At 35.8% G+C, this 115343-nt stretch carries 120 protein-coding genes, 2 pseudogenes and 1 riboswitch (1 of these 123 only partly in view); of the genes and pseudogenes, 48 read left to right on the forward strand and 74 right to left on the reverse strand.

Annotated elements, in window-relative coordinates; genetic code table 11:
* Positions 1 to 3554, reverse strand: a 3554-nt coding sequence (locus COL05_RS05120) for an MSCRAMM family protein (RefSeq protein WP_373605312.1), incomplete at its 3' end; no start/stop codon positions are given.
* Between the two features lie 393 nt (positions 3555 to 3947).
* Positions 3948 to 4820: a Cof-type HAD-IIB family hydrolase gene (locus COL05_RS05125; RefSeq protein ID WP_098667822.1), complete on the reverse strand. Its 873-nt coding sequence runs from the start codon at positions 4818 to 4820 to the stop codon at positions 3948 to 3950.
* Positions 4821 to 4954: 134 nt separating this feature from the next.
* Here COL05_RS05125 and COL05_RS05130 point away from each other — a divergent pair, with 134 nt between their 5' ends.
* Entirely contained in the window at positions 4955 to 5572 is a 618-nt protein-coding gene (locus tag COL05_RS05130; protein WP_098667823.1) for a DNA-3-methyladenine glycosylase, read from the forward strand.
* A gap of 193 nt (positions 5573 to 5765) precedes the next feature.
* On the opposite strand, the gene alsD is transcribed toward COL05_RS05130, so the two are convergent.
* Positions 5766 to 6524: an alpha-acetolactate decarboxylase gene (alsD, locus tag COL05_RS05135; RefSeq protein ID WP_098667824.1), complete on the reverse strand. Its 759-nt coding sequence runs from the start codon at positions 6522 to 6524 to the stop codon at positions 5766 to 5768.
* Positions 6525 to 6540: 16 nt separating this feature from the next.
* Complete coding sequence (gene alsS / locus COL05_RS05140) at positions 6541 to 8229, reverse strand: acetolactate synthase AlsS (protein ID WP_098667825.1); 1689 nt, start codon at positions 8227 to 8229, stop codon at positions 6541 to 6543.
* 401 nt (positions 8230 to 8630) lie between these two features.
* Between alsS and COL05_RS05145 the strand changes: the two genes are divergently transcribed.
* Positions 8631 to 9191, forward strand: coding sequence for an HAAS signaling domain-containing protein (locus COL05_RS05145; protein WP_098667826.1), 561 nt, complete (start codon positions 8631 to 8633; stop codon positions 9189 to 9191).
* A gap of 17 nt (positions 9192 to 9208) precedes the next feature.
* Positions 9209 to 9829, forward strand: coding sequence for an NDxxF motif lipoprotein (locus tag COL05_RS05150; protein ID WP_098667827.1), 621 nt, complete (start codon positions 9209 to 9211; stop codon positions 9827 to 9829).
* A gap of 42 nt (positions 9830 to 9871) precedes the next feature.
* Here the strand turns inward: COL05_RS05150 and COL05_RS05155 are convergent, their stop codons facing one another.
* Both COL05_RS05155 and COL05_RS05160 read right to left on the reverse strand, forming a co-directional pair.
* Positions 9872 to 10228 (reverse strand): YlbF/YmcA family competence regulator, encoded by a 357-nt coding sequence (locus tag COL05_RS05155; protein ID WP_098667828.1) that lies wholly within the window; start codon positions 10226 to 10228, stop codon positions 9872 to 9874.
* A 141-nt stretch (positions 10229 to 10369) separates the two neighbouring features.
* The gene (locus COL05_RS05160) at positions 10370 to 11506 is read right to left on the reverse strand and encodes a DUF445 domain-containing protein (protein ID WP_142337356.1); all 1137 of its coding nucleotides are present in this window, start codon (positions 11504 to 11506) and stop codon (positions 10370 to 10372) included.
* Positions 11507 to 11640: 134 nt separating this feature from the next.
* On the opposite strand from COL05_RS05160, the gene COL05_RS05165 reads away from it, so the two are divergent.
* A complete protein-coding gene (locus COL05_RS05165; RefSeq protein WP_098667830.1) occupies positions 11641 to 12693 on the forward strand; it encodes a YheC/YheD family protein in 1053 nt (350 codons plus the stop codon).
* Between the two features lie 20 nt (positions 12694 to 12713).
* Positions 12714 to 14174, forward strand: a complete 1461-nt coding sequence (locus COL05_RS05170; RefSeq protein ID WP_098667831.1) for a YheC/YheD family endospore coat-associated protein — start codon at positions 12714 to 12716, stop codon at positions 14172 to 14174.
* 16 nt (positions 14175 to 14190) lie between these two features.
* On the opposite strand, the gene COL05_RS05175 is transcribed toward COL05_RS05170, so the two are convergent.
* Positions 14191 to 14436 (reverse strand): hypothetical protein, encoded by a 246-nt coding sequence (locus COL05_RS05175; RefSeq protein ID WP_098667832.1) that lies wholly within the window; start codon positions 14434 to 14436, stop codon positions 14191 to 14193.
* A gap of 356 nt (positions 14437 to 14792) precedes the next feature.
* On the opposite strand from COL05_RS05175, the gene sasP reads away from it, so the two are divergent.
* A complete protein-coding gene (sasP, locus tag COL05_RS05180; RefSeq protein ID WP_000013338.1) occupies positions 14793 to 14996 on the forward strand; it encodes a small acid-soluble spore protein, SasP family in 204 nt (67 codons plus the stop codon).
* 51 nt (positions 14997 to 15047) lie between these two features.
* Here sasP and COL05_RS05185 read toward each other — a convergent pair whose 3' ends face one another.
* The 5 genes from COL05_RS05185 to COL05_RS05210 form a co-directional block, all read right to left on the reverse strand.
* Positions 15048 to 15782, reverse strand: a complete 735-nt coding sequence (locus COL05_RS05185) for an amino acid ABC transporter ATP-binding protein (RefSeq protein WP_001970173.1) — start codon at positions 15780 to 15782, stop codon at positions 15048 to 15050.
* Positions 15783 to 15810: 28 nt separating this feature from the next.
* Positions 15811 to 16509 carry an amino acid ABC transporter permease gene (locus COL05_RS05190; RefSeq protein WP_029437600.1) on the reverse strand — a complete coding sequence of 233 codons (699 nt, stop codon included), beginning with the start codon at positions 16507 to 16509 and terminating at the stop codon, positions 15811 to 15813.
* Positions 16496 to 17293, reverse strand: a complete 798-nt coding sequence (locus COL05_RS05195; RefSeq protein ID WP_000732853.1) for an amino acid ABC transporter substrate-binding protein — start codon at positions 17291 to 17293, stop codon at positions 16496 to 16498. The genes COL05_RS05190 and COL05_RS05195 overlap by 14 nt, the downstream gene beginning before the upstream one ends.
* Positions 17294 to 17565: 272 nt before the next feature.
* Positions 17566 to 19566, reverse strand: coding sequence for an ABC transporter ATP-binding protein (locus COL05_RS05205; protein ID WP_098667833.1), 2001 nt, complete (start codon positions 19564 to 19566; stop codon positions 17566 to 17568).
* Entirely contained in the window at positions 19563 to 21323 is a 1761-nt protein-coding gene (locus COL05_RS05210; RefSeq protein WP_098667834.1) for an ABC transporter ATP-binding protein, read from the reverse strand. Before COL05_RS05210 ends, COL05_RS05205 begins: the two co-directional genes overlap by 4 nt.
* 726 nt (positions 21324 to 22049) lie before the next feature.
* Between COL05_RS05210 and gapN the strand changes: the two genes are divergently transcribed.
* Positions 22050 to 23489: an NADP-dependent glyceraldehyde-3-phosphate dehydrogenase gene (gene gapN / locus COL05_RS05225; protein ID WP_098667835.1), complete on the forward strand. Its 1440-nt coding sequence runs from the start codon at positions 22050 to 22052 to the stop codon at positions 23487 to 23489.
* Positions 23490 to 23563: 74 nt separating this feature from the next.
* Here gapN and COL05_RS05230 read toward each other — a convergent pair whose 3' ends face one another.
* A complete protein-coding gene (locus tag COL05_RS05230) occupies positions 23564 to 24655 on the reverse strand; it encodes a DUF3626 domain-containing protein (protein ID WP_098667836.1) in 1092 nt (363 codons plus the stop codon).
* A 308-nt stretch (positions 24656 to 24963) separates the two neighbouring features.
* Positions 24964 to 25152, forward strand: a riboswitch (Lysine riboswitch).
* A gap of 147 nt (positions 25153 to 25299) precedes the next feature.
* Between COL05_RS05230 and COL05_RS05235 the strand changes: the two genes are divergently transcribed.
* The 5 genes from COL05_RS05235 to COL05_RS05255 all read left to right on the forward strand — a co-directional run bounded on the left by COL05_RS05235 (position 25300) and on the right by COL05_RS05255 (position 31156).
* Positions 25300 to 26724: an amino acid permease gene (locus tag COL05_RS05235; protein ID WP_098667837.1), complete on the forward strand. Its 1425-nt coding sequence runs from the start codon at positions 25300 to 25302 to the stop codon at positions 26722 to 26724.
* Between the two features lie 60 nt (positions 26725 to 26784).
* Positions 26785 to 27984, forward strand: a complete 1200-nt coding sequence (locus COL05_RS05240) for an ABC transporter permease (RefSeq protein WP_098667838.1) — start codon at positions 26785 to 26787, stop codon at positions 27982 to 27984.
* A gap of 192 nt (positions 27985 to 28176) precedes the next feature.
* On the forward strand, positions 28177 to 30174 hold the full coding sequence (locus COL05_RS05245) for a catalase (protein ID WP_142337357.1): 1998 nt from the start codon (positions 28177 to 28179) through the stop codon (positions 30172 to 30174).
* 23 nt (positions 30175 to 30197) lie between these two features.
* On the forward strand, positions 30198 to 30713 hold the full coding sequence (locus tag COL05_RS05250; RefSeq protein WP_098667839.1) for a type 1 glutamine amidotransferase domain-containing protein: 516 nt from the start codon (positions 30198 to 30200) through the stop codon (positions 30711 to 30713).
* 239 nt (positions 30714 to 30952) lie between these two features.
* Positions 30953 to 31156, forward strand: coding sequence for a hypothetical protein (locus tag COL05_RS05255; RefSeq protein ID WP_061456828.1), 204 nt, complete (start codon positions 30953 to 30955; stop codon positions 31154 to 31156).
* Between the two features lie 51 nt (positions 31157 to 31207).
* Here the strand turns inward: COL05_RS05255 and COL05_RS05260 are convergent, their stop codons facing one another.
* Positions 31208 to 32470, reverse strand: a complete 1263-nt coding sequence (locus tag COL05_RS05260) for an MDR family MFS transporter (RefSeq protein ID WP_098667840.1) — start codon at positions 32468 to 32470, stop codon at positions 31208 to 31210.
* Between the two features lie 84 nt (positions 32471 to 32554).
* On the opposite strand from COL05_RS05260, the gene COL05_RS05265 reads away from it, so the two are divergent.
* The gene (locus COL05_RS05265; protein ID WP_142337358.1) at positions 32555 to 34315 is read left to right on the forward strand and encodes an SgrR family transcriptional regulator; all 1761 of its coding nucleotides are present in this window, start codon (positions 32555 to 32557) and stop codon (positions 34313 to 34315) included.
* Between the two features lie 30 nt (positions 34316 to 34345).
* The gene (locus COL05_RS05270) at positions 34346 to 34864 is read left to right on the forward strand and encodes a general stress protein (protein WP_098667842.1); all 519 of its coding nucleotides are present in this window, start codon (positions 34346 to 34348) and stop codon (positions 34862 to 34864) included.
* A gap of 49 nt (positions 34865 to 34913) precedes the next feature.
* On the opposite strand, the gene COL05_RS05275 is transcribed toward COL05_RS05270, so the two are convergent.
* Together COL05_RS05275 and COL05_RS05280 are read right to left on the reverse strand one after the other, a co-directional pair.
* On the reverse strand, positions 34914 to 35462 hold the full coding sequence (locus COL05_RS05275) for an NAD(P)H-dependent oxidoreductase (protein ID WP_098667922.1): 549 nt from the start codon (positions 35460 to 35462) through the stop codon (positions 34914 to 34916).
* 23 nt (positions 35463 to 35485) lie between these two features.
* Positions 35486 to 36025, reverse strand: coding sequence for an ester cyclase (locus COL05_RS05280; protein ID WP_098667843.1), 540 nt, complete (start codon positions 36023 to 36025; stop codon positions 35486 to 35488).
* Positions 36026 to 36193: 168 nt separating this feature from the next.
* On the opposite strand from COL05_RS05280, the gene COL05_RS05285 reads away from it, so the two are divergent.
* Entirely contained in the window at positions 36194 to 36532 is a 339-nt protein-coding gene (locus COL05_RS05285; protein WP_001059468.1) for a winged helix-turn-helix transcriptional regulator, read from the forward strand.
* Positions 36533 to 36566: 34 nt separating this feature from the next.
* Here the strand turns inward: COL05_RS05285 and COL05_RS05290 are convergent, their stop codons facing one another.
* From COL05_RS05290 to COL05_RS05315, 6 genes are all read right to left on the reverse strand, one after another.
* Positions 36567 to 37769, reverse strand: coding sequence for an MFS transporter (locus COL05_RS05290; RefSeq protein WP_048526344.1), 1203 nt, complete (start codon positions 37767 to 37769; stop codon positions 36567 to 36569).
* 211 nt (positions 37770 to 37980) lie between these two features.
* Positions 37981 to 38559: a TetR/AcrR family transcriptional regulator gene (locus tag COL05_RS05295; protein WP_016716563.1), complete on the reverse strand. Its 579-nt coding sequence runs from the start codon at positions 38557 to 38559 to the stop codon at positions 37981 to 37983.
* 129 nt (positions 38560 to 38688) lie between these two features.
* Positions 38689 to 39003: a DMT family transporter gene (locus COL05_RS05300; RefSeq protein WP_000539674.1), complete on the reverse strand. Its 315-nt coding sequence runs from the start codon at positions 39001 to 39003 to the stop codon at positions 38689 to 38691.
* 2 nt (positions 39004 to 39005) lie between these two features.
* Positions 39006 to 39350: a DMT family transporter gene (locus tag COL05_RS05305; protein ID WP_098667844.1), complete on the reverse strand. Its 345-nt coding sequence runs from the start codon at positions 39348 to 39350 to the stop codon at positions 39006 to 39008.
* A 341-nt stretch (positions 39351 to 39691) separates the two neighbouring features.
* On the reverse strand, positions 39692 to 40147 hold the full coding sequence (locus COL05_RS05310) for an N-acetyltransferase (RefSeq protein ID WP_063263505.1): 456 nt from the start codon (positions 40145 to 40147) through the stop codon (positions 39692 to 39694).
* A 128-nt stretch (positions 40148 to 40275) separates the two neighbouring features.
* Positions 40276 to 40770: an Lrp/AsnC family transcriptional regulator gene (locus COL05_RS05315; RefSeq protein WP_088022884.1), complete on the reverse strand. Its 495-nt coding sequence runs from the start codon at positions 40768 to 40770 to the stop codon at positions 40276 to 40278.
* A 204-nt stretch (positions 40771 to 40974) separates the two neighbouring features.
* Between COL05_RS05315 and COL05_RS05320 the strand changes: the two genes are divergently transcribed.
* Positions 40975 to 41886, forward strand: coding sequence for a DMT family transporter (locus COL05_RS05320; protein ID WP_098667845.1), 912 nt, complete (start codon positions 40975 to 40977; stop codon positions 41884 to 41886).
* Positions 41887 to 41919: 33 nt separating this feature from the next.
* On the opposite strand, the gene COL05_RS05325 is transcribed toward COL05_RS05320, so the two are convergent.
* The 9 genes from COL05_RS05325 to COL05_RS05365 form a co-directional block, all read right to left on the reverse strand.
* Positions 41920 to 42402: a PRK06770 family protein gene (locus tag COL05_RS05325; protein ID WP_098667846.1), complete on the reverse strand. Its 483-nt coding sequence runs from the start codon at positions 42400 to 42402 to the stop codon at positions 41920 to 41922.
* An 87-nt stretch (positions 42403 to 42489) separates the two neighbouring features.
* Positions 42490 to 42891 carry a nuclear transport factor 2 family protein gene (locus COL05_RS05330; RefSeq protein ID WP_098667847.1) on the reverse strand — a complete coding sequence of 134 codons (402 nt, stop codon included), beginning with the start codon at positions 42889 to 42891 and terminating at the stop codon, positions 42490 to 42492.
* 155 nt (positions 42892 to 43046) lie between these two features.
* A complete protein-coding gene (locus tag COL05_RS05335) occupies positions 43047 to 43451 on the reverse strand; it encodes a DoxX family protein (RefSeq protein WP_001077744.1) in 405 nt (134 codons plus the stop codon).
* Positions 43452 to 43611: 160 nt separating this feature from the next.
* Positions 43612 to 44676, reverse strand: coding sequence for a DUF871 domain-containing protein (locus tag COL05_RS05340; RefSeq protein WP_098667848.1), 1065 nt, complete (start codon positions 44674 to 44676; stop codon positions 43612 to 43614).
* 48 nt (positions 44677 to 44724) lie between these two features.
* Positions 44725 to 46089 carry a PTS transporter subunit EIIC gene (locus COL05_RS05345; RefSeq protein ID WP_098667849.1) on the reverse strand — a complete coding sequence of 455 codons (1365 nt, stop codon included), beginning with the start codon at positions 46087 to 46089 and terminating at the stop codon, positions 44725 to 44727.
* Positions 46090 to 46113: 24 nt separating this feature from the next.
* Complete coding sequence (gene murQ, locus COL05_RS05350; RefSeq protein ID WP_098667850.1) at positions 46114 to 46998, reverse strand: N-acetylmuramic acid 6-phosphate etherase; 885 nt, start codon at positions 46996 to 46998, stop codon at positions 46114 to 46116.
* Positions 46999 to 47151: 153 nt separating this feature from the next.
* Positions 47152 to 48015, reverse strand: a complete 864-nt coding sequence (locus tag COL05_RS05355) for a MurR/RpiR family transcriptional regulator (RefSeq protein WP_000648157.1) — start codon at positions 48013 to 48015, stop codon at positions 47152 to 47154.
* A gap of 29 nt (positions 48016 to 48044) precedes the next feature.
* A complete protein-coding gene (locus COL05_RS05360) occupies positions 48045 to 48359 on the reverse strand; it encodes an outer surface protein (protein ID WP_098667851.1) in 315 nt (104 codons plus the stop codon).
* A 200-nt stretch (positions 48360 to 48559) separates the two neighbouring features.
* On the reverse strand, positions 48560 to 49765 hold the full coding sequence (locus COL05_RS05365) for a cation:proton antiporter (RefSeq protein ID WP_142337367.1): 1206 nt from the start codon (positions 49763 to 49765) through the stop codon (positions 48560 to 48562).
* Positions 49766 to 49945: 180 nt separating this feature from the next.
* Between COL05_RS05365 and bcaP the strand changes: the two genes are divergently transcribed.
* Positions 49946 to 51349, forward strand: coding sequence for a branched-chain amino acid transporter BcaP (gene bcaP / locus COL05_RS05370; protein WP_098667852.1), 1404 nt, complete (start codon positions 49946 to 49948; stop codon positions 51347 to 51349).
* Positions 51350 to 51377: 28 nt separating this feature from the next.
* Here the strand turns inward: bcaP and COL05_RS31190 are convergent, their stop codons facing one another.
* The 3 genes from COL05_RS31190 to COL05_RS05385 form a co-directional block, all read right to left on the reverse strand.
* Positions 51378 to 51548 (reverse strand): hypothetical protein, encoded by a 171-nt coding sequence (locus COL05_RS31190; protein WP_098667853.1) that lies wholly within the window; start codon positions 51546 to 51548, stop codon positions 51378 to 51380.
* A gap of 12 nt (positions 51549 to 51560) precedes the next feature.
* Positions 51561 to 51764 (reverse strand): hypothetical protein, encoded by a 204-nt coding sequence (locus tag COL05_RS05380; RefSeq protein ID WP_000391503.1) that lies wholly within the window; start codon positions 51762 to 51764, stop codon positions 51561 to 51563.
* 80 nt (positions 51765 to 51844) lie between these two features.
* On the reverse strand, positions 51845 to 54304 hold the full coding sequence (locus COL05_RS05385) for a LamG-like jellyroll fold domain-containing protein (RefSeq protein WP_142337359.1): 2460 nt from the start codon (positions 54302 to 54304) through the stop codon (positions 51845 to 51847).
* A 359-nt stretch (positions 54305 to 54663) separates the two neighbouring features.
* Between COL05_RS05385 and COL05_RS05395 the strand changes: the two genes are divergently transcribed.
* Complete coding sequence (locus tag COL05_RS05395; RefSeq protein WP_142337368.1) at positions 54664 to 55080, forward strand: S-Ena type endospore appendage; 417 nt, start codon at positions 54664 to 54666, stop codon at positions 55078 to 55080.
* Positions 55081 to 55136: 56 nt separating this feature from the next.
* Here the strand turns inward: COL05_RS05395 and COL05_RS05400 are convergent, their stop codons facing one another.
* From COL05_RS05400 to COL05_RS05415, 4 genes are all read right to left on the reverse strand, one after another.
* A complete protein-coding gene (locus COL05_RS05400) occupies positions 55137 to 55481 on the reverse strand; it encodes a DUF3992 domain-containing protein (RefSeq protein WP_098667857.1) in 345 nt (114 codons plus the stop codon).
* A gap of 20 nt (positions 55482 to 55501) precedes the next feature.
* Positions 55502 to 55870: a DUF3992 domain-containing protein gene (locus COL05_RS05405; RefSeq protein ID WP_098667858.1), complete on the reverse strand. Its 369-nt coding sequence runs from the start codon at positions 55868 to 55870 to the stop codon at positions 55502 to 55504.
* Positions 55871 to 55967: 97 nt separating this feature from the next.
* On the reverse strand, positions 55968 to 56573 hold the full coding sequence (locus COL05_RS05410) for a DedA family protein (RefSeq protein ID WP_098667859.1): 606 nt from the start codon (positions 56571 to 56573) through the stop codon (positions 55968 to 55970).
* Positions 56574 to 56584: 11 nt separating this feature from the next.
* Positions 56585 to 56866: a YkvA family protein gene (locus COL05_RS05415; RefSeq protein WP_000733852.1), complete on the reverse strand. Its 282-nt coding sequence runs from the start codon at positions 56864 to 56866 to the stop codon at positions 56585 to 56587.
* A 338-nt stretch (positions 56867 to 57204) separates the two neighbouring features.
* On the opposite strand from COL05_RS05415, the gene ku reads away from it, so the two are divergent.
* Positions 57205 to 58017: a non-homologous end joining protein Ku gene (gene ku / locus COL05_RS05420; protein ID WP_098667860.1), complete on the forward strand. Its 813-nt coding sequence runs from the start codon at positions 57205 to 57207 to the stop codon at positions 58015 to 58017.
* Between the two features lie 18 nt (positions 58018 to 58035).
* On the opposite strand, the gene COL05_RS05425 is transcribed toward ku, so the two are convergent.
* Complete coding sequence (locus tag COL05_RS05425) at positions 58036 to 58815, reverse strand: DUF2935 domain-containing protein (protein WP_098283355.1); 780 nt, start codon at positions 58813 to 58815, stop codon at positions 58036 to 58038.
* Positions 58816 to 58829: 14 nt separating this feature from the next.
* On the reverse strand, positions 58830 to 59243 hold the full coding sequence (locus tag COL05_RS05430) for a VOC family protein (RefSeq protein WP_098258427.1): 414 nt from the start codon (positions 59241 to 59243) through the stop codon (positions 58830 to 58832).
* Positions 59244 to 59291: 48 nt separating this feature from the next.
* Here COL05_RS05430 and COL05_RS05435 point away from each other — a divergent pair, with 48 nt between their 5' ends.
* The 4 genes from COL05_RS05435 (at position 59292) to brnQ2 (ending at position 61895) form a co-directional block, all read left to right on the forward strand.
* Positions 59292 to 59507: a spore coat associated protein CotJA gene (locus COL05_RS05435; protein ID WP_001046257.1), complete on the forward strand. Its 216-nt coding sequence runs from the start codon at positions 59292 to 59294 to the stop codon at positions 59505 to 59507.
* An 8-nt stretch (positions 59508 to 59515) separates the two neighbouring features.
* Complete coding sequence (locus tag COL05_RS05440; RefSeq protein ID WP_000194492.1) at positions 59516 to 59779, forward strand: spore coat protein CotJB; 264 nt, start codon at positions 59516 to 59518, stop codon at positions 59777 to 59779.
* Between the two features lie 12 nt (positions 59780 to 59791).
* A complete protein-coding gene (cotJC, locus tag COL05_RS05445; RefSeq protein ID WP_000265273.1) occupies positions 59792 to 60361 on the forward strand; it encodes a spore coat protein CotJC in 570 nt (189 codons plus the stop codon).
* Positions 60362 to 60578: 217 nt separating this feature from the next.
* A complete protein-coding gene (gene brnQ2, locus COL05_RS05450; protein WP_098667862.1) occupies positions 60579 to 61895 on the forward strand; it encodes a branched-chain amino acid transport system II carrier protein BrnQ2 in 1317 nt (438 codons plus the stop codon).
* A 38-nt stretch (positions 61896 to 61933) separates the two neighbouring features.
* Here the strand turns inward: brnQ2 and COL05_RS05455 are convergent, their stop codons facing one another.
* From COL05_RS05455 to COL05_RS05465, 3 genes are all read right to left on the reverse strand, one after another.
* On the reverse strand, positions 61934 to 62938 hold the full coding sequence (locus tag COL05_RS05455) for an ABC transporter permease (RefSeq protein WP_098667863.1): 1005 nt from the start codon (positions 62936 to 62938) through the stop codon (positions 61934 to 61936).
* A gap of 1 nt (position 62939) precedes the next feature.
* A complete protein-coding gene (locus COL05_RS05460) occupies positions 62940 to 63806 on the reverse strand; it encodes an ABC transporter permease subunit (protein WP_088308353.1) in 867 nt (288 codons plus the stop codon).
* An 88-nt stretch (positions 63807 to 63894) separates the two neighbouring features.
* A complete protein-coding gene (locus COL05_RS05465; RefSeq protein WP_098667864.1) occupies positions 63895 to 64629 on the reverse strand; it encodes a YwaF family protein in 735 nt (244 codons plus the stop codon).
* 211 nt (positions 64630 to 64840) lie between these two features.
* On the opposite strand from COL05_RS05465, the gene COL05_RS05470 reads away from it, so the two are divergent.
* The 4 genes from COL05_RS05470 (at position 64841) to entC (ending at position 69635) form a co-directional block, all read left to right on the forward strand.
* Positions 64841 to 65947: an efflux RND transporter periplasmic adaptor subunit gene (locus tag COL05_RS05470; RefSeq protein ID WP_098667865.1), complete on the forward strand. Its 1107-nt coding sequence runs from the start codon at positions 64841 to 64843 to the stop codon at positions 65945 to 65947.
* Positions 65944 to 66618 (forward strand): ABC transporter ATP-binding protein, encoded by a 675-nt coding sequence (locus COL05_RS05475; RefSeq protein ID WP_000609103.1) that lies wholly within the window; start codon positions 65944 to 65946, stop codon positions 66616 to 66618. Before COL05_RS05470 ends, COL05_RS05475 begins: the two co-directional genes overlap by 4 nt.
* A gap of 26 nt (positions 66619 to 66644) precedes the next feature.
* The gene (locus COL05_RS05480) at positions 66645 to 67796 is read left to right on the forward strand and encodes an ABC transporter permease (RefSeq protein ID WP_407707397.1); all 1152 of its coding nucleotides are present in this window, start codon (positions 66645 to 66647) and stop codon (positions 67794 to 67796) included.
* Positions 67797 to 68243: 447 nt separating this feature from the next.
* Positions 68244 to 69635 carry a cell wall-binding protein EntC gene (gene entC, locus COL05_RS05485; RefSeq protein ID WP_142337360.1) on the forward strand — a complete coding sequence of 464 codons (1392 nt, stop codon included), beginning with the start codon at positions 68244 to 68246 and terminating at the stop codon, positions 69633 to 69635.
* A 154-nt stretch (positions 69636 to 69789) separates the two neighbouring features.
* Here entC and COL05_RS05490 read toward each other — a convergent pair whose 3' ends face one another.
* The 7 genes from COL05_RS05490 to COL05_RS05520 all read right to left on the reverse strand — a co-directional run bounded on the left by COL05_RS05490 (position 69790) and on the right by COL05_RS05520 (position 76348).
* Positions 69790 to 70875: a DUF871 domain-containing protein gene (locus tag COL05_RS05490; protein WP_098667867.1), complete on the reverse strand. Its 1086-nt coding sequence runs from the start codon at positions 70873 to 70875 to the stop codon at positions 69790 to 69792.
* A complete protein-coding gene (locus tag COL05_RS05495; protein ID WP_000900031.1) occupies positions 70865 to 71143 on the reverse strand; it encodes a hypothetical protein in 279 nt (92 codons plus the stop codon). Before COL05_RS05495 ends, COL05_RS05490 begins: the two co-directional genes overlap by 11 nt.
* A complete protein-coding gene (locus COL05_RS05500; RefSeq protein WP_001013061.1) occupies positions 71119 to 72429 on the reverse strand; it encodes a PTS sugar transporter subunit IIC in 1311 nt (436 codons plus the stop codon). The genes COL05_RS05495 and COL05_RS05500 overlap by 25 nt, the downstream gene beginning before the upstream one ends.
* A 74-nt stretch (positions 72430 to 72503) precedes the next feature.
* A complete protein-coding gene (locus COL05_RS05505; RefSeq protein WP_070805288.1) occupies positions 72504 to 72809 on the reverse strand; it encodes a PTS sugar transporter subunit IIB in 306 nt (101 codons plus the stop codon).
* Between the two features lies 1 nt (position 72810).
* Positions 72811 to 73131 carry a PTS lactose/cellobiose transporter subunit IIA gene (locus tag COL05_RS05510; protein ID WP_070805287.1) on the reverse strand — a complete coding sequence of 107 codons (321 nt, stop codon included), beginning with the start codon at positions 73129 to 73131 and terminating at the stop codon, positions 72811 to 72813.
* Between the two features lie 111 nt (positions 73132 to 73242).
* A complete protein-coding gene (locus COL05_RS05515; RefSeq protein WP_098667868.1) occupies positions 73243 to 75183 on the reverse strand; it encodes a BglG family transcription antiterminator in 1941 nt (646 codons plus the stop codon).
* Between the two features lie 76 nt (positions 75184 to 75259).
* Complete coding sequence (locus COL05_RS05520; protein WP_098667869.1) at positions 75260 to 76348, reverse strand: DUF871 domain-containing protein; 1089 nt, start codon at positions 76346 to 76348, stop codon at positions 75260 to 75262.
* A 319-nt stretch (positions 76349 to 76667) separates the two neighbouring features.
* Between COL05_RS05520 and COL05_RS05530 the strand changes: the two genes are divergently transcribed.
* Positions 76668 to 77870, forward strand: a complete 1203-nt coding sequence (locus COL05_RS05530; RefSeq protein WP_098667870.1) for an MFS transporter — start codon at positions 76668 to 76670, stop codon at positions 77868 to 77870.
* Positions 77871 to 78201: 331 nt separating this feature from the next.
* Positions 78202 to 79857 (forward strand): Na/Pi cotransporter family protein, encoded by a 1656-nt coding sequence (locus COL05_RS05535; RefSeq protein WP_098667871.1) that lies wholly within the window; start codon positions 78202 to 78204, stop codon positions 79855 to 79857.
* Positions 79858 to 79892: 35 nt separating this feature from the next.
* Here COL05_RS05535 and COL05_RS05540 read toward each other — a convergent pair whose 3' ends face one another.
* Positions 79893 to 80891, reverse strand: a complete 999-nt coding sequence (locus COL05_RS05540) for a YhdH/YhfP family quinone oxidoreductase (protein ID WP_098667872.1) — start codon at positions 80889 to 80891, stop codon at positions 79893 to 79895.
* 314 nt (positions 80892 to 81205) lie between these two features.
* Between COL05_RS05540 and COL05_RS05545 the strand changes: the two genes are divergently transcribed.
* Positions 81206 to 82408, forward strand: a complete 1203-nt coding sequence (locus tag COL05_RS05545) for an LCP family protein (protein WP_098667873.1) — start codon at positions 81206 to 81208, stop codon at positions 82406 to 82408.
* 148 nt (positions 82409 to 82556) lie between these two features.
* Positions 82557 to 82997 carry a hypothetical protein gene (locus COL05_RS05550; RefSeq protein WP_000642359.1) on the forward strand — a complete coding sequence of 147 codons (441 nt, stop codon included), beginning with the start codon at positions 82557 to 82559 and terminating at the stop codon, positions 82995 to 82997.
* A 33-nt stretch (positions 82998 to 83030) separates the two neighbouring features.
* On the opposite strand, the gene COL05_RS05555 is transcribed toward COL05_RS05550, so the two are convergent.
* From COL05_RS05555 to spoVR, 12 genes and pseudogenes are all read right to left on the reverse strand, one after another.
* Positions 83031 to 83795 carry a sulfite exporter TauE/SafE family protein gene (locus COL05_RS05555; protein WP_098667874.1) on the reverse strand — a complete coding sequence of 255 codons (765 nt, stop codon included), beginning with the start codon at positions 83793 to 83795 and terminating at the stop codon, positions 83031 to 83033.
* A 33-nt stretch (positions 83796 to 83828) separates the two neighbouring features.
* Positions 83829 to 84308, reverse strand: coding sequence for a DsrE/DsrF/DrsH-like family protein (locus COL05_RS05560; RefSeq protein WP_000437728.1), 480 nt, complete (start codon positions 84306 to 84308; stop codon positions 83829 to 83831).
* Positions 84309 to 84368: 60 nt separating this feature from the next.
* A complete protein-coding gene (locus COL05_RS05565; protein ID WP_098667875.1) occupies positions 84369 to 84665 on the reverse strand; it encodes a rhodanese-like domain-containing protein in 297 nt (98 codons plus the stop codon).
* A 14-nt stretch (positions 84666 to 84679) separates the two neighbouring features.
* Positions 84680 to 85045, reverse strand: coding sequence for a rhodanese-like domain-containing protein (locus COL05_RS05570; RefSeq protein ID WP_098667876.1), 366 nt, complete (start codon positions 85043 to 85045; stop codon positions 84680 to 84682).
* A gap of 8 nt (positions 85046 to 85053) precedes the next feature.
* Positions 85054 to 85381: pseudogene (locus tag COL05_RS05575) on the reverse strand (sulfurtransferase).
* A 99-nt stretch (positions 85382 to 85480) separates the two neighbouring features.
* Positions 85481 to 85708: a sulfurtransferase TusA family protein gene (locus COL05_RS05580; RefSeq protein ID WP_000864996.1), complete on the reverse strand. Its 228-nt coding sequence runs from the start codon at positions 85706 to 85708 to the stop codon at positions 85481 to 85483.
* Positions 85709 to 85746: 38 nt separating this feature from the next.
* Complete coding sequence (locus COL05_RS05585; protein ID WP_098667877.1) at positions 85747 to 86877, reverse strand: MBL fold metallo-hydrolase; 1131 nt, start codon at positions 86875 to 86877, stop codon at positions 85747 to 85749.
* A gap of 38 nt (positions 86878 to 86915) precedes the next feature.
* Entirely contained in the window at positions 86916 to 87476 is a 561-nt protein-coding gene (locus tag COL05_RS05590) for a sulfurtransferase TusA family protein (RefSeq protein ID WP_098667878.1), read from the reverse strand.
* Between the two features lie 88 nt (positions 87477 to 87564).
* Positions 87565 to 87828, reverse strand: coding sequence for a metal-sensitive transcriptional regulator (locus COL05_RS05595; protein ID WP_000456206.1), 264 nt, complete (start codon positions 87826 to 87828; stop codon positions 87565 to 87567).
* Positions 87829 to 88013: 185 nt separating this feature from the next.
* On the reverse strand, positions 88014 to 89678 hold the full coding sequence (gene cdr, locus COL05_RS05600) for a CoA-disulfide reductase (RefSeq protein WP_098667879.1): 1665 nt from the start codon (positions 89676 to 89678) through the stop codon (positions 88014 to 88016).
* A gap of 137 nt (positions 89679 to 89815) precedes the next feature.
* The gene (locus COL05_RS05605; protein ID WP_098667880.1) at positions 89816 to 91093 is read right to left on the reverse strand and encodes a neutral/alkaline non-lysosomal ceramidase N-terminal domain-containing protein; all 1278 of its coding nucleotides are present in this window, start codon (positions 91091 to 91093) and stop codon (positions 89816 to 89818) included.
* Positions 91094 to 91201: 108 nt separating this feature from the next.
* The gene (spoVR, locus tag COL05_RS05610) at positions 91202 to 92617 is read right to left on the reverse strand and encodes a stage V sporulation protein SpoVR (RefSeq protein ID WP_098667881.1); all 1416 of its coding nucleotides are present in this window, start codon (positions 92615 to 92617) and stop codon (positions 91202 to 91204) included.
* Between the two features lie 213 nt (positions 92618 to 92830).
* On the opposite strand from spoVR, the gene COL05_RS05615 reads away from it, so the two are divergent.
* Both COL05_RS05615 and COL05_RS05620 read left to right on the forward strand, forming a co-directional pair.
* On the forward strand, positions 92831 to 93091 hold the full coding sequence (locus COL05_RS05615) for a hypothetical protein (RefSeq protein ID WP_098667882.1): 261 nt from the start codon (positions 92831 to 92833) through the stop codon (positions 93089 to 93091).
* 135 nt (positions 93092 to 93226) lie between these two features.
* Positions 93227 to 93499, forward strand: coding sequence for an Rv1352/Rv1906c domain-containing protein (locus tag COL05_RS05620; RefSeq protein ID WP_098667883.1), 273 nt, complete (start codon positions 93227 to 93229; stop codon positions 93497 to 93499).
* Positions 93500 to 93574: 75 nt separating this feature from the next.
* Here COL05_RS05620 and COL05_RS05625 read toward each other — a convergent pair whose 3' ends face one another.
* Complete coding sequence (locus tag COL05_RS05625; protein ID WP_000214810.1) at positions 93575 to 94135, reverse strand: nitroreductase family protein; 561 nt, start codon at positions 94133 to 94135, stop codon at positions 93575 to 93577.
* 232 nt (positions 94136 to 94367) lie between these two features.
* Here COL05_RS05625 and COL05_RS05630 point away from each other — a divergent pair, with 232 nt between their 5' ends.
* The 13 genes from COL05_RS05630 (at position 94368) to scrK (ending at position 106080) form a co-directional block, all read left to right on the forward strand.
* The gene (locus COL05_RS05630; protein WP_142337361.1) at positions 94368 to 94964 is read left to right on the forward strand and encodes a hypothetical protein; all 597 of its coding nucleotides are present in this window, start codon (positions 94368 to 94370) and stop codon (positions 94962 to 94964) included.
* Positions 94965 to 95089: 125 nt separating this feature from the next.
* Positions 95090 to 96607 (forward strand): spore germination protein, encoded by a 1518-nt coding sequence (locus tag COL05_RS05635; RefSeq protein WP_098667885.1) that lies wholly within the window; start codon positions 95090 to 95092, stop codon positions 96605 to 96607.
* Positions 96604 to 97686, forward strand: a complete 1083-nt coding sequence (locus COL05_RS05640; RefSeq protein WP_098667886.1) for a Ger(x)C family spore germination protein — start codon at positions 96604 to 96606, stop codon at positions 97684 to 97686. Before COL05_RS05635 ends, COL05_RS05640 begins: the two co-directional genes overlap by 4 nt.
* Before the next feature lie 16 nt (positions 97687 to 97702).
* Positions 97703 to 98812 (forward strand): GerAB/ArcD/ProY family transporter, encoded by a 1110-nt coding sequence (locus tag COL05_RS05645; protein ID WP_098667887.1) that lies wholly within the window; start codon positions 97703 to 97705, stop codon positions 98810 to 98812.
* A 45-nt stretch (positions 98813 to 98857) separates the two neighbouring features.
* Positions 98858 to 99367 carry a PCYCGC domain-containing protein gene (locus COL05_RS05650; RefSeq protein ID WP_048545771.1) on the forward strand — a complete coding sequence of 170 codons (510 nt, stop codon included), beginning with the start codon at positions 98858 to 98860 and terminating at the stop codon, positions 99365 to 99367.
* 120 nt (positions 99368 to 99487) lie between these two features.
* Complete coding sequence (locus COL05_RS05655) at positions 99488 to 99736, forward strand: YhdB family protein (protein WP_048526289.1); 249 nt, start codon at positions 99488 to 99490, stop codon at positions 99734 to 99736.
* Between the two features lie 165 nt (positions 99737 to 99901).
* Positions 99902 to 100321: a disulfide formation protein C gene (locus COL05_RS05660; RefSeq protein ID WP_000532256.1), complete on the forward strand. Its 420-nt coding sequence runs from the start codon at positions 99902 to 99904 to the stop codon at positions 100319 to 100321.
* 12 nt (positions 100322 to 100333) lie between these two features.
* Positions 100334 to 100753, forward strand: coding sequence for a thioredoxin family protein (locus COL05_RS05665; protein WP_098667888.1), 420 nt, complete (start codon positions 100334 to 100336; stop codon positions 100751 to 100753).
* A 72-nt stretch (positions 100754 to 100825) separates the two neighbouring features.
* The gene (locus tag COL05_RS05670; RefSeq protein WP_001115486.1) at positions 100826 to 101041 is read left to right on the forward strand and encodes a DUF1540 domain-containing protein; all 216 of its coding nucleotides are present in this window, start codon (positions 100826 to 100828) and stop codon (positions 101039 to 101041) included.
* A gap of 117 nt (positions 101042 to 101158) precedes the next feature.
* Positions 101159 to 102145: a LacI family DNA-binding transcriptional regulator gene (locus COL05_RS05675; protein ID WP_098667889.1), complete on the forward strand. Its 987-nt coding sequence runs from the start codon at positions 101159 to 101161 to the stop codon at positions 102143 to 102145.
* A 127-nt stretch (positions 102146 to 102272) separates the two neighbouring features.
* Positions 102273 to 103652 carry a sucrose-specific PTS transporter subunit IIBC gene (locus COL05_RS05680; protein ID WP_098667890.1) on the forward strand — a complete coding sequence of 460 codons (1380 nt, stop codon included), beginning with the start codon at positions 102273 to 102275 and terminating at the stop codon, positions 103650 to 103652.
* 14 nt (positions 103653 to 103666) lie between these two features.
* Complete coding sequence (locus COL05_RS05685) at positions 103667 to 105142, forward strand: glycoside hydrolase family 32 protein (protein ID WP_098667891.1); 1476 nt, start codon at positions 103667 to 103669, stop codon at positions 105140 to 105142.
* A complete protein-coding gene (gene scrK / locus COL05_RS05690; RefSeq protein WP_098667892.1) occupies positions 105139 to 106080 on the forward strand; it encodes a fructokinase in 942 nt (313 codons plus the stop codon). Before COL05_RS05685 ends, scrK begins: the two co-directional genes overlap by 4 nt.
* Positions 106081 to 106091: 11 nt before the next feature.
* On the opposite strand, the gene COL05_RS05695 is transcribed toward scrK, so the two are convergent.
* The 3 genes from COL05_RS05695 to COL05_RS05705 form a co-directional block, all read right to left on the reverse strand.
* Positions 106092 to 106343: a hypothetical protein gene (locus COL05_RS05695; RefSeq protein ID WP_098667893.1), complete on the reverse strand. Its 252-nt coding sequence runs from the start codon at positions 106341 to 106343 to the stop codon at positions 106092 to 106094.
* 104 nt (positions 106344 to 106447) lie between these two features.
* Positions 106448 to 107209 (reverse strand): L,D-transpeptidase, encoded by a 762-nt coding sequence (locus COL05_RS05700; protein ID WP_098667894.1) that lies wholly within the window; start codon positions 107207 to 107209, stop codon positions 106448 to 106450.
* A gap of 67 nt (positions 107210 to 107276) precedes the next feature.
* Entirely contained in the window at positions 107277 to 108143 is an 867-nt protein-coding gene (locus COL05_RS05705) for an SDR family oxidoreductase (RefSeq protein ID WP_098667895.1), read from the reverse strand.
* A 203-nt stretch (positions 108144 to 108346) separates the two neighbouring features.
* Here COL05_RS05705 and COL05_RS05710 point away from each other — a divergent pair, with 203 nt between their 5' ends.
* Positions 108347 to 109648 (forward strand): NCS2 family permease, encoded by a 1302-nt coding sequence (locus COL05_RS05710; protein ID WP_048526278.1) that lies wholly within the window; start codon positions 108347 to 108349, stop codon positions 109646 to 109648.
* Between the two features lie 96 nt (positions 109649 to 109744).
* Here the strand turns inward: COL05_RS05710 and COL05_RS05715 are convergent, their stop codons facing one another.
* The 4 genes and pseudogenes from COL05_RS05715 to COL05_RS05725 all read right to left on the reverse strand — a co-directional run bounded on the left by COL05_RS05715 (position 109745) and on the right by COL05_RS05725 (position 111613).
* Positions 109745 to 109993 (reverse strand): hypothetical protein, encoded by a 249-nt coding sequence (locus tag COL05_RS05715; protein ID WP_098667896.1) that lies wholly within the window; start codon positions 109991 to 109993, stop codon positions 109745 to 109747.
* A pseudogene (locus COL05_RS30880) lies at positions 109981 to 110058 on the reverse strand (ABC transporter ATP-binding protein); the annotation flags it as partial. The pseudogene COL05_RS30880 and the gene COL05_RS05715, both read right to left, overlap by 13 nt.
* Positions 110059 to 110168: 110 nt before the next feature.
* A complete protein-coding gene (locus COL05_RS05720) occupies positions 110169 to 111023 on the reverse strand; it encodes a patatin-like phospholipase family protein (RefSeq protein ID WP_098667897.1) in 855 nt (284 codons plus the stop codon).
* A 128-nt stretch (positions 111024 to 111151) separates the two neighbouring features.
* Positions 111152 to 111613, reverse strand: a complete 462-nt coding sequence (locus COL05_RS05725) for a MarR family transcriptional regulator (protein ID WP_098667898.1) — start codon at positions 111611 to 111613, stop codon at positions 111152 to 111154.
* Positions 111614 to 111753: 140 nt separating this feature from the next.
* Here COL05_RS05725 and COL05_RS05730 point away from each other — a divergent pair, with 140 nt between their 5' ends.
* Entirely contained in the window at positions 111754 to 112935 is a 1182-nt protein-coding gene (locus COL05_RS05730) for an MFS transporter (RefSeq protein ID WP_098667899.1), read from the forward strand.
* A 22-nt stretch (positions 112936 to 112957) separates the two neighbouring features.
* On the opposite strand, the gene kdpDN is transcribed toward COL05_RS05730, so the two are convergent.
* The 3 genes in view from kdpDN to kdpB are tightly spaced (at most 56 nt apart) and all read right to left on the reverse strand, a layout consistent with a single transcriptional unit that may run on beyond the window.
* Positions 112958 to 114112, reverse strand: a complete 1155-nt coding sequence (gene kdpDN, locus COL05_RS05735) for a KdpD-like non-kinase potassium sensor (protein WP_098667900.1) — start codon at positions 114110 to 114112, stop codon at positions 112958 to 112960.
* A gap of 56 nt (positions 114113 to 114168) precedes the next feature.
* On the reverse strand, positions 114169 to 114750 hold the full coding sequence (gene kdpC, locus COL05_RS05740) for a K(+)-transporting ATPase subunit C (RefSeq protein WP_098667901.1): 582 nt from the start codon (positions 114748 to 114750) through the stop codon (positions 114169 to 114171).
* A gap of 16 nt (positions 114751 to 114766) precedes the next feature.
* Positions 114767 to 115343: the final stretch of a potassium-transporting ATPase subunit KdpB gene (gene kdpB / locus COL05_RS05745; protein WP_142337362.1), read on the reverse strand. The gene runs 1514 nt beyond the window's last position; only the last 577 of its 2091 coding nucleotides appear in the window; its start codon lies beyond the right edge, outside the window; its stop codon occupies positions 114767 to 114769.

Here is a 115343-nt window from a genome sequence, read left to right on the forward strand (position 1 = left end):
CCACCTGGTGTTTCTGTTTCCTCACCTGGATTCTCTGGACCTTTGCTTGTTTCTTTTTCATTTGTAATTTGAAGTTTTACTACTTCAATTTTTTGATTAGAAATCGTAAATTTAATTTCCTTATCAGATAACTCATAACCTTCTGGCGCTTGAACTTCTTTTAAAACATAATCTCCTGGCTCTAGTTCTTTCGAAGTTGCTTTACCATTTTCATCTGATGTTAATGTGTCTATTTTTGTTCCATCTTTCAAAATTTCAAACACTGCGCCTGTTAATTTTTTATTTGTATCATTAGCATCTACCTTTGTAATTTCTACTTGACCTTTAATTTTTTCTTTCACTTTTTCATTTAATATTTCTTGCTTTATTACTGTATTTGCAACAACATTTACTTCTACCGTCACTTCTAACGCTTTATAGCCTTCCGGCGCTTTCGTTTCTTCTAACGTATACTTTCCTGGCTCTAAGTTTTCGAATTGTACTACACCGTCTTTATTCGTTGTTTTCGCTTCTCCAACTACTTGACCAGTTTCATTTTTCAGCTTAAATTCTGCACCTTCTAGAAATTTTCCACTCTCTGCATCCTTTTTGATTACTTGTAAGCTTCCTAGTTCTTTTGCGTTTTCTACTTGTACTTGTACTACTTTGTTCGCTTCCACAACGACTTCAATTTCTTCTTTTAACAACTTATATCCTTGTGGTGCTTTCGTTTCTTTTAATGTGTACTTTCCTGGCTCTAATTTCTGAGAGATTACTTTACCTGTTTTGTCTGTTCGTAATGTCTCTATTTTTTTACCATCTTTGTACACTTCGAATTCTGCGTCTGATAATACTTTCGTTTTATCTTCTGCATCTACTTTTACGATTTCAAATTGACCAAGACTCTTACTGTTCATTACTTTTACATCAATAACTTTTTCACCATCAACTGTTACATGAATTACTTGTTTTGTTAACTCATAACCTTCTGGTGCTTTTGTTTCTTCTAACGTATATTCACCAGGCACTAGTCCATCTACTTTAACAATTCCAGACTTATCTGTTGTAATTCCTTCTTTTACAACATTCCCTTGCGCATCTTTCAATGTGAATTCTGCGCCCGCTAAACGTTTCGCTTGATCTTTATCATCCGTCTTAATAATTTGTAGAGAACCTAAGATTCTTTCGTTTTCCGCCTCTACTTTTACTACTTCTTTCTCGTTTTGTATTGTTACTTTCCATTCTTTATTTGAAAGCTTGTAACCTTCTGGTGCTTTCGTTTCTTTCATTGTATATTCACCTAATGGTAATTTTGGTGACATCACTTTTCCACTCTCATCTGTTTTCAGTTCCGCTACCTTTTTACCATCTTTATATACTGTAAATTCTGCACCTGATAATACTTTCGCTTTATCATTCGCATCTACTTTTACAATCTCAAATTGACCTGTTACTTTTTCATTCATAACTTCTTGTTTTACTACTTCATTTGCTACTACGTTTACTTCGACTGTTACTTCTACTGCTTTATAACCTTCCGGCGCTTTCGTTTCTTCTAACGTATACTTACCTGGCACTAAGTTTTCGAATTTCACAACGCCGTCTTTATTCGTTGTTTTCGCTTCTCCAACTACTTGACCATTTTCGTTCTTCAGTCTAAATTCTGCGCCTTCTAGAACTTTTCCACTCTCTGCATCCTTTTTGATTACTTGTAAGCTTCCTAGTTCTTTTGCGTTTTCTACTTGTACTTCTACTACTTTGTTTGCTTCCACAACGACTTCAATTTCTTCTTTTAACAACTTATATCCTTGTGGTGCTTTCGTTTCTTTTAATGTGTATGTTCCTGGCTCTAATTTCTGAGAGATTACTTTACCAGTTTTATCTGTTCGTAACGTCTCTACTTTTTTACCATCTTTGTACACTTCAAATTCTGCGTCTGATAATACTTTTGCTTGATCTTCTGCATCCACTTTTACGATTTCAAATTGACCTGTAGCTTTTTCAACAATTTTTTTATTCAACACATCTACAGTCACTGTTTTATTAGCAGCTACATTAACATGAACTAAACTAGATGATAGTTCATAACCTTTTGGTGCTTCAATTTCCTTTAATGTATATGTTCCAACTGGAAGTTGTTTTGATAAAGCTTCACCTTTACCATCTGTAATAATTGTTTCGACAACGTTCCCATCTTTATCTATAACATCAAATTTTGCACCTGGTAAAAGTTGACCAGATTCACTATCTTTTTTCAATAATTTAAATTGACCATTTTCTACTTTTTTCGTATTCTTCACAACAAATTCAATTATGTTTGTATTATCAATTGTTACTTTTGCTGGTGTATCAACTTTTATATATCCTTCTGGTGCACTAATTTCTTTTACAAAATAATCACCAAATGGTAAATCTTTAACTTCCGCAATACCCTTTTCGTTTGTTGTAACAGTAGCCACAACATTATTATCTTTGTCTATAACATCAAATTTTGCGTCTTTTAAAACAATGTTTTCATCGTTTTCATCAACTTTTTTAATTTGTAAATTTCCTTTTTCTGCAGCCGGCTTTTTCCACTTTGGCCAGTTAAATTTAAAATTATGAACCTCAAATCCATCTCTTTGGTGTAATCCACCAACAAAGGCTTGTCCGTTAATAGAGCCACCCTTTGTCTCTACAACTGCATTAGGCGCAAATACACTTCCTACTACACCATATCCTTTAGTTGTTATCTTTTTAGCATTAGGGAACACCCAAATGACTTTACTAGCTAACTCAGTAAAAAAGGAATTAGGGTCATATGCTTGAGATGTATTAACTAATGTGAACCCGCCCTTATCTGTTGTATCATACAGGATTGCACCGCCACCAAAATTAACTTCTTCTGCATCTGAATGAATAACAATAAAATCTTTGTTATTTACATTTGGAAGATAAACATCCTTTACATTGAATGGTTCTTGCCCTTCTAATCCTGAAGAGACATAAATATTAGAATTATTTACATCTTCACCGATTCCAAAGGTCATACCCGGTTTTGGTTTATCAGTATGTAATTGACCCGCATCCTCAATTACACTATTAACGTCTTTTCTAAACTCTTTAAATTTAGCATCAATCTCCGCTTGCTCTTTATAATAGATACGGTCATATGATGATTTCATTGCACCTTCTGGGTCACCATCTTTTGTCATAGCCACTGTTCCATCTTGGATAATTACTTGTCCTGTTCCCGCTTTCGTAAATTGACCGCCTAGTAATAATGACGGATATCCTTCATCTACCCATGTCGCTCCAGCTAAATTATTCGCTCCAGTTGCAGCCGCTACGACTGTATAACTTGATGCATTCATATTTTTTTGAACAGCCATCGCACCCTCAATATCCGCACTCGTTGCACTATGATCTCCAAAAATGATTGCATTGTAATAAGATACATCACCTAAACCTTTTAACTCTGTTGTAGCTGCTTCTGCTTTATACGGTAAATGGATTAAAAAATTCATACATACTAGTAACACAACTATAAAACTACTACTTAATTTTTTTATTTTTTGATTAAATGATTTCCTCAAGAAATTCATTCCCCCTTTTAAACTTCCTAAAACCAAACAAAAAGCATCTTTCCTATGTACCAAGCCTTACTCACAATAACTTAAAATCATCCATTTAAATAAAAACAAGAAACTCTACAACTGCTTAATAAAATTACTACAATTCATTTTTGAGATAATACGTGAACGAAACTAACATGCGGAAGTATTTTTTGCATATGGAGCTCAACAACATTAACCTGGAGAATATTTCATATGGTGTAACTATTTTGGCAACATCATTCACTCTACAATAGTTTCCCAGAGTATTCAAGTGAATTGTATGGATTTCATACACAATTCATAATTTAAAACGTTTTCATTCCTTTTAATACGTTCAACAAAAAAACGTAGCCAAAAAGCTACGTTTTTCTTTCATCGTTTCGGTGTATTTTTATGATTTTTCAAAAATGGAAGCGGGAATTGCTTACGGAAATGTTCTTTAATCATATACTCTACACCGTTCTCACTATTTGAACGTGTAATCCAGTCAGCCGCTTGTTTTAACTCCACAGGCGAGTTCCCCATCGCTACCCCGAGCCCTACATTTTCAATTACTTCTAGATCTTCTAGACTATCTCCAATCGCAACCATTTCGTTTAGCGAAATATTTAAATGCTCTCCAAGCAATTGTAATCCACGTAATTTTGATACATTTTGCGGCAAAATTTCTATTCGTTTTGAATCACACTCAACATACTCTAAATCTTGGAACGCTTTTCTTAATGTATGGAGCCCTCGTTCTTTTTCACCTTTCGTTTGGAAAATAACATCAATTTTTGGCGCCGCTACTGGATGATCACGAAGCGCATCACCTAACGAGTCTACAAATTGAACTGGATAAAATAATGGATCCGCGCTTGATAATACAGTACGCGCAATTAAGTTTGGTGTATTTCTCTCACGATTTCCGATTGAAAACCGTTCATGAGAAATGCGGACGTTACAATCGAAGTGCTCTAACACTTGCACAATGTTAAACGTCTTCTCTTCCGATAATCTTCTTTGAACATACGGCTTATCTAACGTTGCTGAAACGAAAGCACCGCCATGTGTCACTAATATAGAATCTAATTTTAGCGCCTTTGCTACTTTATGAGCAGACTGAAAATTACGGTTCGTAAATAATGTAACGTATACATCTTTTCTTTTCACAAATTCAATTGTTTCTCGTAATCCTTTTGCAATTTTTCCGTTGTTGTATAGTAGTGTCCCATCTATATTAAGAGCTAGTAAGCGATAAATCATGTCGCACTCCCCCTCTTCGCTGTTGTACTCTATCCATAATTTATGAAATAAATGTAGCAAATAGAACGAGTTAGAATTACTACTGAAAATTTGGTTTACTATATACATATACACTTAGCAAAGGAGATAGTACAATGCAGGCACCACCTTCCTTTTATGAAGGCGATACGTTAGAAGTCGCAAAGAAATTACTCGGACAGAAACTTGTACATATTGTAGACGGAGTAAAACGAAGCGGAATCATTGTAGAAGTAGAAGCATACAAAGGTCCCGATGATAAAGCAGCACATAGTTACGGAGGTAGACGAACGGACCGTACAGAAGTCATGTTTGGTGCACCGGGACATGCTTACGTATATTTGATTTATGGTATGTATCATTGTTTTAACGTCATTACAGCGCCAGTTGGCACCCCGCAAGGTGTTCTCATTCGAGCCCTTGAGCCAGTAGATGGAATCGAAGAAATAAAACTCGCACGCTACAACAAAAGCGACATTACAAAAGCGCAGTATAAAAATTTAACGAACGGCCCTGGCAAACTATGCCGTGCCCTCGGAATTACTTTAGAAGAACGAGGTGTATCCTTACAAAGTGATACATTACATATTGAACTCGTCCCAGAAGAAGAACAGCTATCATCACAATATAAAATAACAGCAGGACCTCGTATTAACATCGACTATGCAGAAGAAGCTGTACATTATCCGTGGCGTTTTTATTATGAGGGGCATCCGTTTGTTTCAAAGAAATAAAGTGAAACTTTAATCAGTGGGGAGGGTCTTCATCCCCCACTGATTNNTTATGGGCAGTTGATCCCCCGCCTAACTTCTTTGCTTTCGCTGAATTTTGAGGTGGGGATCTTACTGCCCATTAAAGCGGGATAAACGATATCGACTTACCGACAAATAAAAGAAGACTGTTCCAAAGTGGAACAGTCTTCTCCTTTTACTCCGAACCTTCCGCAGTCGCAATATTATCCTCTAAGTTTTCTCTTGATAATTCAGCTGCCATAAAGTCAGCTGTTTCTGGAAGTGCTAAATGCATATGAGCTTTTTGACAAATTTGGATCGTACAGTTTTCAACAACATAGTCGAAAACATGTCCACCTCCGCTTCTTTCATCATCGATATAATGTAAGTGGAAACCAGCTACACCAATGCCTTGCGCATAATCTGGTGTCCAAAATCCAGCAAGCGTACCTTCTGTCTCTTTAAACGAAAAGATCGGCTGTGATTTCGTCACTTCAACGAGCGGTGTATACGGTTTTTCTTGTCTTGGAACAGTTCTCGTTCTTACTTCACGGAATGTACCGTCCATTCGAATCGCGTAAAATAAGTTTTTACTTGGCATTAATTCATGTAATAATGCCTCAACTTCTTCACGATTCATCGGACGCTCTACTGTATAACTCATTTCTTTTTCAAAAAACGTTACAGTCGCAAATGGTGTTGTTTCTTCTGGCTCTACTTTTTCTGCTGAACCGTCTGAACGTAAATGATAAAATTCGTTATCAAATGCAATCATTTCACCATCTAATTGATCAAATGTGCCGATGCCGAAATCACCACGTTCTTTCAATTCCTCAAAGCTAATCACACCATCATATATACCATCTAATAGCGCAAGCATTGTAGATGTTTGATATACTTCATTACTCGTTTTCGTTCTTTTTGCATCAATATCCATTAATTGCGCAACAGTCATCTCAAATCTGCCTCCATTAGTTTAATTGGTTTGGTAATAATTTTTCGCTTAATTTAATGTTATCACGGTAGTCGATTGGAATATCAATAATGACAGGACCGTCTGCTGCTAATGCTTCTTTTAATACCCCTTCTAATTCATCAGGCGTGTTAACACGAAGACCTAACGCCCCGAAACTTTCCGCATATTTCACAAGGTCAACATCGCCAAACTCTGTAGCTGATGTTCTGCCGTATTTCATCATTTGTTGGAATGCAACCATATCATATGTGCCGTCTCTCCAAACAAGATGGACGATTGGAGAATTTAAACGTACCGCCGTTTCTAACTCCATCGCTGAGAATAAGAAACCACCGTCACCTGATACGGAAACTACTTTTTTACCTGGTTCTACTAAAGTAGCAGCAATTGCCCAAGGAAGTGCAACACCTAACGTTTGCATGCCGTTACTAAATAATAATCTACGTGGTTCATAAGAACGGAAACATCTCGCCATCCAAATAGAATGGGAACCGATGTCACATGTAACGGTTGTGTCGTCACTAATTAAAGAACGAAGTGTACGAATCACTTGAAGTGGATGCGTAACACCTTCTGAAGGACGATTTGGAACTTCTGCTTGTTCTGATAATTTCGCGCGTAATCTTTCTAACACTGCTTCTGATTTCGTACTTAACACAAGTTTTGGTAACTTTTCTGCGATGCTATTTACTGTTAAGGCAATATCACCAATTAATTCACGCTCTGGTTGGTAATCATGATCGATATCTGCTTGATGGTCATCAAGATGAATAATCGTTCTGTCTCCAAGTTTATTCCAGAATTTCGGATCATACTCAATTGGATCATAACCGATAGAAATAACAAGATCTGCCTCTTCTAGTAAAATATCACCTGGTTGGTTACGGAATAGTCCAACACGGCCGAAGAAATGATCTTCTAACTCACGTGAAATGGCACCAGCCGCTTGATATGTTTCAACGACAGGAAGTTCTGTATCCGCAATTAATTCACGAACGGCTTTCGTCACTTCATTTGTGCTCGCTCTCATACCGAGTAAAATAACCGGTAATTTCGCTGCTTTTATTTTTTCTACTACGTATGTAATATCATGTGTGGGAGCGATTCCAAGCTGTGGCTTAGAGAGCGCACCGATAGACTCTACAGTCGTTTCCGCAGTCATAACGTCTTGCGGCAGACTTACTAAAGTAGCGCCTGGATTTGTGGAAGTCGCACTTCGGAATGCATTTGATAATGCTTCTGGCACATTATCAGGATGCTCTACTTCTACGCTATATTTTGTGATTGGTTCGAATAGTGCAGCATTATCCATAGATTGGTGCGTACGTTTTAATCGATCCGTACGCGGAACTGCACCAGCTAAAGCAACAACGGGATCACTCTCCGCATTCGCAGTAACAAGACCTGTCGCTAAATTTGATGTCCCTGGTCCTGAAGTTACAAGACATACGCCCGGTTTCCCTGTTAATCTACCAATAGCAGCTGCCATAAATGCTGCGTTTTGTTCATGACGACAAACAATTAACTCTGGTCCTCTTTCTTGCAGTACATCAAATACAGAGTCAATCTTCGCTCCTGGAATACCGAAAACATGTGTAACACCTTGTTTAATTAAACAATCAACAACAAGATCTGCTCCTTTTGTTTTTGTCTTCACGTCGTTTGCTTTTACATCTGTACTCAAACTAATCATTCCTTTATTTCATAATGTGTGTAATAAAGATTTTTTAATTTCACCTAGTTAATTAACGTGGTGAAGTATCGTTTATCATTATAGTACAAATGCATTATTTTTCCAAGAATATGAATTTGACATTATTTTAACAAACAGTAAGGAATACGCTTACAACCCTTTGTTTATCCTAAAATAATATTTTTATAAATTCTCTAAAAATGTACGAGAAATTTCCATCTCGTTACAGTATTAAAATCTTAACAGTACCTTGCAAAGAACACTAGCAAATGATATATTTGTAAATATTGGAATACCCATTAATTGGAACACACTTTGTGATTTGTATTCCCCTTTTCAAAAGATAGGATTCTCAAATGTAATTCATCATTTTATAAAGGAAAGTGATTGTTATGAACAAAAATGAATTTTTGGAACAACTTAGTTCCTCTCTGCGGAATATGCCCGATGTAGAAAAGAAAGATATTATTTCGGAGTATGAAACTCATTTTATCAGTGGTAAACAAGATGGGAAATGTGAAGAAGAAATTGCTAGAAAACTAGGAAACCCTAAAACGATCGCGAAAGAACTGAATGTTTCCTATGCAATAAGCAATGCTGACAAGAAACGAAGCTTCAAAAATATGATAACTGCACTATTTTCTGTTATGAGCTTAAGTGTTTTAAACTTTACCTTTATCATTATCGCCTTTTTCGTATTGCTCTTTTTATTACCTATTATTCTAGCACTTATCATTGCTACTCCATTATTAATCATCTCACCTATTTTATTAATAGGATTAGGATTTTTCAAAGGGTTTCATCAAATCAGTTACTCCGATGTTTATAATGTGTTCATCGCTTTTTGCAGCGGTTTACTCATATCCGTCATATGTTATCAAATGATAAAACATCTATACGCAGCTTTAGTGACGTACTTGAAATGGAATGTAGCTACTTTACAAAGATACTAATACAAAAGGAGATTAAGATGAAAAAGTATATTTTATACCCACTCATATTACTTACATTTTTATTGCTATCAGCTTGTTCACACGATACACAATCTAATGAAGCAAATGATACAAGATATGATAAATTAGACGATGTACAATCTATTAAAGATGTTACGGTTAAAATTCCAGAAACTATATTCACTTCCTCAAAAAAGAATGAAACGATTAATGAAGATGAAATGAAACAAAATATAAAAACGTATTTAGATTATAGCGGAGAGTTATACGAAAACATCGTCCCACTTTCATCAGCCATGTCTGACGAGGAAGTCACGGAATCCGATCGGGAGAAATTAAAACAACTAGTAGATTTAGCGCAACAAAACGATGCGAACTTCCATCATTTTATTAGCAACAATACGATCCCTGATGATTACAAACAACCTTCGAAGGAAATTCATGATTACATTTCATCTTCTACGGCACTTTCAGTAGAACTAGAGCAAGAATTAGACAAACTCGCTCAAGATGGTAACTTATTCAAAACTGATTTTTCTTTTACAAAACGCTTTGAGAAAGTGAATGGTAGGAAGCAAAAAGAAATTGAAAAGTTTTTGAAGGAGAAGAATATTGCAACAGATTATTTCCACAAATAACAAACAAAAAAGACACCCCTATCCGAGGGGCGTCTTCCTTTATTACGCTTGTTGTTGCGCGTTATATAATTCTTCAAGTGGCTTCATGATAATTTTGTTAACGTCGCCGATTACAACGTTTAAGCGTTGCTCAGTTTCCATTAACTTTGTAATTTTAGCATCTTGTTGAATGCGAGCTACAACTTCTTGTGCTTTTTGGTTATCTTCTTCAGTGATTTCTTGACCTTGCATCATTTTTTGTTGTAGGCCAAGTTGCATTGTGCGGAACTCATCGAATAAGTTCTTTGAAGCTGCGTCACCTTGTACTGCTGCGTAGCTTGCTTTTAATGTTTGGAAATCTTCGTTTTCAGCGATTGCTTTTTGTAATTCATATGCAACATCATGAATGTTTTTTGTCATTTTATTTTTCCTCCTTTAGAAGGCTAGCACTTGTCATGCGCACTGCCTTTTCAGTGCATTTACATACGCACTCTTCTTACCATATCAAACTATGCAAGAGATGTGAAGAAATTTCACTTTTATTTCTATGTACTTACCTTATTATTTAAGAAACAACAGTAATAATCCTTGCACAATTCCAATCATACCGCCTAATAAGGCACCTAAATACGTAATCATTTTTAGTTCATTTTTTGTAATGGACAGCACTAAATCTTCTAGTCTCTCCGTTGAAAATGTGGAGACTTCTTGCTGGACAATTTCAGCCAAGTGGAGATTATTTAGTATACTCGCTACGTTTTCTGCTCCCCACTTCAAGCCTTTCGTTACTGCACTTGGAACTACCTTTTCCATAATTGTTTCTCGAACTGGCTCACATACTTGCTGCACAGATTGATTTAAAAATTTACTTACTGTTTCCTCAACTTTAACTACAGACAATATGGAGCTTACAATCATTTCTTTTTCTACAAACGTTTCTACTTCTTTTACATCTCTTCCTTTTAACTTTTCCCACTCTTTTTGCAGTACATCAGTTAAAAGCTGTTTCGTACCTTCTTGCCCTAAAAACTTAATGACTTCTGGCTGCACACGATCCACTACACTTACATTCCCTAAAAACATTCCGACTAGATTAAGCAATGTTCCCCTAGAAGCAAAGAAATCATCAATCATTTTTGAAAGACGTGTCTTCCCTTCTTCACTCTCAAAAAATTGAGTTGCTCGCCCTAAAATAAATGCCGAAACATTTGGAATCGCATTCTCTATTTTCTCGTGAACAGAATGAGGTAAGGCTTGTTCCCATGTATATGTATAGTACTCTTCTAAAAATGCCTCAATCTTTTCTGTAATCACATGTTCAATTTTATCGGTTGCCTCTTTTTCTACATGTGCTACGTTCCATTGTTCTAACATTTGTCGCAGTGATTGTTCATTCGTTATTACTTTATCCACTTCTACTTGTGCCCATTGGATTAAACCTTTTTGAAACTCTTCATTCGTTAACTTCTTTCCGATTCCTTCTGGCGTCAACAAATGCTCGACAACCATTTTTCCTAATTGAACCGCAAGTTCATCGCGGCGCTTCGGAATTAATCCTGGTGTAAATGGAACTTGAAATTTCCCAATATAAATAGGACGATGAGGACGAAATAACATTTTTATCGCTAAATGATTTGTAAATCCTCCAATAATCGCTCCGAGCCCTGTCGTCGTTAACATACTTAACCATATATTCATTGCAATCAACCTTTCGCTTCTCCAAAACTATAGCATATCATCATACGGACAAAAGTATAATGGTATAAAAACGTATTTGCAATATATAGCTTCGCCTATTGTGCCAACATTTTGTTAGTAAAGGAGTGATTTCGTTGGTTCTCGGTATTTTAACTTCTCACCCTCATTATGAGCAAACGTATTACACCGAAATCGCTAAACGCGCTCGGCTTTATCATAATGTCGTTGCCCAGTTTACGCCATTTGGTATTGATCCTAAAACAGATCTTATTTCTGGTCTGATTTATGATACGGATACAGGAAAATGGAAAAAGCAAATATTCCCTATTCCTTCTTATATATACGATCGTTCTTCTTTTAACGAAGAAACAAACTTCGAAAAAGCAAAATCAATTATTCACTCATTACACAACCGTCCTACCACTACCTTTTTAAATAACACACTCATTGACTTAAGCAAACTACATGATGTATTTCTCACAAACAAAAAATTATCTCCTTATATACCAAAATTTGAAATAGCGACCATACAAAACGTTTTCAAACTGTTATTAAAAACAAAAGATATTATTATACGTCCTACTAACACACATTCCAATGAAAGTCTGTACCGGGTCGCTTATAAAAATAAGACCTTTCATATCGATACGATCAATGACGCCTATCATACTTCTGCTCAAATAAAACGAACCGATGAATTTATATCTTGGTACAAACGTAACATACGATCAGCATGTTACATCACCCATACAATGCTGCAACCACCAAATCAATTAACATACCCGCTCCATATTCGAACCATTTTACAAAAAAATAAAGAACAGAATTGGAACGTGATCGGTCAATTTATACAAAAAAGCTCATTTCCAAATCAACTTTTATTTTCGGTAACGGATGATTCCTCGCTGCATTCATTTTCAAAAATTAAATACGTACTATCTAGTACTGGGGTACAGTTATTACAAGATGCTTTACATGACATTATAAATGAAGTGTTTCAAACATTAGATCAATCTTATTCTTCTTTATTCGAGCTAGAGCTTTCCACCATTATGGATCAAAAAGGGGCCATTTGGCTTATGTATGTCAACACGATTCCCCCGTACGAACATTACATTCGTCATAGTGATGCATTAGCGGAGAAAATATATCACGGACCACTCAAATTTAGTCGTTTTACACCATAATGAAAGGAGGTAATTTCATTTTGAAAGAGCACATATATACATTAAACATTTCAGATGAGCATCCAAATAGTATTACTTTACCTTATATTTTTTCCATTACACCACCGATTACATCCCTCTCCTTCGGCATACGCCATGTTGCCAGTGAAGAGGTGAAGATTCATTATTCCTTTACTCGTGAGATCATTATCGGAAAACAAATTGCAGAGAAACTGTTACTTCCTCAATCCACTACCATCCATGCATTCACTCAAAATGAAACCATTATTTTCGGACCTTTAATCGGGATTTTTACAACTGGTTTTAACGATGACTCTTCTAATCCTTTAGGAAGCCGTTCAACTTCTCTTGGCGAGTTACTAACGCCCCCATTCACTTTGCGACCATTTGTATTCGTTTTTGGTGTGCAACATATAGACTGGGAAGATGAAACAATTGAAGGATACTTCTTTCAAGAGGAAAAATGGATAAAGAAAAAAGTGCCTTTCCCAAATGTCATTTACGACCGACTACCAAATCGAAAAGCCGAAAATTATAAACCAATCGTAAGAGCAAAAAGAAAATTAGAGCATGACTATGCGATTCCATGGTTTAACCCAGGATTTTTTAATAAATGGGAAGTGCACCAACTTCTTATGAAAGATAAATCCATTATGCCGTTATTACCAAACACAGAAACATTTCAGCACTTCGAACAAGTTGAACGATTTCTCGGAACGTATAAATCGATTTACATGAAACCAATTCACGGCAGCTTCGGTAGAAATATTCATCAACTATTTTATTCTCAAGCAGAGAATTGCTATTACTGTCGTTATCGCGAAAATGAAGAAAACAAACTAAGAAAGTATCAATCATTAGAAACACTTCTAAACCATGTGTTAAAAGGGAATGATTTAAAAAAGTTCATCGTACAACAAGGTATTTCCTTACTTCGCTTCGATGGGCAACCTGTTGATTTTCGCATTCATACAAACAAAAATCATTTTGGCCAATGGATGGTCAGTGCAATCGTCGCAAAAATTGCTGGCAAAGGTAGTTTAACAACGCATGTAAATAGCGGCGGTGATACAAAATTACTTCAAGAACTTTTTCCAGATTCAACGAAACAAGTTCAAATTGAAAATAAATTAAAACATACAGCCTTACAAATTAGTTATGCGCTCGATGAACAAGTAACTGGAAACATTGGAGAGATCGGTTTTGATATCGGTTTAGACATGCAGGAAAACCCGTGGCTCTTTGAAGCAAACTCTAAACCTGGGCGAACTGTATTCCAAGATGCCAAGTTAAAAGAACAGAGTGAACTAACGCGCCAATTATTTTACGAATATGCCATCTACTTAACTGAACATTCTTTGCGCGATGCAAAGGAAAAAATGTCTCAAATAAAATCAGAGGCCCCCTCAAGTACTGAGCATATCCCGTCCCCTATGATTCACTCACAAATACGAAAACAAAAACTTCCACCTCATTCATAAGGTGGAAGTTTTCTATTTACACAAGTTTCACTACAACTTCTGTTTCCACATTACACATCCCGCAATAAAAAACATGATTACAGTATTCTTGTGAATTATTATGTGTTAAACCATCTACTGCGTTTAATAATTCTTGATCCATATACGCACTATAATCGTCTATGTAATCTACAGTTTTCCCGTAATCTTGGAGTATACCTTGGCAATTTTGACAAGAATATGTTTGTGATTCTAATGCGTTGCAAAGCGGGCAAATTCCCATCACGATTCCTCCATATAATTGTATCTAGCTACGTATAGGAGCGGCTTGCCCCATTCTTACTTACATTTGCCTCAAAATAGCAGGATACAAAAAGAAAAATATATTTCATATCGCTCTTAGTTTTACCTTCTTTCTAAAAAATACAACGATTACTCTTATTTCATAATTTACGAAATCACTAAGATTTTTTACAAAATTTACAAATTATTATTTCGTATATCTTTCTAGGTAACATCCATACTATGAGTACAAACTTAATTACCGATGGATTAGCGCCAAACGGGGCGATAATCTGGTTCAACTCCAGCTAGTCCAACCAAAAAAAATTTTTATAACTCTAAGGAGGATATATTCCTATGGCAAACCAAAATTCTTCAAATCAATTAGTAGTACCAGGAGCAACAGCTGCAATCGACCAAATGAAGTACGAAATCGCTCAAGAATTTGGTGTACAATTAGGAGCAGATTCTACGGCTCGTGCTAACGGTTCTGTTGGTGGCGAAATTACAAAACGTCTAGTTGCAATGGCTGAGCAAAGCCTTGGCGGATTCCACAAATAAATATATATGGCAAAAAGGTCTCAAGGCATATGCCTTGAGACCTTCCTTCATTTATTGTAACATTTGTAAAAACTTCTTCGTACGTTCTTCTTTTGGATTTGTAAATACTTCTTCTGGTGTACCTTGTTCGACAACGACACCGCCATCCATGAAGATAACACGGTTCGCAATTTGATGTGCAAAGCGCATTTCGTGCGTTACAATTACCATCGTCATACCTTCTTTAGCAAGTTCCTTCATTACTTTCAGAACTTCTTGAACGAGTTCAGGATCAAGTGCTGACGTCGGCTCATCAAATAGTAACACTTCCGGCTCCATCGCAAGCGCGCGAGCAATTCCAACGCGCTGTTGTTGTCCGCCTGATAATTGGAAAGGATATAAATCCACTTTATCTGCTAAACCAACTTTTTCAAGGAAATAGTTCGCTTTCTTCTTCGCTTCTTCTTTCCCCATCTTTTTCACTGTAACGAGCCCTTCCATTACATTTTGAAGTGCTGTTAAATGCGGGAATAAGTTATGGTGCTGGAATACCATACCTGTTTGTGTACGAAGATTGACAATATCTTTCTTCGTTACTTTTTGAGAGAAGTCGAGTTCTTTATTACCGATTCGAATACTACCAGCGTTCGGCGTTTCTAACACGTTGAGACAACGTAAAAATGTCGTTTTACCAGATCCGGATGGCCCGATAATAACAACAACTTCCCCCTTCTCAACTGATAAATCTATATGCTTTAGTACGGTATTATCTCCGAAACTTTTTTGTAAGTGCTGAATTGAAATCATAAAAACAAAAACTCCTTTTGTAAAAGGATTATTTTAATGTGTAGCGTTCTGAACGCTTTTCTAACATCTGTTGTACGATTGATAATAAGAAACAAATAACCCAATAAATAAGACCTGCTTCGAAATAAACAATTAAAAACTCATAGTTCATTGCCGCAATTTCCTGCGCTTTTCGGAACATTTCTGTTACTAAAATTAACGATGCTAATGAAGTATCTTTCACTAAACTAATAAATGTATTCGAAAGCGGCGGAATGGATACGCGCGTCGCTTGCGGTAAAATAACACGTTTTAACGCTTGCGGGTACGTCATTCCAATTGTGTAAGCTGCTTCCCACTGCCCTTTCGGAATAGAAAGGATAGAAGCACGAATAATTTCAGATGCATATGCACCGACATTTAATGAAAATCCAATAACTGCTGCTGTATATGGCTCAACTTCAACATTAAGAGTTGGAAGACCATAGAAAATAATAAATAACTGTACAAGAAGTGGCGTTCCGCGAATGATAGATACATAGATACGAGCAATCCATTGTAAAATACGACTACCTGAAATACGTGCAAGCGCCGTTAACGTCGCAAGTATAATTCCGATAATAAATGTAATAAGCGTTAATGGAATTGTCGTAAATACAGCTTCCTTCAGCATAGGCATGAAGGAAGACTGCATAATATCTATCCAAGTAGACAATCGATCTGAAACCAATGCACTACTTAGATACATTTTCACCGAACCATTTTTTCGCTATTTTATCGTACGTACCATCTTTTTTCATATCTTCTAACGCTTTATTTACTTCTTGTACTAGCTTATCGCTACCTTTACGGAATAAGAATCCACTTTGTGACGCTTCTTTTTCTGTATCTACAATTTTAATTTTTGCATCTTTTTTCGTTTCTAAATAGTTTAACACTGATAATTTATCATTGATTGTGAAATCAACGCGACCAGTATTTAATAATTCTGCTGCTTGGCTAAAGCCTTCTACATTCGTAATTTCCGCACCATTTTTCTTAGCAATATCTGCATAGTTACTTGTTAAAGATTGTGCCGCTTTTAATCCTTTTACATCAGCAAATGTAGCAGGTTTATCTTTATCTTTTGCAATAACTAATACCGCTGAAGATGAAACGTATGGGCTAGAGAAGTCATATTTCTTTTGACGATCTTCACGAATACCAACTTCATTCGCAACCATATCGAAACGTTTTGCATCTAGACCAGCAAGTAAGCTATCCCATTGTGTTTCTTTAAATACAGGTTTTACTCCTAGACGTTTTGAAACTTCTTCTGCTAATTCAACATCGAATCCAGTTAATTTATTGCTTGAATCGTGGAACGTAAATGGTGGGTATGTACCTTCTGTACCAATTACAAGTTCACCGCTTTGTTTAATCTTTTGTAACGCGTCTTGACTAGCTGTATCTTTTTTCTCTTCTTTACCGCAGCCCGCTACAATCCCGATCGCTAATGTAGTTACTGCAAGTACTGAAAATAATTTTTTCATGATGGTAATCCTCCAAGTATTCTGATAGGAATTTAAAAACTATATTGATTGTATGCAATCTTGAACAATTTTTCAATGAAAATGTTCTTATTTAGTTTATCCTTTTTCTTCATAATCAAACAAAAGGGAAAAATAACGCTACATACAAAAAATAAGTAACATTTTTTAATATAGCATTTATTGTAGGAAAGGTAAAATAATACTTCTTATTTAACTGCCGTGATTCACTAAAAAAAGAACTTGCGAAAATCGCAAGTTCTCCCCCGTACCTATTAAGCGCTCTGGTTTCCTTCCATTTGCGTTTTATACATATCGTAATAACGCCCGCGCTTTTTCATTAGTTCATCATGAGACCCTTTTTCCAAGATTGTTCCTCTATCGAGTACAATAATTTGATCTGCGCTTTTAATTGTAGAAAGGCGGTGAGCGATAATAAATGTCGTTCTTCCTTTTTTCACAACTTCTAACGCTTGTTGAATCATCGCTTCCGTCTCTGTATCAATACTAGACGTCGCTTCATCTAAAATTAAAATGGCTGGATCAAATGCAAGTGCCCTAGCAAACGATATAAGCTGACGTTCTCCGGTTGAAAGTGTACTTCCTTTCTCCGTAATCTCTTCATTTATATTGTTTGCAAATCTTTCCGCACCAACATCACGCAATGCTTTTATAATGCGCTCTTTTGAAATGTTTTCATTCTCTAAGCTAACATTAGATGCCACTGTTCCGCTAAATAAAAACGGATCTTGCAGTACAATTCCCATATGTTCACGAGTTGCTTGTTTCGGCATCTCTTTTACATCATGGCCGTCAATCGTAAGCTTCCCTTTTTCAAACTCATAAAACTGAAAGAGCACATTCATAATGGAACTTTTTCCTGATCCAGTATGACCGACAAGTGCTACCGTCTCGCCTTGTTTCGCTTCAAAAGAAATATTTTTTAACACTTCATCTTTTCCATTATAAGAAAACGACACATTATCAAACTTCACATTTCCTTGTAAGCGAGGCATACGTTCTTCTTCTACTGCTTCCCCTTTTTCCTCTAACAATTCAAAAACACGTTCTGATGCAACGCGCGATTGTTCTAAGTTAGCAAGCTGATTTACCATATTTGTAATCGGCGAGAACAATCGTGTTAAATAATCAACGAACGCATACAGTATCCCTAGTGAAATAACACCTGAAGCACTTAATGAAGCACCACCGAAATACCAAATCACACCTGTGAAAGCGATATTTCTTAATACACCTACTAAGTTATGCGAAGTTGCTGCATTTAAATTCAAAATTTTATTTTGATACTTAAAATAATCTCCATTTAATTCATCAAACTCTTTTTTCGTTTCACGCTCTTGACGGAACGCTTGAATAATTGGCATCCCTTGAATGCATTCATTCACCGTTCCGTTAATATCAGATAAACGTGAACGCATTTTATGATTGTATACAGACGCATACTTTCTATAAAGAATGGCCCAAACGATTAATATCGGGATAATAAGTAAACATATCGTTGCCAATTTTACATCGAGTAAAAATAATGCCGCAAATATCCCGATAATATAAATGATACTAGAAACGAATGTCGCAAGTACCGTTACGTATAAATCACGAATGGCTTCCGTATCATTCGTGACACGCGATACAATTTTCCCTGCTGGTAAATGATCGAAATAACGAATCGGCAACGTTTGAATATGAGAAAAGACATCTTCCCTCATAATTTGAATAATTTTGTTCGCTGCCTTCTGTAAGAAAAATTGCTTTCCATATGCAAATAATGAAACGACTACTAATAAAGCGAAATAGCCACCACCAAGTAATAATAGACGGTTTATTTCTGGTTTATAAAACGCAAACACTTCTTCTTTCGTTAATGCTTTCGCTTTATATACTTGCACCGCCTTACCATTTTGAACGGTAATCATATCATCTTTTACAGAACGTGACCCTTCAGCATTCACTTTATTTGGTACAAAGTAATATTGAAAACCGACCTGCATCACACGTACTTCTTTTCCTTTTTTCTCACCTTCCTGGAAGCGATCGCTTCGCTTATAAAAGGCACCATTATACGAAACAACCTCATCACTCTTTTCTGTTTCATACCAAGGCTTCTCTATTCCAACGATATGATCATCAATCATCGTTTTCGCGACGAAAGGACCAGCAAGCTCTGCGATAACGAAAATAAATAACATTAGCATCGCTGCAAAAATCGTACCTTTCACTTTCATCGCATATTGAAACAATCGTTTCGAAACGCTCATATTTTCACCCCACTATCCGCACTTTCACTTTCTCCTTGTTGTCTTTCAAACTGCTCAGCATACCAGCCTCCACTCTTAATCAGCTGGTCATGCGTACCTTCTTCTATTACTTGCCCTTCATCCATAACGAGAATCCAATCCGCATGTTGAACTGCAGATAGACGGTGCGTCGTAATAATCGTCGTCTTTCCGCTTCTTTCTGTTCTTATATTGTCAATGATCGCTGCTTCTGTACGAGCATCAACAGCTGATAAAGAATCGTCCAAAATTAAGATTTCCGGATTTTGGATAACAGCTCGTGCAATCGAAATCCTTTGTTTTTGCCCTCCTGATAAAGAAACACCTTTCTCTCCAACGAGCGTTTCTAACCCTTCTGGTAAAAACTCTAAATCCTTTTTAAACGCCGCGATTTCAATCGCTTTCTCAAGTTCTTCTTCTGTCGCTTCCCTATTTCCGAATAAAATATTTTCTCTCGCTGTTTTTGAGAACAAAATATGTTCCTGAGGTACATATCCAATCCAGCCGAGTACATTTTCATTCGTCATTTTATCTAGCGTCACATCAGAGACTGCAATATCCCCATCTCCAAGCGGATATTGGCGAAGAAGCTGACGTACAAGCGTCGTCTTTCCGCTTCCGGTTTTTCCGACAACCCCAAGCGTTTCCCCTTGTTTTAATGTAAACGAAACCTTTTTTAAATTTGTTTCAGTTGATGAAGGATATGAAAAGGTAACATCATCAAACTGAATATAATCCGGCTCTTGTACAAGCTTTGGATTTTTCGGATCCTTTACATCTGGTTCATACGCTAACGTTTCATTTACACGGTCTAACGAAGCGTTTCCTCTTTGCATAACATTAATTAATTCGCCAATTGCAAACATCGGCCAAATCATCATCCCTAAATACACGTTAAATGAAACAAGTTCACCAAGCGTTACCTTTGATTGAAATACAAGATATGCGCCGTACACTAAACCAATTAAATAACTAAGGCCAACAAGCATTTTCACAGTTGGCTGGAATAGTGCATCAATTCTAGCTACCTTCATATTTTTTTCGTAGACGTCATCTCCTAAATGATGAAATCTCTCTTGATCTGCATTTTCTTGTACGTATGCACGAATCACACGTACACCAGCGATTGACTCAAGTACTTTATCGTTCATATCACCGAATGCATCTTGCGCAACAGTAAATCTTTCATGCAATTTCTTTCCATATATATTCATCGCATACGCCATAATCGGAAGCGGGATAAGTGCCGCAAATGTAAGCTCCCAACTAATTGTAAATCCCATCATAAAGACAATCGTAAGCATATATAAACTCGAATCCACAAGCGTTAATATACCGAAACCAGCTGTCATAGCGATTGCTTTTAAATCATTTGTCGCTCTCGCCATTAAATCACCAGTACGATTTTTTTGATAAAACGTCGGTGTCATTTTAAGTAAATGCCCCATAAATTTAGAGCGCATCGTCTTCTCCAGTACGAATGCTCCTCCAAACAACTGATGTTGCCAAACGAAAGTAAGACCATATCCAACGATCGTAACCCCTATTAAAATAAGAATAGACTGTATAAAAGCTTCGTTCGATAACGTTCCTGTTTTTATATTATCTATCGTAACCCCTAACACTTTCGGGGGAATGACTTCAACTATATTTACAATTAAAAGAGCTCCAATGGCGATACTATATCTCTTCCAATGCTCTTTAAAAAACCATTTTAACTTTAGCAATACTGATAACAATGTAACCTCTCCCTTCTCGTTCTCGTTTTCCTCTCATTTCTTTATCCACTATCCAGACCCATCACATTTACATTTCGTAACCCATACAATCTCATCACATTTTTCCACCTTCCAATTTTTTTCGTAGTTGTAGAAAGGAAAATAAAGTGAAACTTTAATCAGTGGGGCATTTTCCACTGATTATTAGTTGAANNTTTACGGGCAGTTGATCCCCACCTAACTTCTGTACTTTCGCTGAACTGTGAGGTGGGGATCTTACTGCCCGTTAATGCGGGGTAAACAAAAAAAAGCATACCGCCGCTTGACGATATGCACAGAAATGCATAAAAGCGTACGTTACGATATACGCAACGTACGCTTTTTATAAGACAAAGATGCCCTATATATCCGTACGAGTTGCGTAATGATATGAATGTTTTCTGCCATTTAACAGAGCTAAGCCCATTACATTTACGATTACAATCATTACGCACACCCCCTTCATTTATTTTCCATTTATAATCTTACAACTTTATTGAGTATTCTGTCAATTTTTTTTTTACAGACCGCATGAAAATATAAGCTACATCATTTTGAAATAAGGGAATGTTCTGTAAGAAAGGGCATACAAAATAAAAAAAGAATAAGAAATCGTTTTCACAAACATTTCATTTGAAAAATGTTATCAAACCCCCTACAATCACCTTATACTCACTCTTACAAGTTGCTATTTTAGGAGGACTAATCATGACAACTAGCAATACGTACAAATTTTATTTAAGTGGAGAATGGAGAGAAAGCTCTTCAGGAGAAACAATCGAAATTCCATCTCCATACTTACACGAAGTAATTGGACAAGTACAAGCAATTACTCGCGGAGAAGTAGATGAAGCAATTGCATCTGCAAAGGAAGCTCAAAAATCATGGGCAGAAGCTTCTCTACAAGATCGCGCAAAATATTTATATAAATGGGCTGATGAGCTCGTAAATATGCAAGATGAAATTGCCGATATCATTATGAAAGAAGTCGGTAAAGGATATAAAGATGCGAAGAAAGAAGTTGTTCGTACAGCTGACTTCATTCGTTACACGATCGAAGAAGCTTTACATATGCACGGAGAAAGCATGATGGGCGATAGCTTCCCGGGCGGTACAAAATCTAAACTTGCGATCATCCAACGCGCACCACTTGGTGTTGTATTAGCAATCGCACCGTTTAACTACCCAGTAAACTTATCTGCTGCAAAACTTGCACCAGCATTAATTATGGGTAACGCTGTTATTTTCAAACCAGCAACTCAAGGTGCAATTAGTGGTATTAAAATGGTTGAAGCACTTCATAAAGCTGGCCTTCCAAAAGGTCTTGTAAACGTAGCGACAGGACGCGGTTCTGTAATTGGTGACTACTTAGTAGAGCACGAAGGCATCAATATGGTATCGTTCACAGGTGGTACAAACACAGGTAAACATTTAGCGAAAAAAGCTTCAATGATTCCACTTGTATTAGAACTTGGTGGTAAAGACCCTGGTATCGTTCGTGAAGATGCTGACTTACAAGATGCTGCAAACCATATCGTAAGCGGTGCATTCTCTTACTCTGGTCAACGTTGTACAGCTATTAAACGTGTACTTGTACACGAAAACGTAGCAGACGAGCTTGTTGACTTATTAAAAGCGCAAGTAGCGGAACTATCAGTTGGATCTCCAGAGCAAGATAGCACAATCGTTCCATTAATCGATGACAAGTCTGCTGACTTCGTTCAAGGTTTAGTTGACGACGCTGTTGAAAAAGGTGCTACGATCGTTATCGGTAACAAACGTGAGCGTAACTTAATTTACCCAACATTAATCGATCTCGTAACAGAAGAAATGAAAGTTGCTTGGGAAGAGCCATTCGGCCCAATCCTTCCAATCATCCGCGTTTCTTCAGATGAGCAAGCAATTGAAATTGCTAACAAATCAGAGTTCGGCTTACAAGCAAGTGTCTTCACAAAAGACATTAACAAAGCATTTGCAATTGCTAACAAAATCGAAACTGGTTCTGTTCAAATTAACGGACGCACAGAGCGCGGCCCTGACCACTTCCCATTCATCGGTGTAAAAGGTTCAGGTATGGGCGCACAAGGTATTCGTAAGAGCCTTGAATCTATGACACGTGAAAAAGTAACTGTATTAAACTTAGTTTAATCTTATATGTAGAAGCTGATCTAATATTAGATCAGCTTCTTTTTATATACATGCTTCCCAAAACAATAGCGTGTTTATTTCAGATTCCGATTTGGTTTTCCAAATCGAACTAAAACATGCCATAATAATTTTAATTCCTGAAGCACTTCTTCATACGTTCCGCGGTCACTCCAGGATAGTGGATTCCTTTTCAAATCCGCTACAGCAGAGCCAATTATATATGCATCGATACAATTATTTCGTGCAATGCGTCTTGCCAAAGATGGCATTTTTGAACCTCTAAAATCCAGCGGAACTTCATCCACCGTAAGTACAAAACCCATGTGCCAATACAAATCAATAGAATACTTCAGACAAATTTCTTCTAAAGTTCTACCTACATTCGTACCCTTAAATGAAGGATCTACAACAAGTGCTTCCACATCTTCTTTAAGAGAAATATCTCCATGAATTTGTGCTTCAATATAATGGTTAAGATTACGAGCTGACTCTTTGTCTGCGAAATCTATAAACGGCCTTTCCAAGTTAGCCAGTAAATGATGAATGAGTCTTGTTGGAGTCAAATTCCCTTCACCAATTGCAAAATCTCTTACGAATGTCTCTTCCAAAAGAGCAGCTAAAATCATATCAAACTCTTCATAAGTACCCTTTTCTTTTGGATCTTGATGTGAATCTAAATACGTATATGTAGAGCGATAAGAAACTTTTGGAGATAAGAGAAAATAACATGATCCAAAACGCGGGGCAGATCCATCTGGATGTAACATTACATTTAGTGCCCCATATTTAGGCCGTTCATTATTCGTTACCCCTTCCAATTGATATGCGCCTCCAAATATTCTCTTTTCCCAAAGGTCACGCTCACCACCCGGATAAGCAGATACACTCCCATTAGATAATAATGTTTCAAACTGACTTTTATATATGCCTTGCTCAAACAGTGCTTCAGCAATATTTTTCATATTTGAATCTAATCTGTCTGGATGAAAGTGTAAAGCAATTCTCGCATTTGATTTTAAATGAACGACAGCTTCTTCAAACATTTCATCTGTAATATTAGACATTTTCAGTATATGATTAATTGTTGCTTTAGCCCCACGTTTTTCGTTCTCTGCATATTTTGAAATGTACTCTAAAGCACATAATTGAGATCTTGATAATTCCATAATCAAACCTCTCCTTTCATTGAAATGACCTTAATCATTTCAATGAAAGGCTTAATCTTTCCTTCTTCTGAAACGAAGCGTGTTTAAAAAAATCGATGCTTCGGATTAAGATTTTCAGACAAAATTATTTGTGCTTCACTCTGTCGCTATTTCTTCTGCACAACGAATAAACGCTACAGCCCTTCCTAACTCTTTTTAATCACAAACTCTTCTCTATAATCTGATTATTACCATATCCATTGACGTATAAAAATTCATTTGTTACTCTTAAATACGTTAATTTAATATTTAAATCCTCATTCGTATCTCGGTGAGGTAGAGGTTGCAGTCATTAAGAGTATCATTTCAGGAGATGTAGTGGCATTGATGAAGGAATGAGAAAGGAATGATTGCCGAAGTAAGCCCGTGTCCACTATGCACGCTTGCTGGGTCTGCTATTTAATAAGTGCAGAACTGTCACAAATGAAACATTTCGTTTGTGGAGAGCTATCGAGAGGTATGTCGTGGGTTTCTTATAAGATAGAAAGCATGTAGCGGCAAATTACGTGCTTTTTTTGTTTTGTTTGGAACTTCTCTTCCTGACTTAGGAAGACATACATATCTCCTCGCTTGACTTGGTTATACTAACTTTGGAGGTATTTTCTATGCAACAAAAAAAATGGGGCTTTTGGGTACTAACAGCTTTCGTTGTCGGTAACATGGTTGGCGCTGGTATTTTCATGGTGCCAAGTACGTTAGCACAAACAGCAAGCCCTCTCGGTGTCACTTTAGCTTGGCTAACAACAGGGTTTGGTGTTTTAATGCTAGCTCTTGTTTTCGGTAATTTAGCAATTCGTCGTCCTGATTTAACGACAGGACCACAAAGTCATGCATATGCTTTATTCTCATCACCAAAAAAGAAAAAAATGGCTGGTTTCAGTATGGTATGGGGATATTGGGTTGCAAACTGGGCAAGTAACGTTGCCATCATTACATCATTTGCGGGATATTTATCACTCTTCTTCCCAATTATGAAAGATACACGACTACTATTTTCAATCGGTTCTTTTAACGTAGAAGTCGGAAAACTAATTACATTTACGATTTGTTCCATCTTACTTTGGGGAACTCATATTATATTAACGAACGGTGTAAGTGGAGCTGGAAAGCTAAACTTCTTAGCAACAACAACGAAAGTAACTGGATTCCTTTTATTCATCGTCGTTACGTTATTTGCATTCGAAGCTTCTAAGTTTGGACAATGGTACACACCGATGATCGATAAATCAGGTGTATCACACGGCCTACTTTCACAAGTAAACTTAGCTGCTCTTACAACGCTTTGGGCATTTATCGGAATTGAATCAGCGGTTCTTCTATCAAACCGTGCTGTTTCTCCAAAAACGGTAAAACGTGCAACAGTTGCGGGATTACTTATTACAGTTGCGATTTACTTAGGAATTACAATTTTAACAATGGGTGTACTTCACGTTGATACATTACAAGCTTCTGAACGTCCATTAGCAGACGCACTAAACGCTGCAATGGGTCATGGCGGCGGGAAACTGATGGCATTACTTGCTCTTACTTCCCTATTCGGTTCCATCTTAGGCTGGATTTTATTAAGCTCAGAAGTACCATATCAAGCAGCAAAAGAAGGTTTCTTCCCTTCCTTCTTCACGAAAACAAATAAAAAAGGAAGTCCAATTTACTCATTACGATTAACAAACATTATGTCGCAAGTGTTCTTATTCTCAACATTATCAGGAACAATTGCGGAAGCTTATACATTCGTTATTACTGTATCAACATTGGCCTACCTCATTCCATATCTCGTTTCACCAATCTTCCAGTTAAAACTAGTCGCTACCGGTGAAACGTATAAAAATGAAATGCGGGCAAGAATTACAGATGGTATAGTCGCAGTGATTGCACTTTGCTACGCACTATGGGTTATTAAAACGGGCGCAGCCGATATAAAAACATTCCTTCTCGGAATTGGTTTATTCGTAATCGGCTTTGCCTTCTATCCATTAATGAATCGTGATCAGAAAAAAAATAACGAAAAGAAAGACGGGCAAGTTGCATAACGCAATTTGCTCGTTTTTTCTTTTGTAAAACATATATAATAGAACAAAGAGGTGAAAAACATGTCAATCGAATCGCTATGGAGCAGTCGCTTCCAACAACATATGCAAAATATCATTACATACTTTGCACGTATGATTAACGGTTTACTATATAGCTTTATCTTTATTTCATGCGTTGGCGCATACTACTATGCTCAGTTTTTAAAAGCATCTCCTTCTAAAGGAATATCTTTACTACTTATCACGCTTGTACTTACATTCATTATAACGAGATGCTCGATCCGTACATTTATTCAAAAACCTGATGCTGTCTATTTACTCGCATTAGAAGAGAAACTAACATCTTATTTTAAAAAATCTCTTCTATATAATTACATCATTCAGCTTTTCCCATTATTGTTCATGTTCCTTATTCTCGTTCCACTTGCCATGCAATCATTACAAGTAACAGTACCTTTCTTATGTACAATCTTTATCGTTTTAATGATTACGAAAGCTTGGAACATATACATACATTGGATGTGGCGTGATAGTCATGAAAAAAGCATATGGCTCATTATTCGTATTACTTGTAACGCACTCATTATTTACATGCTGTTTTACTCAGCACATGTTCTCATATTAGGCGGATTGCTCTTACTACTTGCTTTCCTGCTTCTATATACGAAAAAGCAACCTACAAAACGAATACCGTGGGATTACATAATTGAACAAGAAGAAAAAATGAACGTTCGTTTTTATCAATTTGCTAGCATTTTCACCGATGTTCCGCAACTGAATAAGCAAGTAAGTAAAAGAAAATGGCTTACAAATTGGATTGAACCTTTATTACATAAAAAGCAAGCAACTTTCTTCTATTTACATACACTCGCATTTTTACGTGGGAATGATTATTTCGGTATATATATCCGCTTAGGATTAATTGGTGCCTTCGCCTTATATTTTATACCAAACATATATGCAAAAGGCGCTATCGCATATATCGTCCTATATATGATTTCTATGCAGCTCCGTTCCCTGTGGAAATATTTTTCGGGAAATATTATTGTAGCATTATATCCAATTGATACTGAGAAACGAATGAATCAATTTCTTCACTTAATCTTTATATTGCTAAGCATTCAACTCATTGTATTTTCAATTGTTATACTCATTGCTACAGGTCAATTTTTACATAGCCTTATCATTATGACTGTCGGGTTACTCTGGATCAAATGTATTATTGTACCAAAAACGAAGCAACGCGTTTCCTCGTTTTAACGAAAAAAATCATCTTAAAAGCCAAGGAAAAAATAAATTTTCTCTTTGGCTTTTTTATTTTCCTTCCTTAAACAAGAATCACCAGCACAACCGATGTTTTATGATTTTTACATACAAAAATGATAATACATGTTTACGTCCTAATAAAAAGGGTATCTATTAAATTAACAGGGAAAAGGAGGTGCCTATATTGTGAATAAAAAAATGGAGCAATTGGAACATCACGTTACGGATAATCAACGCAAACATGCTTTAACAACAAACCAAGGAGTAAAAATAGCCGAGGATGAATTTTCTTTAAAGATGGGCTTAAGAGGCCCTACCTTAATGGAGGATTTCCACTTTCGCGAGAAAATGACCCACTTTGATCATGAACGAATTCCTGAAAGAATTGTTCATGCACGCGGAGTTGGCGCACATGGTCATTTTCAGCTTTATGAATCTTTAGAAGCATATACAAAAGCAGATTTCCTTACTAATCCTTCAAAAAAAACACCTGTATTTGTACGGTTCTCAACCGTTCAAGGCTCTAAAGGATCCAATGACACAGTAAGAGATGTGCGCGGATTTGCCACAAAATTTTATACAGATGAAGGTAACTATGATTTAGTAGGTAATAATATGCCAGTATTCTTTATCCAAGATGCTATTAAATTCCCTGATTTTGTCCATGCGGTTAAACCAGAACCACATAATGATATTCCTCAGGGAGCTAGCGCTCATGATACATTTTGGGATTTTGTTGCGCATAATCCCGAGTCTACTCATATGGTGATGTGGCAGATGAGTGATCGCGCAATTCCGCGTAGTTTACGAATGATGGAAGGTTTTGGGGTTCATACATTTCGACTCATTAATAAAGAAGGAAAAGCCCACTTCGTAAAGTTTCACTGGAAACCTACCCTAGGGGTTCATTCATTAGTATGGGATGAAGCTCAAAGGATTGCTGGGAAAAATCCTGATTTCCATCGTCAAGATTTATACGAAGCAATTGAAAAAGGCGATTATCCGGAATGGGAGCTTGGATTACAGTTAATTCCGGAAGAAGATGAGCATGCATTTGATTTTGATATTTTAGATCCAACGAAACTATGGCCGGAAGAAGAAGTTCCTGTAAAACTAGTTGGTAAAATGACACTCAACAAAAATGTTGATAACTTCTTTGCCGAAACGGAACAGGTAGCTTTTCACCCTGGCCATGTCGTACCAGGTATTGATTTTTCAAATGATCCTCTTCTGCAAGGAAGATTGTTCTCCTATACAGATACACAATTATCTCGTTTAGGAGGCCCTAATTTCCACCAAATTCCTATTAACCAGCCTGTATGTCCTTTTCATAATAATCAACGTGATGGTATGCATCAAATGCAGATTCATCGCGGTCAAACAAGCTATCATCCTAATGGCTTAAATAACAATCAACCAGCAACCGTCCAAGCCGAACAGGGTGGATATGAGCATTATCAAGAAAAGATTGATGGACATAAAATTAGAGGGCGCAGTAAAAGCTTCCTTAACTTTTATTCTCAGGCTAAACTTTTCTACAATAGTATGAATCCTATTGAAAAGCAGCACATAAAAGACGCATTTTGCTTTGAAGTTGGGAAGTGCAAATCAGACATGGTGAAGGCAAATGTAATTGCTCTTTTAAACCACGTCGATCGTCAATTAGCAAAGGAAGTCGCTAACATGATTGGAGCCCCTTTGCCTAAAGAAAATCACGAAATAAATTCGGATGCAAAATCACCTGCACTCAGCATGTCCAATACTATTTTTAAAGCGGATTCCAAAAATGTGGCAATTCTACTGAATGGTGACCCAAGCGTCTCCCTTCTGTCCGAATGGATTCAAGCTTTTGCACAGCACCGAATTAACTATGGAATCATAGATAATAAAATTCATCATTTCAATGATTCCATTAAAGTAACGGATACTTATACAACAGCAGACTCTGCACTTTTTGATGCGGTATTAGTGTTTAGTAGCGAATCTGCCATTCAACCCCCTGTTTTAGAATTTGCAGAAACTACTTTTAAACACTTTAAACCGATAGCCTATGTCCTTAGTAACCCTCATGCTTTAGACCATAGTAAGGTGAAACTGGATGGAGCAGGAGTTTACAACTTAACAGATACTTCAATTGAATCATTTATAGAAGGCATTGCCCAAGGACGATTCTGGAACCGATAATATAATATAAGGAGCGGATTAGAATGAGTAAAAAAATTGCTACTTTAATAACAGATTATTTCGAGGACACAGAATACACAGAGCCAGCAGAAGCTTTTAAACAAAAAGGATATGAATTAACAACTATTGAAACGGAAAAAGGTAAAACGGTACACGGTAAACAAGGAAAAAGTGAAGTTGTAATTGATAAAGGTATCGATGATGTTTCTCCAGAGAACTTTGATGCCCTCTTCATACCAGGCGGATTTTCCCCAGATATACTTCGTGCAGATGAACGCTTCGTTCGCTTTAGCAAAGCATTTATGGATGCGAAAAAACCTGTTTTTGCTATTTGTCACGGACCCCAATTACTCATCACTGCACAAACACTTGAAGGACGCGATGTGACTGGCTATAAATCCATTGCGGTCGATTTGAAAAATGCCGGTGGAAATTTCCATGACAAAGAGGTTGTCGTATGCCAAAATCAACTAGTAACAAGTAGACAACCTGAAGATATCCCAGCGTTTATTGAAGAATCATTGCGTATACTAGGATAGTTATTAGAGGTTAGCCAAAATAGCTGTTTAGCTACTGTGGTTAACCTTTTTATTTGTATAAAAAACAAAAAGAATCTCATTTTCAATAATCTTTTGAGACACCCTCTTTTCTTGCCCCCAAATTTCTAATCACTTTTCATAGGCAGTTCTCATATAGTGAAAATGACTATACGATTCCTATCCATAAGTTAAATAATGATTTTACAAATATATAAATCCAAAAGATGGGAGCCTTATTTATGAATAACAATCCACCTTCAACGCCCCCAAATCCAACGGAAACGAATAATAATGAAGTGAGCTTACAAACGTTACGCGTCATCGGACTTATTGTACTAATTAGTGGCTACATATTAGTCACTCTTTCTGAAGTAGGAACGTTAAAAAATCTTTTGCTACAGCCGAATACCACTCCAAATTTAGCTGAAGTTGATCCATTCTAAAAATTATATAAAAAGCGAGTCCCAGTATAGCTGGTTCGCTTTTATATAATTTCATCCAATTTGAGAAGCATTTCTCTCCCCCTCATACTTCTCTCTCCCAATCGCCTTCATAAATAATAAAATACTGCTCATACCAACGATAAAGTACAGAGCACTCATGCCCCAAGATGCAAGAAATGAACCTAACATAACACCTAATGCCCCGTTCATTTTTGCCACTTGAAAGACCATTCCGTTAATCGCCATGTATGAACCTCTTGCCTCATTTGGCACCATATCTGCCATAATAGATTGACGTACTGGCACATACATCATCTCTCCCACAGTTTGGAAAAGCCCTGCAATTAATAAAATCCATAAGCTATTGCTCGTTCCAAGTATTGTAAAGCCAATCGTATAAATGAATAAGCCTACATATAAGATTTTCAAATCGTTAAAGCTTTTCAACATTTTAATAAGAAGCGCCGAACATAACACAACTAAAATTGTATTCTCTGCTGAAATCCAGCTCATCATTCGAATACCTGTTAAATCAAACGTAACACCATTCCCAAAGAAAAAGTGCATCGTTTCAAATTCCTGCTGCAAACGTACTCCTAAATAATTATTAACTTGAAACTCTAAAGATAATGTACATATACTTGCTGCACAAAAAATTAAAAACGCTCTATCTTTCATTACAACTTTATAACTATCCGCCATATCTTTTAATACATTTTTCTTCTCCACCGTTTTCCGTGCTACATACACTTCTTCCATATATACAGCCATCACATATAAAGTAATAACTGCAATCACTGTTAATCCGATAAACAATTGCAATCTATAGTTCTCAAATAGTAATCCGCCAAATATCGCTCCAATCGCAATGGATAAATTAATTGCCCAGTAGTTAATGCTGTACATTACTTTTCGATTTTCAGGTGTACTCACATCAATTAACATTGCCTCTGTGGCAGGGTTCATAAGTCCAGATCCTAAACTATTCACTAACATAAATATAAATGTTAGCCACGGTGAATCTATATAATCTGAATTAGCAATCCCCATACAAGCAATGGAAATGACTTGTATACTTTGACCGATAATCATCACCTTTTTACGACCAAGTCGATCCCCAACATATCCACCGTATAAACCAATTACTAACGAAGCTATGACATTAATGAGTAGTAACGCACCAGCAATTGCACTACCTAATTTTATTGAAAAATAAATCGCCATAAATGGAAAAATCATCGTGGACACCGTGCGTGTTAAAAACGAAGTTATAATTCTAATCTTTATATTTCGATGCATACTCCAAAAACCCATTGTTTCCCCCTCCTTATGCTTACTTATTTTACTTTGAAAAAAAGGAAGAAAAAGGTTAGAATATTCTAAAGAGTTTCCCCTTTTATAATAGAAGGAAGTGTATATATGAAAATTATGGACTATTACATTCGACTAAGACTACATGCACAGGATCAACAACATATACGAAATAGCTTACAAGAATTAGCGGATGTTTTATATTGCAGTACGAAAAACGTAAAGATTTTATTAAAGAAAATGAGTGAGGAACAATTAATTCGTTGGACTCCAGGGCGTGGCCGTGGGAATAAAACAGAAATCCTATTTATACATAATTTCATAGAAGCGATTGAATGCTACACAGATGAACTGTTAGCGCAAGAAAAATTAAAGGATGTTTTTCTTCTTTTAAAAGAACCGCTCCCTCTTGCACTTCAAAAAAAGATAGAGAATAAACTACATCATCATTTTGGATACGAACCTTCAAATGATATGTATGACATATTAAAGATTCCTATATCGAGAAAAATCTTCCCATTAGATCCGGCTTTTGTCGCTGTAACAACGGAGAGCCATCTTACGAGTCAAATTTTTGACACGTTAGTCGTTTATAACGATGTTACTGAAAAAATGGAGCCACACATTGCACATATATGGGAATTAAGTGAAGACGGGCTGACGTGGACCTTTTATTTACGAAAGGATATATATTTTCATAACGAAACAGTTTTAACTTCTCAAGATGTACAATTTTCATTTGAACGATTAAAGCAAGCTCACTCTCCTTTCGAATGGTTAACAGAAGAAATTGTTCAAATTGAAACACCATCACCACTGCAAATTCGATTTCATTTAGCAAAACCAAATCTATTTTTCTTACACTATGTAAGTTCCATACAATTAGCAATTTTACCGCGTGATGCAGTTATTCAAAATCATCATTATATAGGTACTGGACCTTTCAAACTTGCTCATTACTCTGAAGATAATATCGTACTCGAGGCGTTCACCCATTATTTTAAAGAGCGCGCGTTATTAGACCGTATTGAATTTTGGGGTATTCCTGATCATGTACAAATAGATGCTGATTATGAACTACCAAATGAAGAGGAAAATGAAAGGCATAATATACAAATAGAAGAAATAGGCTGTATTTATGCTGGCTTCAACTTTACAAAACCCGGTCCTCATCACGACATGTACTTTCGAAAAGCTTGGAGAGAACTATATGACGTTGAAACGATAATTCGTAGCATAGAGGGTAGACGGACAATTGCTGCATCAAGCTTTTTCCCTGAAAGAAGCCGCCAAACTACTAAAAGGTCCTACTCTTTAGAAAAAGCGAAACAGTATTTAAAAAAGAGCACCTATAACGGAGAAACGATTCATATTTATTTCTTCGCATTTAAAGATAGTGCAAATGACGCATATTTCCTAAAAGAACGTTGCGAACAATTAGGCATACATGTAGAACTTCACCCATTTCTCGTTTCAGATTATATGGATCGTTCTATCGATACACATGCCGATATTATTTTCATGGGAGAAGTATTTGCTGCCGATCATGAACTCGCATTCTTAAATGTGTTTAAAAATAAAAGTTGCTTCATAAATCGGTTCATGGACCCGCACTATGAAAAACAAATTAACTGTTTACTTGATACCTTTTTATTAGAGGAAAATAAAGAAAAACGCTATGAGCTCATGTATGAGATTGAAGAATTTTTACAAGTAGAGAACATCATTTTATTTAACTATCACGTTTTAAAAAGAAAAACATATCCTTCTTCTTTAAAGAACGTAACAATTGATTCATTCGGCTGGGCAAATTTCGCGAAGTTATGGATACAGCCATCCATGTCTTAAAATGTGAGTTTTTATAAAAGGAGAGGAACCATGAAACGCACGCTAGAAAAAAGACTTTCCTATCTATACACAGGTGAGTTATTTTCAGTCATTACTTTTATTTTCACAAGTTACTTACTTAATTATGCTTATCCTACTTTACATTTATATTCCCTATATTCTTTTTGGGTCTCATTTCTTCTTTTGGAGTTTATCTTATTACAAGGAACACTTTACTGGTACGTAAAGTGGAAACGACTAAAAAAAGAAAAAACATCTGTTACGCCTATTAGGATGATCCACTATTTAAAAGTACTTAAAAAGATAAATATAGCATTCATTATCACGGGATTTATTACGGTTACTATTGATTTTGTAATTTGGTATCCCCACTTACCTTTAGGTGGGCTGTCATTTACTCTATTTATTTATATTTTTGCATTACTTGAGTACATTAACTATTATCATACTCAGCTTTCATACGATAACATCTCTAATATAAGACATTTAATCAAATCAAAAAAACTAAAACAGTCTTGTATAAGTAAAGATTTTCAGCGTATTTCATGAAAAAGAAGGTACTACATCCTTAGTAGTACCTTCTTCACAATACAAACTATTATTGAATTACTCCATCTAAGTGATCTTTCAAGTTTAATAAATATTGCTCAATATTCGGATTCTTCACCACATCATAACAAGCAAAGCTCTTTAACGGACTCATACCAAGAAACTTTTGTACGCGATGTAAGTGACTAAGCGCTGATTCTAAACTTTCCCCTTCAAAGAACTTCGTCTTATCTCCAAATGCTGTCTCCGGTGCGTTCCAAGTTGTAGAAAACATATACTCTTTCTCTTTTAATAAACCACCAGTTCCATATTCATCTGCACCTTTAAAGAACAAACCATATTCATACACTTCATCCATATACGTTTTAAATAACCCAGGTACACTAAACCAGTAAATCGGCGTTTGATAAATCACAACATCAGCCCATAAAAACTTCTCTTGTTCTTCTTTAATACTATAGCCATCTTGAATCGTTGTTGTTTTCACATGATGCATCTCACTTAATACCGTTACCATACAATCAACTAACGTTCTATTTAATCGTCCTTCTTTCGTACCGTATTTTTCATGTCCATTTATAATAAATATATTTTTCATCACTTTTCTCTCCCCTATATAATTTACTCTTCAGCTATCAACCCAAGTTGTTGTTTCAACGTAAGATTATCTTCTAAATGCCAATCCTCCGTTATCTTTCCGTCTTTCACATGTAAAATATCAATGGCAAAAAAATTGATTTTCTTATCCTTGTGCGTTCCTGTAAAAGAAAGACGAGCTGTTACTTTATCACCAACGACTAATAAATCTTCAATCTCGCAATGTATATTAGGAACAACTTTACGAAAATTTTGCGCTGCAAACTTTAATCCTTCCGTGCCTTGTGGTCGCCCTTTCGGCAATGTATGGTCGAAAAAATTTTCAGTAACAGTCTGCGGAATAAGCTCCTCTTTACCTGTATCCCAAAATGCATAAAAACGCTGCGCTGCATGAACCATTTCGGTCGCTTCCTTTTTACTTAGTGAGGGATCAATTGTCATCGCTTTTGGCTTTGGCATTTCTTTTAATAACTGGACTTCCGTTTTTTCTTCCACGCCGCATGCTACAAGTACAATACAAACAACAAACAAACTAAGAAATCTAAACAAATTTTTCACCCACATGAAAATCACCTCCTCTTCATCTAAACCTTTTGTATTTCGTATTTCTATTGTATATGCACTAACTTCCTTTATGGAAGTAGTGATATTTTTTTCATCTAGTTACCAAAAATATAGTTTTGTGATACTATAAAGAAAATTCATTCAAAAAATTTTATGGAGGCTAGTTCCATGAACAATATAGATCCAGTTGAGTTAACGAAAGGTTTACCTGGCATACCTTGTCCCATCGCTAAAACCCTTGATGTAATTCGTACAAAATGGACGTTTTTAATCATTCGTGATCTTCTTATCGAAGGAACATTACGCTTTAGTGATTTACAAAAATCAATGGACGGGATTAGTCCAAAAACATTATCACTTCGACTAAAAGAATTAGAATCTCAAGGCATTATAACGAGAAAAGTATATCCAGAAGTTCCGCCTCGTGTGGAGTACACATTAACGGATAAAGGAAAGCAATTAGAGGGGATTTTCATTGAATTAAAACGGTTTGGATTAAGTTTATAAAACAAGAAACCCCTTACTGTCGTAAGGGGTTTTATTACTTCGCAAAACTTTCAGCTAGCTGTTTCTCTCTCCACATAAATGTAATGCCGAGACCAACTATTAAAACAACTCCTGAAAATGCATATGGGTAATGAATATTCATATCAAATAATATTCCGCCCATCGCTGGCCCTGCGATATTTCCTAAACTCGTATAAGTCGAGTTCATACCAGCAACGAATCCTTGCTCTTTTCCAGCTGCTTTTGATAAAAACGTCGTTAAAGCAGGACGAAGTAAATCAAATGCTAGGAAAATGAAGCACGTAACGAGAAGGACAATCCAATAATTAAAGACTACAGTTGAAACAAATGCTAATACTGCACCTACAATTAAACATATTTGAATTAACACTTTTTCACCGAATATATCAACCAATTTACCAAACATAAATACCTGCACAACTACCCCAAAGATTGAACTAATTGTAATAATTGCCGCGATATCTTTCGGTGTGAATCCAAATTTATGATCAGAGAACAGACTAAATACAGTTTCATATGCTGATAATCCGAATGCGAGTACAAATACGATAATAAATGCAATTGCATACATTGGATGTAATGATTTCTTTAAATCACCAATAAAACTCGATTCTTTCGTGTTAGCAGAAATCTCTGCAAGCTCTTCTTTCGTTAACGGCTCTTTTAAAATAAATATAGAAATAACACATGCTATAAAAGCAATTGCTGCAGCTACAAAGAACGGCACACGTATACCGTATTCTGCAATAAATCCGCCAATTCCAGGCCCTATAATAAATCCAGTACTAATTGCCGCAGATAAATATCCCATCGCCTTTGGACGCTCTTGCATAGAGGTAATATCCGCAACATATGCCGTAACACCAGGCATAATAAACGCAGCACTAATTCCGCCTAACACCCGTGCCACATAAAGCATCCACACATCTTTTCCTAATCCAAAAAGAAGTTCTGAAACACCAAAGATAAATAAGCCAATGATGATCATTTTCTTCCTACCGTAAAGATCGACCCACCGGCCTGTAATAGGTGATGAAATGAGCTGAGCCATTGCAAACACTGCAACGAGGTAGCCCATCGTCTTCCCTGTTAAATGCATGTCATTCATAAAGGACGGCATAACCGGAATGATTAATCCAATCCCTAAAAAAGCGATAAATATATTACTCAAAAGAATGACCAGTACCATCTTTTGTTCTTTTATCGGTTTCTTCACTTTTAACACCTCTTCCCGTAAGCTCCTCTCAAAAAATAATGCCCAAGAAGCTTTTTCTTTATCCTGCTATTTGTGGGCTAATCATGAGTAGAGATGCCTCCACTCATTAGAATTTCACTCTATCCTTCCACACATACATAAGTATTAGGTGAATGACTATCATTCATTTTTCCTCAAAAATGAACCTACCTTCTCAGACAGGTTCATCTTACTACTTCTTTATATGTAGTGCATGTGTTAAAAAATCTAGTACTTCAGCCTTTTGTAGCTCGACTTGCTCATCATCTTTATGATCATATAAATAAACTTGTTCCGCTGCTGATTCAACTAGAGCGATAAATAACTTCGCTGTTCGCTCTGCGTGAACCGAATCACGAATTTCACCAGCTTCTTTCGCCCCACTTAAAAATTCACTTAGCCACATATAAAGAGGCTCATACACAGCTTCCCATTCTTTTATATGTTCTGTAGATGCAAGACCTGCATACATTAAAGCTTGTATTTCACGATATTCCGCTATGAAGTGAAATACCGCATCTATTACTTGCGTAACTTTACTTGAAAAAGGCGCATCGTTTTGCACTTTTTCTTTCACTGCAAGGATCATCTTCTCAACCATCACTTCTGCTATTGCAGGCATAACAGATAACTTAGAAGGAAAATATAAATAGAAAGTTCCTTGTGCAATGCCAGCCAATTTCACGATATCAGAAATCTTCGTTTTTTCAACGCCTTTTTCCTGAAACACTTCAATAGCTGCATAGACAATTTTCTCTTTTTTATTCATCATCTGAACCCTTTCACACGCGTATTGAATGACTGTCACTCATTTTATAAAATAACTAGCTGTACTGTCAATTATCGTGTACTTTTTATAACAAAAATCTCCTAACGACTTGTTAGGAGATACAGTATATCTTTACGAAAGAGCTTTTAATCCTGTCACGCCGCATACAATAAGGGCCACACTAATGATACGTGCTTTACTTTTCGACTCACCAAACAGGAACATGTTTAATAAAACGGCACCTGCTGTTCCAATACCAATCCAAACCGCATACGCGACACTGACTTGTAAGAATAAGAAAGATGTATACAAGAATGCGAAGGATGTAGCAAACCCGCCTATATAAAGTGCTCCATTTGCTAACGTTTTATCTTTACTATACATTTTTAGACCGATCACACCGACTATTTCACTAATTGCAGCACAAAATACGAAAAACCAACCCATTTTTAAGCAGCTCCTTCCACAGTTTCTTCCTTATTATCAGCTAGCTTTAAACCGATAACGCCAGCTACAACCATTACGATAAAGAATAATTTCCCTATACTGAAACTTCCGCCGAAAAGGAATACATCCATTAAGAAAGTACCTACCGTACCAGCTCCGGCAAAAATGGCATATACAGTCCCTGTTGCAAGATGCTCACACGCTTTAGAAAGGAAGTGAAAATCAACAGTGATAACGCCTAAAATAATAATCCAATGCCACCAAGTATCGGCCGTATTAAAACCAAACACCCAAAAAATTTCAAAGATACATGTTAATATGACATATAACCAAGCTCTATTCTTCATACCTCTCACCTCTTATGACTGACTATCAGTCATTTTTGTTTTAAAAAAATATACTCCTTCATCACTACTATATAAACAACTATCATCCTCATTTACCATTTATATTTGTTCCGTTTCCAAGCAAATGGCATCCTGCTACACAAAATGACTGAATGTCATTCATAAGTATTGTACATGAATATTTTAAAAACTGTCAAGGCCAAAAACTTATTTCATCCGATTTGTATATTTCCTAATAATCTGTCAATACTGCTAGTAACATAATATTTTCTCCACTCCCCCTTGGAGAGATCCCTTTAATAGAGCAGTTAGCTTATGCTAGCTGCTCTTTTTTACTTTTTTCACCCAACATACCGAATCATCGCCACCTCATCACAATAATCAACCTTTGGACAATGTCTACAATCAATCCATACTTTTTCTGGTAAAGCCTCTCTATTCACAAAATCAAAACCGCACTTTTGAAAAAATTCCGTTTCATATGTTAAAGAAATGACTCTGCTCACTTTTATTTTCGCTGCCTCATTTATTACATGGTTCACTAGCATACGCCCAATTCCTTTTCCTGCATATGTATGCGACACGACTAATGACCGAACTTCTGCAAGATCCTCCCCTAACACATGTAAACCTGCAACTCCAACAATTTCTTCCCCTTCTTTCATAACATATAAACATTGTAAATATTGATAGAGAGATAAAAGAGAACGCGGTAAAACCACTCCCTCTTTTGCATAAGCTTCAATGAGACTATAAATTTCTTTCACATCACTCGTAACTGCATTAAAGATTTTCATATTCTATCCCCTTGCCCCCGATATTAATATTTATAAACCCAAATGAATTTTAATACATAATTTTATATAATAATACATCTCTCCTTTCTCCTCGTCAATCACTTTGTACAAACAAAAAACCAAGCAATCTAATCGATGCTTGGTTCCTCATTTCGTATCGGCAATACCGTCGAATATTTAATTTCACGAAGTGCTAAACTCGTCTGTATCCTTGTAATACCAAGCTTATTCAGCTTTCTAATAAACTGCTCTAACTCTTTACGATCACGATTTGCAACCTTTAATAAATAATCATACTCTCCTGTTAAACAGTGACATTCTAACACTTCCGGCATCGCTTCTAATTCTTTTTCCAACACGTCAAGTTTATCCGATTTATGAATATTCGTACTCATAAAAATGAAGCATAACAAATCAAAACCAAGCTTTTCTTGATTTAAAATGGCAACCTGTTTATCAATGAACCCTTCTCCATCTAATCTTTTTATTCTCGCATGCATCGCAGCTGGTGATAAATTAACGCGTCGAGCAAGCTCTGCATTACTTACTTGTGACTCCTTCTGCAATATATCTAAAATTTGTACGTCCAAATCATCCAACACTTTAATAACTGACGACTCCATTACAATTCCCCCTTTTTCTTACCGATGATTATTCGAAAAAACACCTTACAACTTATATAAAACTGAATATCATTTCATAAACACTATCTAAAACAAAATATTTTATCTACTTTTATTAATTATACAAAAGAATATATTACATACAGAAGAAAAATGCTAAAATTATTTACAATTCACATTGATTATAACAAAGGGGATTTTAGTATGCCTTATTTTTATGTCTTTTTACTATTACTAACGAGCTTATTATGGGGAGGAAATTTCGTCGTTGGAAAGTCACTCGTTGATCATGCGTCTCCGATGACACTTACAAGTTTAAGATGGATGATTGCGATCGTTTGTTTATTACCGATGGTATGGTTTAAAGAAAAGAAAATCATTCCGCCTCGTGCGGCAATACTGCCGTTAATATTAATGGGGATTTCAGGGGTCGCTCTTTTTAACATCTTTCAATTTCTAGCACTAGAAAAAACATCTGCAACGAATGTAGGACTTATTTCTACATTAAATGCGATTTCAATTGCGCTATTTTCAGTATTATTTCTAAAAGAAAAAATAAATTCTCTTCAAATTCTATCCATGATTCTTTCCTTCTTTGGAGTTATTCTTGTCCTATTAAAAGGTAACTTTTCTCTTTTATTTTCACTACATTTTAATAGCGGAGATTTATGGATGATTGCGGCTGTTTGTATTTGGGGCGTCTATTCTGTTTGTAGTAAATGGGCAACAAAAACAACGACACCACTTATGGCAACATTATACTCTGGTATTTTCGGAGTTATGTTATTACTGCCATTTAACATTGGAAGCTTCACTGTTACAAATATAAATACTTCTTTCATCACATCCCTTTTATATACAGGACTCATTTCCACAGTTCTTTGTATGGTATTTTGGAATGTTGGCGTACAAAAATTAGGAGCTACGACATCAGGTATTTTTCTAAACTTCAATCCCATTTTCACAGCTATTTTAGCATTCCTTTTCCTCGGTGAAGAACTAACATGGATACAAATTGTAGGGACAATAATCGTTGTAACAGGATGTTATTTATTTTCTCATTTCAAAACGGTTGCTGTTCAGCCAACTAGAGCTTTAATGCGAAAACATTCGTAATGAAAAAACATCGTCACCCGAGTGGCGATGTTTTTATTTACCTTTCATTTCTTTCACATACTGCTTTTCTTCTTCTGGCGATAAACGTTCTGTTGCCTTTCCAGTATCACCACCTTGAATTTCCCATAAAAAGTTATGCTCCTCAACCGTTTGTGAAAAATCCCCTTTCTCCCAGCGCTCTAAAGTGGCAAGCAGCTTTGATTTATATTTAAAATTTGTACTACTTTCTACTGCCTTCTTCGCACTAACAATTTCCTTATTTGTCATTTCAATAAATCCCCATTTTTCAGAGGATTTCACTTTTTGATGTACCATCCTATGCATGGTAGAAATAATTTCATCCTCACTAAATTGTGGCTTCTCTTCTACAACTTTCTTGTCCTGTTGGCTCATTACTTTTTGTGTTTTAAGACTCTTCTCCTCTTCCTCTATATAATTAAAAAGTTTAGTAACACCGAATACAGCTCCTATCGCAATTACAATCATTGTAATTGCCCCTATTATCCATTTTTTCATATTCTGTACTCCCCATTCCCCTAATAATCACATAAACAAATGGAATCGCCTGCGCACAGTCGATTCCATTTGTTTCCTTATTTCATTTTAAACCTTCATTGCCTCTCGTACAATATAACTATCCACATATTGCTTGAATTTTACGATTTTTCCGTCCTCCAGTTGCCATACATGAACGAAATCTGCTTCAAATGATTTTCCCGTTTCTTTATAAACCCCTGAATAAACACCTTCAGCAATAATTACATCTTTTCCTTTTACTTCATGGTACATATTTACACTCGCTTTATAATCATCCCATTCTGATCCTAATCGGCTAAATACATTTTTCATTATTGCTTCTACACCTATATAAGTTCCCCCGTATGGGAATCCTGCTGCCTCTGTCCATTCTACTTTTTCAGAGAGGGCTTCCGCTAAATGTTTTGCATTTGAAGAAGCTGATCCTTCATATGTACTTTGAATCACTTCTAAATTTGATTTAGGCATGTTACTTCCTCCCGTTCTATTTATCTTTTACACAAGATGTAACCAAAAACATTACATCTTGTGTAAAAAAATATTTAAATTGTTTTATTCTTAACTCAAACGATGTAATCATTATAGTTACAATAATGATTCAAGTCAACAATTTATAAATAAGTTTACTTCGTTTTCATTACTTTCTCTTTTAAGAAACGATCTACATACCCTTCTGCTTTGACAACGAATAAATATGCACCCATTGCTAGTAATGCAAGATCTAATTCATATCCTGGATTCTTTCCATCTCCTAATAAACCTGCTGCTCCATTTACCTTTACGATAGCTCCAGCTAAAATAAGAGCGAATAACAATCCTACATATTTTACGCCTAAACCGATAATTAATAATATACCACCAACTAATTCAACTGTTGCTACGCCGTATGCAAGACCACCTGGTAAGCCGATGCTTGTAAACCATCCTGCTACGTTATCGATACCTGATTGAAACTTCGCTAAACCGTGCGCAAAGAATGTCACTCCTAACACGATACGAATAATTAAATTCCCAATATATTGGTTCATTTTGAACTCTCCTTTTTGTTTTGTTATGGTGAACTTTTATTTACAAGTCAAAACAATACGGTATTTTATTTCATTCGTCAAATACTTTTTTTAAGAAAACAAAAAACATTATCCCTTTTACGGATAATGTTTTCCTACAGAATAGTGCTAATTCAAGCTTTTACTCTATTGCACAAAAAAGTTGAAACATTTTTCCAGCGCCAACATACGGCAATAAAGGCAAGTCCTCTTCTACAACCATCCCAACAACATTCACCTTCTCATCTTTAGGCAAATCATGTGTAGCAACTTGCATCTCTCCTGCATATCTACCGTACAATTCATTATCAATTGTAATGCTACCTTTCTTTCTTGAAATGGTATGCATTGGCTGTAACACGACTTTATTTTCTTCTCGTGATTCTACTGAGCGAATGACATCACGAGCTGGATCTAGTCTATTTGTATGCACTTGTTCTACCATTTTTAATACTTCACTTTTCTCTATCAATGGCTCATACCGCAGCGGAATAATTCCTCTACTCGCACTCGCTATCTCTTGTACACTTTCTATACTTCCGCTTATATCCCCGATTAACACCTTATCGACACCACAATCTTGTACAAGTTCTAAGTACGCTTCAAGCGGGCGCATATTACGGTGCTTTTCTAACGTTGGTAAACCTTCACATAGCGGACCACGTTTTTCACCATCTCCCGGAATAAATGCCATCGTTTTTATTCCACACTCATGTAAGTATTCGTTTTGTTTTTGTAAGAATGATTTTGCTAGTCCTGTTTCTGGGCGCGGGTAAAAATTATGCCACGCTTCTACATTCTCTACCTTTATATGTTCTATGATTAACTCTTTCCAAAATGAATCTGTAATCGTGCTCGCATTTAAAGCTACTTTCATCTTGTGAGATACGCGTGCGATTTCTTTTGACGCAATCCCGTAGTCCATTCTTAAGCCTGTAATGCCCCAGTCCAATAGCTCCTCCACATTTTCATACGTCATCCCTAAATGGTGTAACGATTTTGGAGAAACATCGACCATTAATTCCATTTCATATTTGAGAGCTTGTTTCCCAAGTATTTGAATTAGCTCTTTATACGTACCAGGGTCATCTTCAGGAATGTGCAATGATGTAAAAATAGATGAAAACCCGTTTTCCCTCGCTACTTTTAGCCACTCTTCTTGCTTCTTTACTCGTTCTTTTGCAAGGTAAATTGAAACTCCGATCATATGAATCTCCCTTTCTATGAATAGAAAAAGAGAAAGGAATCCCTTTCTCTATATGTTTTCTGCCATTTCTTCTTTAAATCCGAAGAAGTACGTAAAGATGAATCCGAAAGTATATGCCACTACTAATCCAAGGAAATATAGTAAATATTTATTATCAGCAATTAACGGAATTAATGATAATCCTGATACGCCAATTCCAAGTGCGGCTGTTTTCATAACTGCTTGGAATGCACCGCCAACTGCTGCCCCTAAACAAGCTGTAAGAAACGGTTTCCCAAGTGGTAATGTAACCCCGTATAATAACGGTTCGCCAATTCCTAAAAAGCCAACTGGTAATGCACCTTTAATTACGTTACGAAGTCGTTTGTTTTTTGTTTTCACATAGATGGCAATCGCTGCTCCTACTTGCCCAGCTCCAGCCATTGCGAGTACTGGTAATAAAGGTGTTACGTGCGTTTGATTAATAAACTCCATATGAATTGGTGTTAAACCATGATGCAAACCGACCATAACGAGCGGTAAAAATGTTCCCGCAAGCACTGCTCCAGCAAACGCTCCACCAATACTTAAAATACCATTAATTCCGCTTGTAATTCCTTCAGATAAGAAACCTGCTACCGGCTGAATCGCTAACATCGTTACGATACTCACCACTAACACAGTAATAAGCGGTGTTATAATAATATCAACTGCATTTGGCACTGCTTTTCGAACTTGTCTTTCCACTACAACCATAAGCCACGCTGCAAAAATAACGGCAAACAATCCACCCCGTCCAGGTACAAGCGCTTCACCGAATAATTTTACGTTCGCCATCGCTGGGTTAAAAATTAAAATACCAGCAATTGCCCCAAGAACCGGTGTCCCACCAAATTCTTTCGCTGTATTCCAACCGACTAAGATTCCTAAGAATGTAAAGATACCCCCGCCAATAAGTAATAACATTTGTAGCCACGTTGCATTCGGATCAGCACCTGCGTTTTTCGCAAAGTTAGCGACCCCGTTTATAATACCTGACGCCACAAGACCAGGAATTAACGGAATGAAAATACTTCCTATTTTTCTTAAAAAGTTTTTCACTGGTGTATTATTTTTCTTCTTAATCTCTGACTTCATTTCTTGCCCAAGGTCTTCAAGGTGATGATCCGCCACCTCACCAATCCGTAGTCCTGTTAAACCTTCCATTTCAGCTGCTACTTTATTTACTGTCCCAGGCCCAACAACGACTTGAAGCGTCTCATCTTCAATAACGCCCATAACCCCTTCAACCTTTTTCAAAAGGTCCATATTCACTTTACTTTCATCATGAAGCGTTAATCGCAGTCTCGTCATACAATGAGCAATGCCGCGAATATTTTTTATTCCCCCAAGTTGCTCTGAAATTTCTTTGGCCATTCTCTCTTCTTTCTTCATAATAGAATCCCCCTCCCTATTATTTTATAGTGCCTTCTTCACAAACCCTTTCGCTTCTTTTAATTTCTGCAGTGCTTCCCCATACTCACACTGCAATAACACCATAACAATCGCAGCTTTCACATTACGTTCTGCTTTTTCATAATACTCCGCTGCTACTTCATAACTAACCCCTGTTGCTTCCACAATAATTCGTTTTGATCGTTCTACTAATTTTTCATTTGTAGATTGCACATCTACCATTAAGTTTTTATATACTTTCCCAACACCAATCATAGATGCTGTTGAAATCATATTGAGTACTAGTTTTTGCGCTGTACCAGCTTTCAAACGCGTTGATCCTGTTAAAATTTCTGCGCCTGTTTCTACTTCCACGTTTAGTTTTGCATATTTACTTATTTCAGCATTTTTATTACAGGAGATACTAGCTGTACTCGCTCCTACGCTATTCGCGTACTTCAAGCCGCCAATAACATAAGGAGTTCGACCACTTGCTGCAATTCCAATCACTGTATCTTTCTCATTTAATCCAATACTTTTTAAATCTTCTTCTGCTAATTCTTCGCGATCTTCTGCCCCTTCTACCGCTTTAGTAAACGCTTTCAATCCACCTGCTATAAATCCTTGCACCATTTTATCAGCTGTACCAAATGTCGGCGGACATTCCACTGCGTCCAAAATACCTAAACGGCCACTCGTACCAGCCCCAATGTAAATTAATCGGCCCTCTTCTTCAAAAGACTGAATAACAGCCCCTACAACCTTTTCAATTTCTTCTATTTCATTTTCAACCGCTAACGCAACAGTTCGATCTTCTTCATTCATACTTTGCAACACTTCTTTTATGCTCATCTCATCTAAATTCATCGTCTTCTCATTACGATGTTCTGTCGATAAATTTTCTAACATATTACCACCCACTTTGAAATTTAATTTCATACTTTCATTATAACTTTAAGAAATTTAAAATCAATATTACTTTATTATTTTATGAAATTTAATTTCTTTTCATGACGAATTTATGTCCGTCCGTATGCAAAAAAGATGGGTTTCCCCATCTTTTCATTTTAGCTTCCGTAATCGCAAAGCTTCTTCTCTTGTTTCCATAAATTGATCTAGCACTTTATTACCAATGCGATTAAAGGTAATCACATATAGAGCATCTATCATGTTCAATTGCGTCATTCTTGAAGCAATACTTGCAATACGATGATCTTGTTCTACATCTGGCATACAAAGACGAATATCCGCTTCTTTATATAATGGTGATGATTGATCAAGCTTTGTAATCGCAATAACTGTTGCACCTTGTCTCTTCGCATATTGCGCCATTTCAAGTACATCTTTCGTACGACCAGATGTTGAAATCGCCACAAATATATCGCCTTCTTTTAAATTCGTCACAAGCGGCAACATCATATGAAAATCAGATAGCATCATCGCTGTAAATCCGAGCCTTGTAAATTTATAAGCTCCGTCCATCGCCGGAGTAGCTGATCCGCCTACTCCGTAAAAGATAATTTTATCGGCATTTACAATATGATCTGCAGCTTTTTCAAGTTCTTTTTTATCTATCGCCGTCACGCTCGCCTCAATTGCAGCTTTATTCACATACGTAACTTTATTAAACAAGTCGTACGGGCCATCTTCCGTATTCATCACTGAAAAATCATTAATATTATAATCAGCAATCGTTAATTCACGAACGAGCGCGATTTTAAATGCTTTAAAGCTCCCAATCCCAATCGATTTACAAAAACGAACAACACTCGCCTCACTTGCGCCTGCATTCGTTGACACTTCTTTCGTCGTTAAGTTCGGAACAATCTCTGCATTCTCCATTATGTACATGGCAACCTTCTTTTCAGCTGGTGAAAATTGATCCATATTACTTTCAATTTTAAATAGTAATGTTGAAGCTTTCACTATTTAACCTCCACTTCTTACGGTTGCGTTCACTGATTTTCTCTTGCTTCAAGAAGGTAAAAACCATCATCGCCAGGAGGATGAAACACATTTACAATACGATTCCCTTTTTGATAAACAGTTCTTTCCCCTTCTGTCCACTTCTTTTCCCAACCGTTCATCCAAATCGCAACATCAGGTAAAAAAGCAGTATATTTCAGCTTCTGATCGTACTCACCATCTGCTTCTTCCGAGAAAATAGAAACCGGAAAATCTTTCACTTTTGATTCTTTCCATGCAGTAAATGGTATGCACAATAAAAGAAGTATAATTACACCTATAATCTTTCCCTTCGTAATCTTCACACATTTTCTCCCCTCGACTTATCATATACGTAGATTTTACCATAAGTACAACCTATTCACGCTATATGACTATTGCTTTTTCCAATAAAGTGAAACTTTAATCAGTGGGGGTTTTGTTCCCCCACTGATTATTAGTTGAACCAATCNNCGTTAATGCGGGATAAAAAAGAGCTTACCCACATCAGATAAGCTCTTGCTTTCTATACAAAATACTTCTTCAAAAGCGGCGGCGTAATAATCGTTGTCAATATAACAACAATAACAATCGCTGTGAAATTTTCTTTCGCTAATAAATTCGCCGTAAGTCCATTCGCGGCGATGATAAGCGCTACTTCACCACGTGATACCATCCCCGCCCCGATACTAATAGAAGATTGAAGGTTGAATCCTGTTAGTCTTGCTCCTAAACCTGATCCGATTAACTTTGTGAAAATCGCAATGAGCGTCATAATGATAATGAACCAAAGCTGGCTTCCGATACCTTGAAATGTAATTTCCATTCCGATACTTACGAAGAACACCGGTACAAATATTGCATAAGCAATCGGTTCAATTTTATGTTCTACTTCGTGCTTATACTCTGTTTGAGAAATGGCAATTCCGGCTGCAAATGCGCCAATAATACCTGCAATCCCCATCATTTCACTGTAATACGAAAAAGAGAAACAAATAATAAGAGCTGCACTAATTAGAGCTTCTGTTACCCGAAGTGGTACAAGCATTTTCATAATCCACGGAACAACTTTCCATGCGATAAAAACTATGCTGACGAAGAAAATAATTTTCTTTACGATAACAAGTGTTATATTCACATCTTGCGTTCCTAAAAAACTCATAACAAACGCTAATAAAATAACGACGATAACATCGTCAAATACGGCAGCACCTAAAATCGTTGTACTTTCTCTCGTATTCATTTTCCCTAAATCTCTTAACGTTTGCACTGTAATACTAACTGACGTTGCGCAAAGTAATAAACCTAAGAAAATTGCATGAGATTGTATTAATCCAAATAGCAACCCTGTTACATAACCACCGATGAAAGGAAAAATAATTCCACCAGCCGCGACTGCAAATGACGATTTCAAATTCCGATTTAACTCTTCTAAATCAGTTTCAAGCCCTGCCATAAACATAAGTAATAAAACACCAATCTCACTCAGTTCATCAATTAATTCAGAGCTATTAATAATACCGAGTACAGCTGGACCGATAATAATACCGATAATTAATTTACCAAGTACAGAAGGCTGGCCGAGTCTCACGCTAATATCGCCAGCTAATTTCGTACAAAGTAAAATGACAACAAGTTCAAAATAAAATAACATAGCATCTGCTCCTACTTTAACTTTAATGAGTGGGTTATTAACCCTCGTCCATTCCTGCCAATAGTTTCCCCTATTCATCCGCATTTTATTTGTCACATTTTTATTTGACAAAATATTCTGAATTATATTAAGATTAATCCAGAAATTTTAAAAAACTAGATACCATAACTGTACCTCCATTTACCTACATACTCTTTTCTAGTGGGCTCATACTATATTCGCAGTTATGGAAATGAAAAACGGGGGGGAGAGTCCAAAGTGAAGTCATTATTACGAAAAAAAGCGCTTAGTACTGAATCACCAAGGCAGTTAAATAGAACATTAACCGCACTTGATTTAACCTTTTTAGGAATTGGCGCCGTAATTGGGACAGGGATCTTTGTATTAACAGGTATTGTCGCAGCGAAACATTCTGGTCCTGGTATTATGCTATCATTCCTTATTGCTGCATTTACTTGTGCTTGTGTAGCCTTTTGTTATGCTGAATTTGCTTCTTCTATTCCAGTCTCAGGAAGTGTGTATACTTACGCATACATGACAGTCGGAGAAGTCGTCGCTTTCATCGTCGGCTGGTGTTTAATGCTCGAATATTTACTTGCAGTCGCAGCAGTAGCTGTCGGTTGGTCTGGTTATTTACAATCTTTACTACAAGGGTTTAACATTCATCTGCCCGCCATAATCGCCTCGGCCCCTGGCGTAGGAAAAGGTGGTCTTATCGATTTACCGGCTGTTTGTATTTTACTACTCATTACGGGTCTTTTAAGTTTTGGTATACGCGAAAGTGCACGCATTAATAATATTATGGTTCTTATCAAGCTAGCTGTTATTATCGCCTTTATCGTAGCAGGTGCAAAATATGTAAAACCTGAAAATTGGACGCCGTTCATTCCATTCGGATACGACGGTATCATTACTGGAGCTGCCACTGTATTCTTCGCCTTTTTAGGCTTTGATGCAATCGCAACCGCTGCAGAAGAAACGAAAAAACCACAGCGTGATTTGCCAATTGGCATTATCGGTTCCCTTCTTATTTGTACTGTTTTATACATGATTGTATCTTTCGTTTTAACAGGTATGGTTCCGTATACACAATTAGATGTTTCCGATCCAGTTGCATTTGCCTTACATTTCGTTGGCGAAGATACAATTGCAGGACTACTCGCTGTTGGAGCGATGACTGGAATGACAACCGTTCTCTTAGTCGTTATGTATGGACAAGTTCGCGTTTCATATGCGATGAGCCGCGATGGCCTACTTCCAAAAGCATTAGCACGTGTAAATAAAAGAGTAAAAGTCCCTTTATTAAACACATGGATTACTGGTGTTGTTGCCGCTTTATTAGCAGGACTTTTAGACTTACATTTACTAGCTAATTTAGTGAACATCGGTACGTTAACAGCCTTTACATTCGTTTGCTGTGCAGTACTTATTTTACGAAAAACACACCCTGACTTAAAACGTGGATTTCGTACACCTTTCGTCCCTGTATTACCCGTTGTCGCGATTCTTTGCTGTTTATATTTGATGGCTAATTTATCTAAAACGACATGGATTAGCTTTATAGCTTGGCTTATAGTCGGTTTATGCTTCTATTTCTTCTACTCTAGAAAACATAGTCATTTAGCTACTGAAAAAGCAAACGATGAACAGAAAAAAGCATAATAAAATAGCTCGCCAATAAAACGGCGAGCTATCTTTCTGTACTATTATATTTTTTCATTAACGATTGTAAAATGAAAAATATGCCGATGCAAGCTGTAAACGATGCCCAATTTCCTATTGGCGTTGCGTATTTAACAATTCCAATACCTACAAGCACTAAGAAAATAATCACCTGATATATGAGCTTCCACTTTTGCATATGTTCCCTCCTTTACTTCGTTCCCTTCTTTTTCTTCTTCCATGCATTTAAACTATCAAAGAAGAAGTTAATAAATAACGTGCCTAAACCCGCTAATAAAAACGTCATTAAAAATAGAATCCATATACTTTTTTCTTTTAAGAAATAATATCCTACAAGGAGCACAACCGCGATCCATACATATTCAAGAATTCTTTTTAGCTTTTTCTCTTCCAAATTATTCGCTCCTTTATTCTATGCTATTTTTAGTATAACAAAAAAGAAGCCTATCATGATAAGCTTCTTTCTCTTCTCTCTTATTTGTTTATGCTTTTTTCAACGAGTGAAATCGCATATTCCATTGTACGATTCATCGTTTCTACTTGTGTATCTTTTACTTTCGCATCTTTTAACACAGATTCTGCCACTGTAATTTTTTGACTCAATGATTTCACTGAACCGTCCGTTACATTTGCAGCTTGCGCTTTTTTCACTACTGCTTTTGCAGATTCAATATTCATTTGTAATTTTTCTTTCAGTGTTTTCGGTTGTTCTACTACTTTAGATTGTATAAATGTTTGATTTGCAGTTTTTAATTCATTATACGCTTGAACAATTTGTTCTCCCGTACTCGCTACATTTTCAAACACTTGTTTTGTATTATTATAGCTTTTCTCTAATTCTTGAAATGCTTCCTTTGAATATTGACCTGGCTTATCACCAAACTCATACGTACCAGCTAACACTTCTTTTACTTTTCCAATCTCTTCATATAACGCATTTACTTCCTCTAACTTTGTACGGTTAGAAAACTCATTATACGCTGCTAATACTTCTGAAGAATTTAACGCTTTACTATATAATTTCGCAAGCGCAATTTGTCCATTTAACGGAATACCACCATTTCCATTACTATCAGGATCTGCACCAAGTGCAAATGGTACGTTCGGATGATACACTTTCCCTGTAGCTGGCTGGCTATTTACTTTTTTACCATCTACGTAAATGGCTACTTCACTTCCGTTATACGTTCCTGTTAAATGATACGTTTTGTTAGCTGCTAATTGAACCCCAACACGCTTATAGCTACCGCCAATATGAGCCCATAGTTCTACATATCCACTTCCTGTAGATTCAAAGCCAATTCCGCCGCTCTCTGTATTTTGTAAAATACCTTGCCCGCGGATTTCATTCATTGAAAATACAGTTTCTAACGTAAACGTATTTGCTACTTTTTCTTTTTGTGCTGCTGAAAACGGAAGGTATCCAAATGTATTTGCTTTTCCATTTAGCTTCATAACATTCTTTTTCAATGCTTTATCATATTCAATAGTCACATTGCCCTTAACATCACCTTTTGTACCAAATGATGAATTGTCTTTAAATGTACCATCTGCAAAGTTTACATCAAAAACATCGGCCTTTGGTACTTTCACATTCGGATCAATATTATCTTTTTTCGTAGTGATCTCTGCTGTTAACGGCTGTACACTCTCATTACCGAATGAATCGATTGCAACTACTTCAAGTGTATATGTTTTCCCGCCATCTAAACCTGCAAGTGTAAATGTCAGCTCTTTCGGTACTGGATCACGATAAAACTCTGAGAATGCTAACCATTTATTCTTTATCTCACCTGTTTGCTTATCTTTAGCTTGTACACGATAAGAATGAACAAGAAGGTTGTCCAATGCTTGAGAGAATGTTACTGTTGCTGCATTTTCTGTTACATTTGATACCGATAACTTCGCATCTTTTGCAAAGTAAGGCTTTTCTTTATCACGATTTTCTACATGTGTAAATGTTTCTTTCTTTGATGGCAACTGGATTTTCCACGGTTCGCCTGTCCAAGAATTTGTATGGAAATCACGGCGATTAATCGTTACTTCTTTATCATCTACTTCTACTAATAAACCTTGACTTAATGTACTTGCTCCTGGCGGGATATTTCCTTGTACTTTCCCACCTTCCACTTCCATGTAACTTACAGAAGATGTACCAATTGATGTAAAGTCTTTTTGATGAATCGATCTTGGATCATCTAACGGATAATGCGAATGCCCTGAAAACGTAATAACCTGTGGGTATTGTTTTAATACCTCATTAATTTTCGCACTATCTTTCGTTCCCCACTCTTGGCTACCGTATACTGTATCTTTAATATGTTGATGTAAAAATACGAAAATCGGTTTTTCCGGATCATCTTTTTGTGCCTTTGCCATCTCTTCTTTTAACCAATTAATTTGCTTGTCTGAATAATATCCATGAGTTGTCCCGTCCTCTGGAGACATAACAAGGAAGTGATAACCTTTTACCACATTATGATAATAAATTGATTTCATACCTGTTTTTTCTAAGAAACGCTTCTGCGCACTCTCTACAGATAAACCGTTCCAATAATCATGGTTACCAAGAGAATTCATTCGCACAGCATCTTTATTTGCATTTTCATTATACACTTGCATGAAACGATCATATTGTTGTACCGACCCTGAATCAGTAAAGTCTCCCACAATTACGAAGGCATCTTGTTTAGGTGCAAGTGTATTAAGTTGCTCGATTGCTCGTTTCCAGCGAAACGTATCATCCGTTCCACTATTTTTAATATGTACATCACTTACGACTGGAAAAACGATCTTCTTCTCACTTGGTGCCTTTTCTTGCTTCTTCTCTTCCGCTTTGACTGATGTACTCCACGGAAATGATACGAACGCTAATACAAAAACCATGAATAATCCAATAAGGCCTTTTACTTTTCGTAAAACAGTTCTTTCCACGTGAATCCTCCTCATAATAATTGATTCATTACAAGGGCTATTTTATCTAAAACATATTAATGCAGTTTAAATAACAAATGAATTTTATTAGATTTTTGTAAATATACAGTTAATTAGAAGTTAAGTCCAACATTCCTCGTACTATTGTATACAACCACCTTTTGTCTAAAAGAGTCTGGTCATTCTTTTCCTATGATGATTCACATATAATCTTTTCTATAACACTAATGATAAGTTAAGGTTTAAGCCTATTAGACAATCTTAATTTTTAACATTTCCTTCTTTTTTTAACACATCAGCCATGCTTCTACATTTAATAATAGTAAAAGACAACTTAAAAGGAGGGGTTGTATTGAAGAATAAAAAATATTGGCTGTTTCGCTCCTTTATCTATCATTTTTCCAGACCCTCGTCCAACGCCCCCTCCTCCAAATCCAAGCTGCGAGCGAGTAACGAATGAATTTGCAGGGAATTTCCTCATAACGAATAACACCATCCCCTCTGTCAAAGATGCATCACAATCAATGATACTGTGGCAAAGTGATGGAATACTACTTATATCAGGTAATGTCTCGGTTTACAATAGTACTAGCAGCACAGAAGCAATTACAATTCAAATCGTTGGAGCAGCAACTAATGTTTTCACTGTGTTTCCTGGTAATACAATATCATATGCAGGAAAAGACTTAGAATCAGTCAGGATTATCAATATACAAAGTAATCCTTCACTATATTTAGAAGGTAAGTACTGTTGCCAATTTACATGTTGCTTATAAAATACCAATTTCAACTTCCTTAATAAAAAAAGCATATCATTTACGGTATGCTTTTTTTATGAAATCGGATAACGTACAGTAATACAAAACTCTCCTTGATTAACAGTTGTACCTGTCGTAGTAATTCGAACAGTCGTAAAATATCGTACAGTGAAAGTACCACTACTTTGCGGTTGAACAGTAACAGTATCAACTACCGTAGCGCCTACTAAAAAAACAACTGTAATTGGAGCCGCCCCTACATCATATTTCACGTAACCTGAACCATATACTTCTTGTGTAATATTATTCGTATATACAATTTGAGTACCAGCACCTGTAATAGACCAGTCTGTACATACTTGATCTTGCACAAGTGTTTTATTAGAACAACATGACAAACTGGAACTTCTCATTCCCATTTTGATCCTCTCCTATTCTGCTATGAAAGTGAATAACGTGTTGTAATACAAAATTCTCCCTGATACGTTCCAGCAGGTGTTGCAGGTAACACAACTTGTATAATATCAAAACGACGATACGTAAACCCGATACTCGTTCCTGAATTTAATGTTTGTGTATCTAGTACAGTACCAGCAGAATCAAGCACCTCTACAGTAATTGGGCCTGGTCCAACATCATATTTAACAAAACCAGTACCAACTACGTTTTGGTTAATATTATTTGTATAAAGAACATTATCGATTGCTGTTGCAACTACAGTAGCAGACCACGGACTACACACTTTATCTTGTACATAATTTTTATCTGGACAACAAGTTAATGCTGACCCTGAGCACTCACAAGACATAGTTATTTCCCTCTCTCTTTTATATTCCCTATATGTGTATGTCCCTCAGAGTCTTTTGCCTGTACGATACATCTATTTTCAAAAAATATTCAAATGACTAGATAGATTCAGTTTTATTTCTTTTTTTCATAAATTTATAGATGAATATACCACCTACAACAATAACTACGACTAGTAATATCGGTAGCATATATTGTCCAACAACATCCGCAGCCTTTTCCCAATGCGGACCTAATTTCATTCCAAAATAGACATATAAAGTCGTTAACGGGAACATTGCTACAAATGTATATATACTAAATTTCCATATGTTCATTTTTGCCATACCACATGGAACAGAAATAAGTGTTCGAACTCCTGGTACAAAACGTCCCACAAATGCTACAACTGGTCCATATTTCTCAAAGAAATCATCTGCTTTTTGAATTTGCTCCTCTTTAATAAAGAAGTATTTCCCGTACTTTATTAATAGAGGGCGACCACCGTAATAACCGAGGGCGTATAACGTTAATGGTCCTGTTGTTCCGCCGAGTGTCCCAGCTAATACAGCTAACCAGAAATTCATATCTCCCTCGTATACCCAATACCCAACCATAGGTAAAACGACTTCTGCTGGAATAAATTCAAACGTTAATGCTAACACAACTCCAAAATAAGAAAACTGCTTTAAAAACTCGATTATATCTAAAATCATTTGCTCCATATTTTTAACTCCTATCCTACGTTTACGTTATGCTTTTCTTGTAATTGAACTGGCGCCATTTTGACAATTCGGTTCAAAATGAATAACACAATTCCAATATCATCTAAAATGCCGATAAACGGTAGGAAGTCTGGAATTAAATCAAGCGGCATCGCTACATACCCAACTAAAAAAGCAACAGATAAAATTTTCTTCTTTATTGAAACCTCTTTTGAAGTAAAAAAGTCAAATAGAAATGGAACGAAACGACGGACATGAAATACAACTCTTAATCTACTAATAAGTTTTTTCATTTTTATTTCTCCTCTCTTTGTATACGAAAAGGACCCTACCAAATATGGTAAGGGTCCTCAAAAAGACAGAAAGGGGCCTTTACCATTGCTGGTAAAGGTCTCACTAACAACGAAACGTTGCCAATAAAGCCGAGGGTTTCTCCCTGTAATGACGACTTTATTGTAATAAGTTACTCCCCTTTATACACAATTTTATACACTCACATTAAAATATTTCAGAGGGCTTGTCAATATATTTTATATCCCATTCCCTTTCGTAAAAAACAAAAAACGTATAGGAAATTTCTTACTATCTCATAATATACATAACCATTTTTGAACGAAAGGAGATGTTTCATTTGCATACCGTCTGGAAAGGTGCACTTTCACTTGGACTATTAAATATAGGAATTAAACTATACAGTGCCGTAGAAGAAAACGATATAAAATTTTTAAGCCTCCATAAAGAATGCTTAACACCTATTAAATATAAAAAATTTGCTCCTGATTGTACGGATGAAGAAATTGATGATACAGATATTGTAAAAGCCTATGAATATGCACCCCATAAATACATTATTATGGATGAAAAAGAATTAGCTGAGTTGCAAAAAGCTCACGAACCACGATCCATTCGTATTATATCTTTTATCCAAAATAACGAAATCGATTCTGTTCTTTATGACCGTTCTTATTTTATAGGCCCTACCCCAGGACATGAAAAATCCTATTTATTATTAAAAGAAGCTCTTGAACGTACAAATAAACTTGGGCTTATTCATATTTCTATTAGAAAAAAACAACATTTAGCTATTATCCGTAACTTTGAAGATGGACTGATGTTACAAACCATTCACTATCCTAATGAAATTCGCGATATAACAAATATACCTAACTTACCAAGTAACGAAAATTATCCTATCCAAAAACAAGAACTCACCGCAGCAATTAATTTAATCCACCACCTTACAAATCCTTTTGAACAAGAAATGTATACAGATGAATATAAAGAAGCCCTTACCGAATTAATCGAGAATAAAATTGAACAACAAGAAAAAACTGAAACAATCTCTCCAGCTCCGAACATCATTAATATTATGGAGACATTACAGGCAAGCATTGAACAAGCAAAAATAAAAAGAGACAATAAAACAGAAAAAGAGGCCAAATAAAATTGACCTCTTTTTTCTTTAAAGCGGATTACATTTCGGCATTTCAAGTCCAGACGATTGAGCTAGTTTTAATAAGTAGTAACATTCCTCTCTTGCCATATGATCTGCCATTCTAGCTGATAATACACTTAATACTTCATTCGATAACTCGAGCTCTTCCACTTCATGTAAAAAATGCGAAAATAGTTTCAATTCAAGTGAAACATCTTTTGTAAACTTCTTTAATGCTGGAAAATGATGAAGCTCCGTTCGTAAATATCCAGTCATCTCAACTGCCTTTAAGTAAAATTGTTCAAAATGCTTCGTAAATTCTTCGCTTTTCTCTTTCAATCTTTTTTCAACAAGATCTAGCCCACCAGAAATAGAACCCGCATGACCAGCCGCATCCGTTAACCAAACGAGATGATAATGCAATTCATGAAAAACAGGCGGAACTTCCCCTTTCTTCAGAAACTCTAAAACTGTTATATACTCTTCCACTTCGTTTACCATATGATTAATAAAAGTTGGCGTAAAATGAATCGTAATTTTCCCTTCCAACTGCTTCTGTATAATATTTAATTTAAACGCCCGAATTTCCTTAGCAGCTTGTTCAGCCTCTTTTGAGAATGCCATCAGATTTACATTCCGAACTTTATTTAACAAATTCGTAAATGTTTCAACAAAGTAAGTAGCTTTCTTTATATCCTCTTTTTCCTTCGGAGCTAATGCATCCAGTAAAAATTGTGCATGATCAGTAAGTACCTTTAGCCAAAATTGATGCTCAAACAACGCACTTTCTTCATAATTTCTCTCCACTAAATCCCCTCCGTCTATTCACCCTTCTCTACCACTTGAAGTTTATATCCATCCGGGTCTTGTACTACAATACTTTTCTCACTTTCTTTTTCTGTATATGCGATTTTATAAAATACTAACCTCTTCTTTACATTCTCTATGTTAGAAATTGAAAACGTTAGAACATCAACTGAGTCCGTAACACTCTTCTCACGCCCGCCCAAACTGCGATTCATCACAAAACTAATTCTCGTTGAATCGGTATCATACCAAACCCCTGTAATATCTAATTGCGGCCTTTCTGAACTAGGTGTTATCCCTAAAATCCCTTCATAAAAATACAGAGTTTCCTTTAAGTTCTTTACTTCCAATACAATGAATTGTTTCACAGTCTCCACATTCATTCCCCCCGTACCTATTACTTTTTTATATGTGTCATAAATGCTCATTATGTCTGAATACAATACGTAGTAATGAACATGTAAGGAGGTTTATTCGTGAATAAATATATGAGATCATTTGTGCCCTATCATAGCCCTCTCGATCCTTGTCCTCCTATCGGAAAAAAATATTATTCTACTCCTCCTAATTTATTTTTAGGCTTTCAACCGCCAAACTTACCGCAATTCACGCCAAAAGAAGCACTCCAAAAAGGGACTTTATGGCCTGTTTTTTATGACTATTATGAAAATCCTTATAAAAAAGGGCGGTGACTACTGACGTGACTCAATCGCTACCAGAAGAATATTATCAGCTGTTACTGGAGCTTCAAGAACTAGACTTTGTACTAGTCGAACTCACTCTTTATTTAGATACACATCCAGATGACACCGCTGCTATTAATCAATTTAATGACTTTTCCTATAAACGGAGAGTATTAAAACAAAAGATGGAAGAAAAATACGGGCCACTCCAGCAGTTTGGAAATAGCTATTCTAATGCCCCTTGGGAATGGAGCAAAGGTCCTTGGCCATGGCAAATATAAAGGAGAGAAACTATGTGGATTTATGAAAAGAAATTACAATACCCCGTTAAAGTGGGAACTTGCAATCCAGCACTTGCAAAATTATTAATTGAGCAATATGGCGGTGCAGATGGAGAATTAGCTGCTGCACTCCGTTACTTAAATCAACGTTATACAATTCCTGATAAAGTCATTGGTCTCCTTACTGATATTGGTACAGAAGAATTTGCACATCTTGAAATGATTGCTACGATGGTTTATAAGCTGACGAAAGATGCGACTCCTGAACAAATGAAAGCTGCTGGTCTTGACCCTCATTACGCTGATCATGATAGTGCACTTCACTACCATAACGCTGCTGGTGTTCCATTTACTGCAACCTATATACAAGCTAAAGGTGATCCAATTGCCGATCTATATGAGGATATTGCGGCTGAAGAAAAAGCACGCGCAACATATCAATGGCTTATTAACTTATCAGATGATCCAGATATAAATGACAGCCTACGCTTCTTACGTGAACGAGAAATTGTCCATTCACAACGTTTCCGAGAAGCGGTAGAAATTTTAAAAGAAGAACGTGATAAAAAAATATTTTTTTAAAACACGTATCCTAGCGGTATGTGTTTTTTTACGTTTAAAGTTAAATCCTTCCTATTAAACATATAAATAGTATATTTATTCGATTTAATGCATTATTTTTTAATTTTTTCAAAATTCCCTATTGCTTTCTAGTCATCAGACCTTTAAAATAGTAACAGTTACTCGACAAATTGTTTGAATTTTCGACAAAAATACTCATTAGGAGGATTTTCTTTATATGCGTACAATTTTAAAACCAGCGCAAATACTCTCGATTAGTTTATTGCTATTCGCAGTTTTCTTCGGTGCTGGTAATATGATTTTCCCGCCCCTTCTCGGTCTTTCTTCCGGAGAAAATATGTGGGTTTCCATTACAGGATTTATTATTACAGACGTCGGTTTATCTTTACTAGCTATCGTCGCTGTTGCCCTTGCCGGTGGTAGTTTTAACACGTTAGCAAGCCGTGTTCATCCAAAATTCGCAGCAGTATTCGCTATCATTATTTATCTTTCAATCGGCCCACTATTTGTTATTCCACGAACTGGATCTGTATCTTACGAAATTGGGATTGCACCACTTTTCCCGGACCAATGGTACTCTATGTTAATCTTTAGTGCAATTTTCTTTACAGTTGTCTACTTCTTATCATTAAATCCATCAAAATTAGTAGATCATATCGGAAAAATATTAACGCCAATTTTACTTGGAATTATTGCAATTATGGCAACAAAAGCGATTCTTTCACCAGGAACGTTTACAGAACCTGTTGGTGACTATAAAGAAATCCCATTTTTCAAAGGATTTCTTGAAGGATTTTTAACGTTAGATGCAATTGGAGCACTTGTATTATCAACGATTGTTGTAAATGCAATTCGCCAAAACGGGATACAAGAGAAGAAATCAATTGCGAAATATACAATTATTTGCGGTAGCATTGCAGCTCTATTTTTAACACTTGTTTATTTCTTACTCGGTTATATCGGTGCTTCAAACGGCAACTTAGGGCAATTCGAGAACGGTGGTCAACTATTAGCTACTGTTATGTACCAATTCTTTGGGACAAGCGGTAATGTTTTATTAAGTATCGCCATCATCTTCGCTTGTTTAACAACAGCAATCGGCGTTGTAAGTGCATTCGCCAACTATTTTGCAACAGTACTAACGAACGTTTCTTACAAAAAGCTCGTACTATACGTTTGTATTTTTAGCTTCGTGGTTTCAAACTTAGGATTAAGTTTATTAATCAAAATTACATTACCTGTATTAATTATTTTATATCCAATTACGATCATTTTAATTTTCGTATCATTTATTGATAAATATACGAAACGTAAACCTTCTGTCTACATCGGAGCAATGATCGCAGCATTCATTATTAGCTGTATTCATGCACTTGATAATGTGGAATTGATACCAGGTTTTATCACTAATATCGTACACACTATTCCGTTTTATAACTTAGGAATCGGCTGGATTATTCCAGCAATCATAGGTGGTATAATCGGATACTATATTCCGCAAACAGAAGCTGAAGGTGAAGTTTCTACAAAATAAAGAAAAGAAGCAAGCATGAAATACATGCTTGCTTCTTTTCACATCGTATGTTTAAAAGTAAATAACTCTTCTTTTGACTGCACAGCAGATTGTTCCTCTTCTACAACGTCCTTCTTTATCTCTCCTCCTAACCTGACTTTCATCATCGCCTCTTCGATACTTTTTACAATCATATTTCCTGAAAAAATAGTAAATCCAAAAAATGTAATCGGAACGAGAGGGATCCACGGATTCACTGTTAATGACCTAAAGTATACTCCAATTAAACCTGACCATTCATGCGTATAAGATTCCACCTCTTTTATTTGTCCACCAAACATTACAGTCCCACCAAAGAACACTTCAAGTAATCCTAAGTGCAGTAAAATAGTAAGAGTCTGCGTAAACTGCTGAAGAAATACGAGTATAAACGGCATATAAAGATGCGGAAAAAGATGTTTTATAACAATATGTCTTCTCGATCCACCTAATATGCGCGCGGCATCAACAAATTCTTCCGTTCGCAATTTACGAACTTCCTTCGCAACATACAGTGCAATAACTGGCATTACAAGCAGTACAAGTAATACCACTTGAAACGAAGCCCTTTCAAAAAAGGTTGTTGTCTCCTCTCCGCTTCCAAATGCATTTGCAGATTGAAGAAAAAAATACGCAATCATAACTGTCGGAATAACTGTAAAACTATCAAAGAAAGCCTCAATTTTTGAAAATCCTCTTTTTATATACGTTCCGAGTACGACACCGAAAAACACACCTATTACCATTCTAAGTGCCGCAATTAAAATAGATATACCAATCGTCCACTTCGCGCCCTCAATGACTAAATGTAACAAGTCATACCCTTTCCGGTCTGTCCCGAGTAAAAATTGTAATGAAGGTGGAAACGGTGGCACTTGTGGATTTTCATCCGCATCATATTGCAATGTAACTTGTCTAATATGTCCATCATTCCATAACGTATTTCCGATGCTCAAAAGAACTAATAGGAGAAGAAACCCAATGCTTATCCAAAATCTTTTATCACGTTTTATATACGTCCACATATTATAATCTCTCCTTCATCGCAGCCGGAATGAGATAATGAAACAATTTAAATAAAATAAAAATCGGAATATATATAAGAAGCACACTAACGATGAAAACCTCAACTCTAATACCGAAATAAGATTTCAAAAACATAAAAATACCACCCGTATTAAAAATCCATTCTATAATATATAAATTAGATAACATAAAAAAGATATTCGTTTTCGCAAAGAATAATGTACTAAGCAACACATTTCGTAAAATATGACGATTTAAAATATGAAAGCGCCCCAGCCCTTTCGCCTTAGCAAATAGTACATAATCTTTTTCTAGTTCATTTTCAAAACGAAGCACGACCATTTTTACAAACATAATCGTAGTCGGGATGCTCAAACACAATATTGGCAACCCCCTAATCGACTCGCCTCCAATTGAAGCAATTTGAAAAGGTAAAAAACCTGTTTGTTTAAAAAACCATACAACTAAAATTTGTGATACTAAAATAAGAAGGATATCTGGAATGGATTCTAGGAAGATAAGAAATGATTTAATTCGATGTTGTATACGTGGTGAACTACTCATAATTACATAAACAATACAAAATGCTACAAATAATGAAATGAAAAAAGCAGCTAAAAATATAACAATTGTTTCTTTATAATGGACAAACAACTGTGGAAATAAAAATTTATCTCCCACATATTTAAAATTGGAGATGTCCATTAAATTCACAAACACTTCTTGTAAACTCTTTATGTACTGTGATGCATGCAGCTCAAATCCATAAAATAGTTTCGGCAATGTCCCTAAACAAATAATACCCAAAATCGAAATAAGAAATTGAAACGTCACTTCCATCCCATTCAAAAATACTTTTTTGACCATTTTCGCCCTTCTCTCTCTATAATTTACCCCTTAATTTTATTCTTAATTTTCTGAATTGTAAATATTTAACACATGAAAAATCGCTAGGTTATGACCCTAACGATTCTTTGTGTAACTGTTTTTCTCTTTTCGCAAATGGCATATATAAAATAAAACATCCAATAAGCGCAGCTATTTCTAATGAAATAATATAGTAAGGATGCGGTCCTAACATATCAAGTAAGGAAGCTGTTTCTAGCTTATGGGCTAAAAACATATAATTACCACCTGTTTTATAATTTACAAACGAAACAATTGGAATCAATATGTTTAAAAAGATCATCGTGCGTTTAATAGATTGTAATGTAGGACGATACCCTTCCACCCAAGTCATAAAGAGTGGCGCCCAAATGAGCAGTATATGTGCGACAAAATATTCAATGAAACGAAAATGCGGAAAAGCATATTGCAAGTTCGGTGTTAAAATGGCTTGTGATGCACCAATAATTCCTGTGAAAAATACAATCTCATATATGCGATAACTTTTCGTTATAATCATAATCGACGCTAATAATAAACTAATCGTACATAACTCAAACGGTAATGAAGTGGCTAGCTCAAAAATCCCTGCTTTCCACTCCCACATATGCAGTCCAATTTCACTCCCTATAAATAAAAATGCAATCGCATATCGAACCGTTATATTCCACTCATTTTGACGTAATACATCTTGGTATTGATATAAAAAAACGATTCCCACCAACATAATAAATAATATAATGGCATGTTGCCTTGAGTAGGGAATAAACGGTTTTAATGGATGCGCACTAAAATAAGCTTCCATCTTCCTTCCTCCTCTCCTTCATACAATATTATTGTAAGAAAGAAACAACGAGTCAATTCATTTGCTTACACTGGGACAAGCTCTACCTTACATTTACATATTCATACCTTACAAAACTGTAAGGTTATTGTAAGCTAAAACGATTTGTCAGATTCTTTACCTCTTCTATACTTAATGTAGATACTAAAACGAACGAAAAGGTGATAAATAGATGAAGAAGAAAAATAAAGTGTTAATTACTAGTGTAGTAGCAATCGGAATTGCAGCTGGATCATACTTTGCATTTGCTGGCGGCGGTGGTTCAGAAGTAGCAATGGCATATAGCGGATATAAAGTAACAGAAAAACAGATTGAAAACGCGCAAAAATTTGGCGGAGAAGTCATTCCAAACGGCATCGAAACAATTTCATTCGATCCAACAAAAGGTACGTATGAATTAGCTGTAAAAAAAGGCGATGAAGTAAAAAAAGGGCAACTCCTTTTTAAATACAATGACCCTGCTGCTAAACAAGGTGTAACAGAAGCAGAAATGCAAAAGAAAATCGCACAAAAAGAAGTAACATTGTTCCAAAAACAAATTGATGCAGCGAAACAAAAATTACAAAAAGATAAAAATGCAGGCCTTCCTGCTGAAGCATTAAAAACATCAGAAATTGAAGTACAACAATTAGAATCACAACTTGAAATGAAGAAGTTTGAAGTTGAAAAAGCTGATGAGATGATTAAAGCGGCAAAAGAGAAAGTAAACACACTTTCTGTAACGAGCCCTACTGATGGCGTAATTGATGACATCGTAAAAACTGCTGATGAAAAAACAGGTATGAGCGGCATTACACTTCGTCACGCTGGTCCATTTAAAGTAAAAGGTCAACTTTCTGAATATGAGCTTGCTAGTATGAAAGTTGGGCAAGAAGTAACTGTTTCTTCAAAAACGGTCGCTGGTAAGACTTGGACAGGAAAAGTAACAGAAATCGGTTCTACACCATTAAAGAGTATGGATGAAAACAAAACAGTTTCTAACTATCAATTCACGGTCACATTAGATAATAGTGAAGAATTACAAAACGGCTTCCACGTTTACGTAACAAGTAAATCTGGCGAAGCAACTGGCACAATTGTTCCCAAAAGCAGCATCGTGAAAAAAGGTGACAAAAATGTTGTCTTCCTCGTAAAAGACGGTAAAGCGAAAGAACAAGCAGTTACTGTTGAATTCGAGACTGATAGCGAAGCAAAAGTTTCTGGAGTGAAAAAAGGAGAACAAATTATCTCTAAACCTGAAAAAGACTTAAAAGATGGTATGGAGGTTGTCGTTGAATGATTAACTTAAAAGGCATCACGAAATCCTTCCAAAATGGTGCAGAATCCGTTCAAATATTACACGGAATTGACGTAACACTGAACCAAGGAGAATTCACTTCTATTATGGGACCATCTGGTTCTGGTAAATCAACATTAATGAACATTATCGGTTGTTTAGATAAACCAACGACAGGTACGTACGAACTAGCTGGGCAAAACATTTCAAACATGTCTGAAACAGAACTTGCACGCGTTCGTAATAAAGAGATCGGATTCGTATTCCAAAACTTCATGTTATTACCGAGACTTACAGCACTTCAAAATGTAGAGCTACCTCTTATTTACGCTGGAGTTGATAAAAAAGAAAGACGTGAGCGCTCATTAGCCGCTTTAACAAAAGTAGGTTTAGCTGATCGCGCTACTCACTTACCGAACGAATTATCAGGTGGACAAAAACAACGTGTCGCAGTTGCACGTGCAATTGTAAATAATCCAAAGTTCATTTTAGCCGATGAACCTACGGGGGCACTTGATACGAAAACAAGTACACAAATTATGGACCTCTTTTACGAATTAAACAAACAAGGCTCAACAATCATTATGATTACTCACGATCGTGAAATTGGGGAAGCTGCAGCACGTCAAATTGTAATTCGTGACGGAAATATCGTCCAAGATTGGAGAGGTTAATTTTGAACACGAGTGAAAATATACGCATGGCCCTTTCCTCTATCTTTGCCCATAAAATGCGTTCTATCTTAACGATGCTAGGAATTATTATCGGTATTAGTGCCATTATTACTATCATTTCAATGGGTGATGGTACAAACGCAAAGTTTAAAAAAGAATTAGGCCAAGGAAAAGATAATGAAATAACGATTTACTACGACAACTCTGACTATGGAACAGATATTGCCAAAATTACAGCTGATATGCTAAAACGTCTTCAAACTGTTCCAGGCGTTAAGGATGTGTATCCAGATGTACGTATGAAAGTAAAAGCAGCTTCTGGTTCAAAAGATGTCTCTCTTGATTTAATAGGTGGAACAGGCGACTTCATGACAGATTCGAAAATAAAATTAGTTCACGGTCGCGAATTAAACGACAGCGAATTAAAACAAGCAATCCCTGCTGTTATATTAAATGAAGAAGCTTTCAATAAATTATTTAATGGTTGGGAATCAAACTTATACACTGATATAAAAGGAAAGCCGTATAAGGTAGTCGGTGTTTACGAAACGAAAAATGAATTCGGAATGCCTATGCCTGAAGGGTATACGTCACTTGAAAATGTCCCTGTCATTTCAGGAGTAACTGAGTATGACTCTGTAAAATTAACAATGACCTCACCAACAGAACGTAAAAGTGTAGAAAAACAAGCCGTTTCCGTTTTAAACGAAATGAAAGCTCCTAAATTTGAAAATAAATTCAAAGCACAAGACTTAGGTGAATTTACGAAGCAATTAGACGAATCTATCGGTATGATGAAAATGGTATTCGGTGGTATTGCCGCTATCTCCTTACTTGTTGGTGGTATCGGTGTAATGAACATTATGCTTGTATCTGTAACAGAGCGTACACGTGAGATCGGTATTCGTAAAGCTCTTGGCGCAACGCGTGGTAAAGTATTAACACAATTCTTAATTGAATCTTGTATTTTAACAGGACTCGGTGGTTTCATCGGTTTCATGCTCGGTATCTTCTTCGCTTGGATCGTCTCCATCTTTGCCGGATGGCCACTCGTTGTCTCAAAAGAACTTGGACTTCTTGCAGTAGGTATCTCCATGTTAATCGGTATTATATTCGGTTTACTGCCAGCTAACAAAGCTGCAAAACTGGATCCAATTGAATGTTTACGATATGAATAAACAAAAACGTAGGAATTCACACTCCTACGTTTTTTTATTTATCTATTAAATCGTGTTTCTTCTATTATATATGTTTCATCCTATACATACCTTTAACTACTTCAAATTACTAAAGCTATTATAAAATCCTATTATCACAAAAATAATATGTGAAAGACTAAAATCAAGGCGTAATTTTTTCCATACCTCGACTTATTTTGTAACAATTGTAGCGATATTTCATTAAATTTCACCCCATTTCTATTTCTCCACAACTAAAATAGTTATTTTTACATAACTACTTTCCTGTTTCAATAGAAAAAACATCATTTTTGTAATGATTACGAAATAATTAAGTAACACTAACGAAACAATATTAACCTATTAGAAATTGAAATACTCCCCTTTTTATGTATTAGATGCTCTAACCTCCCCTATAAACTAAAAGAAAGCGCTTTTAGGATATTACTGGAATTATTACAGAATATTAATGACCCGTTACGAAACCTTTGTAATTTTATGTTTTTCGCAAATAAGAAAATTATGGTTGCTATAATGAGGTCAACGAAAACAAATGCAATGGAGGCTATTATGAAAAAATTTATGGGTATAGCAACAGCAGCGGTTTTTGGTCTTGGGATTTTCACAACATCTGCTAAAGCAGAAACAATCGTAACGACTGATGTACTAAATGTACGAGAAAACCCAACTACTGAATCAAAAGTTGTAGGAAAATTATTAGATGGATATAAAGTAAATGTTTTACATACAGAAAACGGATGGTCAAAAGTGAAATTGAATAGCGGTAAAGAAGCTTTCATTAGCGCTGACTATACAAAAGACACTTACTACGTAACAGCTAACGTATTAAACGTACGTGCTGGTGCAAACACAGACTCAGAAATTCTTGGTAAATTGAAACAAGATGATGTAATTGAAACAACACACCAAGTTGAAAATGATTGGATCCAATTTGAATATAACGGAAAAACAGCTTATGTTCATGTTCCTTACTTAACAGGTAAAGCTCCAATTAAAGTACAACCAGTAGTTAAAGCTGAAAAAACAACTAAAGTTCAAGATACAGCTAAAGTTCGTGAAGCAGCTGAAACTCAAGCAAAAGCTAAAGCTCAAGAAGCAACTAAAGCTCGTGAAGCAGCTGAAGCTCAAGCAGAAGCTAAGGCTCAAGAAGCAGCTAAAGCTCGTGAAGCAGCTAAAGCCGGGGCAGAAGCTAAGGCTCAGGCAGCAGCTGAAGCTCAAGCAGAAGCTAAGGCTCAAGAAGCAGCTAAAGCTCGTGAAGCAGCTAAAGCTCAAGAAGCAGCTGAAGCTCAAGCAGCGGCTAAAGCCGAGGAGGCAGCTAAAGCTCGTGAAGCAGCTAAAGCTCAAGCAGCGGCTGAAGCTCGTGAAGCAGCTAAAGCTCAAGAAGCAGCTGAAGCTCGTGAAGCAGCTAAAGCTCAAGAGGCAACTAAAGCTCGTGAAGCGGCTAAAGCTCAAAAACCTGCTACACAACAACCTGTTGCAAAAGAAACTGAAACAAGTGCACCTTCATCTTCTCGTGAACTACGCGTTGTAGCAACAGCTTACACAGCAGATCCACTTGAAAATGGTTATAAAGCAGGCGACCAAGTAAAATCAGCTTTAGGTCACAACTTAACAGCTAATCCAAATATGAAACTTATTGCAGTTGACCCAAGTGTCATTCCATTAGGTTCAAAAGTATGGGTTGAAGGTTACGGAGTAGCAATCGCTGGTGATACTGGTGGAGCTATTAAAGGAAATAAAATCGACGTTTTAATGCCAGATAAAGGCACATCTAGTAACTGGGGACGTAAAACAGTTACAGTTAAAGTATTAAACTAGTTCGTATAAAAAAGAGTCAGTCTCATTATTGAGGCTGACCCTTTTTTATGATTCTTACATTCTTTCTCCTTCACTCCCGTCCAATTCTATATACGATAGACTACCATTTCAAAAGAAAAAAGAGGATGCCACAGCATCCTCTTCTTGCACTTCTCTATTCCACGCAAGTAAACTGTGTCCAAGCTCCTACATAATCTAGTAAGAATAACTCTTCTTCTGCAATTGTGCCGACAATATTTTTCCGTTCATCTATCGGCATTTCTTTTAGAATGATTTGCAGTTCACCTTTATACTTACCAAATGAATTGTTACCAATTACAACTTGCCCTCTTTCCTGTAATACACTTTCGCGCACTGGGAAGTCATAGTCTTTGTATTTTTTACGCACTTCTGTAGAACGTACCATATATTCTGTTATGTCACCGCGTCTTACATGTAATTCTTGTAGCGTGGCTCTCTTTTCTACTTCAGTCGCTTCGTCTACAAAGTGTACCTTTAGCTGTAACATGTAACGATTTAAGTTTCCTAGTTTCTCTAACTCTGCTTCACTCGCATAAGCATTTCCGATAATAACGTCATCAATAAGCCCTGTCGCCCATAAATGTTTCGCTTGTACTTCAATCGGTAAGTTACGATGCTCTTCTAACGTACATAATCCGTCATTAATATCCCACGGACCGATGTTAGCTGCATGTGACGTAATAAACGCTGCCGTGCGAATACCGTGTTTTTTAAAACGTTCACTACAGCGAATGAAATAATCATACGGAAGACCAGTGAATTTTTGCGGATAGAAGTTATGGCAACCAATTAAAGCTGGTTTATTTGCCTGATGCGAAAGAATATTTTCTAAGTATGCAATATCATTACTTACGTTTAGTTCAATTTTTAAGCCGTACGGATTATTCGTCATTTTCGCTTCTGTTAATCCGTCAAAACCTAAATCTAAACGAATACCATCTGCACCTAACTCCGCAAAGAATGATAGATCGCTATAGCTAATACCAAGTTGATCAAATACCGCCGGAGCTACATCTAAAATAACTTCCATATTATAATCTTTTGCATGATTAATAATTTCTTTAAATTCAGCTACAATTTCTTCTTTCGGACGATTCACGGATAAAAGACATGTGAATATTCTTGAAAAACCGTGGCGTGCCGCTGCCGAAATGTATGCCATATCTTGTTCTTTCGTTGAATGCTCTGGATAAAGTGAAATTCCTAATTTACGCTCCATGCTTTTGCATCTCCTTCACACGTTGTATTAATGCCATGCTCGTAAATCTATATTTTGCAGATAAACATGTTGCACATAAAATCGTTGGTACAATAATTACGTATGGTGATTGTAATCCTAACATTACATAAGCACCCATTGAACAACCGATAAATAAAATTGATACGAGTAGTAAAACCAATAAAGATTTACTTTGTACCCATTTTGAATAATGCGCAATACATTGCCCCGCTACGAATGTAATTAAGATGATAATTGCTCCGAGCATTTTTCTTTCTCCTCTCCTGCTACTTGTTGTTTCTCATACATTTTGAAGAACGGATAATAAATAACGAATGAGATAACAAAGTTAACAAGTACAAGTACACCAGCCATAATTGTCCAGTCCGTACTAATAACCGCTGCAATTGGTGCTAACATCGTAAATGGCAATTTCGCCATCATCAGCGGAATCATCCCTGAAACAACTGCGAAATATGATACTGTCGTTGTCACTAACGGTGTAATAACGAATGGAATAATTAAGATTGGGTTCATTACAATTGGTGCCCCGAAAATAATCGGTTCGTTAATATTGAATAAGCCTGGCACAAATGATAATCTACCTAACTCTTTTAGGAACTTAGATTTAGAGAACATAAACATAATAACTAAAGCTAACGTTGAGCCTGATCCACCGATCCATACGAACCATTGAATAAATTGCTCTGTAAATAAGTTTGGTAATTGATGTGCATTTCCTGTAGCTGTGAATACTTCCATATTTTCAAGAATTGCTGAATCCCACATCGGACGAATGATTGGTCCTAAAATCGCAGGGCCATGTATACCGAATGACCAGAAGAACACGATTAAGAATACTGTTAATAAACCGCCGAATAAATTATTTCCTACTAATACTGATTTTAGTGGTGCGATTAAATATGTGATTGTTGTATTTACATCAAATTTTAAACCGTAACGAATACCCCAGAATAAAAGAATAACGACTAAAGTTGGAATTAATGCTGCAAACGAATTTGAAACTGCTGGTGGTACACTATCTGGTAATTTAATCGAGATATTATGCTTAATCATAAAATGATAAATTTCTACTGCAATTAAGGCTGTAACAATTGCTCCGAATAAAGATGTTGCACTTAATGTTCCTACTGAAATATATCTACCTGCATCAATAACACCTGGTACAGCTTTCGTAATTTGAATTGGTTCAACTGATGCTAGTAAAAAGGCGAGTACAGATAACAACCCTGCACTTAACTGATTGAGCTGATAAAAGTTGGCGAGTGAAGCTCCTACCCCAAATGCTGCGTATAGCGCCATTAAACCTACTGTAAATCGGAATGGAATATCTAAAATATGACGAAACGGTGCAATCCACTCCATATATGCATCAATTGGTAAATTTAAAAAGATAACGAAAAATGATCCGACAATCGTTAACGGCAATGTAGAAATAACTCCGTTTCGAATTGCTAATAAATGTCGTTGTCCTGCAATCTTTTGCGTTGTTGGCATAATCTTTTGTTCCATAAAACTCATAAAACCATTCATCAATACCCCTCCTCTTTTTCCTTACTATGAAATAAAGTTATAACATTATAATGTTTATATTTAAAAAAATATAATTATGCTAAAACTAATTGTTCTGCTTGTTTCAATACTTTCAAACCGTCACACATGCCATAATCTCGTTGCTCTATAATTGCAACTGGTATATCGTATGACTTCGCAAGAAACTGTACCGCTGGAAGCAAATACTTCACCTGTGGTCCGATTAAAACAACATCAGCATTTTTTATCTCCAGTTTCACAAGTTCTGAATCAACTGCTTTAATTTTATAATTCTTCCCTTGTTTCATTGCCTCTTCTTGCATTTTTCTTACAACCATACTCGTTGACATGCCTGCTGCGCAACATAATAAAATGTACATCTTATACTGTCACTTTCTCTTCTATTCGTTTATGAAGAGTGATAAATTCTTCAGCAAGTTCTTTCACTGTAATTGCATTCATTAAATGATCTTGCGCATGCACTAACAGTAAACTGATTTCTGCATGATTTCCTCTTGCCTCTTCTTGAATTAAGTCTGTTTGAATGCGATGAGCTGCTGAAATTTCTTCACTAGCAAGTGTCATCTTTTCACTCGCATTCTCAAAATCTCCTTGTCTTGCAAAAGCAATTGCTTCAAGTGACGCGCTTCTCGCGTTGCCACCATGTAAAATTAACGCAAATGGAGTTTGCATATCAGTCATTTCAAATTCCCCCAAGCTATCTTTTTTCTATATGGTTATCTTATTATGAAAACGCATACAATTAAACATAAAAAACTTCCGTTGTGTAACGGAAGTTTTTATATACTTCTCTTATAACGATAATAATATCTCTTGAAAATCTTCAACCACTTCAGCCTGAGCTAATTTCTCTATCGTATTTTGATTAGACATAATATCATATAAAAAATCATAAAGCTTTTGTAAATCTTCATTATTATTGCGCTTTACACTAAATAAAATAATAACTTGTACTTTCTTATCTCCCCAGTCAACCGCTTTATTAAGTGTACAAAACATCAAAAATGTTTTCTCACTTAATAACTGCATTGGATGTGGAATCGCAACTAAATTCCCGACCGCTGTAGGAGATGTACTCTCTCTTTCCATAACAGATTCATAAAAGTTTTCTGGTACATAGTTTTTCTCAGCAGCTTTCTCACATAAAAATCGAATAACCTCTTCCTTCGTAGAAGCGCTATGATTTAAGAAAATCAAATCTTCCTTCATATATTGCTGCACACTAGTATTCACATTCGTAAACAACTGCTGACCAATTGACTTAATCTCTTTATCATCAAATATTGAATTTACTTTTATAACAGGTACAGGCAAACCACTTGGTATATGAATCGTACTAATAATACAATCTATCTTTTCTTTGTAGAGATCTTCTACTTTCAATTGATAATAGCCTGTAATCCCTACAATCTCTAATTTATCTCGGAACTGTGATAGAATTTTATATTTCAATAGCTGGGCGCTTCCTTGACCAGTCGCACAAACTAATAAACATCTTTTCTTTTGATTCTGTTCTTGTAAACGACTCATCGCTCCGCCGAAGTGAATCGCAATATAACCAATTTCACTTTCCGGAATCGATTCTCCCGTATATTCACCAATTATATCTCCAACGAGAACCGCAATTTCAAAAGCATACGGATAATTCTTTTTCACTTCTGCCAATAGAGGATTTCTCGTATTTAACTTATACTTCAAACGGTTTAATAATGTTTTTAAATGAACACCAAATCCAAATAATAATTCCTCATCATAATAAAAAATAAGATTCCGTTCTTCCGCTACTTTAAAGAGAATATGTTGCATAAATGCATATAGATCTTTCCCTAATAATTCTTCTACATTTTCATAACGGTCTTTCGCTGTAACAGCAGTACTTAATAAATGCATCGTTACATATAAAACTTCTTCTTCGGGAAATGAAAGATGCAACGCTTTCTCTAAATCCCCTAAAATCGCTTTCGCAATTGTATATTCTTTCTTTATGATAAGTTCAGCTTGCTCTGCATTTAGTCCTTTCATATAATGTTGATCTTCACAACGCTTTAATGCAATTGCAATATGAATGACTAAATTATCAATTTCTATATCTGATAAATATATCGTTCCTCCTTCAATATACTTTAATATAACCGAACGGATAAGCGGTATATGAGGTAACGATACATATGTATCACTCTGTTCAAATTGCTCATGAAACGGAGTATGATCATAACGTGGTAAACCATATTGTGATAAACAAGAACGAATACGAAACTCCTCTCCGACAACACGTATACCATAATACGGTCTCTTTTCAATTTGTAATTTATAGCGACCACATATATCTGTAACATCTTTCATAATTAAATTTACAGTCGATTTACTTACATAAATCTCCTCTGCTAACTGCGAAAGCTTCACATACCCATCTGTCGTTAAAATACGTTGCAGAATGTACGCTATCCTTTCTTCATAAGAAGTTGGGATCTTTTCCGTCTGTTTTTGAAATAGATTCACGCAAAACTCTTCAAACTTCTTCGTTTGTATAATTTCTAGTTCGTATCCAGTCCCTCTTTGCGATTCAATTTTTGCTCCGTTTTCTTCCAATATATCATTCAATAACTTTATATCTTTTTGAATCGTCTTCGTTGATACATGTAAACGGCTCGCTAAAAAAGCTCGATTTAACATCGATTTCTCTTCTAAAAACTCCTCTAAAATAGAAACTAATCGCTGATGCACCTTTGTCATAGCTCTTCCTCTCGCAATTTATATATAAAAAGGAAAAAGCTGCTGAGGTCAGTAGTTTTTTCCTTTTTCATTTTATCTATTTCTTTAATGTAAATCCGAATTTATCCCATGCTTGTAAATAATCTAATAAGAAAATTTCTTCTTCCACAATTCGGCCAACTACATTTGTTTTTCCTGTGTTCACCATATCTTTTAAAGCAATTTGCAATTCACCTTTATACTGACCGTACTGTTCATTATCAATTAAAAGATCCCCGCGCTTAATTTCGCGTGTATTATGCGGTTTGAACTCTTCTTTCTTATATTTCACACGACTTTGTGTCGAACGAATCATATATTCAGATACATCTCCGCGATAAAAATGCGGTTCCTCTAATACAATAATTTTTTCTAATTCTGTTGTCGTATCGTATAACTCTATATCAAAAGTTTGTTTTTCTTTATTTAATGCACCTAGTGCCTCTAATTCTTTTTCTGATGCATACGCATTCGCAATAATGACATCATCAATTAATTCTGTTGCAAATAAATGCTTCGCCTGTGTTGTCATCGGTAATTCACGATGCTGCTCTAACGTACATAATCCTTCTGTTACTGGCCAAGGCCCATATGTTGCATCAAATGATGAAATAAAAGCAGCCGTTCTCATACCGTAATCTTTAAATTGTTTCGAGCATGTAACAAAATGATCATATGATAATCCTGAATAACGATGCGGATAAAAATTATGGCAACCAATTAAATTTTCACGATTTGGTCTATGGCTCATAATATTATCAACATATTTCGTACCGTTACTCATATTAATTTCAATTTTTAAGCCGTATGGATTGTAAGTCATAATCGATTCTTCTAAACCAGAGAATCCAACATCTAAACGAATACCGTACGCTCCTAACTCATGGAAGAACGATAAATCATCATATGAAATACCTAATTGTGTAAAGACAGAGGGACTAATATCAACTAATACTTGGAACCCTAATGCATTTGCATGCGAGATCGTCTCTTTAAAGTCTTCTATAATTTTCTCTTTCTCTCCATCTACAGACAATAAGCATGTGAATACACGTGTAAATCCGTATTTACTTGCTAATGTTAAATATTCCTTATCTTTCTCTACTGTTGAATGTTCTGGATAAATAGAAATACCTAATCGTCTCATATGTACACGCCTCTTTCTTTATTGTTTTGTAAACCTTTTCAAATATATGTAGTGAAAAAGCATATAATCCCCTTCTCATTCACTACGTTTTGAATCCGCTTTCTTTAAAGAAAAAACAATTTCTATCATTCATAACAACTACAAGTCTATACATCTATACTTTACAACTTTTTTTCATAGTTGTGTAGCTTTTACACAAATTTGTCAGTTTTTTCACCGCAAAAATTGTTATACGTTTTCAAGGCACCTTCCTTGACTGTTACATTGACCAATACATATACTCGAAAGAACAGAGAAATTTTATATAGGGGATGAATATATGGGAGAAGCAATACTCGTAAAACGAGAACCGTTATGGACGAAAGAGTTTGTTGCTTTAATTCTAGCAAACTTATGTATGTTTTTAGGGTTTCAAATGTTAATTCCTACTTTACCTGTTTATGTGAAAGAAATTGGCGGCACAAGTTCTAATATCGGATTTGTTGTCGGCATGTTTACTGTAGCGGCACTTTTTGTTAGACCACTAACGGGAAACGCCTTGCAAAAATTCAACAAAAAAATTATTTTAATGATTGGTACTGCAATTTGTTTACTCGCTATGGGTAGTTATCTTTTCGCTTCAACTGTCTTCCTATTACTTGCCGTTCGAATTTTACACGGGGCTGGTTTTGGTATTACAACGACTACATATGGAACTGTCGTTTCAGATTTAATTCCACAAGCTCGCCGCGGTGAAGGCATGGGATATTTCGGTCTTTCTGGAACAATTGCAATGGCGCTTGGTCCACTTATCGGACTTTGGCTTATGCAAACATATAACTTCACAATTCTTTTTTTATGTGCACTTTCCTGTACAGTAGTTTCATTAATATTAACAAAAATACTTCAAATCAAAAAATCGCCGCAACCACCTCAGCAAATATCTGGTACCTTCCTCGATGGATTTATCGAGCGCAAAGCTTTACTTCCTTCATTATTAATATTATGTATTACATTAATGTACGGAGGAATCGGGAGCTTTATTACATTATTCGCTACCGAAGTCGGAATTGCTGATATTAGCCTCTTTTTCTTATTTAATGCACTGGCAATCGCTGTCACTCGTCCGTTTTCTGGAAAGTTATACGATGCGAAAGGTCATACATTCGTTATCATTCCAGGAGTTATTATTACGTTTGTAGGTATTATTTTATTGTCGTATACAACTACCATTCCGAGTTTAATTATTGCAGCGGCATGTTACGGAAGTGGTTTTGGAGCGATTCAACCTGCACTGCAAGCATGGATGATTGATCGAGTAGCACCGCACCGACGAGGCGTCGCAACCGCTACATTCTTCTCAGCATTCGACCTTGGAATTGGTGCTGGCGCAATTATATTTGGATTCATTGCACATTTTACAAACTATGCAACTGTATATCGCTATTCCTCTCTACTCCTTATTGCTTTCCTATTCATTTACATCACAAGTGTAAGGAAACAAAAGCATGGAGATAAAAACAGAGAAAAAGCTGCTGGATAATTTCAGTGGCTTTTTTATCGTATTTTTGATGTTATAAAACTACATGCATTTCCCTACATATTTTTTTAACTTTCGTCAAAAAATATACGATGAACTCGTAGACGCTTTCCTTCATATTCAAATGAACAACACTATTCTAAAAAATGTGATTTCTTTACAAAAACACTGTCTATATAGGGGTTAAACCAATTAAATCCAGCTGTTTCTTTAAAGAATTGTAAACTTTTCTTCCCTTTGTAAATTTAGTGTAAATTTTACTGACAAACCGTTTACAGTGCCTCAAGGTTTAGTTAATAATTACATCGTACATGAAATTTAAGGAGTGGAATGCGTGGAATACAATATTCAAGATATGATCTTCCAGTTCATTGGTGGATTAGGTATTTTCTTATTCGGGATTAAATACATGGGCGATGGACTGCAACAAGCTGCTGGAGATCGTCTTCGCGATATTTTAGATCGCTTTACAACAAACCCACTTATGGGTGTACTAGCGGGTATGTTAGTTACTGTATTAATCCAATCAAGTTCAGGAACAACCGCTTTAACAGTTGGACTTGTAAGTGCCGGATTTATGACATTAAGACAAGCAATCGGTGTTATTATGGGTGCAAACATCGGAACGACAGTTACTGCATTTATTATCGGAATTAAAATCGGAGAATACGCACTTCCAATTATGGCAGTTGGAGCTATCTTACTATTCTTCTTTAAAAATAAAAAAGTACATTCTTTCGGACAAGTTATATTCGGTTTTGGTATGTTATTCTTCGGTTTAGAATTAATGAGCACAGGTATGAAGCCTCTTCGCTCTTTAGAATCATTCCAAGAATTAATGATTAGCATGAGTGATAATCCAATTTTAGGTATTGTGGTCGGTACAGTTTTTACTTTAATTGTACAAAGTTCAAGCGCAACAATCGGTATTTTACAAGAACTATTCGGTCAAGGCGCAATCGATTTAAAAGCTTCGCTTCCTGTATTGTTCGGTGATAACATAGGTACAACAATTACAGCTGTATTAGCTGCAATCGGTACTTCAATTGCCGCAAGACGTGCTGCATTAGTTCACGTTATCTTTAATATCGTTGGTACAATTATCTTTACGATTTTATTAGTACCTTTTACAAGTTTAATTCAGTATTTCCAAACGTCATTAAACTTAAATCCAGAAATGACAATTGCATTTGCACACGGAACGTTTAACGTAACGAATACAATCATTCAGTTCCCATTCATTGCAGTATTAGCCTGGATTGTAACAAAAATCATCCGTGGTGAAGATTCATCTATTAACTTCAAACCGCAACATTTAAATCCAATCTTTATTGAACAATCTCCAGCCATTGCTTTAACAGAAGCTCAAAAAGAAATCATCCGTATGGCTGAGTTTTCATTAGATGGACTAAAAGAAGCAAATCAATTTTTAAACACACAAGATAAAAAACATGCTGATATGGCTACTCAATTAGAAGGAGCTATTAACAATTTAGATAAAAAAATTACCGAGTATTTAGTTTTACTATCAGAAAAGCCACTTTCACCTACGGATTCTGAAAAACATTCCGTTTTAGCAGGTGTTGTCGGAGATATTGAACGTGTCGGTGATCATGTAGAAAATCTTGTAGAACTTGTAGATTTTCAAATTTCAAACCGCGTTTCACTATCAGGCGAAGCACTAGCTGAACTAAATGAAATGCTTGAGTTAACAATTTCAACATTACAAGATGCAATCAATGCTTTAACTAACTTCGACACTGAACTAGCTCAAACAGTTATTGCAAAAGAACGTAAAATCGACCAAATGGAACGTGTTCTCCGGAAACGTCACGTATTACGTCTAAACGAACGTAGCTGTTCAGGTGATGCAAGTATCATCTTCGTTGATATGGTAAGTAACTTAGAGCGTATCGGTGATCACGCTGTAAATATTGCTGATGGTGTTTTAGGTGAACAAGGTAAAGTCAATTTAAAACAATCATTATAATAAGAAAAGAGACGCTAATGTAAGCGTCTCTTTTCTTATTTCATATTTACAACAGTTCTTCCCTTTAACTTTCCTTGCAATATAAGTGTAAACTTCTCCTCTACTTCTTCTAATGTACATTCTTCTGTATACGTTTGTAACTCTTTATTTCCCCATTCATTTGCTAAGAGCGTCCACACATCACTTCTCACATCTACTGGGCATTGCACAGAATCTACCCCTAAAAGGCTTATGCCTCGCAAAATAAACGGATATACCGTTGTTTGTAATTCCTGGCCTGCCACATTACCGCATGTCGTTACACAACCACCATACTTCACTATTTTTAAAGCTGTTTCTAACATAGTTCCACCTACAGTATCAATAACTCCGGCGTATATCCCTTTTAACATCGGTCTTCCTGATTCATCATTCAATTCTGCGCGATGAATCACTTTTTTCGCTCCTAGACGTAGTAGCATCTGTTCCTCTTCCATTTTCCCTGTCGCTCCTACTACGTTAAACCCTAACTTACTTAAAATGCTTACAGCTACACTCCCTACGCCGCCTGTAGCACCCGTTACTAAAACATCTCCCATACTAGGAGTTATACCTGCTCTCATAAACTTATATACTGATAAAGCCGCTGTAAAACCTGCTGTCCCGTACATCATACTTTCCTTTAATGACATTCCCTCTGGTAAAGGGACAATCCAAGATGCCGGCACGCGAATATATTCTCCGAAACCACCAGAAGTGTTCATCCCTAAATCATATCCCGTTACAATGACTTGATCTCCTACCTTAATAGTAGCATCTTCACTACTCACAACTTCCCCTGCTGCATCAATGCCTGGCGTATGAGGATATGTTCTCGTAACACCTTTATTACCAGTAGCTGAAAGCGCATCTTTATAATTTAATGAAGAATAATGAACCTGTATTAATACGTCCCCCTCAGGTAAACTACTTACTTCTCTCTCGACAACGTTTCTTACAAACTGCTTATTTTCTGTTTCGTTCACAACGATTGCTCGGAATGATGTATGATTCATTATGACCTCTCCTTTATCCGTCAAATTCTTCTTTATTATATAGAAGAAACTAGTAAACCTACTCTTTTCTTCTTGGCTATATTTCAACAAATCTTACTTCTCTATTACTTTCTCATAATATATATTTTCATTTCTACTAAAAAACCTTATACTTATTCTACATCTGAAAAATAAAATATATAAAATCTGACTTTTTATAAATAAATTGAATTTTTACGAAATGTAAATGATTTGTAATGTTTTTTTTCGCTAAATTTCATTATAATAAGTGGATATGAGTGTCGTATTTCAATCCAAATGAAGGAGTACAGGAAATGGAGCAAAACCCATCTTTGCAAGAAAATACACGCAGTAAACCGAAAAAAAGTAAGAAAAAAATAAAAATTATTATAAGCGTTATACTATTCTTTTTAATAGTAGGTGGCGGTTATACTTGGTTTTTAGTAAATAAAGCATCTTCTGCTGTTCGAAATGCCGCACATGATTTAGCGCGCGGTGATAAATCTGATTTACGGGATAAAGCTGTAAAACCTATTACAAACAATGTCTCTGTTTTAATAATGGGTGTTGATGAAAGTGATGTCCGGGGAAAAGAATATGGTGGCGCTATAAGAACAGATGCGCTTTTACTTGCAACTTTTAATAAAGATAGCAAAACTGTAAAACTATTAAGTATCCCACGTGACACATATACTTATATTCCAATAGAAAAGAAAAAAGATAAAATTACACACGCTCATGCATTCGGTTCTGCTAAAAACGGAAAAAATGGTGGACCACAAGCAAGCATTGATGCAGTTGAAAAATTAATGAATGTTCCTGTCGATTATTTTGTGAAATTTAACTTTAAATCATTTATAAAAATCGTCGATGACTTGGGCGGTATTGAAGTTGATGTACCAGTTGAATTTACTGAGCAAGATAGCAATGATAATGCAGAGGCAATTCACCTAGAAAAAGGTGTTCAAAAGTTAAATGGCGAAGAAGCTCTTGCTCTTGCTAGAACAAGACACATCGATAGTGATGCAATGCGTGGACAACGTCAACAACTCGTTATCGAGGCTATTTTAAAGAAACTAACAAGTGTTGGTTCTGTAACAAAAGTTGGCAACATCATTGATGATATTAACGGACAATTCGTTACAAACTTAACATTTGATGATATGCTTTCATTCTATAAGTACGGATCGGATTCAGAAATCGAGAAATTACAAATTCAAGGTGACGACTGCTATATGGAAAAAGGTGACGATACATGTAGCAAATCCGCTGGTGGCGGCCGAACGTATTACTACAATCCAGATAAAAAAGAATTAGCAAAAGTTACAAACGATCTTCGTGCTCATCTCGGGTTACCTGCATATACAAAAACAGACTCTGATTCGAAGAAAACAAATACAGAGAAAACAAAAGAATCTAAATCTGAAAATTCAAGTGAACGCGAATCAAGTAACAATGAAGTAAAAAATAAAAATAGCAATGAAGACACAGAAACATCGTCTAACGACAATGAATAAAAAAGAAGCAGTTCTCTATGGAGGTAGAGTACTGCTTCTTTTTATTGCTTCATAATTAAAAATCAGAACTTTCTAACTATCTTTTTTAATATTTTTAAATTATAATAAATAGTAGCAATCTATTCCAATTATCAGGGGGCTCATACATATGAAAGCTGCAGTAAAACATAACATCTCAGATTTTAAAGACTACTTAAAATCAAACGATATATACATGGAAGAAAATATAGATGAAAATGATGGCTCTGTTCACTTTTCAGTAGGATTAGAGACAGAAGCTGGCGCAAAAATTCAACTGATCGCTGCTTTCCAAAACGAACATCCTACTGTAGATATATACTGCTTCAATGTTGCTCACGTACCGGATGCAACAGCAACAAATGACATTTTGCACGTTATCAATGAATTAAACACATCTTACCGATTTGCAAAATTCACATTAAACAAGCAAAATGCAATTGACATTTCAACATCTCTTGCATTCTCAGAACCAAACTTTAATCCAGCACTTGTATTTGAACATACGAGAATGCTATATAAATTAGCTAATGACGAATATAAAAATTTAATGAAAGTTATTTGGGCATAAATAAAAGGATGGGCTGCAAGCAGCGCCATCCTTTTATTTCGATATCATATCAATCCACATCTTAATAGCTGTACCTACAATCAAAATCGATAACATATATTGCAGCGCTTTTTGATTGATTTTCTTCCCAACTCGCGCTCCAAGCGGCGCAGCAAAGATACTTGCAATCGCAATAATAAGAGCTGGAATTACAACTACTTGTCCAGTTATTACTTTTCCAGTCGTAATCCCTACTGAGGAAATAAACGTAATAGCGATAGATGTTGCTATCGTTGTACGTATCGGCAATTTTAAAATAACTAGCATAATCGGAACTAACAGGAACGAACCTCCAGCACCTATAATACCTGATGCGCCTCCTACAATAAATGCTAACAAACTTGCTAACCATTTATTATATTTTACTTCATCACCATTATTTCGTTTCGGTACGAACATCATAATAGCAGCTATTGTTGCTAACGCTGCATAAACAACATTGACCGTATGTTCCGCTAATACGTTAGCACCAAAACTCCCTATGAAACTTCCTATTAATATACTAGCTCCCATATATACAACTAGCGTTTTATCCATATCATTACTTTTCCGATAGGCCCATGCCCCTGCAAAAGTTGCAAAGAATACTTGCACCGCTGTAATACCACTCACTTCATGTGACGTATAGCCAGTAAATCCTAGCAATACCGGAATGTATAAGATCATCGGATAATTAATGATCGCACCGCCAATTCCAACCATTCCTGATATAAACGATCCTATAAATCCAATTATAAAAAGTAATACAACTAAGCTCATCTTATATCCCCCGCCTTCTAAAAAGAAGGTGATTTAAATGAATAAGTTCACATTCCCATCCGAAGCATCTGCTAAATAAGCTCCTACTCCTGCAAACTCTACCCCTTCCATAATCTCTTCCTCTTTTAACCCTAATAAATCTACTGTCATTTGACAAGCGACAAGTTTAATCCCTTGTTCTTTCGCCAAATCGATTAAATCTGGTAAAGGCATCGCATTATGTTTTTTCATAATACCTTTAATCATCTTTGGTCCCATACCGGCAAAATTCATTTTCGATAATCCCATCTTGTCAGCACCACGCGGCATCATCTTTCCAAATACTTTTTCGATGAAAGTTTTCTTTACCTTCACATGCTCATCTTTCCTTAAAGCATTTAATCCCCAAAAAGTATGAAAAATAGTTACCTCTTGATCGTATGCCGCTGCACCATTTGCAATAATATAAGCAGCCATCGCTTTATCATAATCTCCGCTAAATAAAACGATTGTTGTTTTCTTCTGTTGTTCCATGTTGTTCTCCCTCCAATTACCTATAGGGGTATTTTATTGTTTATAAAAAGGCGTTTCGCCCTATTCTCCTTTACCTTCCCAAGCTAACATACCACCTACCATATTAATCGCTTGAAAACCGTAGCTCTCTAAAAACTGAACTGCTCTTGCACTTCTTCCGCCAGAGCGACAAACGATAATATACTCTTTCTTTTTATCCAACTCATGCATACGAAATTCTAACAGTCCTAGTGGAATGTTACACGCTTCTGCGATTTTCCCTTCAGCCACTTCTTCTACTTCACGTACGTCTACGATATTTACTGCTTCTTTACGTAACAATTTTTCTTCTAATTCTTTTACTGTCATTTCTTTCATTTTAAATTCCCTCCTCACAAACCATTCATTCCGCCTGAAACATTAATAACTTGCTGAAACCCTAATTTCTTTAATACTTTTGCTGCTTGCTTACTTCTCATCCCGCTCTGACAAATAACGATTACTTCCTTATTTTTATCTAACTGATTTGCTTTACTAGCTAACTCATTTAACGGGATATTTTGAAATCCTTTCATATGATTTCCTCTATACTCACCTACTGTACGCACATCGATAAATTGTTTATTCCTTTGCCCCATCATACGTTTTAAATCTTTTCCTGAAATACTTTTTACTCCTCTAACTGGTAAGAAGCGAGAAATAATAAACCACGATACAAGTACAATTAAGATTACATTCAATATTGTCTTTACATCCATAAAACTATTTAAACTCCTTCTGTGCTTTTTTTCCCGTCCAAATATATACTATAGCTTTGAATATGGAACCCTTTCTTTCTTTCTTAAAAAACGAACACTTAAATTCCGATCCACTTTATTATGAACAATAAGATGCAAAGGCTTATTTGGTATTTCATGATAATACCGTTTTAAATACACATACGGTATACACATAATTCTAGAAGTGTTATCACTGTGACTCTCTGTATAATTACGTACATCTACAACAACACTTTCCATTTCCCTTACTTGTTCTAACGAAATATATACAACATTTAAAACCGGAATGTAACGTTTTACTAAACTTCCTAGCATCAATACTATTAGAGATATAACTATATAAGACGTATATGATTATCCTCTTTACTTTCAATAATAAGCAGAGGATGTAATCTTCCACTTATTATTGAAATGCTATGCTTTCTTGATCCAGAACTTTAATTCACCAGATTCTTCCGTGTGCTTTAACACTTCATGACCGCCTTTTTGTGACCATGCTGGAATATCTTTAATCGCACCTTTATCTGTTAAGTGTACTTCTAACACTTCTCCTGATTGTAATGCTTCCATTGCCTTCTTTGTTTTCACAATTGGCATTGGACATGCTAATCCTTTTACATCTAATACTTCTTTCACTTTCATCTTATATACCTCCTGTTTTCATTTCATTTGAAACCGAATTAATTATGAACAGCACAACGGTTTGGACCAATCTCCATTTCACGTTCTTCGTCTTGACTTGGATTTAATCGCCCCATATTTGTTTGACGAATTTCTTGATATGCATTTGGTTGAGGTGGTAAATTCTCTGTTACAACTTTACGAAACTCTCCCTCATCCTCAATATTTAATCCTGCATTATACGCAAATAAATCTTTTAATTTAGCACTAACAATACCATTCTCGTCCATTTCACTTATTTTTGAATAATGGGCCGGTAACACAACTAAGTTTTGAGATAGTTCTTTATATCGTCTATACAAAGTAGTACGTAAATCACTTACCCAATCTTCAGCTTTCCCAGCAAGGTCTGGACGCCCAATTGAATCTACAAATAAAATATCGCCTGATAATAAATAGGAATCATCTACAATAAATGACGTACTTCCAATCGTATGCCCCGGTGAGTATAATGCGTCAATTTCAATTTTAGTACCCCCCACCGTAATAACAGATCCTTCAACAAGTGGTTTATATGAGAACACAACTTCCTCTGCGTCTTTTGGCGGTAACCAATACGTACCACCTACTTTTTCCGCTAACTTACGTCCGCCAGAAATATGGTCTGCATGTAAATGTGTATCCATTACATTCGTAATCGTAACGCCATGCTCTTTCGCAAACTCTTCGTACGCTTCAACTGTTCTTACTGCATCAATAACTGCTGCTTCACCGTTTGAAATAACCATATATGATAAGCAACCTTTTCCAAGGCGGTTAAACTGATACATACTTCCGCCATCTTTTAAATCTCCCACTTTTATAGGCTTTACATCTTCACTCCAAGCCTTCATACCACCAGATAAATAATAAATATTTTCTAATCCAGCCTCTGTTAATTGCTCTGCCACAAATATAGAAGACCCTTCTTTTGCACATATTACTAAAACATCTTTATCTTTAGGTAGTTCACTGACAATATGATCTACACCCTCTAATAAATCAAAGTACGGCACATTCATTGAAGTAACTTCTTTTCCTTCAATTTTCCAACCTTCATAATCCGCCTCATTACGAACATCTAAAATAAACAACTCTCCGAATAAAACTTTCTCTGCAACATCTTTTGCTTGTAATGCTTTAACATTCATTTTATTACCCCCGTAGGTATATTTTCATTTAAAAAATTTTATTTTTCCACATTCCCTTGCCACTCTAACATGCCTGGAATGACATTTTTCACATTTGTATAACCTTTCTCTTTCAACATGTGACAAGCTACATCACTACGGTTACCAGTTCGACAAACAACGTAAATTTGCTTCGTCTGATCTAATTCCGCACTACCAAGTTCGCCTAATGGAACTGAAATAGCCGATGGAATATGACCAAAAGCGAATTCCACCGCTTCACGAACATCTACTATAATACACTCTTCACCACTTAATACTATCTCTTCCAATTCCGAATTCGTAATTGTATGAGGATATTTCACTATTTCATTCATTTCATGCTCATTTGCTTTTCTAACGTAATGCATCAATACATCACTTTCTTGTTTCGTACCAATATATTGATGACCTACTTTACTCGCCCAACTTTGTATATCTACAGTAGACCCTTTATCTGTTGCCTGAACCTCAATCACTTGCCCTGACGTCAATCCTTCCATCGCCTTCTTCGTCTTTACAATCGGCATCGGGCAAGCCAAACCTTTACAATCTAGATTCATATCCACTTTTATACTCATAGTCGATTCCTCCACAATTTACATACATATACCTGTAGGGGTATGTTAAAATGTTTTTGAAAATCTGTCAACAATTATGTCTGACAGATTATCGGCTTTTTACAAGTAATTGAACAGCTTCTTTTATTAACTCTTCATTTGAACCATTACCGCTTTCAAACTGCTCACGCAAACATTGCTCTAAATTTGTCCCAACAACAAGTCCAATTGTACGATCTAGTGCAGAACGAGATGCCGTTAACTGTGTAATAACCTCTCGGCAATCTTTTCCTTCTTCCATCATACGAAGTACACCACGAACTTGCCCTTCAATACGTTTTAATCTATTTTTCATATCTTGATTATATTCCATTCTATAATCACCTCATTACCATTATGTCACTATTTATAGCTTATGACAATATATTATACCCTATAGGGTATTTTGTAACCCCCTATTTTTAATATTTATCTTATATGTTCACAAAAAAAGAAGTGAAACCTTACTATATAGGCTTTCATCTTCCACCAAATTTTGAAGTGGAAGATGAAAAAATATTAATATACAACACGTTCTGGTACTACTGTTCCGTATAATTTAAAGCCACCATCTACGTTCTTTACCTTATATCCTTTTTCCATTAACATGCGCGCTGCAACATACCCTCTCATACCAAGTTGGCAAGTAATATATATTTCTTTATCTACCGGCACTTCATCCAAGCGATCACGTAACTCATCTAAGGGGATATGAATAGAACCTTTAATCATTCCTTGTTTGAGTTCATTAGGCTCTCGAACATCAATAAGATATCCACCATTTTCAACAATACGATCTATTTCATGCCATTGTACTGTGTCCACGAAACCATCTACTATATTACTTGCTGCATACCCCACCATGTTTACTGGGTCTTTTGCAGAAGAATATGGCGGGGCATATGATAATTCTAAATCCGGCAAATCGATTACAGTTAAGTTTGCCTTCATTGCCGTTGCGATAACATCAATACGCTTATCTACACCGTCACGCCCTAACGCCTGCGCCCCATACATTTTTCCGCTTTCTTTATTAAAGATTAATTTTATTAGCACTGGCGTAGCATTCGGATAATATCCCGCATGTGAATTCGCCTGTACATGTACTACCTCATAGGGTATATTTAATCGTTTTAATATTTTCTCATTTACGCCCGTCGCAGCAACTGTTAAATCAAAAACTTTAGCTACAGAAGTTCCCATCGTACCTTTATATAAAGAATCTGTATGGCCATGAATAATATCTGCTAACATGCGACCTTGACGATTAGCTGGCCATGCTAAAGGGATCATTGTCTCTGTTTCTGTAACAAAATCTTTCACTTCAATCGCATCACCAATTGCATATATGTGCGGGTCCGACGTTTGAAAACTCTCATCTACCTTTATCGTTCCTCTAACTCCTAGTGCTAACCCTGCATCCTTCGCTAAACTACTCTCTGGTTGCACACCAATTGCTAAAATAATCATATCTGTCTTTATAATTGAACCACTTTTTAAACGTACAACAGTCCCGTGCTCTTCTAATGTATCTACACCATCTTCTAAAACAAGCTCAACATTGTGCTTCTTCATATGCTCATGCACATATGCTGCCATTTCATAATCAATTGGTGGCATTATTTGATTTGCCATCTCTACAAGAGTAACATCAATTCCTCGTTCTCTTAAGTTTTCAACCATTTCCACTCCAATAAATCCACCACCAACAACTGTCGCATGACGTGGTTTCTTCTCATCAATATACGCTTTAATACGATCTGTATCAGGTACATTTCGTAACGTAAACATCGCCTTCGCTTCTTCAATACCTGGAATAGGTGGAACGATTGGTTTTGCCCCTGGTGAAAGAATTAAAATATCATATTCCTCGTTATATGTTTCATTTGTAGTTACATTCTTTATCGTAATTGTTTTCTCTTCTTTATTAATCTTTACCACTTCACTCAATACACGTATATCTAAATTAAAACGCTTTGACATCCTTTCAACAGTTTGTACTAATAACTTTTGTCTTTCTGTAATAACCCCGCCAATGTAGTATGGTAAGCCACAATTTGCAAATGAAATATATTCACCGTGCTCCACCATAATAATTTCATCTTCTTCACTTAAACGACGAAGCCTTGCAGCTACTGATGCCCCGCCGGCAACTCCACCTACTACTACAATTTTTCTAGACATATTTCAAACCTCCATCTTATTTATTTTCTCAATGTATCAAAAATAAAACTTATACCCGTATGGGTATATAATAAAGTGTACAAAAAGCATTTTCAATATATATGTCTTTTGTTCACAAATTCGAAACAAAAAAGAACTTAGATATTTCCAAGTTCCTTTTCGTATAGTTCTATAACTTTCTGTACGATTACATCTGCTGTATTTTCCTCCGGTGGCATCAACAAGTTTGTAACCGGTCCATATACAACCGGACTTAACTCCACTTCATATCCACCATATGCAAATTCTTCCTTTGTCGGTAAGTAACCAATATATCCATTCGTATATCCGCCAAAGAAAGCTAGTTCATTTTGAAGACGTTCTTTCATTTCTAAAGCAGTTTCTGAAAAAGGTTCCATCGGTATACCCAAAAACATGCCCTCATTAACTTGAAATAGTTGAACTTCTAAATCAATACGTAACTGCCGAATACCTTGCTTATATTTCTCTAAAACGATAGTAAGCCATTCATCCGTATTCACACCCCACTGCTTCTCCGCTAATTGAGCCATGCTTCGTATCTCATTTATTTCAGGAATACCTTTCAACTTCATTTGCATCGTACTCGAAATTGTTCTTACATTTACAATTGGGCTATATGTAACTGTTGGCAACATCGTTAACACATGCCCACTAAGTGTATAAGCCATTTGTTTTAAAGCTTCCCTTGAACCGCGATACTTTGCATTTACATTACCAGCAGCACCTTGCACAATAATAACAGGACAGTTTACGATTTTCTCTAGAATCTCTCTCGTCATTCCTGGATAATCTGCTGATAATACATCGCTATCACCTTTTAACACATTCGGATGCGCAGTACAAAATACTATAATCCCAGATAGCTCCTTCGTTTCAGCATTTCTTATTGCCAACATGCCAATACGTTTATCTACAACACCCTCTATATTTGTTCCCATCTTTGCTCTTCCATCAGATGTTCTCTCTCTTCGATTTATCCCAATATCCCCTGTCGTAACACCCCAGCCAACTTCACATCGCTTCAAGTTGTTATTCGCAGTAGCCGCACCGTGCACTACATTATTTACTAAAATCGTTTTATACGACTGCACTAGCGGATCATCACCGACCGTCTCTGGACCAGAATGCGTATGAGTATAAACAACCGTTATTCGCTCAAATGGTATATGGAGCCTACTAGCTACTCGCTCCCGAATCAAATTCGTATCTTCTACTAACATCCCGATATTATCAATACTTATAAACACAGTTTTCATTTCATCTTTTTCAAATACAAAAACTGTCCCATAAATACGCTCTTCAATATTATTTATTCCTGTCTCTCTATGATATCCGACAAAATCAATACCGACAGGCGGCGTAATATCCACCTTGCATACCCCTATTTTGCTCATTTGAATCGCTCCACTTCTCTATGTAACTCCCTTTTTTCAAGAATAGCATATTTGAACTTGTTTCAAATAAAAAAGAACAGACATAGCATTCTATGTCCGTTCTTTTCATCACACATACTTCCGATGCACCATCTTCCCATCATAAGAAAACACAACGCCCTTACTCTCCACAATCGACTCCATATGCACCGTCCTTCCCCATAATTGATGAAGGTATGGCAATACTTTTTCTAAGTATTTTAAATCGAGCTCAATTCCTTCGTAACTATGTTTAATGTACAATTCTCCGTTCTTTAAGTAGTCTCCGTCTTCTACTACTAAGTACGGGAAACCGCCATTTGTTCGCATATTTACGAGCTGATCACGTACATGTTCCCACTCTTTATCTATTACTTTATATTCTTTTCCTTGGCGCTGGAATAAGTACATATCTTCTCTCATTACGAGATCTTTATTTAAATAGTTTCTTAAGAACGAGACATCCCATTCGATTTCGCGTACTTCAAAGATTTTGTCACGACCAGATCCTGGTTTGACGCCTCTTCGTTTCATTTCTTCTGTTGGATTGTTGTAGCGTTCTTCAATATCTTCAAACATTTTAATACCGAGGTAGTATGGGTTAATGCTCGTTTTTGATGGCTGAACGACACCTGCATTTAATTTCGCAAATTCTATTGCTTCATCAGATGTTAAGTCCATTTCGCGGAGGATGCGTTGATGCCAGTATGATGCCCAGCCTTCGTTCATAATCTTCGTTTCAAGCTGCGGCCAGAAATACAGCATTTCCTCACGCATCATCGTTAATATATCTCGTTGCCACTCTTCTAGTTCACGGCTATATTCTTCAATAAAGAGAAGTAAATCTTTCTCTGGTTGCGGCGGAATTTTCTTCTTTTTATGCATATTAGGTCGTTCTCTCTTTTTGTTTCGATCATCTAAATTCCATAAATCATCGTACTGTGATATCTTTTTCTTTTCCACATCCTCTTCTAAATCTTCAATACTCCACGCGAGTTTCGGGCGCATAAGCGACGGGTCAATATGCTCTTGAATAGCAAGTACGGCATCCAAAAATGTTTCTACTTCTGCCTTTCCGTACTTATGCTCATACGCTTTCACCCGTTCAGCTGTTGCTGACATACTTTCTACCATATCTCGCTTCGTATTTGAAAAACGAATATTATTTTTAAAGAAATCGCAGTGTGCTAAAACGTGCGCTACAATCAATTTATTTTGAATTAACGAGTTTGTATCTAATAAAAAGGCATAACATGGATCAGAGTTAATAACGAGTTCGTATATTTTACTAAGGCCTAAATCATATTGTAATTTCATTCTGAAAAACTGTTTTCCAAAACTCCAATGTGAAAATCTCGTCGGCATCCCATATGCACCAAATGTATAAATAATTTCCGCTGGACATATTTCATAACGCATCGGATAAAAATCAAGCCCAAATCCAGTCGCAATTTCTGTAATTTCCGCAATCGCATATTGCAGTGCTTTATCGTCACTTACTCTCATTATTTTCCCTCCTTACACTTTCCCTTAAGAAAGTGTATGATTGAGAACAAGCTTTCATGAGGATTGATTGCATAATAAACAGCATTGTTCATTCATTTTATAAATAAACTTAATCTTCATTAAATACCATTTATTCACAGAACACTAGTATTTTAGATATCCTAAAGTTATACTATTAAGGTATTAAAATGTTATACAACAAGGAGTTACATCATGAAGAAATGTTATATTTTATTTCTTACTTGTTTCCTTATTCTCTTAACAGCATGTGAAGGAAACGCAAAAGAAACAACACAAAAAACAAATGAAACAAAAAAACAAGAAGAAACAACACAAAATTCTTCTGAAGCTAAGGCAACTACAACTGCTGATACAGCAAAGCCCGAACCAAAAAAAGATGAAAGTATTAAATCTGGTATGTATAAAGTTGGTACAGATTTACCTTCTGGTGAATATTTCATCTTAGCTGATTAAGGACAAAGTGCTTATTTTGCAGTTCTAAAAGATAGTACCGGATCATCTAACAATATTTTACAGAATGATAATTTTGCAACTTTTAGATTTCTTACTGTAGAAGATGGACAATATTTACAACTAAAGCGTGCTAAAATGTTACCAGCAACTAAAGTAGAAAAAATCCCATTAGACGGTAAAGAGCTAATTCCAGGCATGTACCGCGTAGGAATTGATGTTCCTGCTGGTGAGTATAAGTTGGTCCCAAATGATGGAGCAACAGGATACTACTCCCTACATGCAAATAGTACTGTAAATGGCTTAAAAAACATCATTAGCAATGATAACTTTAAAGAAGAGCGCTATTTAACGATTCAAGAAGGACAATATTTAAAATTAAACCGTGCTTCTCTATTACTATCAAACTAATACATTCCAATAAAATATAAAAAGAAGCACATTCCTAAAATTAAGAATGTGCTTCTTTTACGAACAAATATTAAATTAACCTTCAATAATCTCCATCTTCTCCGTAATCGGCGTACGAGCTTTTCCTTCTGGTGCTTTATCGAAATAGCCAAGGTGAAGAATTCCAACGATGCGTTGACCTCTTGTTAAACCAAGTCCTTCTATAAATAATGGATTGTAGTTTAATCCGCCTGATTTCCAAACACAACCTAATCCACGTTCCCAAGCAAGAAGTTGGAAGTTTTGCATAAATGCGCATGTTGCAGCGTAATCTTCGTCACGTTGAATTTGACGAGGATCTTCATTTATATACACAACGATTTGTGCAGGTGTGCTTAAGAAACGATCTGATAAAATTTTACCGCGTTTCGCTCTTTCTTCTTCTGTGAAAGAGTTTAATACTGCGTCCACTAATTTCTGACGACCTTCTCCAATGTATAATTTACAATTCCATGGTTCACGATGTTTATGATTCGGTGCCCACGTTGCGTCGTTTAATAGTTCAATTAATAACTCTTTGTCTACTGCTTTATCTGTAAATGTACGAACAGAACGTCTTTCTTTAATCACATTTGCGATGGAAGTATATGTAGTCATATTTTTCTCTCCCTTATTTTTATCTATATGTATACGTTTATTATTGATATTGATTTTCAATTTCGATTATACCTTAGTTTTTTACTATTAATCAATGTTTTATGTTGGAAAACTTCCAAAAACTTCAGTTCATACTGTGAATAAAAAAACTTGATTTGTTCACAAGTATTTCACATTTTATGGAAATGATATGTATACAGTTTTCCACATTATCCATCTAGGAGGAGTTTATATGTACAAAAAAATTGCATTAAGTATGACTATGGCAGCATTATTATTCGGGGCAACCATCCTCCCTACTTACGCTGCCACGCCAAAAGAAGTAACATTCCATCATCATAAAGCAATTTCAGAAGAAGAAATGCAGTCACTCGAAAAACTCGGCTATAACAAACATGAAATTTGGAAAGCTGCTCACATTGCAAGAATGAGTAAAAAAGAAATTAAAGACGTTTTAGCTTACTATAAACAAAATAAATCGTGGGAGAAAACAGCCGAGCATTTCGGTGTAGATCCAAGTAAATTGAAAAAGCATCATATGAATAAAGAAACGAAAAAAGCACTACTGCAAGAATTAGCAAATATGCAAAAATCTACACCAGACAGACTCAAACAAAAGATGAAAGAATACAATATCGGATTACGTCAGTTCACAGTATTAACAATCATCTCTCAAAAAAGTAATACCCCTCTTGACGATGTACTAAAAATGAAAAAAGACGGAATGGATATGAAACAGATTGCCGAAAAATTAAATGTAAAAAAAGAAGATATACGAGCAGAAATGATTAAATTAGTAAAGTCAATTAAGGAAAAAAAAACAAATTAATACACCAAAAAGGAAGAGATTTTCAATACTCTTCCTTTTCTTTATGAACTTTCAATTTTCAAGTATAAATTCCCGTCTTTCCCAAAAACTAACACAAAGAAATGATATATGTTAGGGGTGAGAAAATGTTCGGTTTATCATCTAAGAAATCAAAAAAGACTAATCCAAAAACACTTTGTTCTATTCCAGAATTTATACAAAGCATGACAGAATCTAGCGATTTTGTCTCTTATAACGTACTTGAAAATGAAACATTATGCTTGTTTTATTATAAATCTGTCGTGGAAGCACTTATTATTAAACAATTTATTTTAACTCCTCTAAAAAAAGAATCGGATCGAATCCAAAACATCTCTGATTTATGTAATATCGTCTCTATTGAAGATATTATTACCTCCCCTTCTATTGATGATATTCGTGAGAAATTATTAGGTGGATATATTTTATTACGCTTAAAAAACAATTCGAATCCCGATCAATATGCTTTAATTCGTGCCGAAAGTACTGTTTTAGGAATACGATTAAATAACGATACAGAAAATGAATATAGCGTAATCGGGCCTAAAATCGGTTTCGTTGAAAACCTTGATACAAATATACACTTATTACGCCGAAATATTGTCACGGAGCAACTCATATTTAAAGAAGTAACCGTCGGAACTATGTCAAAAACAAAAGTAGCAGTTGCTTATATAGAAGGAGTTACAAATGAACAATTTATCAACACCGCCATACAACGGCTAGAAGACATTGACTTTGATGTCCCATTTGACGCAACTATGATTGAGCAATTTATTAGTGATAATAGTAATTCACCTTTTCCTGTTCTATTACCTACAGAACGATTAGACCGAGCAGTATTTGCATTAATTAATGGGGAAGTTTTAATTTTAACAGATGGCTCTCCATATGCTTTATCAGGACCGACAACGTTACTAGATTTTTTCATTTCACCAGAAGATTATTATTTACCGTGGATGATTGGATCGTTCTTTCGCGTTATTCGCTTTTTCGGAGCTATATTTTCTCTTTTTTCCTCCGCTATTTATACAGCGGCTTTAACGTATCACTATCAAATGATTCCTGCTGATTTACTAGGACCCATTATTTTCTCAAGAGCGAACGTACCTTTCCCGCCTATTCTAGAAGCACTCTTTTTAGAAATTACAATCGAATTACTTCGTGAAGCGGGAGCACGTTTACCGACGAAAGTAGGACAAACAATTGGTATTGTTGGCGGGATTGTAATTGGGCAAGCATCTGTTGAAGCCGCTTTAACAAGTACAATTTTATTAATTGCAGTTGCTTTATCCGCTCTTGCATCTTTCACAACACCGACTGTAAAAATGTCTTCTACTATCCGGTTGTTACGATTTCCGCTTATTCTTTTAGCTGGTGCATTTGGTGGATTAGGTCTTATTGTCGGGTTTGTATTTATTTTAGCTCATTTAATTAAATTAAAATCACTTGGATCACCTTATTTATTACCTTTATATCCATTTCGTGGTTTAGGTACAGCGGAAGGCTTTCTCCGTTTACCGTTTAGCCAAACTGCACAAAGGCCTTCTTTCCTTAGACCAAGATCTAAATGGCGCTATAACTCAAACAAAGCAAAACGAAAACGTGATGGTGATAATGAATGAAAAAACTCTTATTGTACCTTATTATCATCTTTTTTGTTCTACAAACTGGCTGTACACAAACGTATGTAGTGGATACGCAGCGTATTATCCATATTGCTGGATTTGACATAAAAAAAAACAAAAACTTCCAAGGAACGATCTTATTTCCAGAGTATACACACGGTGTAAAGTCTAAACCAGAAACTCAATCTACATCTGCTCGTTCACTTGAAACAATCGCTTCACGATTAAATGCGAAATCCCCTCACAATGTTGTTGTAGGTCAAATGCGTGTCGTTCTATTTGGAAAAGATTTAGGAGAACAAGGAATGGGGGAAATTATTACTAACTTACAACGTGATCCAAATATCGGCCGTGATGTACAACTAGCAATTGTAGATGGATCAGCTGAAGAACTTTTAAATTATGGCAAACAAAATGGATCATTATATATTGCTGATTTACTCGAGCAAAATATAAGAAATGAGAACATTCCACAAACCTCATTAAACATTTTTTTATATAATTACTACTCTTCGGTATGTGATGCCTATGTCCCTTATATTAAAATGGGGGATAATCATTCCGTCGCTGTCAAAGGGCTTGCTTTTTTAAGAGGTGATAAAGTTGTTATGTATACCGATAAAAGACATTCTGTTTTAGCAAAACTACTAATTAATCCTACAAAAAATGGGCGTTACGAAGCAGCGATAAAAAAGAATAAACATAAAGGTATGGTGGTCATACAAAACTTAGCTGGGGAAAGTAAGTATGATATTGATCATACTGGTGACATACCAAAAGTAAAAATCCATTTAAAATTAAATGGATTAATTAAAAATTCCCCTACTTGGATTGATTTAAGAAAGAAAACCAATATCACTTATATAAAAAAACAAATTGAACGAAATGTTGAAAACGACTGTAAAGAGTTAATAAAACAATTTCAAGAAAAGAGAATTGATCCATTAGGAGTACGCGATGAAATTAGAAGCCATACGAGAAAATGGAATATAAACCAAATTCGAAATATGTATCCGAATGTAGCTGTGGATATAGATTTAGATATTAACATTGTACAATCTGGAATCGGTGAATAGTGAGGTGAAATAACCAATGCATACAATGAATAAAACAAAAACCGTCTCTCCATATTTTGCATTTGTATTATTACATTCTCTTCAAGTCGGAATAGGAATTTTAGGGTATCAACGTGTAATTTTAAAAAATGCTGGTTATGATGCTTGGATTTCTCTAATCATAGCAGGCATGGCAACTCATATTGTACTGTTTTGCATGCTACAAATGTTAGAAAAAGATGGAGATTTAATTAGCATTCATACAACGAGCTTTGGAAAATGGATTGGTTCTATCTTTTCCATCATTTTCACCCTATATTGCTTATTATTTTGCCTTACTGTTCTTCGTACATATATGGAAGTAATACAAGTTTGGATTTTTCCTACCATTAAGTTATGGAAACTAACCTTTATGTTTTTATTAGTGACTTGCTATATTATAAAGGGTGGATTTCGCTCTGTAACCGGAATATGTTTTTGGGGAGTCGTTCTTCCTATTTTCGTTGTATTCTTTTTAATTTATCCAATGAAATATGCACATCCTAGTAATATTTTACCAGTTTTTACACACTCGCCTTTTGACATGCTTATATCTGCAAAACACTCTGCGTTAGAGTTTCTTGGTTTTGAGACAATCTTAATCTTTTATCCATTTATTGAAAAAGGAAAATCCTTAAAAAGATGGGCTCATGCAGGTATTGCTTTTAGTACATTAATTTATGTAGTTTTAGCCATCGTATCTTTTATGTATTATAGCGAAGGGCAATTAAATCATACAATTTGGCCTACTTTAACAATGTTAAAAATTATTAAAGTTCCTTTCATTCAACGCTTTGAATATATTATTATTTTCGTTTGGTTTTTAATTATTTTGCCAAATCTTTGTTTAACCATTTGGTCATCATGTCAAACGATGAAGCGTTCATTTCATATTCCTTTTAAATTCACATTACCATTTTTGACTTTCATGGTCTTTACAGCTTCCTTATTTTTCACAAATCGTGAAAGTATCAACACATTAAATACAGTACTATCTCAAGCAGGCTTATATATTGTATACGCTTATATCCCAATTTTATTTCTATTTCATTCACTGCGATGGCGCTTCAAAAATCCGTCGAAAAAATCTTCGACCGATACACCATAATCTCTGCTACAATTTGAGTAATACATTTGTAAAGGGGACAAGCGTATGAAGAAATATGTATTTTCTTTACTTGCAGTACTAAGTTTAATTCTTGCTGGTTGCGGAGCTACTAGTACAAACGAAAAAAAATCATCTGAATCAAAAGAAGAGCATGACCACGCGTCACACACTCAGCAAGCTGACATTCAAGAAAAAACAAAAGGAGTAGACACACTTCCTACCTTCCTAGACAAGCTTGATCCACAAATGAAAGATATTTACACTGTCGCTGGACAAAACGCAGAGCTATTAGATTGGATTCCATGTTACTGTGGTTGCGGTGAGAGTGTGGGACATAAAAATAATAAAAACTGCTTTATTCGTGAAATGAAAAAGAATGGTGAAGTTGTTTGGGACTCCCATGCAACAACTTGTGTCAATTGCCTAGAAATTGCAGTTGAATCTGCTTCCATGAAACAAAAAGGAAAATCAACACTCGAAATTCGTAATTATATCGACAATAAATATAAAGAAGGCTATGGCAAACCAACACCTACGCCAATGCCAAAAGCTTAAAAACGAGGAAATTCCTCGTTTTTTCTTTTCATTCGCTTTTTTTCTTAACAAATTCTTTCAAGTGTATTTCTCCTTGCTTGTCACACACTATATATAACTCCTCAGTAAGGAGGGTACACAGTGCAAACATATAACGACTATGATAAAGCTCTCTATTACACGTATTGCTGTAATTGGGATAAATTACTCGTTCTTATGGTTCAAACGAACGATCAATTATTTTCTAAGCGTATTGAACATTTTTTACACGCTTATCAATACAGTAAAGAACTACCGGAAGTTGATAAACAATTGCAGCTCCTATTTCAATATATTGACCATGCATCACAAAAGTCACATATAGATGAAGTAGAGCAAATTCAAATGTAAAATATAGCGCTATTCTCTTCTGGAGAATGGCGCTTTTTTAAAATATTTATATCAATAAAAGTTTCCTCTTATAAAACTTTTATTGATAAACATATTTTTTCTTTCTTTTCTGTACCACTTCATACTATAATTTAGTATGTAACTATTATAAGAGAGGTATAAAATATGGGACGAGAAAAAAAGCAAGAATATGCTTTATTTACCGCGTGGGGAGCTTCTTTTATTGCTACACTAGGAAGTCTATACTTTTCCGAAATCATGAAATTTGAGCCTTGTGTCCTTTGTTGGTATCAACGTATTTTTATGTATCCATTCGTTTTATGGCTCGGTATCGCTGTAGTAAAAAAAGACTATCGCATCGCAAGTTATTCATTACCAATTGCAAGTATTGGTGCTTGTATTTCTTTATATCACTATGCAATTCAAAAAATCGCAGCATTTTCAGCTGCTGGGGCAGCTTGCGGCCGTGTACCATGTACGGGAGAATACATAAACTGGTTCGGCTTTGTGACAATCCCGTTTTTAGCACTTATCGGCTTTATTACAATCGCTGTTTGTAGCTTTATTGTCATTAAAAACAAATAAGGAGATGAAAGAATGAAAAAAATACTTATATTTGGCGGTATTATTATCGTTTTATTTGTGGCAATGTTTGCTGTAACACAAATGGAAAAGAAAAATGCATCGACAAATGAAAAAGATTACTACTCAAATAAAATTTCTCTTGAGGATCTCAATAAAAATATAGAAGATAAAAAAGAACAAACGATTTACTTTTATCAAACCTCTTGCGTTCATTGCCAAAAGATCTCTCCTATTGTCGTACCTTTAGCGAAAGACTTAAATGTTGATATGAAAGTAATTGATATTGAAAATTTAAACGAGCCTTGGGATAAGTATGATATTAAAGGCACACCTACAATTATTCATTTTAAAGATGGTAAAGAAGTAAGCCGTATTAGCGGAGAACAGTCAAAAGAAAAGTTCAAAGAATGGTTTGAACAAACGAAAAAATAACGAGAAAAGGAAACTCCTTCTACACATGAAATGGGCATAAAGTCCCAAACTAATGTATAAGGAGGGGGTTTTATGCCAGAAGTAAGATGCTCTGTTTCCAATTGTTCATTTTGGGGACAAGGTAACTTTTGTCAAGCAAGTGCGATTATCGTTCAGCCAGATGCAGATGAAACAGGTCAAACTGAAAATGAATCGTATACAAGTGCAGTTTTAACAAACGAGACGCTAGAAAGTTCTGTGGCAACGAGTGTAGAAACTTGTTGTCATACATTTAAGCCAAAATATTAACACATATTCCACCTCATATACGTGAGGTGGTTTTTTCTTTTCCTCTTCTTGTTTACGTCCTCCCCAATTCTCCCTATAATAAAATTAACATTTTTTATGAATACGAAGGTGAAATATATGACTAAAACAATTGCAGATATCGCCAAATTGGCTGGAGTTGCAAAAAGCACAGTTTCTCGTTACTTAAACGGTGGATACGTAAGTGATAAAACAAAATTTAAAATCGAAAGTATTATTCAGGAAACAAATTTCTCTCCCAATACATTTGCTCAAAGCTTAAAAGCAAAAACAACAAATTTAATTGGTGTTATTATCCCCCGATTAGACTCCTTCGCTACAATGAAAACTCTTATCGGGATTGATAATACGTTACAGGAAAATAACTATCAAATGCTTGTAGCAAATGCAAATCAAACAATTGAAACTGAAATACAAGCAATGGAAAACTTTATAAAACAAAGGGTAGCTGGCATTATTTTATTAACAAAAACTTTAACAAATAAGCATCAACAAATTATTGCTAATTCAAATATTCCTATTTTATTCGTTGGGCAAGAATATAAAGATCAATATTGCCTCGTTCATGATGATTATGATGCAGCTTATGAGTTAGGAGCATACGTGTTATCACAAGGGCATAGAAATATCGCCTATTTAGGGGTAGAAAGAGATGATATTTCTGTTGGTATAAATCGAAAAAACGGTTTTCAAAAAGCAATTGAAAATTTAGAGCCGACTTGCAGTGTTTGTTATTACGAAACATCTTTCCAAATAGAAGATGCCATGAAACAAGTACAACATATTTTAAGTAATAACCGTCCAACGCTTATCGTATGTGCTACAGATAACATCGCACTTGGGGCAATGAAAGTCATTCACTCCCATTCTCTTTCTGTACCAAATGATATTTCTGTAACAGGATTCGGGGGATATGATATTTCAGAAATGGTACACCCTAGCTTAACGACAATTGCGTTTGACTATGAGTATGCTGGAAAGCTTGCTGCCACTTCTCTTTCACAGCTTGTCCAAAACAAAACTATACCAAAAATATTACACTCTCGTTATACATTGAAAATTCAAGAAAGCGTTGACAAAATTTAAAGGCACTCTATAATAAAAATAAAACCGGTTCCATATTAAAAAACAGGATTCTTCACATCAATTCCCTGTTTTTTATTTTAATTATTTACGGAACCGGTTCCATAAAATATCGTAAGGGGGCATTTTTATGAATATGAAACAAATCGCAACACAAGTATTACAAAATATCGGCGGAAAGGAAAACATTGTTCGCGCTACACATTGCGCTACTCGCCTTCGTCTTGTACTAAAAGATGAAACAAAAATAAACGCTTCCGAAATTGAAAACATCGATGAAGTGAAAGGTGCTTTTGCAACGACTGAACAATACCAAATTATTTTTGGAACTGGCATAGTAAACAAAGTATATGATGAGTTTTCAAAACTAATTGGAATAGCTGAATTGGATTCTACAACATCAAATGATATATCTAAGAAAAAAATGAATCCCATCGCTCGCCTAGCAAAGACATTATCTAATATTTTCGTTCCAATTATTCCAGCTATCGTCGCAAGCGGTTTACTTATGGGACTACTCGGAATGTTGAAAGCGTTTAAATTAGTTTCTGGAGATCACTCACTTATCCAATTACTTGATATGTTCTCAAGTGCAGCTTTCATTATTTTACCTATTTTAATCGGGGTTAGTGCCGCTAAAGAATTTGGTGGAAATATTTTCTTAGGTGCAGTTGTTGGTGGTATATTAACTCACCCAAGCTTAACGAATCCTTGGACTCTTTCAAATGCAAAACCAACTGTTTTACATTTTCTTGGTATGAATATTGATATGATTGGCTATCAAGGCACTGTTTTACCTATTCTGTTATGCGTATATGTCATGAGTACAATTGAAAAAGAACTTCGAAAACGCGTTCCAAACTCTTTAGATTTATTAGTTACACCATTCTTAACGATTATTATAACTGGCTTTTTATCACTTATTATTATCGGACCGATTGGATATAAAATCGGTGACGGCATTACGTACCTTTTAAATACAATTTATCAATTTGCAGGGCCAGTAGCTGGTCTTATATTCGGTGGGCTATATTCAACAATTGTTCTTACTGGCTTACATCATAGCTTCCATGCTATTGAAGCAGGCTTACTCGCAAATAAAGATATCGGTGTCAATTTCTTACTCCCTATTTGGTCAATGGCGAACGTTGCTCAAGGTGGGGCTACTTTAGCAGTTTATTTCAAAACAAAAAACAAAAAAACGAAAGAAATTGCAATTCCAGCAGCAGCTTCAGCATTTTTAGGAATTACAGAACCAGCTATTTTTGGTGTCAATTTAAAACTTGGTAAACCATTTATTGCAGCAGCTATTGGTGGCGCTATTGGTGGCGCTTACGTTGTTTGGATGCAAGTAGCGGCTAATGCATACGGTTTAACAGGTATTCCAATGCTTACAATTGTTGCACCTCTTGGCATAATGAATATGATTCACTATATAATTGGATTCGCTATTGCAGTTATCACTGCTTTTGTTGCCACATTCATTTTATATAAAGAAAGTAAACAATAACGAGGTGAAAACCTATGTCAAAATATAAAACAATATTGCAATCTGATAAAGACGAATTACATTCTTTATATGAAATTGCAAACCAAGATTCATGGAAACCAATTTATCATATCCATCCATCCTTTGGATTAATGAATGATCCTAACGGTGTATCATACTACAATGATGAATATCATGTTTTTTATCAGTGGTATCCATTCGGTCCCACTCACGGAATGAAGCATTGGGGACATGTGAAATCAAAAGATCTTATTAACTGGGAGCGTATGCCTGTAGCTATCATACCTACTGAAAGCTATGAATCGCACGGTGCATATTCTGGTAGCGCTATCGTAAAAGACGAACTTCTTCACTTACTGTATACAGGAAATATAAAAAAAGCTGATGATTCCCGTGATGCAAAGCAATGTATGGTAATAATGGATTCTCAATATAAGATGACGAAATATAGTAATAATCCTGTTATTGATGTAATTCCTAACGGATATACAAAACATGTGCGTGATCCAAAAGTATGGAAACATAACGATATATACTATATGTTACTCGGTGCACAACGCAAAAATAAAACTGGAACTCTTTTACTATATAGGTCACAAGACCTATACAATTGGCATTTCCAAGGTGAAATTACAACAAACTTAAAAGAATTTGGATTCATGTGGGAATGCCCCGATTACTTCCAATTATCAGGGAAAGATGTACTTCTCTTTTCACCTCAAGGAATTGAAAAAGAAGAAGAAAATTTTCAAAATGTATACAATGTTGTTTATGCTATAGGACATTTCGATATTGAAAATTCACATTTCCATGTTGATTCATATTACGAGGTTGATAAAGGGTTCGATTTTTATGCCCCTCAAACTCTAAAAGACTCTACTAGTCGCCGCCTATTGTTTGCTTGGGCAGGATCAAGTGAAATCACATACCCTTCTGATGATTATATGTGGGCTCATTGTTTAACACTTCCACGTGAATTAACATTAGAGGACAACATATTAAAACAAAAACCAGTTTCAGAATTAGCAAAACTACGAACAACAAAAAAAGAAATTTCAGGAGATATAAAAGCTGGATTAAATATATTATCAACACTTGATCACAAAGACTCCTATGAATTAATTGTTACTCTCAAAACAGAGAATGCAAACCTATTCGGACTTTCTCTTTTCCATAATGAAGAGGAATGTTTTCCAATTACATTTAATCGGAAAGAAGGCACTGTTTCTATAGACAGGAGCAACTTCTGCCATCAATTTGGCGGAGAATATGGTTATGAACGCTATAAAAAAATTAATATTCAAGATACGATAGAACTACAAATATTTGTAGATGCAAGCATCGTGGAAATTTTCTTATACGATGGTTCAACAGTCTTTACGTCCCGAGTGTTTCCTCGAAAAGACTTGAAACATCATATAGCAATCTTTTCAGATGCAAAACTAAACTTTATCATTACACAATATAAGCTGAAAAGAGGAATTGTATGAGAAATGTCTTTTGTATCGGTGAACTATTAATTGATTTCGTTTGCCGAAATACCAATGTTTCTTTAGTAAACGGTTCAGATTTCGAAAAAAAAGCTGGTGGAGCACCCGCTAACGTTGCTGCTACTATTACAAAATTAGGTGGACACGCTACATTTATGGGACAAGTAGGAAACGATCCATTTGGTGAATTTCTTGAACAAACTTTACAACATGCACATGTGGACACTTCCATGCTCATAAAGGATAAACAAACCACACTTGCATTCGTATCTATCGATCAAAATGGTGAGCGTGATTTTACCTTTATGCGTGGCGCAGACGGTGAATATCATTTCAATAGCATTGATTTATCAAAAATAAAAACGAATGATTTAATCCATTTTGGTTCAGCGACAGCTTTATTGTCCAGCCCGTTAAAAGACACATATTTTCAACTTCTACAACATGCAAGAGAAAGTGACCAGTTTATTTCTTTTGATCCAAATTACCGAAATGCGCTCATTACAAATACCGAACAATTTATTCAAGACTGCTTAACCTTTATAAAACATGCTCATTTTGTAAAAGTAAGTCAAGAAGAAGCGATTATGCTTTCTAAAGAGAGTGATTTACAACAATCTGCACTCAAATTATTAAATCATGGTGCGAAAGCCGTAGCTATTACACTCGGAAAAGACGGTACTCTTCTTGCAACAAAAGATAAGCAAACTATTGTACCTTCTATCTCCATTCAACAAGTTGATACTACTGGCGCTGGTGATGCTTTCGTTGGAGCGATGTTATACCAAATCGCTAAAAGCGAACAAACGTTTCCTCATAATTTCGAAGATTTAACAACGTTTATCTCCTTTGCAAATAAAGTAGGTGCTCTCACATGTAAAAATTACGGAGCCATTGCCTCTCTTCCATCATTAACAGATGTAAAAGCATACGATTAATCGTATGCTTTTTACATTCCTCTCCAAAAATCATGCATCATAAAAAAGTACAAAATAACGAGAATAGCTGTCCCGCATAAGGTAATGCGCCGATATATACTCTTCTCACCTTCTCTTGCTTTCACAAATGCCAAAATAAATCCGAAGAACAATATTAAATCAACATATGGAACATAAAAAGAAAAAACGAGAAACGAATACAAATACACGATAAATAAACAGGTCGTTACTAAGAAAACTTTAAAGGCAAATTCACTTTTCATAATGTAACCGCCCCCTATCTGTACTGTATTATATTCAGCAAAATCCAATAGTTGCAGTTAAACTCGAAGTAGAAATAAGCTACCGTCTATAATACGGTAGCCTATTACGGAACATTATATTTTCGTTTATATATATTACTTAAAACCGAAGAAGGAATTTGCTCGTAACGAATTTTCTCTCCAGTTTCATCCACAATATACAAATTGTTTCCTATATAATATATTCCATCTTTTCGCTTTGAATACACTTTATATCTTTCATTCGGCAATACCGTTTTCACTTTCGTTAACTGCCCATTTGGTTCTTGCCAATATATATCGGCACGGTCTACTAACGTAAGCACGCCAATTTGCTCTTCCTCTACTTTACGACCATTCCAGCTCACGACGCGGTAGCCAAGCTTATTCGCCTCATATTCGGGGCTCGTATGAAAACGGGAAATGATTACTTTTGTTTGTAATTGGACTCGGTCATATAGCCACTGTATATCTCTGTCATGCATACGAATGCAACCATTTGATTCCCTACTTCCAATTGTCCATTCCCGATTTGTCCCGTGAATCGCATATTCATTTTTATCTAGTCCAAGCCATCTCGTACCAAGAGGGTTATTCGGTGCACCACCAGCTATTTTTTTCCGATGGTATTCTTTATTTTTATATTTAGTTATAATACAAAAATTACCTTCAGGCGTAGGTGTACGATCTCTTCCAGTTGTTACGGGGAATGTTTTTGTATAATTTCCATTTTCAAAAAAAGATAATTGGTTTGTCGTAAGATTCACTAATATTAGATGATCTGTATCAGCAAAGGCACTAACTGGTAGGATGAAAAATAATAGTATGACGAAACATAATTTTTTCACCTATATCCCTCCCCTAGCGCCACTATAATAAGTGGAATTAACTTTACTTTGCTCTTATAAATGAAAACTATCCATTTACAATAACGCCCCCATTTACATGTATCATTTGTCCGGTAACATAAGATGAATCGCTAGACGCTAAATATACGTATGCTGGCGCTAATTCATACGGTTGACCAGGCCTTTGCATCGGAACATTGCTCCCGAACTGAGCAACCTTCTTCTCATCAAAGCTTGATGGAATAAGTGGTGTCCAAATTGGCCCAGGCGCAACACCATTTACACGAATCCCTTTTTGCACTAACGATTGGGAAAGTGACCTTGTAAAAGCAACGATTGCTCCTTTCGTTGCCGAGTAATCAATTAAAGTTTCATTTCCTTCATACGCAACGATAGACGCCGTATTTATAATGACATCCCCTTGCTTTAAATGAGAAAGTGCTGCTTTCGTAACGTGAAAATAAGAAAAAATATTAATACGAAAAGTCTTTTCTAACTGTTCTGCTGTAATATACTCTAGCCCTTGCTGTGGATATTGCTGCGCGACATTATTTACTAAAACATTTACACTACCTAGCTGCTTGACGGTCTCTTCTACAATATCTTTACAGTGCTGTTCATCACTTAAATCACCTGGTAACAACACACACTTTACACCTTCTTGTTCTACACGTTGCTTCGTCTCATTTGCATCTCCATCTTCATCTAAATACGCAATCGCAATATTCGCTCCCTCTTTCGCAAAAGCGATGGAAACAGCTCGTCCAATCCCGCTATCCCCTCCTGTAATTAATACATTCTTTCCTTTTAACTTTTCGCTTCCTTTATAGTTTGGATCTTCAAACTGGGGAAGTGGATTCATTAATGATTCAACACCGGGCTGTTTATTTTGATGTTGGGCAGGCATTGTTACAAAGTTTTTTTGCTGTGGCATAGCTTCTTTCAACTCCTTTTCCTTATAATATGCGCACAATAAAAACTGAAATTCACACATCGATTTACGATTAATATTCGAATTTACGACACAAAATATGAATTGTTGTAAACTTTTTATGCAAAACTATTGCAAAATAGTTAAAAAACGAATATTATATATAACTGTTGTGAAAATTATTCGTAAACAGAAAGGATGTTTATATGTTTAACCTTTCAAAACATAAAACTTCTATTAAAACTGAAATTATGGCAGGTATTATTACCTTCTTAACAATGGCATATATCATTGTCGTAAACCCTGTCATCCTTGGGGATGCAGGTGTTCCATTTGAACAAGCATTTACAGCAACAATTATCGCTGCTGTTGTCGGAACATTATTTATGGCGATCTTTACAAACTTACCAATCGCAATTGCACCAGGTATGGGATTAAATGCTTACTTCTCTTACTCTGTTGTAAAAGCTCATGAAGGCATGACTTTCGCAATTGCATTCTCTGCTGTATTCGTAGCAGGTATGATTTTAATTTTGTTATCATTCACATCTTTCCGTACAAAATTAATGGAAGCAATTCCTGAAAACTTAAAACATGCAATTACTGCTGGTATCGGTCTTTTCATCGCCTTTATCGGTTTACGTTTAACAGGTATCGTTACAAAAAATGAAGCAAACTTAGTTGGACTTGGTGATCTTCACTCTGCTCCAGTACTACTAGCATTAGCTGGACTTGGAATTACAATCATCCTTATGTCTTTAAATGTAAATGGTGCACTATTTATCGGGATGCTATTAACTGGTATTATCGCTTTCTTCACAGGACAATTAACATTCTCAAACGGTGTTACATCAATGCCTGGATTACCAGAAGGAATTATCGTTTCAAATCCAATTACTGCTGTATCTGATGTAATTAACTACGGATTATACGGCGTTGTATTTTCATTCTTCCTTGTTACATTATTCGATACAACAGGTACATTACTTGGTGTAGCTCAACAAGGTGGATTTATGAAAGACGGAAAACTTCCAAAAGCTGGACGAGCTCTTCTATCTGATTCATTCTCAGCAACAATCGGTTCTATGTTCGGAACAACACCATCAACAGCTTACATCGAATCATCTGCTGGTGTTGCAGCTGGTGGTCGTACTGGTTTAACAACTGTTACAGTAGCCGTTCTATTCGCACTAGCAGCATTCTTCGGACCATTAGTAAGTGCCGTTTCTGGTGTATCAGCTATTACTGCACCATCATTAATTATCGTTGGTAGTCTTATGATGGGATCAGTTCGCCACATCGATTGGGACGCATTTGATGAAGCATTCCCAGCATTCTTAGTAATCTTAAGCATGCCACTTACATCAAGTATCGCAACAGGTATCGCACTTGGATTTATTTCATACCCACTTATGAAAGTGGCAAAAGGTAAATTCCGTGCTGTTCACCCACTTGTGTATGTATTTGGAATCTTGTTCGCTTATCAATTGATTTTCTTACCACATTAAAATCCCTCATAAAGAGGGATTTTTTTATACATAAAAAAGTAGCGCATCAAATTTCGATGCGCCACTTTCCTTTTGCAACAATCAAACGAACTACTTTTAACATTTCTCATTTACTTGTAATTCTTTACTGTACTTTTGAATGAAAATTGACGAAATAACCAGTATCATCCCTATACTAAAACCAATAAGCTGATCTAGTAGCATTTCATCATGAATGAACCAGCGCAATAAAAATACGCCACAAAAAATAAACATCATAGTAAATCCAGTATGCCTAAGACCTTTATATACATTTTCCATATGTATCACCTCTTCACATACTTTTATCCATATTATACCATACATCCATCAAGCAAACGTATTGTCCTCTGGCAGCATGCAGCTACCTTTTGATCGTGTGTTACAACTAGCGTTTTACAAACTCTTTAAACATTTAAACATTCATACATTTTTAAAAAGTAACGGATAAGCAAGCAATACAAAAAAGGCTGCGGAGAAACTCTTCTCCACAGCCTAATCATTATTTTTGTAAAAACGCCTGTAAATCTGCAAACTGTCTCTTTGCATCTTCATAGCCTTGCTCATATAGATTTTGTAGTTTTGCTGTATCTTTTTCCATACGATCTACTTGAAGCGGCACTTCTGGACGAATAACAAATAAATTCCCAGCTTGTTCTTCTTTTTCAATATAGTGCAGTGTTTCATTATATACTTCATAACGATTCAACATCGTCTTCACAAGGTTCGGATACTTTTTATATGCTTTCGCTGCCACCCATCCAAACTTTGACTTTTTCTTCGCATAACCATGATTTCTCGTTAAAATTACGACTGATTTTTTAAATCCATCTTCCTGTGCTTTACGAACTGGAATCGGATCCGAAATCCCGCCATCTAACAATTGCTTACCACGGTAATTTACTACTGGTGCAATGAAAGGTAATGAACTAGATGCTTGTAATAAATTTAGTGCATCATCATTCGTTCCTTCTTTTTCAAAATAAACAGACTGTCCTGTTTCACAATCTGTTGTCCCTACAAGGAAACGCTCTGGGCTATTAAAGTATGTTTCAAAATCAAACGGAACATGCTTTTCTGGAATCTCATGAAAAATGAACTCCATATCAAATAACTGGCGTTTTCTCCATAAGTTTTTATACGATAAATATTTCGGATGTGATGCATAATCAATATTTACTGTTTTATTTCTATTTCTTTGTCTGGAAAGATACGACGCTGCATGACAAGCACCAGCAGATACACCAATTACATATGGAAAATATAAATCTTGTTCCATAAAGTATTCTAATATCCCGCCCGTATATACACCACGCATACCGCCGCCTTCTAATACTAACCCCGTATTTTCAAGCATGTTATTCTCTCCTCTTTATATATTGACTCTTTAATTATTCACTATGTTAAGTATCTGTTTCTATTATATATGAGTTCTTTTAGAAATTATATTCAAAAGACTTGAAATGAAGGAGTTTTTTCTTCCAATTATATTTCCAAATGATCGGAGACATCCTTTATAAATCTTTGAATAAAATCTTGCTCTTCTTTCGTATATCTATCTAAAAGTAACAGCCACTTTTCTTCAGCTTGTTTATGCAATGTATCATGAGCTTTATATATTTCATTTCCGCTTTCCGTTAAACGAAAGAATATTTCTTTTTGATTATCTAACATTTGCATCTTCTCAACGAATTGCTTTTGAAACAACTTTGTACAAATTTTAGAGATTGCCCCCTTCGTCATTCCCATTTCTGTCGTAATAGCAGTTACATTCATCAAACCATTTTTCCCGATACACTCGATCACATGTAATTCAGATAAAGACATACCACTTATACCTGTCTCACGAAGAAACTTCTCATTTTGCAATTTCAAATGTTCTTCTTTTTTATGTAAAAGCGTACGAATGCCCGAAAGTATTTCCATTTGTTTCGTTGTATAATCCAATCCATTCGCCCCCTAAGTTTCCAAAGAAACAATTTAACTATATACCATTTTAAAATCATTTTTTCATATTTACAAGTGAGAAAATCATGTTAAAATAAATTTAGTTTCCAAGGAAACCAAATGACAAGGAGGTTAACATAATGAAAAAATCCAAGCTACATTTCATTTTATATGTTGTCTGTATGAGTGCCTTACTCGGTTCCTTCGCTCAAAATATTTACACGCCTATCTTGCCCATGATTCAAGATTCTTTTCACACTTCTCTTTATCTTGTAAATGTAACAGTTTCCCTTTTCACATTCGTTCTTGCGATTATGCAGCTCATATATGGACCTTTCATTGATACAAAAGGGAGAAAATCTGTCCTTATTCCTAGTTTGATCATTAGTACAATCGGTTCAATCGGATGCGCTCTTTCGGCGAACGTTTATTTATTTCTGTTTTTTAGGACAGTTCAAGCTATAGGAATAGCGGCTATACCTGTAGTCGCAGCAACGATTATTGGCGATTTATTTGAAGGAAAAGAACGAGGAGAAGCAATGAGCCTTTATCAAATGTTACTTGCTCTCGCACCTGCGATTGGTCCCCTCATTGGTGGTTATCTCGGCAGTATAAACGGCCATGTATCCGTATTTCTCTTTTTATCTATACTTGGCATTCTCTTATTAACGATAAACATTTCACTACTTCCAGAAACAAAACCAACTGTAAGTAAGCAACCGCAATCAAAAAAGAATCACTGGTTTATCTTAAAAAATAAAACTGGATTTTCTATTACTCTTATTGGCTTTATTCAATTTTGTATTTACTTTTGTTTCCTCGTTTTCTTACCGAGTATTTTAACGAATTTATTTCACTTAACTGCAAGTGCAATTGGTCTTATGTTTGTACCGATGTCCCTTTCTATTATGTTAGGAAGTTATTACTTCAAGCTTTTACAAAAGCACCTCACAACAAAACAAGCTTTATTCATTACTAGTTTCTTCAATATTATATGTGTCACTTTATTCTCTTTCACATATAGCATCAATATCCCATTCATTATTATCGTTACATCTTTGTACGGTTTTAGTATGGGACTTTCTATGCCAACACACACTACTTTATTAACAGAAGAATTCGTACAAGAACGCGCAACTGCTATCGGTATGTACAACTTTATGCGCTATCTCGGTATGGGCACAGGGCCACTTATAGGTGGATTTCTTGTATTTAATCAAAATTACTTTTGGATTTTCTTCCTAGGTGCAATTATGTTTCTACTCATAATCTTATATGCGATGAGAATGCTACGCTTCCCTGCCACACAAAAGGCAAAATAGAGACCTGCAGATGGTCTCTATTTTAAACCCGTTGATCCGCAACGATATGAATATCAATATACTTCGTTTGCCTCATAATTTCATTTACAATTGAACCTTTTCGAATTTCTTCCCAACGTGTTCTCGCCGATTGTCCAAGTAAAATTTGCGTTACTTGTAATCTTTTCGCGACTTCAATAATAACATCCGCTGGCTTCCTTCCTTTGGCCTCTTCTAAAACAAAACTCGCATCAAATTGATTCGTTAGCGACTTCCACTCTTCAATTGTTTGCTTTTTCCCTGCTGAAAGAGAATCTATATTTTCCCTTTCAACGTTTAATACATATAATTCAGCGTTTAACCGATCAGCCATGCGCCATCCCCGTCTTATTAATTTCTCCGCTGTTGAACTGTATTGTACACAAACGAGAATTTTTTCTTTTACGCCAATCGGTTCTATTACTGTTTGGCTAATTTTCTCGTCCATATCATCTGCAACTTCTCGAAGTGATAATTCCCTAAGCGCTCCTAAATTATTAAGTGTAAAGAAGTTATGTAAGCTTTGCTGAATTTTTTCTTCTTTATATATCTTTCCGTCTATTAGTCTCTTCCTTAATACCTCAGGCGTTGCATCAACGAGCTGAATTTCATTTGCTTTTTGTAAAATAAAATCCGGAATACGTTCTCTTACTTTTACATTCGTAATTTGAGCTACAATATCATGAACACTTTCTAAATGTTGAATATTAAACGCTGATAATACGGATATACCGGCATCTAACAATTCCTGTACATCCATATAACGTTTCTTATTTTTAGATCCAGGAATATTACTATGCGCGAGTTCATCCACAACAACGACCTCGGGGGCACGTTTTATAATTCCTTCCACGTCTAGTTCATAAAATACTTTCCCTTTATAATCTATTTCTTTTAAAGGAACTTGTTCTAAATCAGCAATTGCATCTTCTGTCTCTTTTCTCCCGTGCGTTTCAATTAAACCAATTACAATATCCGTACCATCCTTTTTCATCTCTCTAGCATCATAGAGCATTTTATAACTTTTCCCTACCCCTGGAGCCGCTCCTACATATAGCTTTAACTTCCCGCGATTTTGCTGCCGGATATATTCTAAATATTCCTCTGGCGTTCGCCTTTGAAAAGTTGGTTTATAGTCATCCGCATACAAAACACTCACAACCTTTCTTTTGAAACAACGCTACCTCAATCCGTTAGATTGAGGTAGCACTGTTACTATTTCATTAATTTCTGTAATTCTAAATTTAACTTTAAGACGTTCACGCGGTTCTCTCCAAATAAGCCAAGTGCCGCACCTTCCGTTTGATCCTTAATCAATTGATCTAGCATTTCTTTCGGAATTTTCGTTAATTTTGAGATGCGATCCACCTGTACAGAAGCGGCCTGTGGGCTAATGTCAGGATCAAGCCCTGAACCTGAATTCGTCACTAAATCAATTGGTACTTCTGTCACTGGAAAAGCCCGGTTTTGTTTCTTCCATTCTTCAATACTTTTCTCTACTCGTTTCTCTAAATCTGGATTAGACGGTGCATAGTTATTGGAACCAGATGCTTCTGCCTTATATTCAATACTAGAAACACGCCCATGAAAATAACGTGGGTCTGTGAAATTTTGACCAATTAATTTAGAACCAATCACTTCATTTTTATCATTATATATTAGACTTCCATCCGCATTATCCTTCATTACCGCTTGTGCAATACCAGTTACAATAAGTGGGTATACAAGGCCACACAACACTAAAAATGTAAAAGTAATCCGGATGATTGGTGATAGTATACTTTGTTTCTTCGCCATCTTTTTCCCCTCTTCCTTATATAAACAAGCCGACAATTATATCAATTACTTTAATTCCAATGAACGGTACAATCACTCCGCCAAGTCCATAAATAAGTAAGTTTCGGCCAAGTAGTGCATTCGAACTCATCGGTTTATATGCGATACCTTTCATCGCCAATGGAATAAGTAACGGAATAATAACAGCGTTAAATATTAATGCTGATAAAATCGCTGACAGTGGTGATGTTAGTTTCATAATGTTTAATTCTTCCATTTGCGGAATCGCAAGTGTAAACATTGCTGGAATGATTGCAAAATATTTTGCGATATCATTCGCAATACTAAACGTCGTTAACGCACCACGCGTCATTAATAATTGCTTACCGATTCCTACAACCTCAATAATCTTTGTCGGATTCGAATCTAAATCAATCATATTCGCTGCTTCTTTTGCAGCTGTCGTCCCACTATTCATTGCTAATCCAACGTCAGCTTGCGCTAGTGCCGGAGCATCATTTGTACCATCACCTGTCATCGCTACAAGTTTCCCTTTATCTTGCTCTGCTTTAATAACTGCAATTTTATCTTCTGGCTTACACTCAGCAACAAAT

This window comes from Bacillus sp. AFS059628 (assembly GCF_002571225.1).
In the GTDB taxonomy this organism is placed as follows: domain Bacteria; phylum Bacillota; class Bacilli; order Bacillales; family Bacillaceae_G; genus Bacillus_A.

Excerpts from the sequence above, each read along its gene's own strand:
- COL05_RS05125 (WP_098667822.1), bottom strand. The coding sequence starts at position 4,820 with ATGATTTATCGCTTACTAGCTCTTAATATAGATGGGACACTACTATAC.
- COL05_RS05130 (WP_098667823.1), top strand. The coding sequence starts at position 4,955 with ATGCAGGCACCACCTTCCTTTTATGAAGGCGATACGTTAGAAGTCGCA.
- alsD (WP_098667824.1), bottom strand. The coding sequence starts at position 6,524 with ATGACTGTTGCGCAATTAATGGATATTGATGCAAAAAGAACGAAAACG.
- COL05_RS05145 (WP_098667826.1), top strand. The coding sequence starts at position 8,631 with ATGAACAAAAATGAATTTTTGGAACAACTTAGTTCCTCTCTGCGGAAT.
- COL05_RS05150 (WP_098667827.1), top strand. The coding sequence starts at position 9,209 with ATGAAAAAGTATATTTTATACCCACTCATATTACTTACATTTTTATTG.
- COL05_RS05155 (WP_098667828.1), bottom strand. The coding sequence starts at position 10,228 with ATGACAAAAAACATTCATGATGTTGCATATGAATTACAAAAAGCAATC.
- COL05_RS05160 (WP_142337356.1), bottom strand. The coding sequence starts at position 11,506 with ATGAATATATGGTTAAGTATGTTAACGACGACAGGGCTCGGAGCGATT.
- COL05_RS05175 (WP_098667832.1), bottom strand. The coding sequence starts at position 14,436 with ATGGGAATTTGCCCGCTTTGCAACGCATTAGAATCACAAACATATTCT.
- sasP (WP_000013338.1), top strand. The coding sequence starts at position 14,793 with ATGGCAAACCAAAATTCTTCAAATCAATTAGTAGTACCAGGAGCAACA.
- COL05_RS05185 (WP_001970173.1), bottom strand. The coding sequence starts at position 15,782 with ATGATTTCAATTCAGCACTTACAAAAAAGTTTCGGAGATAATACCGTA.
- COL05_RS05190 (WP_029437600.1), bottom strand. The coding sequence starts at position 16,509 with ATGTATCTAAGTAGTGCATTGGTTTCAGATCGATTGTCTACTTGGATA.
- COL05_RS05195 (WP_000732853.1), bottom strand. The coding sequence starts at position 17,293 with ATGAAAAAATTATTTTCAGTACTTGCAGTAACTACATTAGCGATCGGG.
- COL05_RS05205 (WP_098667833.1), bottom strand. The coding sequence starts at position 19,566 with ATGAGCGTTTCGAAACGATTGTTTCAATATGCGATGAAAGTGAAAGGT.
- gapN (WP_098667835.1), top strand. The coding sequence starts at position 22,050 with ATGACAACTAGCAATACGTACAAATTTTATTTAAGTGGAGAATGGAGA.
- COL05_RS05230 (WP_098667836.1), bottom strand. The coding sequence starts at position 24,655 with ATGGAATTATCAAGATCTCAATTATGTGCTTTAGAGTACATTTCAAAA.
- COL05_RS05235 (WP_098667837.1), top strand. The coding sequence starts at position 25,300 with ATGCAACAAAAAAAATGGGGCTTTTGGGTACTAACAGCTTTCGTTGTC.
- COL05_RS05240 (WP_098667838.1), top strand. The coding sequence starts at position 26,785 with ATGTCAATCGAATCGCTATGGAGCAGTCGCTTCCAACAACATATGCAA.
- COL05_RS05250 (WP_098667839.1), top strand. The coding sequence starts at position 30,198 with ATGAGTAAAAAAATTGCTACTTTAATAACAGATTATTTCGAGGACACA.
- COL05_RS05255 (WP_061456828.1), top strand. The coding sequence starts at position 30,953 with ATGAATAACAATCCACCTTCAACGCCCCCAAATCCAACGGAAACGAAT.
- COL05_RS05260 (WP_098667840.1), bottom strand. The coding sequence starts at position 32,470 with ATGGGTTTTTGGAGTATGCATCGAAATATAAAGATTAGAATTATAACT.
- COL05_RS05270 (WP_098667842.1), top strand. The coding sequence starts at position 34,346 with ATGAAACGCACGCTAGAAAAAAGACTTTCCTATCTATACACAGGTGAG.
- COL05_RS05275 (WP_098667922.1), bottom strand. The coding sequence starts at position 35,462 with ATGAAAAATATATTTATTATAAATGGACATGAAAAATACGGTACGAAA.
- COL05_RS05280 (WP_098667843.1), bottom strand. The coding sequence starts at position 36,025 with ATGTGGGTGAAAAATTTGTTTAGATTTCTTAGTTTGTTTGTTGTTTGT.
- COL05_RS05285 (WP_001059468.1), top strand. The coding sequence starts at position 36,194 with ATGAACAATATAGATCCAGTTGAGTTAACGAAAGGTTTACCTGGCATA.
- COL05_RS05295 (WP_016716563.1), bottom strand. The coding sequence starts at position 38,559 with ATGATGAATAAAAAAGAGAAAATTGTCTATGCAGCTATTGAAGTGTTT.
- COL05_RS05300 (WP_000539674.1), bottom strand. The coding sequence starts at position 39,003 with ATGGGTTGGTTTTTCGTATTTTGTGCTGCAATTAGTGAAATAGTCGGT.
- COL05_RS05305 (WP_098667844.1), bottom strand. The coding sequence starts at position 39,350 with ATGAAGAATAGAGCTTGGTTATATGTCATATTAACATGTATCTTTGAA.
- COL05_RS05310 (WP_063263505.1), bottom strand. The coding sequence starts at position 40,147 with ATGAAAATCTTTAATGCAGTTACGAGTGATGTGAAAGAAATTTATAGT.
- COL05_RS05315 (WP_088022884.1), bottom strand. The coding sequence starts at position 40,770 with ATGGAGTCGTCAGTTATTAAAGTGTTGGATGATTTGGACGTACAAATT.
- COL05_RS05320 (WP_098667845.1), top strand. The coding sequence starts at position 40,975 with ATGCCTTATTTTTATGTCTTTTTACTATTACTAACGAGCTTATTATGG.
- COL05_RS05325 (WP_098667846.1), bottom strand. The coding sequence starts at position 42,402 with ATGAAAAAATGGATAATAGGGGCAATTACAATGATTGTAATTGCGATA.
- COL05_RS05330 (WP_098667847.1), bottom strand. The coding sequence starts at position 42,891 with ATGCCTAAATCAAATTTAGAAGTGATTCAAAGTACATATGAAGGATCA.
- COL05_RS05335 (WP_001077744.1), bottom strand. The coding sequence starts at position 43,451 with ATGAACCAATATATTGGGAATTTAATTATTCGTATCGTGTTAGGAGTG.
- COL05_RS05340 (WP_098667848.1), bottom strand. The coding sequence starts at position 44,676 with ATGATCGGAGTTTCAATTTACCTTGCAAAAGAACGAGTAAAGAAGCAA.
- COL05_RS05345 (WP_098667849.1), bottom strand. The coding sequence starts at position 46,089 with ATGAAGAAAGAAGAGAGAATGGCCAAAGAAATTTCAGAGCAACTTGGG.
- murQ (WP_098667850.1), bottom strand. The coding sequence starts at position 46,998 with ATGTTAGAAAATTTATCGACAGAACATCGTAATGAGAAGACGATGAAT.
- COL05_RS05365 (WP_142337367.1), bottom strand. The coding sequence starts at position 49,765 with ATGAATAGGGGAAACTATTGGCAGGAATGGACGAGGGTTAATAACCCA.
- COL05_RS31190 (WP_098667853.1), bottom strand. The coding sequence starts at position 51,548 with ATGCAAAAGTGGAAGCTCATATATCAGGTGATTATTTTCTTAGTGCTT.
- COL05_RS05400 (WP_098667857.1), bottom strand. The coding sequence starts at position 55,481 with ATGGGAATGAGAAGTTCCAGTTTGTCATGTTGTTCTAATAAAACACTT.
- COL05_RS05405 (WP_098667858.1), bottom strand. The coding sequence starts at position 55,870 with ATGTCTTGTGAGTGCTCAGGGTCAGCATTAACTTGTTGTCCAGATAAA.
- COL05_RS05410 (WP_098667859.1), bottom strand. The coding sequence starts at position 56,573 with ATGGAGCAAATGATTTTAGATATAATCGAGTTTTTAAAGCAGTTTTCT.
- COL05_RS05415 (WP_000733852.1), bottom strand. The coding sequence starts at position 56,866 with ATGAAAAAACTTATTAGTAGATTAAGAGTTGTATTTCATGTCCGTCGT.
- COL05_RS05430 (WP_098258427.1), bottom strand. The coding sequence starts at position 59,243 with ATGAGCATTTATGACACATATAAAAAAGTAATAGGTACGGGGGGAATG.
- cotJC (WP_000265273.1), top strand. The coding sequence starts at position 59,792 with ATGTGGATTTATGAAAAGAAATTACAATACCCCGTTAAAGTGGGAACT.
- brnQ2 (WP_098667862.1), top strand. The coding sequence starts at position 60,579 with ATGCGTACAATTTTAAAACCAGCGCAAATACTCTCGATTAGTTTATTG.
- COL05_RS05455 (WP_098667863.1), bottom strand. The coding sequence starts at position 62,938 with ATGTGGACGTATATAAAACGTGATAAAAGATTTTGGATAAGCATTGGG.
- COL05_RS05460 (WP_088308353.1), bottom strand. The coding sequence starts at position 63,806 with ATGGTCAAAAAAGTATTTTTGAATGGGATGGAAGTGACGTTTCAATTT.
- COL05_RS05465 (WP_098667864.1), bottom strand. The coding sequence starts at position 64,629 with ATGGAAGCTTATTTTAGTGCGCATCCATTAAAACCGTTTATTCCCTAC.
- COL05_RS05470 (WP_098667865.1), top strand. The coding sequence starts at position 64,841 with ATGAAGAAGAAAAATAAAGTGTTAATTACTAGTGTAGTAGCAATCGGA.
- COL05_RS05475 (WP_000609103.1), top strand. The coding sequence starts at position 65,944 with ATGATTAACTTAAAAGGCATCACGAAATCCTTCCAAAATGGTGCAGAA.
- COL05_RS05480 (WP_407707397.1), top strand. The coding sequence starts at position 66,645 with ATGGCCCTTTCCTCTATCTTTGCCCATAAAATGCGTTCTATCTTAACG.
- COL05_RS05490 (WP_098667867.1), bottom strand. The coding sequence starts at position 70,875 with ATGGAGCGTAAATTAGGAATTTCACTTTATCCAGAGCATTCAACGAAA.
- COL05_RS05495 (WP_000900031.1), bottom strand. The coding sequence starts at position 71,143 with ATGCTCGGAGCAATTATCATCTTAATTACATTCGTAGCGGGGCAATGT.
- COL05_RS05500 (WP_001013061.1), bottom strand. The coding sequence starts at position 72,429 with ATGAATGGTTTTATGAGTTTTATGGAACAAAAGATTATGCCAACAACG.
- COL05_RS05505 (WP_070805288.1), bottom strand. The coding sequence starts at position 72,809 with ATGTACATTTTATTATGTTGCGCAGCAGGCATGTCAACGAGTATGGTT.
- COL05_RS05510 (WP_070805287.1), bottom strand. The coding sequence starts at position 73,131 with ATGACTGATATGCAAACTCCATTTGCGTTAATTTTACATGGTGGCAAC.
- COL05_RS05515 (WP_098667868.1), bottom strand. The coding sequence starts at position 75,183 with ATGACAAAGGTGCATCAGCGATTAGTTTCTATTTTAGAGGAGTTTTTA.
- COL05_RS05520 (WP_098667869.1), bottom strand. The coding sequence starts at position 76,348 with ATGAGACGATTAGGTATTTCTATTTATCCAGAACATTCAACAGTAGAG.
- COL05_RS05530 (WP_098667870.1), top strand. The coding sequence starts at position 76,668 with ATGGGAGAAGCAATACTCGTAAAACGAGAACCGTTATGGACGAAAGAG.
- COL05_RS05540 (WP_098667872.1), bottom strand. The coding sequence starts at position 80,891 with ATGAATCATACATCATTCCGAGCAATCGTTGTGAACGAAACAGAAAAT.
- COL05_RS05545 (WP_098667873.1), top strand. The coding sequence starts at position 81,206 with ATGGAGCAAAACCCATCTTTGCAAGAAAATACACGCAGTAAACCGAAA.
- COL05_RS05550 (WP_000642359.1), top strand. The coding sequence starts at position 82,557 with ATGAAAGCTGCAGTAAAACATAACATCTCAGATTTTAAAGACTACTTA.
- COL05_RS05555 (WP_098667874.1), bottom strand. The coding sequence starts at position 83,795 with ATGAGCTTAGTTGTATTACTTTTTATAATTGGATTTATAGGATCGTTT.
- COL05_RS05560 (WP_000437728.1), bottom strand. The coding sequence starts at position 84,308 with ATGGAACAACAGAAGAAAACAACAATCGTTTTATTTAGCGGAGATTAT.
- COL05_RS05565 (WP_098667875.1), bottom strand. The coding sequence starts at position 84,665 with ATGAAAGAAATGACAGTAAAAGAATTAGAAGAAAAATTGTTACGTAAA.
- COL05_RS05570 (WP_098667876.1), bottom strand. The coding sequence starts at position 85,045 with ATGGATGTAAAGACAATATTGAATGTAATCTTAATTGTACTTGTATCG.
- COL05_RS05580 (WP_000864996.1), bottom strand. The coding sequence starts at position 85,708 with ATGAAAGTGAAAGAAGTATTAGATGTAAAAGGATTAGCATGTCCAATG.
- COL05_RS05585 (WP_098667877.1), bottom strand. The coding sequence starts at position 86,877 with ATGAATGTTAAAGCATTACAAGCAAAAGATGTTGCAGAGAAAGTTTTA.
- COL05_RS05590 (WP_098667878.1), bottom strand. The coding sequence starts at position 87,476 with ATGAGTATAAAAGTGGATATGAATCTAGATTGTAAAGGTTTGGCTTGC.
- COL05_RS05595 (WP_000456206.1), bottom strand. The coding sequence starts at position 87,828 with ATGGAATATAATCAAGATATGAAAAATAGATTAAAACGTATTGAAGGG.
- cdr (WP_098667879.1), bottom strand. The coding sequence starts at position 89,678 with ATGTCTAGAAAAATTGTAGTAGTAGGTGGAGTTGCCGGCGGGGCATCA.
- COL05_RS05605 (WP_098667880.1), bottom strand. The coding sequence starts at position 91,093 with ATGAGCAAAATAGGGGTATGCAAGGTGGATATTACGCCGCCTGTCGGT.
- spoVR (WP_098667881.1), bottom strand. The coding sequence starts at position 92,617 with ATGAGAGTAAGTGACGATAAAGCACTGCAATATGCGATTGCGGAAATT.
- COL05_RS05615 (WP_098667882.1), top strand. The coding sequence starts at position 92,831 with ATGAAGAAATGTTATATTTTATTTCTTACTTGTTTCCTTATTCTCTTA.
- COL05_RS05620 (WP_098667883.1), top strand. The coding sequence starts at position 93,227 with ATGTTACCAGCAACTAAAGTAGAAAAAATCCCATTAGACGGTAAAGAG.
- COL05_RS05625 (WP_000214810.1), bottom strand. The coding sequence starts at position 94,135 with ATGACTACATATACTTCCATCGCAAATGTGATTAAAGAAAGACGTTCT.
- COL05_RS05630 (WP_142337361.1), top strand. The coding sequence starts at position 94,368 with ATGTACAAAAAAATTGCATTAAGTATGACTATGGCAGCATTATTATTC.
- COL05_RS05635 (WP_098667885.1), top strand. The coding sequence starts at position 95,090 with ATGTTCGGTTTATCATCTAAGAAATCAAAAAAGACTAATCCAAAAACA.
- COL05_RS05640 (WP_098667886.1), top strand. The coding sequence starts at position 96,604 with ATGAAAAAACTCTTATTGTACCTTATTATCATCTTTTTTGTTCTACAA.
- COL05_RS05645 (WP_098667887.1), top strand. The coding sequence starts at position 97,703 with ATGCATACAATGAATAAAACAAAAACCGTCTCTCCATATTTTGCATTT.
- COL05_RS05650 (WP_048545771.1), top strand. The coding sequence starts at position 98,858 with ATGAAGAAATATGTATTTTCTTTACTTGCAGTACTAAGTTTAATTCTT.
- COL05_RS05660 (WP_000532256.1), top strand. The coding sequence starts at position 99,902 with ATGGGACGAGAAAAAAAGCAAGAATATGCTTTATTTACCGCGTGGGGA.
- COL05_RS05665 (WP_098667888.1), top strand. The coding sequence starts at position 100,334 with ATGAAAAAAATACTTATATTTGGCGGTATTATTATCGTTTTATTTGTG.
- COL05_RS05670 (WP_001115486.1), top strand. The coding sequence starts at position 100,826 with ATGCCAGAAGTAAGATGCTCTGTTTCCAATTGTTCATTTTGGGGACAA.
- COL05_RS05675 (WP_098667889.1), top strand. The coding sequence starts at position 101,159 with ATGACTAAAACAATTGCAGATATCGCCAAATTGGCTGGAGTTGCAAAA.
- COL05_RS05680 (WP_098667890.1), top strand. The coding sequence starts at position 102,273 with ATGAATATGAAACAAATCGCAACACAAGTATTACAAAATATCGGCGGA.
- COL05_RS05685 (WP_098667891.1), top strand. The coding sequence starts at position 103,667 with ATGTCAAAATATAAAACAATATTGCAATCTGATAAAGACGAATTACAT.
- scrK (WP_098667892.1), top strand. The coding sequence starts at position 105,139 with ATGAGAAATGTCTTTTGTATCGGTGAACTATTAATTGATTTCGTTTGC.
- COL05_RS05695 (WP_098667893.1), bottom strand. The coding sequence starts at position 106,343 with ATGAAAAGTGAATTTGCCTTTAAAGTTTTCTTAGTAACGACCTGTTTA.
- COL05_RS05705 (WP_098667895.1), bottom strand. The coding sequence starts at position 108,143 with ATGCCACAGCAAAAAAACTTTGTAACAATGCCTGCCCAACATCAAAAT.
- COL05_RS05710 (WP_048526278.1), top strand. The coding sequence starts at position 108,347 with ATGTTTAACCTTTCAAAACATAAAACTTCTATTAAAACTGAAATTATG.
- COL05_RS05715 (WP_098667896.1), bottom strand. The coding sequence starts at position 109,993 with ATGTATGGTATAATATGGATAAAAGTATGTGAAGAGGTGATACATATG.
- COL05_RS05720 (WP_098667897.1), bottom strand. The coding sequence starts at position 111,023 with ATGCTTGAAAATACGGGGTTAGTATTAGAAGGCGGCGGTATGCGTGGT.
- COL05_RS05730 (WP_098667899.1), top strand. The coding sequence starts at position 111,754 with ATGAAAAAATCCAAGCTACATTTCATTTTATATGTTGTCTGTATGAGT.
- kdpC (WP_098667901.1), bottom strand. The coding sequence starts at position 114,750 with ATGGCGAAGAAACAAAGTATACTATCACCAATCATCCGGATTACTTTT.